The organism is Bradyrhizobium sp. HKCCYLS3070 (assembly GCF_051167575.1).
GTDB lineage: Bacteria > Pseudomonadota > Alphaproteobacteria > Rhizobiales > Xanthobacteraceae > Bradyrhizobium.
Window position 1 is genome coordinate 1 of record NZ_JBNPTI010000015.1, and the last position, 112976, is coordinate 112976.

General features: G+C 66.1%; 105 protein-coding genes, 1 tRNA gene and 1 riboswitch (1 of these 107 running past the window's edge). Of the genes, 56 read left to right on the top strand and 50 right to left on the bottom strand.

The genetic code is table 11. The features are described 5' to 3' along the window. Positions 1 to 440: 440 nt before the first annotated feature. From ACQR03_RS29550 to ACQR03_RS29565, 4 genes are all read right to left on the bottom strand, one after another. Positions 441 to 1937 (bottom strand): DUF6538 domain-containing protein, encoded by a 1497-nt coding sequence (locus tag ACQR03_RS29550; protein ID WP_434842140.1) that lies wholly within the window; start codon positions 1935 to 1937, stop codon positions 441 to 443. Between the two features lie 97 nt (positions 1938 to 2034). After that, a tRNA-Ser gene (locus tag ACQR03_RS29555) sits at positions 2035 to 2124 on the bottom strand. 233 nt (positions 2125 to 2357) lie between these two features. Then, positions 2358 to 3017, bottom strand: coding sequence for an outer membrane protein (locus tag ACQR03_RS29560; RefSeq protein WP_409998630.1), 660 nt, complete (start codon positions 3015 to 3017; stop codon positions 2358 to 2360). A gap of 471 nt (positions 3018 to 3488) precedes the next feature. After that, the gene (locus tag ACQR03_RS29565) at positions 3489 to 4628 is read right to left on the bottom strand and encodes an ROK family protein (RefSeq protein WP_434842139.1); all 1140 of its coding nucleotides are present in this window, start codon (positions 4626 to 4628) and stop codon (positions 3489 to 3491) included. Positions 4629 to 4986: 358 nt separating this feature from the next. Here ACQR03_RS29565 and rplU point away from each other — a divergent pair, with 358 nt between their 5' ends. From rplU to ACQR03_RS29580, 3 genes are all read left to right on the top strand, one after another. After that, entirely contained in the window at positions 4987 to 5370 is a 384-nt protein-coding gene (rplU, locus tag ACQR03_RS29570) for a 50S ribosomal protein L21 (protein ID WP_315715953.1), read from the top strand. A gap of 139 nt (positions 5371 to 5509) precedes the next feature. Next, positions 5510 to 5779 carry a 50S ribosomal protein L27 gene (rpmA, locus tag ACQR03_RS29575; RefSeq protein WP_315715952.1) on the top strand — a complete coding sequence of 90 codons (270 nt, stop codon included), beginning with the start codon at positions 5510 to 5512 and terminating at the stop codon, positions 5777 to 5779. A gap of 138 nt (positions 5780 to 5917) precedes the next feature. Beyond that, positions 5918 to 6508, top strand: coding sequence for a GNAT family N-acetyltransferase (locus ACQR03_RS29580; RefSeq protein WP_316186213.1), 591 nt, complete (start codon positions 5918 to 5920; stop codon positions 6506 to 6508). A gap of 78 nt (positions 6509 to 6586) precedes the next feature. On the opposite strand, the gene ACQR03_RS29585 is transcribed toward ACQR03_RS29580, so the two are convergent. After that, entirely contained in the window at positions 6587 to 7504 is a 918-nt protein-coding gene (locus ACQR03_RS29585) for a DMT family transporter (RefSeq protein ID WP_315825786.1), read from the bottom strand. Between the two features lie 201 nt (positions 7505 to 7705). Here ACQR03_RS29585 and obgE point away from each other — a divergent pair, with 201 nt between their 5' ends. From obgE to ACQR03_RS29640, 11 genes are all read left to right on the top strand, one after another. After that, on the top strand, positions 7706 to 8776 hold the full coding sequence (gene obgE, locus ACQR03_RS29590; protein WP_434842138.1) for a GTPase ObgE: 1071 nt from the start codon (positions 7706 to 7708) through the stop codon (positions 8774 to 8776). A gap of 144 nt (positions 8777 to 8920) precedes the next feature. Then, positions 8921 to 10057, top strand: coding sequence for a glutamate 5-kinase (gene proB / locus ACQR03_RS29595; protein WP_315750649.1), 1137 nt, complete (start codon positions 8921 to 8923; stop codon positions 10055 to 10057). Between the two features lie 74 nt (positions 10058 to 10131). After that, positions 10132 to 11421 carry a glutamate-5-semialdehyde dehydrogenase gene (locus tag ACQR03_RS29600; protein WP_434842137.1) on the top strand — a complete coding sequence of 430 codons (1290 nt, stop codon included), beginning with the start codon at positions 10132 to 10134 and terminating at the stop codon, positions 11419 to 11421. A 66-nt stretch (positions 11422 to 11487) separates the two neighbouring features. Beyond that, positions 11488 to 12111 carry a nicotinate-nucleotide adenylyltransferase gene (locus ACQR03_RS29605; RefSeq protein WP_315716185.1) on the top strand — a complete coding sequence of 208 codons (624 nt, stop codon included), beginning with the start codon at positions 11488 to 11490 and terminating at the stop codon, positions 12109 to 12111. A gap of 311 nt (positions 12112 to 12422) precedes the next feature. Further along, positions 12423 to 12779: a ribosome silencing factor gene (gene rsfS / locus ACQR03_RS29610; RefSeq protein ID WP_315715946.1), complete on the top strand. Its 357-nt coding sequence runs from the start codon at positions 12423 to 12425 to the stop codon at positions 12777 to 12779. A 56-nt stretch (positions 12780 to 12835) separates the two neighbouring features. Further along, positions 12836 to 13318, top strand: coding sequence for a 23S rRNA (pseudouridine(1915)-N(3))-methyltransferase RlmH (gene rlmH / locus ACQR03_RS29615; protein WP_315715945.1), 483 nt, complete (start codon positions 12836 to 12838; stop codon positions 13316 to 13318). A gap of 33 nt (positions 13319 to 13351) precedes the next feature. Further along, positions 13352 to 14722 carry a murein hydrolase activator EnvC family protein gene (locus ACQR03_RS29620; protein ID WP_315715944.1) on the top strand — a complete coding sequence of 457 codons (1371 nt, stop codon included), beginning with the start codon at positions 13352 to 13354 and terminating at the stop codon, positions 14720 to 14722. Beyond that, on the top strand, positions 14719 to 16071 hold the full coding sequence (locus tag ACQR03_RS29625) for a S41 family peptidase (protein ID WP_315715943.1): 1353 nt from the start codon (positions 14719 to 14721) through the stop codon (positions 16069 to 16071). The genes ACQR03_RS29620 and ACQR03_RS29625 overlap by 4 nt, the downstream gene beginning before the upstream one ends. A gap of 182 nt (positions 16072 to 16253) precedes the next feature. Further along, the gene (locus ACQR03_RS29630; RefSeq protein ID WP_434842136.1) at positions 16254 to 17471 is read left to right on the top strand and encodes a divergent polysaccharide deacetylase family protein; all 1218 of its coding nucleotides are present in this window, start codon (positions 16254 to 16256) and stop codon (positions 17469 to 17471) included. Between the two features lie 88 nt (positions 17472 to 17559). Further along, entirely contained in the window at positions 17560 to 18066 is a 507-nt protein-coding gene (locus ACQR03_RS29635; RefSeq protein ID WP_315715941.1) for an RNA pyrophosphohydrolase, read from the top strand. A gap of 141 nt (positions 18067 to 18207) precedes the next feature. Further along, the gene (locus ACQR03_RS29640) at positions 18208 to 18714 is read left to right on the top strand and encodes an RNA pyrophosphohydrolase (protein ID WP_315750642.1); all 507 of its coding nucleotides are present in this window, start codon (positions 18208 to 18210) and stop codon (positions 18712 to 18714) included. Between the two features lie 86 nt (positions 18715 to 18800). Here ACQR03_RS29640 and ACQR03_RS29645 read toward each other — a convergent pair whose 3' ends face one another. The 6 genes from ACQR03_RS29645 to ACQR03_RS29670 form a co-directional block, all read right to left on the bottom strand. Beyond that, entirely contained in the window at positions 18801 to 20489 is a 1689-nt protein-coding gene (locus ACQR03_RS29645) for an adenylate/guanylate cyclase domain-containing protein (protein WP_315750640.1), read from the bottom strand. Between the two features lie 166 nt (positions 20490 to 20655). Continuing rightward, entirely contained in the window at positions 20656 to 21063 is a 408-nt protein-coding gene (locus tag ACQR03_RS29650) for a F0F1 ATP synthase subunit epsilon (RefSeq protein ID WP_315715938.1), read from the bottom strand. Positions 21064 to 21154: 91 nt separating this feature from the next. After that, the gene (atpD, locus tag ACQR03_RS29655) at positions 21155 to 22597 is read right to left on the bottom strand and encodes a F0F1 ATP synthase subunit beta (RefSeq protein WP_315715937.1); all 1443 of its coding nucleotides are present in this window, start codon (positions 22595 to 22597) and stop codon (positions 21155 to 21157) included. A 95-nt stretch (positions 22598 to 22692) separates the two neighbouring features. Beyond that, a complete protein-coding gene (locus tag ACQR03_RS29660) occupies positions 22693 to 23571 on the bottom strand; it encodes a F0F1 ATP synthase subunit gamma (RefSeq protein ID WP_434842135.1) in 879 nt (292 codons plus the stop codon). A gap of 155 nt (positions 23572 to 23726) precedes the next feature. Next, a complete protein-coding gene (gene atpA, locus ACQR03_RS29665; protein ID WP_315715935.1) occupies positions 23727 to 25259 on the bottom strand; it encodes a F0F1 ATP synthase subunit alpha in 1533 nt (510 codons plus the stop codon). Then, positions 25259 to 25819 carry a F0F1 ATP synthase subunit delta gene (locus ACQR03_RS29670; RefSeq protein WP_434842134.1) on the bottom strand — a complete coding sequence of 187 codons (561 nt, stop codon included), beginning with the start codon at positions 25817 to 25819 and terminating at the stop codon, positions 25259 to 25261. Before ACQR03_RS29670 ends, atpA begins: the two co-directional genes overlap by 1 nt. Before the next feature lie 649 nt (positions 25820 to 26468). On the opposite strand from ACQR03_RS29670, the gene ACQR03_RS29675 reads away from it, so the two are divergent. After that, the gene (locus ACQR03_RS29675; RefSeq protein WP_434842133.1) at positions 26469 to 27017 is read left to right on the top strand and encodes a septal ring lytic transglycosylase RlpA family protein; all 549 of its coding nucleotides are present in this window, start codon (positions 26469 to 26471) and stop codon (positions 27015 to 27017) included. A 112-nt stretch (positions 27018 to 27129) separates the two neighbouring features. On the opposite strand, the gene ACQR03_RS29680 is transcribed toward ACQR03_RS29675, so the two are convergent. Further along, complete coding sequence (locus ACQR03_RS29680) at positions 27130 to 29340, bottom strand: primosomal protein N' (RefSeq protein ID WP_434842132.1); 2211 nt, start codon at positions 29338 to 29340, stop codon at positions 27130 to 27132. A gap of 316 nt (positions 29341 to 29656) precedes the next feature. On the opposite strand from ACQR03_RS29680, the gene ACQR03_RS29685 reads away from it, so the two are divergent. Both ACQR03_RS29685 and ACQR03_RS29690 read left to right on the top strand, forming a co-directional pair. Beyond that, positions 29657 to 30559 carry a tyrosine recombinase XerC gene (locus ACQR03_RS29685; protein ID WP_315750843.1) on the top strand — a complete coding sequence of 301 codons (903 nt, stop codon included), beginning with the start codon at positions 29657 to 29659 and terminating at the stop codon, positions 30557 to 30559. Positions 30560 to 30640: 81 nt separating this feature from the next. Further along, the gene (locus ACQR03_RS29690; protein WP_315715931.1) at positions 30641 to 31231 is read left to right on the top strand and encodes a DUF4337 domain-containing protein; all 591 of its coding nucleotides are present in this window, start codon (positions 30641 to 30643) and stop codon (positions 31229 to 31231) included. A 40-nt stretch (positions 31232 to 31271) separates the two neighbouring features. On the opposite strand, the gene ACQR03_RS29695 is transcribed toward ACQR03_RS29690, so the two are convergent. The 12 genes from ACQR03_RS29695 to ACQR03_RS29750 form a co-directional block, all read right to left on the bottom strand. Continuing rightward, the gene (locus tag ACQR03_RS29695) at positions 31272 to 31802 is read right to left on the bottom strand and encodes a hypothetical protein (RefSeq protein WP_315750633.1); all 531 of its coding nucleotides are present in this window, start codon (positions 31800 to 31802) and stop codon (positions 31272 to 31274) included. A gap of 129 nt (positions 31803 to 31931) precedes the next feature. Then, the gene (gene lpdA, locus ACQR03_RS29700; protein WP_315715929.1) at positions 31932 to 33335 is read right to left on the bottom strand and encodes a dihydrolipoyl dehydrogenase; all 1404 of its coding nucleotides are present in this window, start codon (positions 33333 to 33335) and stop codon (positions 31932 to 31934) included. Between the two features lie 45 nt (positions 33336 to 33380). Further along, on the bottom strand, positions 33381 to 34127 hold the full coding sequence (locus ACQR03_RS29705; RefSeq protein ID WP_315715928.1) for an SDR family oxidoreductase: 747 nt from the start codon (positions 34125 to 34127) through the stop codon (positions 33381 to 33383). Positions 34128 to 34204: 77 nt separating this feature from the next. Then, positions 34205 to 34705: a hypothetical protein gene (locus ACQR03_RS29710; protein ID WP_434842131.1), complete on the bottom strand. Its 501-nt coding sequence runs from the start codon at positions 34703 to 34705 to the stop codon at positions 34205 to 34207. 25 nt (positions 34706 to 34730) lie between these two features. Further along, positions 34731 to 35969 carry a 2-oxoglutarate dehydrogenase complex dihydrolipoyllysine-residue succinyltransferase gene (gene odhB, locus ACQR03_RS29715; RefSeq protein WP_315715927.1) on the bottom strand — a complete coding sequence of 413 codons (1239 nt, stop codon included), beginning with the start codon at positions 35967 to 35969 and terminating at the stop codon, positions 34731 to 34733. Positions 35970 to 36106: 137 nt separating this feature from the next. Then, entirely contained in the window at positions 36107 to 39064 is a 2958-nt protein-coding gene (locus ACQR03_RS29720; RefSeq protein WP_315750632.1) for a 2-oxoglutarate dehydrogenase E1 component, read from the bottom strand. Positions 39065 to 39203: 139 nt separating this feature from the next. Beyond that, a complete protein-coding gene (gene sucD, locus ACQR03_RS29725) occupies positions 39204 to 40088 on the bottom strand; it encodes a succinate--CoA ligase subunit alpha (RefSeq protein ID WP_172184319.1) in 885 nt (294 codons plus the stop codon). Between the two features lie 55 nt (positions 40089 to 40143). Further along, a complete protein-coding gene (gene sucC / locus ACQR03_RS29730) occupies positions 40144 to 41340 on the bottom strand; it encodes an ADP-forming succinate--CoA ligase subunit beta (RefSeq protein ID WP_315715925.1) in 1197 nt (398 codons plus the stop codon). A 127-nt stretch (positions 41341 to 41467) separates the two neighbouring features. After that, on the bottom strand, positions 41468 to 42436 hold the full coding sequence (gene mdh / locus ACQR03_RS29735) for a malate dehydrogenase (RefSeq protein WP_009031546.1): 969 nt from the start codon (positions 42434 to 42436) through the stop codon (positions 41468 to 41470). A gap of 226 nt (positions 42437 to 42662) precedes the next feature. Beyond that, on the bottom strand, positions 42663 to 43844 hold the full coding sequence (gene zapE, locus ACQR03_RS29740) for a cell division protein ZapE (protein ID WP_434842130.1): 1182 nt from the start codon (positions 43842 to 43844) through the stop codon (positions 42663 to 42665). 153 nt (positions 43845 to 43997) lie between these two features. Continuing rightward, complete coding sequence (thpR, locus tag ACQR03_RS29745; protein ID WP_315715923.1) at positions 43998 to 44576, bottom strand: RNA 2',3'-cyclic phosphodiesterase; 579 nt, start codon at positions 44574 to 44576, stop codon at positions 43998 to 44000. Between the two features lie 205 nt (positions 44577 to 44781). Beyond that, positions 44782 to 45414 (bottom strand): arylesterase, encoded by a 633-nt coding sequence (locus ACQR03_RS29750; RefSeq protein ID WP_316167767.1) that lies wholly within the window; start codon positions 45412 to 45414, stop codon positions 44782 to 44784. Positions 45415 to 45469: 55 nt separating this feature from the next. Here ACQR03_RS29750 and ACQR03_RS29755 point away from each other — a divergent pair, with 55 nt between their 5' ends. From ACQR03_RS29755 to ACQR03_RS29770, 4 genes are all read left to right on the top strand, one after another. Further along, the gene (locus ACQR03_RS29755) at positions 45470 to 46207 is read left to right on the top strand and encodes an ABC transporter ATP-binding protein (protein ID WP_315750630.1); all 738 of its coding nucleotides are present in this window, start codon (positions 45470 to 45472) and stop codon (positions 46205 to 46207) included. After that, positions 46204 to 48774 carry an ABC transporter permease gene (locus ACQR03_RS29760; protein ID WP_434842129.1) on the top strand — a complete coding sequence of 857 codons (2571 nt, stop codon included), beginning with the start codon at positions 46204 to 46206 and terminating at the stop codon, positions 48772 to 48774. Before ACQR03_RS29755 ends, ACQR03_RS29760 begins: the two co-directional genes overlap by 4 nt. 264 nt (positions 48775 to 49038) lie before the next feature. Further along, complete coding sequence (locus ACQR03_RS29765) at positions 49039 to 49830, top strand: Bax inhibitor-1/YccA family protein (protein ID WP_250172563.1); 792 nt, start codon at positions 49039 to 49041, stop codon at positions 49828 to 49830. A 157-nt stretch (positions 49831 to 49987) separates the two neighbouring features. Then, the gene (locus ACQR03_RS29770) at positions 49988 to 50515 is read left to right on the top strand and encodes a GNAT family N-acetyltransferase (protein WP_315716183.1); all 528 of its coding nucleotides are present in this window, start codon (positions 49988 to 49990) and stop codon (positions 50513 to 50515) included. 46 nt (positions 50516 to 50561) lie between these two features. Here ACQR03_RS29770 and ACQR03_RS29775 read toward each other — a convergent pair whose 3' ends face one another. The 3 genes from ACQR03_RS29775 to acnA all read right to left on the bottom strand — a co-directional run bounded on the left by ACQR03_RS29775 (position 50562) and on the right by acnA (position 55041). Then, positions 50562 to 50927, bottom strand: coding sequence for a DUF2794 domain-containing protein (locus tag ACQR03_RS29775; protein WP_315750627.1), 366 nt, complete (start codon positions 50925 to 50927; stop codon positions 50562 to 50564). Positions 50928 to 51349: 422 nt separating this feature from the next. Further along, positions 51350 to 52132 carry a DUF1223 domain-containing protein gene (locus ACQR03_RS29780; RefSeq protein WP_315716182.1) on the bottom strand — a complete coding sequence of 261 codons (783 nt, stop codon included), beginning with the start codon at positions 52130 to 52132 and terminating at the stop codon, positions 51350 to 51352. A 188-nt stretch (positions 52133 to 52320) separates the two neighbouring features. Then, the gene (gene acnA / locus ACQR03_RS29785) at positions 52321 to 55041 is read right to left on the bottom strand and encodes an aconitate hydratase AcnA (RefSeq protein WP_315750626.1); all 2721 of its coding nucleotides are present in this window, start codon (positions 55039 to 55041) and stop codon (positions 52321 to 52323) included. Positions 55042 to 55264: 223 nt separating this feature from the next. Here acnA and ccmA point away from each other — a divergent pair, with 223 nt between their 5' ends. The 5 genes from ccmA (at position 55265) to ACQR03_RS29810 (ending at position 58523) form a co-directional block, all read left to right on the top strand. Continuing rightward, on the top strand, positions 55265 to 55894 hold the full coding sequence (ccmA, locus tag ACQR03_RS29790; RefSeq protein ID WP_315715916.1) for a heme ABC exporter ATP-binding protein CcmA: 630 nt from the start codon (positions 55265 to 55267) through the stop codon (positions 55892 to 55894). 316 nt (positions 55895 to 56210) lie between these two features. Beyond that, a complete protein-coding gene (gene ccmB, locus ACQR03_RS29795) occupies positions 56211 to 56879 on the top strand; it encodes a heme exporter protein CcmB (protein WP_315715915.1) in 669 nt (222 codons plus the stop codon). Positions 56880 to 56972: 93 nt separating this feature from the next. Next, positions 56973 to 57749 (top strand): heme ABC transporter permease, encoded by a 777-nt coding sequence (locus ACQR03_RS29800; RefSeq protein WP_315750625.1) that lies wholly within the window; start codon positions 56973 to 56975, stop codon positions 57747 to 57749. A 1-nt stretch (position 57750) separates the two neighbouring features. Further along, positions 57751 to 57930, top strand: a complete 180-nt coding sequence (ccmD, locus tag ACQR03_RS29805) for a heme exporter protein CcmD (RefSeq protein WP_315715913.1) — start codon at positions 57751 to 57753, stop codon at positions 57928 to 57930. Next, positions 57927 to 58523, top strand: coding sequence for a DsbE family thiol:disulfide interchange protein (locus ACQR03_RS29810; protein WP_315715912.1), 597 nt, complete (start codon positions 57927 to 57929; stop codon positions 58521 to 58523). The genes ccmD and ACQR03_RS29810 overlap by 4 nt, the downstream gene beginning before the upstream one ends. A gap of 302 nt (positions 58524 to 58825) precedes the next feature. On the opposite strand, the gene ACQR03_RS29815 is transcribed toward ACQR03_RS29810, so the two are convergent. After that, a complete protein-coding gene (locus ACQR03_RS29815) occupies positions 58826 to 59428 on the bottom strand; it encodes a septation protein A (protein ID WP_315750623.1) in 603 nt (200 codons plus the stop codon). Positions 59429 to 59512: 84 nt separating this feature from the next. After that, positions 59513 to 60460 (bottom strand): signal recognition particle-docking protein FtsY, encoded by a 948-nt coding sequence (gene ftsY, locus ACQR03_RS29820; protein ID WP_315750622.1) that lies wholly within the window; start codon positions 60458 to 60460, stop codon positions 59513 to 59515. A 59-nt stretch (positions 60461 to 60519) separates the two neighbouring features. Here ftsY and ACQR03_RS29825 point away from each other — a divergent pair, with 59 nt between their 5' ends. Then, a complete protein-coding gene (locus ACQR03_RS29825) occupies positions 60520 to 61419 on the top strand; it encodes an RluA family pseudouridine synthase (protein WP_315825768.1) in 900 nt (299 codons plus the stop codon). A gap of 53 nt (positions 61420 to 61472) precedes the next feature. On the opposite strand, the gene mtaB is transcribed toward ACQR03_RS29825, so the two are convergent. Further along, positions 61473 to 62795 (bottom strand): tRNA (N(6)-L-threonylcarbamoyladenosine(37)-C(2))-methylthiotransferase MtaB, encoded by a 1323-nt coding sequence (mtaB, locus tag ACQR03_RS29830; protein WP_434842128.1) that lies wholly within the window; start codon positions 62793 to 62795, stop codon positions 61473 to 61475. Then, positions 62792 to 63658, bottom strand: a complete 867-nt coding sequence (gene dapF / locus ACQR03_RS29835) for a diaminopimelate epimerase (protein WP_315750619.1) — start codon at positions 63656 to 63658, stop codon at positions 62792 to 62794. Before dapF ends, mtaB begins: the two co-directional genes overlap by 4 nt. Before the next feature lie 170 nt (positions 63659 to 63828). Here dapF and ACQR03_RS29840 point away from each other — a divergent pair, with 170 nt between their 5' ends. From ACQR03_RS29840 to ACQR03_RS29850, 3 genes are all read left to right on the top strand, one after another. After that, positions 63829 to 64602: a GyrI-like domain-containing protein gene (locus ACQR03_RS29840; RefSeq protein ID WP_315750618.1), complete on the top strand. Its 774-nt coding sequence runs from the start codon at positions 63829 to 63831 to the stop codon at positions 64600 to 64602. A 5-nt stretch (positions 64603 to 64607) separates the two neighbouring features. Further along, on the top strand, positions 64608 to 65318 hold the full coding sequence (locus ACQR03_RS29845; RefSeq protein WP_315715905.1) for an SIMPL domain-containing protein: 711 nt from the start codon (positions 64608 to 64610) through the stop codon (positions 65316 to 65318). A 329-nt stretch (positions 65319 to 65647) separates the two neighbouring features. Then, the gene (locus ACQR03_RS29850; RefSeq protein WP_315751903.1) at positions 65648 to 66589 is read left to right on the top strand and encodes a transposase; all 942 of its coding nucleotides are present in this window, start codon (positions 65648 to 65650) and stop codon (positions 66587 to 66589) included. 51 nt (positions 66590 to 66640) lie between these two features. Here ACQR03_RS29850 and ACQR03_RS29855 read toward each other — a convergent pair whose 3' ends face one another. After that, on the bottom strand, positions 66641 to 67633 hold the full coding sequence (locus tag ACQR03_RS29855) for an MBL fold metallo-hydrolase (protein ID WP_315750616.1): 993 nt from the start codon (positions 67631 to 67633) through the stop codon (positions 66641 to 66643). A gap of 336 nt (positions 67634 to 67969) precedes the next feature. On the opposite strand from ACQR03_RS29855, the gene ffh reads away from it, so the two are divergent. The 7 genes from ffh (at position 67970) to ACQR03_RS29890 (ending at position 74378) form a co-directional block, all read left to right on the top strand. Next, entirely contained in the window at positions 67970 to 69517 is a 1548-nt protein-coding gene (gene ffh / locus ACQR03_RS29860) for a signal recognition particle protein (protein WP_315715903.1), read from the top strand. A 112-nt stretch (positions 69518 to 69629) separates the two neighbouring features. Further along, positions 69630 to 69962 (top strand): 30S ribosomal protein S16, encoded by a 333-nt coding sequence (rpsP, locus tag ACQR03_RS29865; protein ID WP_008964221.1) that lies wholly within the window; start codon positions 69630 to 69632, stop codon positions 69960 to 69962. Between the two features lie 127 nt (positions 69963 to 70089). Further along, entirely contained in the window at positions 70090 to 70683 is a 594-nt protein-coding gene (gene rimM / locus ACQR03_RS29870) for a ribosome maturation factor RimM (RefSeq protein ID WP_315715902.1), read from the top strand. A gap of 199 nt (positions 70684 to 70882) precedes the next feature. Continuing rightward, positions 70883 to 71659 carry a tRNA (guanosine(37)-N1)-methyltransferase TrmD gene (gene trmD / locus ACQR03_RS29875; RefSeq protein ID WP_434842127.1) on the top strand — a complete coding sequence of 259 codons (777 nt, stop codon included), beginning with the start codon at positions 70883 to 70885 and terminating at the stop codon, positions 71657 to 71659. 109 nt (positions 71660 to 71768) lie between these two features. After that, complete coding sequence (rplS, locus tag ACQR03_RS29880) at positions 71769 to 72152, top strand: 50S ribosomal protein L19 (protein WP_015663536.1); 384 nt, start codon at positions 71769 to 71771, stop codon at positions 72150 to 72152. Between the two features lie 411 nt (positions 72153 to 72563). Next, a complete protein-coding gene (leuC, locus tag ACQR03_RS29885) occupies positions 72564 to 73970 on the top strand; it encodes a 3-isopropylmalate dehydratase large subunit (RefSeq protein WP_315750613.1) in 1407 nt (468 codons plus the stop codon). Between the two features lie 192 nt (positions 73971 to 74162). Continuing rightward, on the top strand, positions 74163 to 74378 hold the full coding sequence (locus ACQR03_RS29890) for a hypothetical protein (RefSeq protein WP_315715897.1): 216 nt from the start codon (positions 74163 to 74165) through the stop codon (positions 74376 to 74378). A gap of 83 nt (positions 74379 to 74461) precedes the next feature. On the opposite strand, the gene ACQR03_RS29895 is transcribed toward ACQR03_RS29890, so the two are convergent. The 4 genes from ACQR03_RS29895 to ACQR03_RS29910 form a co-directional block, all read right to left on the bottom strand. Continuing rightward, complete coding sequence (locus tag ACQR03_RS29895; RefSeq protein ID WP_316169951.1) at positions 74462 to 75103, bottom strand: hypothetical protein; 642 nt, start codon at positions 75101 to 75103, stop codon at positions 74462 to 74464. A gap of 316 nt (positions 75104 to 75419) precedes the next feature. Next, complete coding sequence (locus ACQR03_RS29900; RefSeq protein ID WP_315715895.1) at positions 75420 to 75695, bottom strand: hypothetical protein; 276 nt, start codon at positions 75693 to 75695, stop codon at positions 75420 to 75422. 95 nt (positions 75696 to 75790) lie between these two features. After that, positions 75791 to 76060: a hypothetical protein gene (locus tag ACQR03_RS29905; protein ID WP_315715894.1), complete on the bottom strand. Its 270-nt coding sequence runs from the start codon at positions 76058 to 76060 to the stop codon at positions 75791 to 75793. 286 nt (positions 76061 to 76346) lie between these two features. Beyond that, on the bottom strand, positions 76347 to 76655 hold the full coding sequence (locus ACQR03_RS29910; RefSeq protein ID WP_316173652.1) for a hypothetical protein: 309 nt from the start codon (positions 76653 to 76655) through the stop codon (positions 76347 to 76349). A 141-nt stretch (positions 76656 to 76796) separates the two neighbouring features. On the opposite strand from ACQR03_RS29910, the gene ACQR03_RS29915 reads away from it, so the two are divergent. From ACQR03_RS29915 to ACQR03_RS29935, 5 genes are all read left to right on the top strand, one after another. Then, positions 76797 to 77195, top strand: coding sequence for a metallopeptidase family protein (locus ACQR03_RS29915; protein WP_316173403.1), 399 nt, complete (start codon positions 76797 to 76799; stop codon positions 77193 to 77195). 91 nt (positions 77196 to 77286) lie between these two features. Continuing rightward, positions 77287 to 77889 carry a 3-isopropylmalate dehydratase small subunit gene (gene leuD / locus ACQR03_RS29920; RefSeq protein WP_315715892.1) on the top strand — a complete coding sequence of 201 codons (603 nt, stop codon included), beginning with the start codon at positions 77287 to 77289 and terminating at the stop codon, positions 77887 to 77889. Positions 77890 to 77970: 81 nt separating this feature from the next. After that, positions 77971 to 78771 (top strand): hypothetical protein, encoded by an 801-nt coding sequence (locus ACQR03_RS29925; RefSeq protein WP_315715891.1) that lies wholly within the window; start codon positions 77971 to 77973, stop codon positions 78769 to 78771. A 111-nt stretch (positions 78772 to 78882) separates the two neighbouring features. After that, positions 78883 to 79299 carry a DUF6455 family protein gene (locus tag ACQR03_RS29930; RefSeq protein WP_315715890.1) on the top strand — a complete coding sequence of 139 codons (417 nt, stop codon included), beginning with the start codon at positions 78883 to 78885 and terminating at the stop codon, positions 79297 to 79299. A gap of 34 nt (positions 79300 to 79333) precedes the next feature. Next, positions 79334 to 79705 carry a c-type cytochrome gene (locus ACQR03_RS29935; protein WP_315715889.1) on the top strand — a complete coding sequence of 124 codons (372 nt, stop codon included), beginning with the start codon at positions 79334 to 79336 and terminating at the stop codon, positions 79703 to 79705. A gap of 4 nt (positions 79706 to 79709) precedes the next feature. Here the strand turns inward: ACQR03_RS29935 and ACQR03_RS29940 are convergent, their stop codons facing one another. Beyond that, positions 79710 to 80588 carry an HpcH/HpaI aldolase/citrate lyase family protein gene (locus tag ACQR03_RS29940; RefSeq protein ID WP_315715888.1) on the bottom strand — a complete coding sequence of 293 codons (879 nt, stop codon included), beginning with the start codon at positions 80586 to 80588 and terminating at the stop codon, positions 79710 to 79712. Between the two features lie 101 nt (positions 80589 to 80689). Between ACQR03_RS29940 and ACQR03_RS29945 the strand changes: the two genes are divergently transcribed. Continuing rightward, complete coding sequence (locus ACQR03_RS29945; protein WP_315715887.1) at positions 80690 to 81334, top strand: carbonic anhydrase; 645 nt, start codon at positions 80690 to 80692, stop codon at positions 81332 to 81334. A gap of 66 nt (positions 81335 to 81400) precedes the next feature. Here the strand turns inward: ACQR03_RS29945 and ACQR03_RS29950 are convergent, their stop codons facing one another. Beyond that, positions 81401 to 81943 (bottom strand): TIGR00645 family protein, encoded by a 543-nt coding sequence (locus ACQR03_RS29950; RefSeq protein WP_315715886.1) that lies wholly within the window; start codon positions 81941 to 81943, stop codon positions 81401 to 81403. Positions 81944 to 81977: 34 nt separating this feature from the next. Further along, positions 81978 to 83012, bottom strand: a complete 1035-nt coding sequence (locus ACQR03_RS29955) for an aspartate-semialdehyde dehydrogenase (protein WP_315715885.1) — start codon at positions 83010 to 83012, stop codon at positions 81978 to 81980. A 114-nt stretch (positions 83013 to 83126) separates the two neighbouring features. On the opposite strand from ACQR03_RS29955, the gene ACQR03_RS29960 reads away from it, so the two are divergent. Together ACQR03_RS29960 and ACQR03_RS29965 are read left to right on the top strand one after the other, a co-directional pair. After that, the gene (locus ACQR03_RS29960; protein ID WP_434842126.1) at positions 83127 to 83927 is read left to right on the top strand and encodes a hypothetical protein; all 801 of its coding nucleotides are present in this window, start codon (positions 83127 to 83129) and stop codon (positions 83925 to 83927) included. Between the two features lie 228 nt (positions 83928 to 84155). Continuing rightward, positions 84156 to 84539, top strand: coding sequence for a hypothetical protein (locus ACQR03_RS29965; protein WP_315715883.1), 384 nt, complete (start codon positions 84156 to 84158; stop codon positions 84537 to 84539). A 1136-nt stretch (positions 84540 to 85675) separates the two neighbouring features. On the opposite strand, the gene ACQR03_RS29970 is transcribed toward ACQR03_RS29965, so the two are convergent. From ACQR03_RS29970 to leuB, 4 genes are all read right to left on the bottom strand, one after another. Beyond that, on the bottom strand, positions 85676 to 86617 hold the full coding sequence (locus ACQR03_RS29970) for an ABC transporter substrate-binding protein (protein WP_315715882.1): 942 nt from the start codon (positions 86615 to 86617) through the stop codon (positions 85676 to 85678). Between the two features lie 135 nt (positions 86618 to 86752). Next, the gene (locus tag ACQR03_RS29975; protein ID WP_315825755.1) at positions 86753 to 87793 is read right to left on the bottom strand and encodes an ABC transporter permease; all 1041 of its coding nucleotides are present in this window, start codon (positions 87791 to 87793) and stop codon (positions 86753 to 86755) included. Between the two features lie 4 nt (positions 87794 to 87797). After that, positions 87798 to 89309 (bottom strand): sugar ABC transporter ATP-binding protein, encoded by a 1512-nt coding sequence (locus tag ACQR03_RS29980; RefSeq protein WP_434842125.1) that lies wholly within the window; start codon positions 89307 to 89309, stop codon positions 87798 to 87800. A 408-nt stretch (positions 89310 to 89717) separates the two neighbouring features. Continuing rightward, entirely contained in the window at positions 89718 to 90830 is a 1113-nt protein-coding gene (leuB, locus tag ACQR03_RS29985) for a 3-isopropylmalate dehydrogenase (protein WP_315750601.1), read from the bottom strand. Positions 90831 to 91042: 212 nt separating this feature from the next. Here leuB and ACQR03_RS29990 point away from each other — a divergent pair, with 212 nt between their 5' ends. Further along, on the top strand, positions 91043 to 92275 hold the full coding sequence (locus tag ACQR03_RS29990) for a YbfB/YjiJ family MFS transporter (RefSeq protein WP_315750600.1): 1233 nt from the start codon (positions 91043 to 91045) through the stop codon (positions 92273 to 92275). A 164-nt stretch (positions 92276 to 92439) separates the two neighbouring features. Here ACQR03_RS29990 and ACQR03_RS29995 read toward each other — a convergent pair whose 3' ends face one another. The 3 genes from ACQR03_RS29995 to ACQR03_RS30005 form a co-directional block, all read right to left on the bottom strand. Then, entirely contained in the window at positions 92440 to 93222 is a 783-nt protein-coding gene (locus tag ACQR03_RS29995) for a molybdopterin-dependent oxidoreductase (RefSeq protein ID WP_434842124.1), read from the bottom strand. A 14-nt stretch (positions 93223 to 93236) separates the two neighbouring features. Next, positions 93237 to 93890 (bottom strand): cytochrome b/b6 domain-containing protein, encoded by a 654-nt coding sequence (locus ACQR03_RS30000; RefSeq protein WP_434842123.1) that lies wholly within the window; start codon positions 93888 to 93890, stop codon positions 93237 to 93239. 215 nt (positions 93891 to 94105) lie between these two features. Then, complete coding sequence (locus ACQR03_RS30005) at positions 94106 to 94660, bottom strand: fasciclin domain-containing protein (RefSeq protein WP_315750597.1); 555 nt, start codon at positions 94658 to 94660, stop codon at positions 94106 to 94108. Between the two features lie 482 nt (positions 94661 to 95142). Between ACQR03_RS30005 and ACQR03_RS30010 the strand changes: the two genes are divergently transcribed. Continuing rightward, positions 95143 to 95511, top strand: coding sequence for a hypothetical protein (locus ACQR03_RS30010; RefSeq protein WP_434842122.1), 369 nt, complete (start codon positions 95143 to 95145; stop codon positions 95509 to 95511). Between the two features lie 12 nt (positions 95512 to 95523). Here the strand turns inward: ACQR03_RS30010 and ACQR03_RS30015 are convergent, their stop codons facing one another. Further along, positions 95524 to 96711: a DNA topoisomerase IB gene (locus tag ACQR03_RS30015; RefSeq protein WP_315750595.1), complete on the bottom strand. Its 1188-nt coding sequence runs from the start codon at positions 96709 to 96711 to the stop codon at positions 95524 to 95526. Positions 96712 to 97089: 378 nt separating this feature from the next. Here ACQR03_RS30015 and acs point away from each other — a divergent pair, with 378 nt between their 5' ends. Continuing rightward, positions 97090 to 99042 (top strand): acetate--CoA ligase, encoded by a 1953-nt coding sequence (acs, locus tag ACQR03_RS30020; protein WP_434842121.1) that lies wholly within the window; start codon positions 97090 to 97092, stop codon positions 99040 to 99042. Positions 99043 to 99270: 228 nt separating this feature from the next. Continuing rightward, positions 99271 to 99765, top strand: a complete 495-nt coding sequence (locus tag ACQR03_RS30025) for a L,D-transpeptidase (RefSeq protein WP_409998633.1) — start codon at positions 99271 to 99273, stop codon at positions 99763 to 99765. 84 nt (positions 99766 to 99849) lie between these two features. Here the strand turns inward: ACQR03_RS30025 and ACQR03_RS30030 are convergent, their stop codons facing one another. Beyond that, complete coding sequence (locus tag ACQR03_RS30030; RefSeq protein WP_434842120.1) at positions 99850 to 100104, bottom strand: DUF1674 domain-containing protein; 255 nt, start codon at positions 100102 to 100104, stop codon at positions 99850 to 99852. Between the two features lie 195 nt (positions 100105 to 100299). Between ACQR03_RS30030 and ACQR03_RS30035 the strand changes: the two genes are divergently transcribed. From ACQR03_RS30035 to purH, 3 genes are all read left to right on the top strand, one after another. Then, positions 100300 to 101652 (top strand): RsmB/NOP family class I SAM-dependent RNA methyltransferase, encoded by a 1353-nt coding sequence (locus ACQR03_RS30035; protein ID WP_434842119.1) that lies wholly within the window; start codon positions 100300 to 100302, stop codon positions 101650 to 101652. A 242-nt stretch (positions 101653 to 101894) separates the two neighbouring features. Then, positions 101895 to 103610, top strand: coding sequence for a heparinase II/III family protein (locus tag ACQR03_RS30040; protein WP_315825829.1), 1716 nt, complete (start codon positions 101895 to 101897; stop codon positions 103608 to 103610). Positions 103611 to 103783: 173 nt separating this feature from the next. Next, positions 103784 to 103864: riboswitch (ZMP/ZTP riboswitch) on the top strand. A gap of 23 nt (positions 103865 to 103887) precedes the next feature. Continuing rightward, positions 103888 to 105480, top strand: coding sequence for a bifunctional phosphoribosylaminoimidazolecarboxamide formyltransferase/IMP cyclohydrolase (gene purH, locus ACQR03_RS30045; RefSeq protein ID WP_315825747.1), 1593 nt, complete (start codon positions 103888 to 103890; stop codon positions 105478 to 105480). Positions 105481 to 105610: 130 nt separating this feature from the next. On the opposite strand, the gene ACQR03_RS30050 is transcribed toward purH, so the two are convergent. Continuing rightward, positions 105611 to 107020 carry an MFS transporter gene (locus ACQR03_RS30050; RefSeq protein WP_434842118.1) on the bottom strand — a complete coding sequence of 470 codons (1410 nt, stop codon included), beginning with the start codon at positions 107018 to 107020 and terminating at the stop codon, positions 105611 to 105613. 169 nt (positions 107021 to 107189) lie between these two features. Here ACQR03_RS30050 and ggt point away from each other — a divergent pair, with 169 nt between their 5' ends. Continuing rightward, positions 107190 to 108896 (top strand): gamma-glutamyltransferase, encoded by a 1707-nt coding sequence (ggt, locus tag ACQR03_RS30055; RefSeq protein ID WP_434842117.1) that lies wholly within the window; start codon positions 107190 to 107192, stop codon positions 108894 to 108896. A 167-nt stretch (positions 108897 to 109063) separates the two neighbouring features. Continuing rightward, positions 109064 to 110470: a serine hydrolase domain-containing protein gene (locus ACQR03_RS30060; RefSeq protein ID WP_434842116.1), complete on the top strand. Its 1407-nt coding sequence runs from the start codon at positions 109064 to 109066 to the stop codon at positions 110468 to 110470. Between the two features lie 3 nt (positions 110471 to 110473). Here ACQR03_RS30060 and ACQR03_RS30065 read toward each other — a convergent pair whose 3' ends face one another. Beyond that, positions 110474 to 111139: a glutathione S-transferase family protein gene (locus tag ACQR03_RS30065; RefSeq protein ID WP_315715866.1), complete on the bottom strand. Its 666-nt coding sequence runs from the start codon at positions 111137 to 111139 to the stop codon at positions 110474 to 110476. Positions 111140 to 111301: 162 nt separating this feature from the next. On the opposite strand from ACQR03_RS30065, the gene ACQR03_RS30070 reads away from it, so the two are divergent. Further along, positions 111302 to 111874: a DUF2239 family protein gene (locus ACQR03_RS30070; protein ID WP_316201902.1), complete on the top strand. Its 573-nt coding sequence runs from the start codon at positions 111302 to 111304 to the stop codon at positions 111872 to 111874. A gap of 151 nt (positions 111875 to 112025) precedes the next feature. Continuing rightward, positions 112026 to 112976, top strand: the 5' portion of a protein-coding gene (locus ACQR03_RS30075) for an MATE family efflux transporter (protein ID WP_315716177.1). Its footprint extends 363 nt past the window's final position; 951 of the gene's 1314 nt are visible here — the first part of the coding sequence; the start codon lies at positions 112026 to 112028; the stop codon falls past the right edge of the window.

Genomic DNA, 112976 nt, shown 5'->3' on the forward strand with positions numbered 1-112976 from the left:
GCTCGCACCGCCCAACCGGGCAATCTCAACAGCTGGACCGAACTCAGGACTGGATAAAAGTTGGGGGCAAGGTCAAAGAAATCCGCGGAAAATAGCGTAGTTTCCCGCGTTGTCGGGATAGCTGGGAGCCTAACTGACGGAGCGAGAGAGCTTTGAACCGATAGTACGAGGGCCAGCCGCGGCAGAGGTCACGGATCTAGCTTAGTTAGTTCTCGCTGCAAAGCTTCCAACGGGGGAATTGCGCTGAGCCCAGCGGCAGCAGGCCGACTAGCACGGAGGCTTGTCCATGTGCTTACCATGCGCTTACTTTCACGATACCGCAGTAAGCAAAACGAGCTCAAGTCTTCGCCAAACTACTGAATTGCTGGCGCGCCCAGAACTGTTCGAACGTCCGACCCTCAGATTCGTAGTCAGCAAAACTCCCGACTTGCTGCGCGAGCTCAAAGCTTGAGAGCTGAGATCTTACTGAGCTCCCTCAACATCGCGGCAGAAGGAAAATCTCCGTAGGTGTCGGCTACTGACTTCCGACCATGGCCCGTCATCGCATCGAGAATGTCGACAGCAAGCCCATGCCGCCGTCCAAGGGTCTTCAACCGGTGGCGCCAAGAGTGATTCGGTGAAATCCGCTTATCAACCACGCCGAGCGATCTGATCCACCTGCTCAGTATTTTGGTCCCGGTGCCACCGCGGCTGCCGAAACGGTCTGGTGCAAGATTAGGAAAGAGCGGCCCTTTCCCGGCACGCGCCGCGAATGTCAGGAATCCTTCATCTTTCAACGCCGAGTGTATCGGCACGACGCGCTCTGAATTCACGTTTTTCAGCGGGCCGGCTTCGGCCGCAAAGGCTATGCAAGGGACCCCATCGATCTCCTTGATATCCTCGGATCGCAGCTGGCAAATTTCCGAAATGCGGGCACCGGTGTAGGCACAAACCCACGGCACCCACCGCTTATGCGCCTCCTTCTCGGTGCGCGCCGCTCTCAGAATTATCTTGGCCTCCTCATCAGAGTATCCTCGCTTCTTCTCCGACGATCGGCTCTTCAGATCGATGTTGATGCGGGCAGCGGGGTTACTGTCCAGCTTTCGGTTGTCGACCGCGCACTGAAAGATCGCTCGCACTGGAGCGAGCTTGCTATCGCGAATGGTCTTGTTAGCCCGTCCCTTGGCGAGCAGATCTTGCTTCCAGCGAATGAGGTCGTCGGGAGCAACGCGACGCGCATCATCGTGATCTAAGAATGCCGACAGCTCGTTCATCACACGGCGCCACGTATACTGCGTCTTATTGTTTGGCTGCTTCTCAACCACCCAGCCCTGAATGATCGTTTCGAAAGTCAATGGCTCAGCCGGAGCCCGAAGGTTTTGCAGCGCAAACGCGCCGACGTGCACCTCCTGCTTGCCGCGCAAGTAAGCTTCGTGATGCTGAACCACCCGCTGCACCTCAACAGTGACCGCGCGCGCCAGCTTTTCGCGATCCTCCGGACGCGGAGTTAAGTTTTTGCCACTGAGATACTGGTCGACAAGCCAATAACAAATGCTCTGTTGATCAATCCTCTTTTGATCAGCTGGGGGCAGTGGTTGAGTGACGTCCAGGTAGAGTTCGCCCGTGCGCGCAGTCCAGAGGCTTGCCCCGATTTCGATGTCCCATTGAAGCTGCTGATAGGGATCCGCTTCAACTTGGCGCCGCAGATGATCTCCGATGGTCGCAGCATGTCGCGCGACATCGTCAGAAGACAACGGGCGCTGGCCACTCCGCAAATTGGACCAGCGCTCCTCGACTTCGGCGAGCTTCAGCGCATGCAGCCGCTTCGCCTCGCTGGGATCCCGCGTCCCCAAACTGAAGCGCTCCTCGCGCTTCCCGATCAGGTTGCGAATATCATCCGGAACACGCTTCCGGAACCAGTAATAGCCGCTGTCAGGATGCTTCCAGGGACGAGTCATTGAAAGAGTCACGTGCACCACCCGTATGTACCAATCTCGGGCGGAAAAGCCTATGTCAATCAATGACCTGTTGATTTTATTGGACTTCTGTGTGGGCTGGCGGAGAGGGAGGGATTCGAACCCCCGATAGGCTTGCACCTATGCCGCATTTCGAGTGCGGTGCATTCAACCACTCTGCCACCTCTCCAGGCGCAAATCAGGGGCGAGCCCCCGGGTCGGGCGTCGTTCTAGGGCACGATGCGGGGGGTGACAAGGCAGCCGGTCGAAATTTTCCCGGGGCTCGCGCATGCGCGCGCCATTGCGGTCCGCTCGGGGAAGCGGACCGCACGCGGCGGCTGAACGGCTACACCGCTCGGCCCCGCGCTCCGAAGGCCCCAGACTGACGCGGGCCTTCGAACCCGCTGGTCTGCGCCGCGCTCGTCAGCGGAACAGGTCGAAATGGTAGTTCAAGCCGAGCCGCACGGAGTGAATCTTGGCCGCTCGCCAGTCCGGCAGATCGTCGTGCTTGAGGTCGGTGTAGAGGTATTCGAGCTTGGCCGACCATTTCGGCAGGAACGCCCATTCGGCGCCGCCGCCCGCGGTCCAGCCCATCTTCATCTTGTGGGTCGGCCCGTCCTTCAACTCGCCGGCCGCAAGTCCCGCCGTACCATACAGCCACAGGCGCTGGTCGAGCACCGCGATGCCGGCGCGCGCGCGGCCGGAGGTGAGCCAGGGCATGCTGACGGCCGGATTGACGAGGTCGGCCTTGCGCGAGAGACCGGTGAATTCGAGATCGTTCTCGATGCCGACCACGAACATCGGCGAGATCTGGTAGTTGTAGCCGGCCTGCAGGCCGCCGATCACGCCGGACAGCTCACCGCCATTGGCGCCGGCGGCGTTCGTGAAGGAGTCGTTTCCGGTGAAGGCGCCGCCGACATTGGCGCCGGCATAGAAGCCGGTCCAGGAAAACGGTGCCGGTGCGGCGGCATAGGCCGGCGCCTTGTAGGTGGTCGCCGCCAGGTCGGCTGCCTCTGCCCCGCCGAGGCCCAGCGTCGCCGCCGCCACCGCAGCCATCCAGCCTCTCGCCCGTCTGATCATCATGTCCTCACACTCCACCCGGCGCGAGATTGCGCCGTCAAATCCCACCCCATTTGGGATGTCCATTTATAAACCGACTAGACGGTTTGTAAATGGACTTGATTTATACCGACGACGATTTCTCCTGCCGTTGCGGACGCGGCGGCTGGCGACGGAGGCCAGGAGACAAAGGTGGGACCGCCGTACGCTGACACATACCGGCGGTCCCGTGTCGCTACATCTTGGGGAAACCGACGGAAGAGACGGGGGTCAATCCGGCCGGCCTGAGCGACGCCGGCGACCCTGAGCCATCTGCGCGTGCATCGCAATGCGAACCGTTCCTTAACCTAACCAGTCAAGGTTACCGGGCTCCAGGCCATCCGACTGGTTGTACGGCGGTTTTCCGCACGTCTGGGAGCGCGGAGGCGCCCTGTTGCAGTGCGGCATGCCCTCCCCTCCGGACCACCGAGAGACATGGCGCGGCCGCGCCAATGCTCAATCCTTCTTCTTCTTGGCCGCCTTCTTGTCGTCGGCCTTGTCCTCCTTGGCCTTGTCGTCCTTGTCCCTGCGGCCGTTCTCCTTGCGGCGGTTGGTAAAGCGGGCATTGCCCAGGCCGGTGCCGATGGTCAGCACGCCCCAGCGCTCGAACTCCTGCATGAACGGCACCTCGGAGAGGCCTTGCACGACGCCGTCATTGTGCATCAGCACCGCGGTGTCGTGATCGCCGATCATCGGGATCGCCTCGACCAGGCTGGCCGGCAGGTTGAACTTGCTGCTCTCCCAATTGCCCGGCAGGTTCTGCGCGCCCTTCTCGATCGAGCCGTCCTCGTTGATGACGCCGGGACAGGCGATGCCGATGAAGGGCGCCAGCCGCAGGTCCTCGGCGTTCGCCTCCTCGATCAGCTCCTTCAGCATCTTGGCGAGCCGCTTGACCGCACCTTCCCGCGTGGGTTCGTCATCGGCATGACGCCAGAGATCGGACTTCCACACCGACGCTTTCGACAGGTCCGGGGCCTTCTTGCGCGCGGTCTCGACCACGCCGCAGCGGATGTTGGTGCCGCCGATATCGACCGCCAGGATGCTGTCATGGGCCTCGAAGATCCAGGACGGCGCCAGATGCAGCGCGCCGATCAGGCCGGCATCGTCGGGATGATAGCGGATCGGCTCCAGCTCGACGCCAAAACCCTCGTCCTTGAGGATGATCTCGGTGCGCGCGATCGCCAGCTCGCCGAGGCGAGAGTCACGAAAACCGCCGCCGACCACGATGCATTCGGTCTTGGCCCAGGCCTTGGTGCGCAGGAAGCGCCGAGTGACATGGGCGAGCTCCTGAGCGAATTCCTCGATCGCGGAGTGCACCACGGCCGAGGCCTCGGTGTCGTCGCCGACCAGGATCTCATCCAGCGCCTTCTTGCTGATGGTCTCGCTGTCCTCGTCGCCGAACGGATCCTTGCCGGATTTGCGCAACGGCTTGCGCCAGCGCTCCAGGATCTTGCGAAAGGCGCCCTTGGAGGCGCGGTCGCCGAGGAAGCCGTCCTCGTCCTTGAGCTCGATGTTGAAGCTGTCGATCTCGACCGTCGGCAGCCGCGCGGCGCCGTGGCGGGCGATGCCCGTGGTGGTCATGACGTCGTCGGCCATGCGATCCTGCCCTGTTGTGCGTTGGGCTCGGACAACGGCGGAGGGAACAGTTGGTTGCGGGTCCGGTGCGCCGGGTCGAGCGAATGGCGGCAGGGATCGGCGGGATCCGGGCATCCCGTCCGACCGGCAACCGGCCATTCACCTTGACTCGCCGGCTCACCCCGCTATAAGCGCCCGATCGACCGGCGCGGGCGTTCCTGCGCCGTTTGTCGTTGCGCCCTTTCTCGAGGCCTCAAAGCCTCGGGCGCGACTTCCGGCTCCAATCGGGCCGGACCACATGAACCATAACGACTGAACAAGAAGCCGACCCGGGGCCATCGCGCTCTGAGGCCGGGATCGAACACGAAGGATGAGAACGATGTTCGCAGTCATCAAGACCGGCGGCAAGCAATACCGCGTCGCCCCGGATGATGTGCTCGAGATTGGCAAGATCGACGGTGAGCCCGGAACGATCGTGCAGCTGAACGAGGTGCTGGTGGTCGGCGGTGATACGCCGGTGCTGGGCATCCCCGCGGTGGCCGGCGCGTCCGTGGCCGTCGAGGTGCTGGACCACAAGCGCGGCCCCAAGGTGATCGCGTTCAAGAAGCGCCGCCGCAAGAATTCGCGCCGCAAGCGCGGCTACCGGGACGAGCTGACCTTGATCCGCGTCTCGGAGATCCTGACCGACAACGCCAAGCCGACCAAGGGCCCGCGCCCGAAGAAGGTCAAGGCGGAAGCCCCGGCGGCCGACGCCGCCGAGTAAGCGTGCCGGCGCGCGTCTCGCGCGCCGCACCGGCTTGAACCTCATCGCGCGTGGATTTTTCGTCCGCGCAGGTTGCAAATGTGAATGATCCCTTAGCGGAATCGCGCTAAAGGTGATCGCAAGAGATCGGAGACGAGCGATGGCTCATAAAAAGGCAGGCGGTTCATCCCGCAACGGACGCGACTCCAAGGGCAAGCGCCTCGGCATCAAGGCGTTCGGCGGCGAGCGCGTGATTCCCGGCAACATCATTGCGCGTCAGCGCGGCACCACCTGGCATCCCGGCCTCAACGTCGGCATGGGCACGGATCACACGATCTTCGCGAAAATCGACGGCGTCGTCGAATTCCACGCCCGCGCCAACCGCACGTTCATTTCGGTGCGTCCGGTAGCCGCCGAGGCTGCTGAATAACGGTGGAACACATAGCGTCCGCCGGGTCCTGATGAACCGGCGGAGCGCCAGATGGCTCCAGGGGAGGCGGGACAACCGGCCTCCCCTTTTCATTTTCGCTGATCCGAAGCTGATCCCGAAGCGTCGATGGAGCCCGACATGCTGCAGGACATCACCACTCCCACCTTGCGCGAGGCGAGACCTTGCGTCCTCGAAACCTCCCGCCTGACGCTGCGTGCGCCGGTGCTCGCGGACGTGGCAGCCATCGCCCGGCTCGCCGACGACCGTGTTATCGCCGAGAATACCCGCCGCCTGCCGCATCCCTATTCGGAGGTCGATGCCGCTCGCTTCGTTCGCGCGCTGGAACAGACGGGTGAGACCGCCTTCCTGATCGAGCATCTGGACACGCCGATCGGCATGGTCGGGATCAATCGACCAGCAACGGGCCGTGCCGAGCTCGGCTACTGGCTGGGCGTTGCGCATTGGGGCCGCGGCTTCGGCACCGAAGCCGCGCGCGCCACCATCGACCATTTCTTCGAGACGAGCGAGGACAATTTGCTGATCGGGCACGCCCGCGTCAGCAACCCAGCCTCGCGCAACATCCTGGAAAAGTGCGGCTTCCAATGGACCGGCGTCGAGCTGCACCGCTTCGAGGTGATCGGCTCCTCCGCCCCGGTCGACGCCTTCCGCCTGACCCGCGGCGTCTGGTGCTCGCTGAAGGCCTGGGCCAATGCGGGGCGGCGGAGTTAGGCCGGGCCACCCACCCCGCCTCACGTGTCGCTTCGCTCCGCGTGAGGCGACCCTCCCCCTCCAGGGGAGGGTCGCATCTCAGGCCGGCGGATTCACCGCACCCTGGCCCTGCCCCAGGCTGCGCTCGCGCAGATAGATGTACAGCCCAGCGCCGATGATGATGGTGGCGCCGATGATGGTGGCGGGATGCGGCACGTCGCCGAACACGACGAAGCCGAACAGCACGGCCCAGACGATCATCGTGTACTGATAGGGCACGACCACCGAGGCCGGCGCCAGCTTGAGCGAGCGGTTGACGCAGAACAACGCGGTCACCGAGATGAGGCCGGCGGCGGCGAACAGCACCAGGCTGCCGGGCGTCGGCGTCACCCAGCCGAACGAGGACATCGCGGCGCCGAGCAGGAAGGTCCCGACGAACTGCGACGACGCCATCACGATGTCGGGCGTCGCGCGCAGGCTGCGCGTGATCAGCATCAGCACCGCGAACGACAGACTGCCGCCGAGTGCGATCAAGGCCGGCAGGCTGAAGGTCTGCGCCGAGGGCCGCAGCGCGATCAGCACGCCGCAGAAGCCGATCAGGATCGCGGTCCAGCGCCGCCAGCCGACATGCTCGCGCAGCACCAGCGCCGACAGCGCGGTGACGAAGATGGGCCCGGCGAGATAGTAGGTGATGACGTCGGCGAGCGGCAGATAGACGGTGGCGAGGAAGAACGCCGCGACCTCGAGCGTCGACAGGATCACGCGCACGAGCTGCAGCCAGGGGCGCTCGAGCTGCAGGAACGCGGCGCGGTTGCGCCAGATGAACGGTGCGAGCAAGAGCAGCGCCGCACAGGCGCGCAGCCACAGGAGTTGGCCGACGGCATAGGTCGACACCAGGAACTTGCCGAGGGCGTCGCCGAACGAGAACATCGCAATCGACAGCAGCATCAGGCCGATGCCGGCCAGCCGCGCCGAGCGCTCGTCGTTGGCGGTGGAGATTCGGGACAGCACGCTCATGATGGGGCTGCCTTATCAGGCACGCCGCCGCGGCTCCAGCCCTTCCGCATGGCGCGTCATGCAGCCCTGCTGCAACCCCTGCGCACGCCTTGTCCACGCGCTGCGCAGCGCGGCTCTACCGCTCGAAATTAAGGCTTCGGGTCGAATTAAACCCATTCCGCGGTTGCCGTGGGGACCCGCCTCGCCTACGTAGGACGCATCATGAAATTCCTCGATGAAGCCAAGGTCTATGTGCGCTCCGGCGACGGCGGCAACGGTTGCGTTGCGTTCCGGCGCGAGAAGTTCATCGAGTTCGGCGGGCCGAACGGCGGCAATGGCGGCCGCGGCGGCGACGTCATCATCGAGGCCGTCGACGGCCTCAACACCCTGATCGACTACCGCTACCAGCAGCATTTCAAGGCCCAGAAGGGCGAGAACGGCATGGGCAAGGACCGCCATGGCGCCGGCGGCAAGTCCGTGGTGCTGAAGGTTCCCGTCGGCACCCAGATCTTCGACGAGGATCGCGAGACGCTGATCCACGACTTTACCGCGGTGGGCGAGCGCTTCGTGCTGGCCGAGGGCGGCAATGGCGGCTTCGGCAACGCCCATTTCAAGTCGCCGACCAACCGGGCGCCGCGCAACGCCAATCCCGGCCAGCCCGGCGAGGAGCGCTGGATCTGGCTGCGCATGAAGCTGATCGCCGATGCCGGCCTGGTCGGCCTGCCCAATGCCGGCAAGTCGACCTTCCTGTCCAAGGTCTCCGCCGCCAAGCCGAAGATCGCCGACTATCCGTTCACCACGCTGCATCCGCAGCTCGGCGTCGTGAACGCCGACGGCCGCGAGTTCGTGCTGGCGGACATTCCCGGCCTGATCGAGGGCGCGCATGAGGGCGCCGGCCTCGGCGACCGTTTCCTCGGCCATGTCGAGCGCTGCCGTGTGCTGCTGCACCTGGTCGATGCCACCTGCGAGCACGCCGGCAAGGCCTACAAGACGGTGCGGCACGAGCTCGAAGCCTATGGCGGCGAGCTGACCGACAAGGTCGAGATCGTCGCGCTGAACAAGATCGACGCGGTCGATCCGGACGAGCTGAAGAAGCAGAGGGACCGGCTGAAGCGCGCCGCCAAGAAGACGCCGCTGCTGATTTCCGGCGCCACGGGCGAAGGCGTCAAGGAAGCTTTGCGCAAGCTCGCCGACGTGGTCGGCGAACAGCCTGTGTCCCTCAAGGCCAAGAGCACGACCGAGAGCGCCGCGACCGAGGAGCCGTGGGCGGCCCCAATGTCACCGCAGGGCTGAACTGAAGCCAACCTTGCCTCGCAGGCCCTCGCTTGCGACACTCGCCGCCATCCATCAACACTTGAGCCCCGTCCCGTGCGGACCGCGTGTCAGCCACGCACCTCTCATCACGATGCGAGGGCTCGAACCGACCCCGTTCACGCCATGGCACCCCGTCTCGAAAATTTTCGCCGCATCGTCGTCAAGGTCGGCTCGTCGCTGCTGGTCGATTCCGAGGCCGGCGAGGTCCGCGCCTCCTGGCTCGCCGCGCTGGCGGCCGACATCGCCCGGCTCCACAGCCGCGGCTGCGAGCTGCTGGTCGTATCCTCAGGCTCGATCGCGCTCGGCCGGAGCCGATTGAAGCTGCCGCGCGGACCGCTGAAGCTGGAGGAGAGCCAGGCGGCCGCCGCGGTCGGCCAGATCGCGCTGGCGCGGACCTGGTCGGAGGTGCTCGGCGCTCATGGCGTCAGTGCCGGCCAGATCCTGGTGACGCTGCAGGACACCGAGGAGCGCCGGCGCTATCTCAACGCCCGTTCGACCATCGCCAAGCTCCTGGAATGGCGCGCGGTGCCGGTCATCAATGAGAACGACACGGTCGCGACCGCCGAGATCCGCTATGGCGACAATGATCGCCTCGCCGCCCGTGTCGCGACCATGGCGAGCGCCGATCTGCTGGTGCTGCTGTCCGATATCGACGGCCTCTACACCGCGCCGCCCGCGCAGGATCCGAATGCGCGGCTGATCCCCGTGGTCGAGAGCGTCACCGCCGACATCGAGGCCATGGCCGGCAGCGCGGCTTCCGAGTTTTCGCGCGGCGGCATGCGCACGAAGATCGAAGCCGCCAAGATCGCCACCACTGGCGGCACCCACATGCTGATCGCCTCCGGCAAGATCGAGCACCCGCTGGCCGCGATCGCCAATGGCGGCCGTTGCACCTGGTTCCTGACGCCGGCAAACCCCGTCACCGCGCGCAAACGCTGGATCGCGGGTTCACTGGAGCCGAAGGGCACGCTGACGATCGACGCCGGCGCCGTGACCGCGCTGCGGGCGGGCAAAAGCCTCTTGCCGGCCGGCGTCATCCGTGTCGATGGCCAGTTCGCCCGCGGCGATGCCGTGGTGGTGCGCGGCCCCGACACCCATGAGATCGGCCGCGGCCTCGTCGCCTATGACGCCGACGATGCCGAGCGGATCAAGGGCCGTTCGTCGCCGGACGTGGCCGTCATCCTCGGCATCTCCGGCCGCGCCGAGATGATCCATCGCGACGATCTGGTGATCGGCCCGGCAGGTGCCGGTCCGGTCTGAGACCGCGGCACCAGCGTTCGCAAACGGCCGAATTCCGTGCTACTGGAGAGCCTTAATTCAAGGTTGAAACGCCCATGACCGCGCCTTTGAAAGCCATCGACGGCAGCGCCGATCTGCCTGCGCTGATGAACGACCTCGCCAAGCAGGCGCGCGCCGCCGCGCGCGTGCTGGCGCTGGCGCCGGCCGCGCAGAAGAACCGGGCGCTGGAGGCGATGGAGCGGCTGATCCGGGCCCGCGCGGACACGATCATCGCCGCCAATGCCGAGGACGTGGTCGAGGCCAAGGCCGCCGGCATCACTTCCTCCTTCCTCGATCGCCTGACCTTGACCCCGGCCCGCGTCGCCGCGATGGCCGACGGCATCGCCGCTGTGCGCGAGGTCGCCGATCCCATCGGCATCGTCACCGAGAGCTGGCAGCGGCCGAACGGCATGACCATCGAGCGCGTGCGGGTGCCGCTCGGCGTGATCGGCGTGATCTTCGAGAGCCGCCCCAACGTGGCGGCCGATGCCGGCGTGCTGTGCCTGAAGTCCGGCAATGCGGTGATCCTGCGCGGCGGCTCGGACTCGTTCCGCTCCTGCCGCGCCATCCACGAATGCCTCGTCGAAGGCCTGCGCGAGGCGGGCCTGCCGGAGGCTGCGATCACGCTGGTGCCGACGCGCGATCGTGCCGCCGTGGGCCTGCTGCTGTCCGGCCTGAACGGCGGCGTCGACGTCATCGTGCCGCGCGGCGGCAAGAGCCTCGTCGCCCGCGTCGAGGCCGAGGCACGTGTGCCGGTGTTCGCGCATCTCGAAGGCGTCAACCACGTCTATGTCGACGGCGCCGCCGACCTGGAGATGGCCAAGTCGATCGTGCTGAACGCCAAGATGCGCCGCACCGGCGTCTGCGGCGCGGCAGAGACGCTGCTGGTCGATCGCGCGGCCGCCGACAAGATCGAGCCGCTGGTCGACATGCTAATTGGCGCCGGCTGCGAGGTGCGGGGCGATGAGGTCGTGTGCGCGGCCGATGCGCGCGTGAAGCCGGCCAGCAACGAGGACTGGGACACCGAATATCTCGACGCGATCATCGCCGCGAAGGTCGTCGACGGCGTGGAGGGCGCGATCGCCCACATCCACGCGCACGGCTCACACCACACCGACGCGATCGTCACCGATGACAATGCGGCCGCCGACAAGTTCCTCAACGAGGTCGACTCGGCGATCGTGCTGCACAACGCCTCGACCCAGTTCGCCGACGGCGGCGAGTTCGGTTTCGGCGCCGAGATCGGCATCGCCACGGGCAAGTTCCATGCGCGCGGCCCCGTCGGCGTCGAGCAGCTCACCAGCTTCAAATATCGCATCCACGGCACCGGGCAGACGCGGCCATGACGGCCGCATCCTGTGGTTGAGTTGCATGAGCAGCAGGCGGGGGCAGCCGTGACCGACGCCACAGCCATGCGCCTTGCGATCCGCCAGGCGCTGCCGCCCCACAGTGATGGCATGCGCATCGGCCTGCTCGGCGGCTCGTTCAATCCGCCGCACCAGGCGCACCGCGCGATCAGCCTGTTCGCGCTGAAGCGGCTGCAGCTGGACCGTGTCTGGTGGCTGGTGACACCGGGCAATCCGCTCAAGAACAATGGCGGGCTGCATGCGCTGGCCGAACGCGCCGAGGCGGCGCGCAAGGTGGCCGCCGATCCGCGCATCGAGATCAGCTGTCTCGAATCCGTCATCGGCACCCGCTACACTGCCGACACGATCGATTATCTGCGCCGGCGTGCATCGCGCTTGCGCTTCGTGTGGATCATGGGCGCTGACAATCTCGCGCAGTTCCATCGCTGGCAGAAGTGGCGGCACATCGCGGCCCAGGTTCCGATGGCCGTGGTCGATCGTCCGCCCCGCAGCTTCCGCGCCCTGAACGCGCCCGCCGCACGCGCCCTGGCGCGGTATCGCATTCCCGAAGCGCAAGCCAGCCGTCTGGCCGACCGCGCCGCTCCAGCCTGGGTCTACCTCACCGGCCTCAAGCTCAGCCTGTCGTCGACGGGCCTGAGGAACCCGGACGGCAGTTGGAAGTCGTTCTGAAAGGCCGCGCGTTCGCCATCGCGCGCGGCATCGGATATGCATGGAACCTGCCGTCTCCGCTACGGTCCGAAGCGGGGACGGCCTGGACGCTGTCGGGCCGGACGACCGGGGTACTGGATTGTTGAAACCCTTAACCCCACATGCCTAATATGGTCAGCAGGCCGGGTTGGATTCGGCCTGCGATACAGTGAAAGGAATGGTCCCTGACCACATCTGTATTGTCCCAGTCGGCCTTACCGAAGACGAAGGCAACGACTACCAAGTCGGCGACGGCCAAGTCAGCGCGTAAGACGTCGACCCAAGATGCGGCCTTGCAGGCGCAACCCGACGCCGACAAGACCCTGCGCACGATCCTCTCCCGCCTCGAAGACATGAAGGCGGAGGAGACGGTCACGATCGATCTTCACGGCAAATCGGCGTATTCCGACTACATGGTCATTACCACGGGCCGCTCGAACCGGCACGTCGGATCGATCGCGGAAAACGTCGCCAAGGGCCTGAAGGAAGCCGGCACCAAGAAACTCCACATCGAGGGCCTGCCCAATTGCGATTGGGTGCTGATCGATTCCGGCGACGTGATCGTGCACGTGTTTCGACCCGAGGTTCGCGAGTTCTACAATCTCGAGCGATTGTGGACTCAAGGGCCGAACCCGGCCAAGGCGGTCTAGGCGGTCCCACGCCGCGGCGGATGCGAATCGTGCGGCGCACGTGCTAGTCGGTGCGCATGCGCCTGATCGTGGTCGCCATCGGCCGGTTGAAGCAGGGTCCCGAGCGGGAGCTCGCGGAGCGCTACCGCGAGCGTTTCGACGACATCGGCCGCAAGCTCGGCTTTCGCGGCCTCGACATCCATGAAATCCCGGAAAGCCGCGCGCGCGATGCGGCGACGCGCATGACCGAGGAGGCCTCCGCGATATCGGCGGCGATCCCCGACAAGTCCGTGCTCGTCTGTCTCGACGAGCGTGGCCGGAACGTCGACAGTACAACTTTTGCGGGTTATCTTGGGCGCTGGCGGGACGAGGGCATTCCGGCTGCCGTCTTCGCAATCGGCGGCGCCGACGGACTTTCGCCCGATTTGCGGCGCAGAGCCAAGCTCGGGGTTGCGTTTGGCGCCGCCACCTGGCCGCACCAGATCGTCCGCGTCCTGCTGCTCGAGCAGATTTACCGTACTGCTACGATCCTTGCCGGTCACCCCTATCACCGCGCTTGAACAAGGGACGATGGGAGCACAATAAGGACCTCGATGTTCGCTGCGCGGCCCCTCTCCTGCTTCCCAAGACCTGTCCGCAGCGGCCGGTCCTGCCGCGCGTCGCTCATCGCGCTCGTGGTGGTCTTTTCCGGATGTCCGGCGCTGGCGCAGAGCGGACTCCGGCCATCCATCCCCGGCACCGCGTCACCGACGCCAGCCACCCCGGAGCAGTTGAAGCAGCGCGAACAGGAGCTCGAGGCCGCCCGCGCGGCCCAGAAGGCCGCCGCCGAGGCCCAGGAGCGGCTGAAGGCCGACATCGCCGCGCTCGGCGAGGATCGCGGCAAGCTCAATCAGCAGCTGATCGACGTGGCGGCGCAGGTGCGCAGCGTCGAAGTGCGGGTTGGCGAGGCCGAAACGCGGCTGCGTGGGCTCGACGGCCGCGAGCAGGATCTGCGGACGTCGCTGGAAGCGCGGCGCTCGGAGATCATCGAGGTTCTGGCCGCACTGCAGCGTGCCGGACGCCGCACCCCGCCGGCCCTGCTCGTCCGTCCGGAGGACGCGCTGCAGTCATTGCGCACGGCGATGCTGCTGGGTTCGGTGATCCCCGAGATGCGAAGCCGAGCCGAAAAGCTCTCGACCGATCTCGGCGAGCTCGTCGCCATCCGCAAGACGATCGCCAGCGAACGCGACAAGCTCGCCGGCGACCGCGACAGGCTGCGCACCGATCAGACCCGTCTCGCCGCCCTGGTGGAGGAACGCCAGCGCAAGCAGAGCTCGGCCGAGAAGGACATGGAAGCCGAAAGCGCGCGCGCCGCCGTGCTGGCCCAGCAGATCGACTCGCTGCAGGGACTGATCACGACGATGGAGCTGGACCTCAAGAGCGCGGCCAAAGCTGCCTCGACGGCGAGCCTGCAGGGGGTGCCGGTCAACAGCAAGCCGGACGCGAATGCGCTGCGCAACCCGGGCCGCAAGGCGCCCGCGATCGCGTTCGCCTCGACCAAGGGCATGCTGACGTTTCCTGTCAACGGCACCAAGATCCGCGAATTTGGCGCATCGGACGGTGCGGGCGGCTCGGATAAAGGCATTTCTTTGGCAACCCGGCCGGGGGCTCAGGTCACAACCCCGTGTGATGGCTGGGTTGTGTATGCGGGTCCCTTCCGTAGCTACGGACAACTCTTGATCCTCAACGCCGGTGGCGGGTATCATGTCCTGATCGCCGGGATGGAGCGCATTTCCGTCAACATCGGGCAGTTTGTTCAGACGGGAGAGCCGGTCGCGATCATGGGTAACAGCTCCCAGGTTGCCTCCATTCTCGCTACCAACGCGAGTCAACCAGTGCTCTATGTCGAGTTCCGTAAGGACGGCACTCCAATCGATCCAGGCCCATGGTGGGCCGCAAATGAAGGCGAAAAGGTACGCGGATGATGCGTAAGACTTCGGTAATTCTCCTGAGCGCGGCCACCGGTGCGGCATTGACCCTGTTCGTCTCGCAACCGCGCGCGGTGTTGATGGGATCGACGGCGCGCGCCGCGACCGCCGATACCTATCGCCAGCTCAACCTGTTCGGCGACGTCTTCGAGCGGGTGCGCAGCGATTATGTCGAGAAGCCCGACGATTCGAAGCTGGTCGAGTCCGCGATCAGCGGCATGCTCTCGGGCCTCGATCCGCATTCGAGCTACATGGATGCGAAGAGCTTCCGCGACATGCAGGTGCAGACCCGCGGCGAGTTCGGCGGCCTCGGCATCGAGGTGACGATGGAAGACGGCCTGATCAAGGTGGTGTCGCCGATCGACGATACGCCGGCCTCGAAGGCGGGCATCCAGGCCAACGACATCATCACCAATCTCGACGACGAAGCCGTGCAGGGCCTGACCCTCAACCAGGCGGTCGAGAAGATGCGCGGCCCGGTCGGCACCAAGATCAAGCTGAAAGTCGTGCGCAAGGGCGCTGACAATCCGCTCGACGTGACATTGACCCGCGACAACATCCGCGTCCGCTCGGTGCGCTCGCGCACCGAGAGCGACGACATCGCCTATATCCGCATCACCACCTTCAACGAGCAGACCACCGAGGGCCTGAAGAAGAGCATCGCCGACCTGCAGAACCAGATCGGTGACAAGCTGAAGGGCTACATCATCGACCTGCGCAACAACCCGGGCGGCCTGCTCGAGGAGGCGGTCACCGTCTCCGACGCGTTCCTGGAGCGCGGCGAGATCGTCTCGACCCGCGGCCGCAATGCCGAGGAGACGCAGCGCCGCGCGGCACATGCCGGCGACCTCACCAAGGGCAAGCCGGTCATCGTGCTGATCAATGGCGGCTCGGCGTCGGCGTCGGAGATCGTGGCCGGCGCGCTGCAGGACCACAAGCGCGCGACGCTGGTCGGCACCCGCTCGTTCGGCAAGGGCTCGGTGCAGACCATCATCCCGCTCGGCGCCGGCAACGGCGCGCTGCGGCTGACCACCGCGCGCTACTACACGCCGTCGGGCAAGTCGATCCAGGCCAAGGGCATCGTGCCCGACATCGAGGTGCTGCAGGACGTGCCGGATGAGCTGAAGTCGCGCACCGACACCAAGGGCGAGGCGTCGCTGCGCGGCCATCTGAAGAACGACGGCGACGAGAAGACCGGCTCGCAGTCCTACGTGCCGCCGGACACCAAGGACGACAAGGCGCTCAAAATGGCCGCCGACCTGCTCCACGGCATCAAGAACAGCGCCAACACCCCGGCGCCGACCGAGAAGGCCGCGGCCGACAAGCCGGCCAAGGCGGCAAACTGAGGTCGCCAACTGAGCGGCAGCCGACCGACGCGAATCAGGTTTGAAGGGCGGCCTCCGGGCCGCCCTTCCTTTTTGGACGGCTTCTTGGTTTGCCGCTCCGCCGATCTACGGGCTTTCGGACACCGGCCCTGCGTCCGAATCCCTGCCGTGGTATCGTCGACCCGATTGATTCGGGAATTTCGATGACAGAGACGGCCGACGAGCTGAGCGCCCCGCTCGGGCAGACGGAAAAGCGTCGCAGGCGCCGCATTCGGCTTCCCTTCACGGCCCTGCAGGCCCTCGCGATGCTGCTGGGGCTGTTCTTGGTCATGTTTGCCGGCTTTGCGATGTTCAACGACAATCCGCTCGGTGGCGAGCCGATCGCCCGCGTCGCGATCAACGAGGGCGCAAAACCCACCGACGACAAGGCCGCCGCCAAGCCGGATGGCAAGCCAGATGCAAAGGCCGACCACGGCGCGGCCCCCGCGGCCAAGCAGGAGGGCGGCGAGCGCAAGACGGTCACCATCATCGACGGCTCCAGCGGCGCCCGCCAGGAGGTCGCGATCGGTGCCGGTGGCGAGACGGCAGAGCCTGGATCGGCCGCGCCCGCGAGCCAGATGCCCGGCGTGGACCCGCGGCTGCTGGAGAAGTCGCGCTACGGCATGATCCCGGTGATGGCCGACGGGCTGAAGCCATTCACTGCCTATGCGGCCGAGGCCGACCGCGCCAAGGCGGCGCGCATGCCGGCCGTCGCGATCGTGATCGGCGGTCTCGGCGTCGGCGCCGCCAAGACGGCGGACGCGATCATGAAGCTGCCGCCGGCGGTCACCCTGGCCTTCACGCCCTATGGCTCCGATCCGACCAAGCTCGCCGAGCGCGCCCGGGCGCAGCGCCACGAGATCCTGCTGCAGGTCCCGATGGAGCCCTACGACTATCCCGACAACGATCCGGGTCCGCAGACGCTGCTCGCAACACTCGGACCGGACCAGAACATCGACCGGCTGTTCTGGCACATGAGCCGGCTGCAGGGTTACGTCGGCATCGGCAACTTCATGGGTGCGCGCTTCGTCGCAACGGAAGCGGCGATGCAGCCGATCGTGAACGAGGCCGCCAAGCGCGGTCTGGCCCTGTTCGACGATGGCGCAGCCCCGCGCAGCGTGGCAGCCTCACTGGCCACGGGGCTCGCGATGCCGTTCGCGAAGGGCGACGTCGCCATCGACGCGGTGCCGACCCCGGTCGAGATCGACAATGCGCTCGCCAAGCTCGAAAGCCTGGCCAAGGAACGTGGCGTCGCCGTCGGGACCGCCTCGGCGCTGCCGGCCTCGATCGACCGTATCGGCACCTGGATCAAGGGGCTCGACCGCAAGGGCATTCTGCTGGTGCCATTGACAACCGCGATGCTGAAATCAAAATCGAACTGAACGAACGTGCGCCGGCCCGACTGGCGACGTGACAGCGGGAGGCCTGCGCAGCGAGGCGCAGGGTCCCCGCAGGAAGGCCGAGACCGGAATGACGCGCTACGAGGACCTGCCTTACCGCACCTGCGTCGGCATCATGCTGATCAATTCGGAGGGGCTGGTTTTCATCGGTCGCCGCGCCGGCGGAATCGAGCATGTCGACGACACCCATGTCTGGCAGATGCCGCAGGGCGGCGTCGATCCCGGCGAGGATGCCTGGGAGGCGGCCAAGCGCGAGCTGTATGAAGAGACCAGCGTGCGCTCCGTCGAGAAGCTGGCCGAGGTCGGCGACTGGCTGACCTACGATATTCCGCGCACGGTCGCAGGCCGTGCCTGGAAGGGGCGCTATCGCGGCCAGCGCCAGAAATGGTTCGCGCTGCGCTTCACCGGGGCCGATGCCGAGATCGATGTCGAGCGCCCCGGCGGCGGCCACCACAAGGCGGAATTCGTCAGCTGGCGCTGGGAGCCGATGAAGAACCTGCCGGGGCTGATCGTGCCGTTCAAGCGGCCGGTCTATGAGCGCGTGGTCAAGGAATTCGCTCCGCTCGCAGGCGATTGAATCGCGATCCCCGCCCTCGACGCGGTACCCGACATCCGCTAGTCCGCTTCTGCGCAGGAGCTGCAGGGAATCTCTGCAGATGCGTCGCGACGATGCCGTCATGATGCACTGCCATGCGAACGACAGCTCATGGATTCGAGGATGACCGAGACCAGACCCTATCGTCCGAATGTCGGTATCGCGCTGCTCAACGCCGAAGGGCTCGTCTTCCTTGGACGCCGCTTTCGCGACGACGGGCCGGAGATCGTGCTGCCCGGGCTCGAATGGCAGATGCCGCAGGGCGGCGTCGACCCCGGCGAGGATCTTCAGGCGGCAGCGCGGCGCGAGCTGTGGGAGGAGACCGGCATTCGCGACGCCGACATCCTCGGCGAGACCGACTGGCTGACTTACGAATTTCCGCCATTCGAGGATCCGAACCACCGGCTCGCGCGCTTTCGCGGCCAGCGCCAGAAATGGTTCGCGATGCGCTTCACCGGGCGCGAGGCCGACATCGATCCGGTGACGCCGCGCAACGGCCAGCCGGCCGAGTTCGACGCCTGGCGCTGGGACCGCCTGGCGCGCGTCCCGGAGCTGGTGGTGCCGTTTCGTCGCGAGGTCTATCGCGCGGTGGCGCAGGCTTTTGCGCATCTCGCCAACGTTGGCGACTGATCTACGTCGGAGCGCGGGGCTCTTCGTCATTCAAGGGCCGACGCTCCGCGCGCCTCGGAAAGGCGATGTCGCGAGAGTTCGCCGGCCTAATTGTCCTCGACCGTGAACGGCCCGATCGCAATCACCCGGCAGTCGTTGTCGCGCGTGGCGCAGTCGGCCAGCGCGCCGCCGATCGCCGTCTCCTCACGGTCGCCATTGAGGCCGAAGCCGGGGTGGCCGGCCGTGCCGACCGCGACTGCATTCCAGCCCGACGTCGCGGCCTCGAGACGTCGCGCCACCTCCTCGCGCGCCTCCGGGGCGATCGCCTGATGGATGGCCGCGCGGAAGAAGCCGGTGGCTTTCATCACGGTCGGTATCGGCACCACGAAGGCATCGTCGAGCGCAACGATGATGCAGGCGGTGCCCGCCTGGGCACCGCAGGCTTCCAGATTGCGGCGAACCACATCGTCGACGAGGTCGCCGCCGACGCTGTAGAAGAACTGCCCGCCGGGCCCGAGCGCGATGGCCTTGGTCCGACGCGCCGTGCCGTAGTTCGCTTCGAGCCGGGCCCGGCCTGTATCGCGCACCAGCGGCATCTCTGCCGCGCTGAAGGCGCGCTCGGTCATCGGGTCGTGGCGCACCCAGGGCTGCGGCGGCAACGGCGGTTTGCTATGCACGTAAACGACATTGTCGCCGACGGCATAGAGTTCGCATTTGCGCGGCCCGTTCGCATTTTCCGCGCGCTGCTGGCACTGCTCCAGCGCAGCCGATTTCGCCGCGTCGTCGCTCGCCTGTCCGGTGACATAGGCGCTGACGCCGTTGATCGTGGTCGCGAACGCCTTGTGATCCGGTGCCGGCACGTAGTCGCGCGCCAGTGCAATGCGGGTCCGCTCGCTCACGAACGGCACGGCTTCGGGTGCAAACTTCTCGGCGGCGACAGTGGATGAAGGCGAGGGCGACTGTTGCGGCTGCGGCGAGTCGGCCGGCTGCCTGGCGACGGATGACTGCGTCGGCGCGGGGGATGGGGATGCAGACGGGACCGAGGACGGCGAAGCCGGCGTGGCCGACAGCCGGGCCAGCGCTTCCGCGGCCGCCTTGGCGGCATCGCGCTGCGCGGGGTGCGGATCGCGATAATCCAGATAGAGCTCGGTCCCGACCCCGACGGCTCCGAGCGCAACCACGGCGGCCGCAATTCGCCAGATCAGGCGGAGCCCGCCCCCGCGGGCGGCTTTCTTTTCTTCCGGCGGCGCGTAGGTGCCGTCCTCGCGGCGCATCGCCACGCGATAGGCGTGCACCGGGGTCGGGATGTTCTTGACCTCCCGCGCGCCCATGTCGGCGAACTGCACCGACAGCTTGTTGGCGACCTGCTCATGAACGGCGCGCGAGATGCAGATGCCGCCGACGTCGGCGAGGCCCTCGAGGCGTGCTGCGATGTTGACGCCGTCGCCGAGCAGATCGCCGTCGCGCTCGACGACGTCGCCGATGGTGATGCCGATGCGGTAGCTCATCTGCCGGCTCGGCGGATACGCCATGTTGCGCGTGCGCAGGCTCTCCTGGATGTCGATCGCGCAACGCACCGCTTCGACCGCGCTGGGGAATTCCGCGAGCACCGCATCACCGGCGGTGTTGAAGATGCGGCCGCCGGCTCGCGCGATGAAGTCGTCAACGACCTCGCGATAGGCCGCCAGTCGCCGTAGCGTCTCTTCTTCATCCTCCGCGACGAGGCGCGAATAGCCGGCGATATCGGCGGCGAAAATCGCCGCGATCTTGCGTTTCAAGACGATCTGTCCTGCCATGTCACCGCGCCCGCTGGATTGGCCGGGAGCATGCCGTCAGATCGGTGAGCATGCAACCGGCCTCCCTTGAAGTAGTCATCGACCGGCGCACGACGTTCGAGCCCCAAACGAAAATGGCCGGGCAGAGCCCGGCCATGAACGTTCATTCATACGTCGTGCGGTGGGATCAATGCAGCGCAGTCGTATTGAGCTGCTGCTGGATCGTCTTGAAGTGATCGAGCCGCTCGATCGCGCGATCGAGCTCGTTGCCCTGCTTCTCGTTCAGCTTGGATTCCATGCCGGCGATCTCGGCCGCGAAAGCGGTCTGGTCGAGCTCCTTCAGCGACGTGGCGACGTCGGCGAGAACCGTCAGACCCTTGTCCGAGATCTCGGCAAGGCCGCCGAGCACGATGATCTTCTGCTGCGATCCGCCTGATGTCACCGTCAGGATACCCGGCCGCAGCGTCGCCACGAACGGCGCATGCCCGGCGAGCACGCCGAAATCACCCTCCTGGCCGGGAACGTCGACCTGGTCGACCTCGCCCGAGAAGGCGATCTTTTCCGGCGAGACGAGATCGAAATGGAAAGTAGCCATTGGGGAAACCTGCGAATAGCGAATAGCGAATGGCGAGTAGTGAAGGAGGAAGCAGCGAACAGCTCGTCTATTCGCTGCTCCCTATTCGCCCTTAGGCTGCCTCAGCGGCCAGCTTCTTGCCCTTCTCGACCGCCTCGTCGATGTTGCCGACCATGTAGAAGGCGGCCTCCGGCAGGTGGTCGTACTTGCCTTCACACAGGCCCTTGAAGCCCTTGATGGTGTCGGCGAGGTCGACGAACTTGCCCGGCGATCCCGTGAAGATTTCGGCGACGTGGAACGGCTGCGACAGGAAGCGCTCGATCTTGCGGGCGCGGGCCACGGTCAGCTTGTCCTCTTCCGACAGCTCGTCCATGCCCAGGATGGCGATGATATCCTGCAGCGACTTGTAGCGCTGCAGAATCTGCTGGACCTGACGCGCGGTCTGATAGTGCTCCTCGCCGACGACCAGCGGGGAGAGCATGCGCGAGGTCGAGTCGAGCGGGTCCACCGCCGGGTAGATGCCCTTTTCCGAGATCGCGCGGTTGAGCACGGTGGTGGCGTCCAAATGCGCGAACGAGGTCGCCGGCGCCGGGTCGGTCAAGTCGTCGGCCGGCACGTAGATGGCCTGCACCGAGGTGATCGAGCCCTTGTTGGTGGTGGTGATGCGCTCCTGCAGCGCGCCCATGTCGGTGGCGAGCGTCGGCTGATAACCCACCGCCGAGGGGATGCGGCCGAGCAGCGCCGACACTTCCGAGCCGGCCTGGGTGAACCGGAAGATGTTGTCGACGAAGAACAGCACGTCCTGGCCCTGGTCGCGGAAGTGCTCGGCGACGGTGAGGCCGGTCAGGCCGACGCGGGCGCGGGCGCCGGGCGGCTCGTTCATCTGGCCGAACACCAGCGCGCACTTCGACTTGACGCTCGGATCGGGATTGTGCGGATCGGCGTTGACCTTGGATTCGATGAACTCGTGATAGAGGTCGTTGCCTTCACGGGTACGCTCGCCGACGCCGGCGAACACCGAATAGCCACCGTGCGCCTTGGCGACGTTGTTGATGAGCTCCTGGATCAGCACGGTCTTGCCGACGCCGGCGCCGCCGAACAGACCGATCTTGCCGCCCTTGGCGTAGGGAGCCAAGAGGTCGACGACCTTGATGCCGGTGACGAGAATCTCGGCTTCGGTCGACTGGTCGGTGTAGCTCGGCGCGTCCGCGTGGATCGGACGCAGGCCCTCGGCCTCGACCGGACCGGCCTCGTCGATCGGCTCGCCGATCACGTTCATGATGCGGCCGAGCGTGCCGACGCCCACCGGCACCTGGATCGGCGAACCGGTGTCGGTCACCTCCTGGCCGCGGACCAGACCTTCGGTGGTGTCCATCGCGATGGTGCGCACGGTGGATTCGCCGAGATGCTGGGCCACTTCGAGCACCAGGCGGTTGCCGGCGTTCTTGGTTTCGAGCGAATTGAGAATGGCCGGCAGGTGACCTTCGAACTGCACGTCGACGACGGCGCCGATGACCTGGGTGATGCGACCGATCTGGTTGGCTGCGGTAGCCATTGAGTGTCTCTCCTTACGATCCGTATACGAAACCACGGTCGGCTCGACCGGGATATGTTCCTGGGTTGCGCTTCAACGGGCGCTGCGCGATCCGGCTAGACCGCCTCGGCGCCCGAAATGATTTCGATCAGTTCCTTGGTGATCATCGCCTGACGCGTGCGGTTGTAGATCAGCGTCTGCTTGCGGATCATCTCGCCGGCGTTGCGCGTGGCGTTGTCCATGGCCGACATCTGCGCACCGTAGAACGAGGCGTTGTTTTCGAGCAGTGCGCGGAAGATCTGCACCGCGAGATTGCGCGGCAGCAGTCCAGCCAGGATCTCGTCCTCTTCCGGCTCGTATTCGTAAGGCGCCAGCGGCGCCGCATTGGCCGGGCGCGCTTCGACCACCAGCGGAATGATCTGCTGAGCGGTCGGGATCTGCGCGATTACCGAGCGGAAGCGCGAGTAGAACAGGGTGCAGACGTCGAATTCGCCGGTCTCGAAGCGGGCAATCACCTTCTTGGCGATCTCGTCGGCATTGGCGAAGCCGATCTGGCGTACGGAGCGCAGGTCCATGTGCTCGACGATCTGCTTGTCGAACTGGCGGCGAAGCTGCTCATAACCCTTGCGGCCAACGCAGAAGAACTTCACCTCCTTGCCCTGGTTCATCAGGGCGAGCGCACGCTCGCGCGCCAGGCGGACGATCGAGGAGTTGAACGCGCCAGACAGGCCGCGCTCGCCGGTGCAGACCAGCAGCAGGTGCACCTGATCGCGACCGGTGCCCGCCAACAGCTTCGGGCCGCCGGCGGAGGCGATGGTGGCGCTCGCGATGTTGGAGATCACGGCGTCCATCTTCTCGGCATAGGGACGCGCCGCTTCGGCCGCCTGCTGCGCGCGGCGCAGCTTGGAGGCGGCGACCATCTGCATGGCCTTGGTGATCTTCTGCGTCGCCTTGGTCGAGGCGATGCGGACCCGCATGTCTTTCAGTGACGCCATTGTTCGTCTAGCTCACCCCGGCGGCCGATCCGTTGAAGACCCGACCGCTCAACCCTGAGATTGGTCATGCCCGGCCTGGCGCCGGGCATGAGATGTCACGTTGTCCCACCCCGAAGGGCGTGGATCGCCGGCCGGAGCCGGCCACGACCTCGCGATCAGGCGAAGGTCTTGGCGAAGCCCTCGACGACCGCCTTCAGCTTGGCGGCGCTGTCGTCGGACAGATCCTTGCTGTCGCGGATCGCGTTGAGCAGGTCGGCATTCTTGCCGCGCAGCAGCGACAGCAGGCCGTCCTCGAAGGCGCGCACCTTGTTGAGCGGCAGCGGATCGAGATAGCCGTTGGTGCCGGCCCAGATCACGCAGACCTGCTCTTCCATCTTCAGCGGCGAGAACTGCGGCTGCTTCAGGAGCTCGGTCAGGCGTGCGCCGCGGTTGAGCAGGCGCTGGGTCGAGGCGTCCAAGTCGGAGCCGAACTGCGCGAAGGCCGCCATCTCGCGGTACTGCGCCAGCTCGCCCTTGATCTTGCCGGCGACCTTCTTCATCGCCTTGGTCTGGGCGGAGGAGCCGACGCGCGACACCGACAGACCGACGTTCACGGCCGGACGGATGCCCTGGAAGAACAGATCGGTCTCCAGGAAGATCTGGCCGTCGGTGATCGAAATGACGTTGGTCGGAATGTAGGCCGACACGTCGTTGGCCTGGGTCTCGATGACGGGCAACGCGGTCAGCGACCCCAGACCATGGTCCTTGCTGAGCTTGGCGGCGCGCTCGAGCAGGCGGGAGTGCAGATAGAACACGTCGCCCGGATAGGCCTCGCGGCCCGGCGGACGGCGCAGCAGCAGCGACATCTGGCGATAGGCGACGGCCTGCTTCGACAGATCGTCATAGATGATGACGGCGTGCATGCCGTTGTCGCGGAAGTACTCGCCCATGGTGCAGCCGGTGAACGGGGCCAGATATTGCATCGGGGCCGGATCGGACGCGGTGGCGGCGATGACGATCGAATACTCCAGCGCGCCCTGCTCTTCGAGCACCTTCACGAACTGAGCGACGGTGGAGCGCTTCTGGCCGATCGCGACATAGACGCAGTACAGCTTCTGGCTCTCGGGAGCGCCAGCGACGTTCAGCGGCTTCTGGTTCAGGATGGTGTCGAGCGCGATCGCGGTCTTGCCGGTCTGACGGTCACCGATGATCAGCTCGCGCTGGCCACGGCCGACCGGGATCAGGGCGTCGATCGCCTTGAGGCCGGTCGACATCGGCTCGTTCACCGACTTGCGCGGAATGATGCCGGGGGCCTTGACGTCGACGCGCTTGCGCTCGGTGGCCTGGATCGGGCCCTTGCCGTCGATCGGATTGCCGAGCGCGTCAACGACGCGGCCGAGCAGACCCTTGCCGACCGGAGCGTCGACGATGGCGCGGGTGCGCTTGACGGTCTGGCCTTCCTTGATCTCGCGGTCGGCGCCGAAGATGACGACGCCGACATTGTCGGTCTCGAGGTTCAGCGCCATGCCGCGGGTGCCGTTCTCGAACTCGACCATCTCGCCGGCCTGGACGTTGTCGAGACCGTAGACGCGGGCGATACCGTCACCGACGGACAGCACCTGTCCGACTTCGGTGACTTCGGCTTCCTGCCCGAAATTCTTGATCTGGTCCTTGAGGATCGCGGAAATTTCCGCGGCGCGGATGTCCATCAGCCTGCCTCTTTCATCGCGTGCTTGATCGAGTTGAGTTTGGTGCGAAGCGAACTATCGATCATGCGGCTGCCGAGCTTGACGACGAGCCCGCCGATAATCGCTGGATCGACTTTCACGTTGAGCGCGACCTCCTTGCCGGTCACCGTCTTCAGTGAGGCCTTCAAGGCGTCGAGATTCTTGTCCGAGAGCGGCTCGGCGACGACGACGTCGGCCGTGGCCTCTCCCTTGTATTTGGCGACCAGCGCGTTGAAGGCGCGGATCACGTCGGTCACCGCGAACAGGCGGCGGTTGGCGGTCAGCACGCGCAGCACGTTGGCGGCGACGCCGGCGATGCCGGCCTTGTCCAGCACGGCATTCAGCGCCTTGAGCTGCACGTCCGCACCGAACACCGGACTGCGGACGAGGCGCTTGAGATCGGCGCTCTCATCGAGGAGGGCATTGAACCTGTCGAGATCGGCCTTGACCGCATCGACGGACTTTTCGTCACGGGCCAGTTCAAACAGGGCCGTCGCGTAACGACCGGACACACCGGATACGGAGGGATCTTCAGCAGCCACAGACGTGCTCTTTTTATATGCGCCCAACCCACAAGAGGGACACCGGCGCGCCGCTGCGGCGCAAACCAGTTAAGCCCTTGGAATTCAAGCAGGACTTTGATTTTCGATCGCCGCGGGAGCAGCTTGATCACGAAAAGCGGCGCTTTGCTAACATAGCGTACGCGCAGCCGCAACAAGCGGCGGCCCGCTATTCGGCACCTTGTTGCCGCGCCGCGGTCGGAGCCTACGCGCCGTCCAACGGCCTCGCTGATCGCGCCCTGCGCGCGACCCGACCCCGATACCAGCCACTCAGCGCAAGGTTCCAGCTGTTGCTGCATGGCCGCCATGCTGGTTTGGCCTTGACTCCCGTCGGCGGTGCCCAGCGGCCGCCGGCCAGCCCGCACCGACATTACTTGCTGACATCTTGGCATCCTAAGTGAGAACTTAACTCAACAGTATTTTGAAGTATTTGATCGTTAATCAAACGTTAACGTGGTGGATTACGGAATTTTCCGTGATGAGTAGACCGCGATGCAAGATGTTTCGATCAGAGCGGAACAATTTCTACTGCCCCATTCACGCCTCATTGCCCCACCAAACGGCGCCCGCCTCAACACCTGACGGGGGTCCACTGGCCGCAGAACGCGGCAATACTGTTCGAGGGACATAGATGCTGAAACTGAAGAACCTCTCGGCTGGCAAGATCGCCGGCTCGCGCACCGCGCTCGCTGTTGCCGTGACGCTGATCGTCGGCGGCAGCGCCACCGAAGCCTCGGCCCGGTCCAGGCACCACCAACACCACGCTCGCCACCACCATCATCACATGGCGCGTCATGCTGCTCAGCCCGCGGCCGACTCGTTTTCGAACGGATGGTCGTCCAACGGCTCCTCGTGGATGAACTCCAACGCAGCGGTCACGCCGTCGTCCGGCACCGGCCGCACTTTCTCCGGCATGGCGTCGTACTACGGCAACGAGTCCGGCAGCCGCACCGCCTCCGGCCAGCGCATGAACGCCAACGCGATGACCTGCGCTCACCGCTCGCTGCCGTTCGGCACCAAGCTGCGCGTGACCCATGGCGGCAACAGCGTCATCGTCACCGTCAACGACCGCGGCCCGTTCATCCGTGGCCGGGTGCTCGACCTGTCGACCGGCGCAGCCCGCGCCATCGGCCTGACCCGCGCCGGCGTCGGCCGCGTCACCGCCGAGGTCGTGTCGTAAGATACCCGATCTTTCCGCGCGTCATTGCGAGGAGCGAAGCGACGAAGCAATCCAGAGTCCCAACCCGGCCCTGGATTGCTTCGCTGCGCTCGCAATGACGGTGGAGAGAGCGCTACAAGAAGCTCTGCGGGTCGACGTCGACCTCGAGCTTGAGATTGCCCTTGGGCTTCTCGGCATGCGCCAGCCAGTGGCGCAGATAATCCGACAGATCGAAATTGCGGGCCGACTTGAGCAGCAGCCGGAAGCGGTAGCGGCCCTTGATCACCGCGAGCGGCGCCTCGGCCGGGCCGAGCAGCAGCACCCCCTCCTCTCGCGGCGCTGACGCGACCAGCCGGCGGGCGAAGCCTTCGGCAGTAGGCCGATCCCCCGCCGAGATGATCAGGCTCGCCAGCCTGCCGAACGGCGGATAGCCGGTGCGCTCGCGCGCGTCGATCTCGCTGGTGTAGAACGCCTCGCGGTCGCAGGCGACCAGCGCCTTCATGACGGGGTGCTCGGGCTGGTGGGTCTGCAGATAGCCGCGACCCCGCCCCTGCTCGCGGCCGGCGCGGCCGATCACCTGGTTCAAGAGCTGCCAGGTGCGCTCGGCGGCGCGCGGATCGCCATTGCCGAGGCCGAGATCGGCATCGACCACCCCGACCAGATTGAGCCGCGGAAAGTTGTGGCCCTTGGCGACGAGCTGGGTGCCGATGATGAGGTCGACGCGGCCTTCGGCGATCTCGGTCAGCTCGGCGCGCATGGTTTCGATCGAGGTGATCAGGTCGCTCGACAGCACCATGCTGCGCGCCTCAGGAAACAGCGCCGCCGCCTCCTCCTGCAGCCGCTCCACGCCGGGCCCCACCGCGACCAGCGATTCCTCGGCCGCGCAATGCGGGCAGGTCGGCGGACGCGGCATCGAGAACCCGCAATGGTGACAGACGAGGCGCTGGCGAAAGCGGTGATCGACCAGCCACGCGTCGCAGATGGTGCAGGCGAAGCGATGGCCGCAGGCGCGGCACAGGGTCAGCGGCGCATAGCCGCGGCGGTTCAGGAACAGCAGCGCCTGCTCGCCGCGCTCGATCGCGGTGCGGATCTCACCCGCCAGCCGCGGCGAGATGTAGCGGCCGCGCGGCGGCGGCTCGCGCCGGAGATCAATGGCCTCGATATGCGGCATGTGCTGGCCGCCGAACCGCGACGGCAGCGCGACGCGCTGATAGCGGCCCTTGCGGGCATTGACCTCGGTCTCGACCGAAGGGGTGGCCGAGGCCAGCACCACCGGAAATTTGGCGATGTGGCCGCGCACCACCGCCATGTCGCGGGCGTGGTAATGCGCGCCCTCGTCCTGCTTGTAGGCCTGATCGTGCTCCTCATCGATGACGATCAGGCCGAGATCGGCATAGGGCAGGAACAGCGCCGAGCGGGCGCCGACCACGACCGGCGCCTCGCCGGCAGCGATCGCCGCCCAGTTGCGCTGGCGCGTGCGCGGGGTCAGCTCGGAATGCCATTCCAGCGGCCGCACGCCGAAGCGGCGCGAGAAGCGGTCGAGGAACTGGCCGGTGAGCGAAATCTCAGGCATCAGGATCAGCGACTGCCGGCCGCGGCGGACGGTCTCGGCGACCGCCTCGAAATAGACTTCGGTCTTGCCGGAGCCGGTGACGCCGTCGAGCAGCGCGACCTGGAAGCCGCCATCGGCGGCCAGCGCCCGCATCGCCGCGACGCCGGCCAGCTGCGCGTCGAAGAACTCGGGCTGCGCGAACGACGGATCGGGCGCCGGCGGCGGCAGCGCACGCGGCATCGCCTCGACCGTGAGGGTCCTCTCGTCGACCAGGCCGTCGATCACGCTGCTGGAGACGCCGATCTCGCGGACGAGGTCGGACTTTCCATGCAGCAGACCGTCTGACACCGCCTCGATGACCCGCCGCCGCGCCGGCGTCAGCCGCTTGGGCGGCTCGCCGACCAGGCGGACGCCGAGCCGGACACGCTCCGGGCCAAGATGCTCGCCCATGCGCAGGCACATCCGCAGCACCATGCCACGCGGCGACAGCGTGTAATTCGCGACCCAGTCGACCAGCGAGCGCAGCTCCGGCTTGAGGGGCGGCACCTCGAGCTTCTCGCTGACGTCCTTGAGCCGGTTGTGCAGCCGCGGATCCGGATTGGCATTCTCCGCCCACACCACCGCCAGTACCTCGCGCGGCCCGAGCGGCACGCCGACGATATCGCCCGGCTTCAGATCCATGCCGCGCGGCACGCGGTAGGAATAGGTGTGGTCGAGCGCGACCGGAACCAGCACGTCGACCACGCCGGTCGTGCTGGCTGCACCTGGAAAGAGGTCGGTCGCGCGGTCCATGAGGGCGGAGATAGCCTTGCTCTGGCTGAAGCGAAAGCCGTCCGGCAAAGTTAGCGAACGGTAAAGGACGACAGTGCGATATACATGACTCGACGAGATGAGATCGAGCTGTTCCCGCGAGCGCCATTGCACTCCCTCTTCCCGCTCTTGCGGGGAGAGGCGCAAACCGAGTTCGCGGCGATCGACAACGCTTCACAGCGACCCATCCGTGGGCACGGACGCCATGGCAAAGCAAACAGAGCCGACTCACGCGGACACGGACGAAGAGTCTGAGGCCACCGCCCTCCTCGGCGCCGACGAGGGCGTCGTCCAGGCCATGATGCAGTGGCTGGCGCATCTGCGCAGCGAGCGCCGGCTGTCCCCGAAGACGGTCGAGGCCTACGCCCGTGACCTCCGGCAGTGCCTGCAATTCCTCTGCATCCATTGGGGCGAGCCGGTGACGCTGGTGCGCTTCGCCGGGCTGGAGGCCGCCGACATCCGGGCTTTCATGGCGATGCGCCGCGCCGACGACATCGCCGGACGTTCCCTGATGCGAACCTTGGCGGGCCTGCGCTCGTTCGGGCGCTTTCTGGAGCGCGAGGGCACGGGCAAGGTCGGCGCCCTCTCAGGAATCCGCGCGCCAAAGATCGCCAAGAGCCTGCCGAAGCCGCTGCCGATGGACGCCGCCAAGCGCCTCGCCGATGCCGACGAGCGCGCCGGCGAGACCCGCGAGACCTGGGTGCTGGCACGCGACGCCGCGGTGATGGCGCTGCTGTATGGCTCCGGCCTGCGCATCTCCGAGGCGCTCGGCCTGAAACGCCGCGAGGTGCCGCGTCCCGGCGAAGGCGACGTGCTGGTGGTGACCGGCAAGGGCAACAAGACCCGGATGGTGCCGGTGCTGCAGAACGTGCTGCAGCTGATCGACGAGTATGCCAGGCTTTGTCCGTACCCGCTGCCTGCGGAGGGGCCGATGTTTCTCGGCGCCAAGGGCGGTCCGTTGAGCCCGCGCATCATCCAGCTCGCGATGGAGCGGCTGCGCGGCGCGCTGGGCCTGCCGGACAGCGCCACGCCGCACGCGCTGCGCCATTCCTTCGCGACGCACCTGTTGTCGCGCGGCGGCGACCTGCGCGCGATCCAAGAGCTGCTCGGCCACGCCTCGCTGTCGACGACGCAGATCTATACCGGCATCGATTCGGAGCGCCTGCTGCAGGTCTACGCGTCAGCGCATCCGCGACGGTGACATTTTTCGTTCATATCGTTTCGCTTGCGCTGTCCCCCCGGTTCCGGCAATCGTCTTGGCTGCTTGATCCGGAGGGGACAGATGAGCGCACATGAGAGCATGGAGCATGCGGAGCATGCCGAGCACGCGTCCGGCGAAAACAAGAAGATCGCGCTGCTGATCGCCGTCATAGCCCTGTTCCTGGCGCTGTCCGAAACGCTCGGCAAGGGCGCGCAGACCGAATCGATCAGCAAGAACGTCGAGGCCTCCAACCTCTGGGCCTTCTTCCAGGCCAAGACCGTTCGCCGCACCGTGGTGCAGACCGCCGCCGAGCAGGGCAAACTGAGCTTGCCGGCGCTGCCTGACGAGGCGGCCAAGGCGGCGTTGCAGAAGCAGATCGACGATTGGCAGAAGAATGCTGCGCGCTATCGCTCCGAGCCCGAAACCGGCGAAGGCAGCGAGCAACTCGCCGAGCGCGCCAAGCATGCCGAGCACGAACGCGACGAGGCGACGGCAAAGTACCACCACTATGAGCTCGCGTCGGCCGCCTTCCAGATCGGCATCGTGCTGGCGTCGGCGACGATCATCACGGGAATGATCGTTCTGGCCTGGGCCTCCGGAGGGCTCGCGCTGATCGGTATTGCCATGACGCTGCTCGGCCTGTTCCAGCCGCATCTCTTGCATCTGCACTGAGGTCAGCGACAGCAACTGGCTTGCGACGTCGCGACCACCACTACCGCGCCTGCTGCACGCTCCTGCGGAAGCGCATGATCACGCGCAGCACGCGCGATGACCAGCCATCGGCATTGCCGTGGATGATCTCGCGGATGCGCTGCTTGATAGGATCGACCAGCGCCGCGGCTTTCCTGCGCAGCGCGAGCACGGCCTCGTAGAGCCACGCGAACCAGGACATCTGCAGCAGCTTGCTGCGCGTCACATCGAAGATGAAGGCGGTGACGCCGACACCGACGATCTTGCCGAACACGATCGTGGCCAGCGCAAACTTCCACTGCTGGTGCATCAAAAGCCACATGCCGATCAGCTTGAGCGGAAACAGCAGCACGACCGGCACGACGAAGACGATCAGGGTCAGCGCCGGCGACAGGGTCTCGATGCGCGCGGCCAGCCAGTGCTTGAAGCTACGCAGCGGTACCGCGGCGACGATGCGCGCCACGATCGGCTCGAGATGGTCCCACAGCCAAGCTTCGATCAGGAAGATGATCGCGAGCAGAACCCAGAACGGCTGAAGCAGGCGGCGCAGCATCGGACTCCATCTCCGCCAGGCCTCGCGGGTTGAGGCCGCTATGACGATACGACCTCGCGCCTTGCCGTTCGGTTCAGCGTCAAAAGCGGGCGTTTTGTCGCACCCACCGAAGGCGCCTCCGGGCGTCCATCACATATGGATGGCCCGCTTACCCACCGCAAGCGCGGCTTCCTTCACGGCCTCCGACCGTGTCGGATGCGCGTGGCAGGTGCGCGCGAGATCCTCGGCAGAGCCACCGAACTCCATCAATACGGCGGCCTCGTGAATGATTTCCCCGGCCTCGCGGCCGATGATATGGGCGCCGAGCACGCGATCCGTCTTCGCATCGGCTAGGATCTTCACGAAACCGTCAGTGGTCTGGTTGACCTTGGAACGGCCATTCGCGGTAAACGGAAACTTCCCGACGGTATAGGCGACGCCGGCCTGCTTCAGCTCGTCCTCGGTCTTGCCGACGGAGGCCACTTCGGGCGTCGTGTAGACCACGCCTGGAATGACGTCGTAGTTCACGTGCCCGGCCTGGCCCGCGAGGATCTCGGCCACCGCGACGCCCTCGTCCTCCGCCTTGTGCGCGAGCATCGGCCCTGCAACGACGTCGCCGATGGCGTAGACGCCGGGCACGCTGGTCGCGAAATGATGGTCGATCTGGACGCGGCCGCGGTTGTCGAGCGCGACGCCCGCTTCCTGCAGCCCGAGTCCCTCGGTGTAGGGCACGCGGCCGATCGCCACGAGCACCACGTCGGCTTCGATCTTCTCGGCCGCGCCGCCGGCCGCCGGCTCGATCATGGCCGAGAGCGTCGTGCCAGAGGTGTCGACACCGGTCACCTTGGCACCGAGCTTGAACGCAAAGCCCTGCTTCTCGAGGATTCGTTGGAACTGCTTGGCGATCTCGCCATCCATGCCGGGCAGGATGCGATCGAGGAATTCGACCACGGTGACCTTGGCGCCGAGGCGGCGCCACACCGAGCCGAGTTCGAGCCCGATCACGCCGGCGCCGACCACCAAGAGCGTCGAAGGCACCTTGTCCAGCGACAGAGCTCCGGTCGAGGACACGATGCGCTTCTCATCGATCTCGATGCCCTTGAGCCGCGCGATGTCCGAGCCCGTCGCGATCACGATGTTCTTGGTCTCGACGGTCTGCACGGCGCCGTCATTGCCGGTGACCTGCAGCTTGCCGGTGCCGAGGATCTTGCCCTTGCCCACGAGCACGTCGATCTTGTTCTTCTTCATCAGGAACTCGACGCCCTTGACGTTGCCGTCAATGCCCTGCTGCTTGAAGTTCATCATCGCCGGCAGATCGATCTCGGGCTGGGGCACCTTGATGCCCATCTTGGCGAAGGAGTGCCCGGCTTCCTCGAACAGCTCCGAGGCGTGCAGCAGCGCCTTCGACGGCATGCAGCCGACATTGAGACAGGTGCCGCCGAGGGTGGCGTTCTTCTCGACCACGGCCACCTTCATGCCGAGCTGTGCTGCGCGGATGGCGCAAACATAACCACCGGGTCCGGTGCCGATGACGACGAGATCGTAGGATGCCATGATCGAATGTTCCGTAAGCTTGCAAGTCAGAGATAGCGACGGTCGTCAGCGTCCGCCCGACACGTCGAGAATGGCCGAAGTGACATAGGAAGCCTCGTCCGACAGCAGCCAGACGATGGCATTGGCGATTTCCTCCGCGGTGCCGACGCGCTTCATCGGCACCAGCGGGGCGAGACGATGGGCGCGATCGGGCTCGCCGCCGGAGGCGTGGATATCAGTGTCGATCAGCCCTGGGCGAATGGCGGCGACGCGGATGCCTTCATTGGCGACCTCATGACCGAGGCCGACGGTGAAGGAATCGATCGCGCCCTTCGACGCCGCATAATCGACGTAGGTATTCGGCGAGCCGAGCTTGGCGGCGACCGACGACAGGTTGATGATCACGCCGCCCTGTCCGCCATGCCGCGTCGACATGCGCTTCACCGCCTCACGTGCGCACAGGATGCTGCCGGTGACGTTGACCGCCATCAAACGCTCGATGCGCTCCGCGCTCATCTCGTCGACGCGCGTGGTCGGACCGACGATGCCGGCATTGTTGATGAGCGCGCCGAGCGTGCCGAACTTGTCCGCCGCCTTGAACAGAGCGAGGATGTCGTGCTCGCGGCCGACGTCGCATTTGACTGCGATGGCCTTGCCGTTCTTGGCCTCGATCGCGGCCACCGTGCTCTGCGCGGCGGCCTCGTTGGAGGCGTAGCCGACCACGATCTTGAAGCCGCGCGATGCGGCGGCGATGGCGGTGGCGCGGCCGATGCCGCGGCTGCCGCCGGTGATCACTGCAACCCTGTCGGTCATGATGACTCTGCCTAATCTGCACGATCTTGGATGACGCTGGGGACCGCGACATCAATCAATAGCAACTCGGTGGACCGCTATTTTTGATGATTGAGCAAACGCAAGTTCGCGCGTTGATCTTCCAAGAGTCCGGCAACAACTTTCGACGCTTCTTCTATATCCACGCCATCCTTTATCAGTTTCTGCCGCAGCTTATGAGCCTTATCGAGGTTCGCCAACTTCTTCTCGATTGCCGATTGATGGGCTTTCTCAGCTTCGGCCTTCTTCTTGTCCGCCTCAGCCTGCCGCTTTTGGCACTCTTGCTGATAAAAGATCGTTCTGGACAGAACAAACTCAGCCGCGCCCTTGGGGATATTCTTGAAGAGAGCAACTACGTCGAAGGGATTTCGGTAGCCGACTTGCTTTATTTCGACACCGTAGTGGTAGGCGTATACTTTGCCGATTTTGGAACCATATTCTCGCAGGACGCAAGTGAGGTAGAATAGCTCCAAGATCACAGAGTCAATCTCGACATCGATAGGAGTCAGATGTCCGAACTCTGTGACCTTAGTATCTGAAGTCAGCGCTACCAGAGCCATTCCCCTCTCCCTGCATGGCTTGAGATTAAAGATCCAGCACGAGCCGTGCCGGATCCTCCAGGCTTTCCTTGACGCGCACCAGGAACGTCACGGCTTCCTTGCCGTCGATGACGCGGTGATCGTAGGACAGCGCCAGATACATCATCGGGCGGACTTCGATCTTGCCGCCGACCACCACCGGGCGCTCCTGGATCTTGTGCATGCCGAGGATGCCGGACTGCGGCGCGTTCAGGATCGGGGTCGACATCAGCGAGCCGTAGATGCCGCCATTGGTGATGGTGAAGGTGCCGCCCTGCATCTCGTCGATCTTGAGCTGGCCGTCACGGGCGCGGCGGCCGAAATCGGCGATGCCCTTCTCGATGTCGGCGATCGACTTGTGGTCGCAGTCGCGCACGACGGGCACGACCAAGCCCTTGTCGGTGCCGACGGCGACGCCGATGTGATAGTAGTTCTTGTAGATCAGGTCGGTGCCGTCGATCTCGGCGTTGACCGCCGGGATGTCCTTGAGCGCCTGCACCACGGCCTTGGTGAAGAAGCCCATGAAGCCGAGCTTGGAGCCGTGCTTCTTCTCGAACACGTCCTTGTACTGGCTGCGCAGCGCCATGACGTTGGTCATGTCGACCTCGTTGAAGGTCGTCAGCATCGCCGCGGTGTTCTGCACGTCCTTGAGGCGGCGCGCGATGGTCTGGCGCAGCCGCGTCATCTTCACGCGCTCCTCGCGCGCGGCGTCGTCGGCCGGCGACGGCGCACGCACCTGGACCGAGGCGGCGGGCTGATTGACCGGGGTCGGCGCGGACGCTGCGCGCTCGATGGCGGCCAGCATGTCGCCCTTGGTGACGCGGCCGTCCTTGCCGGAGCCCGGCACGGTGGTCGCATCGACGCCGCTCTCAGCCGAGAGCTTGCGAACCGACGGCGCCTGCGGGGTATCGGCGGGCAGCGCCTTGGCAGGGGCGGGAGCCGCAGCCGGCGGCGCAGCGGCAGCCGGCTTCGCCGGAGCCGGAGCAGCAGCGGCGGGCTTGGCAGCCACGGCGCCATCCGTGATCTGGCCGAGCAGCGCGCCGACGGCGACCGTCTCGCCATCCTTGGCGATGATCTCGCCCAAGGTGCCGGCCGAAGGCGCGGGCACCTCGATCGTGACCTTGTCGGTCTCGAGCTCGACGAGGGGCTCGTCGACCGCCACGGCGTCGCCTGCCTTCTTGAACCAGCGGCCGATGGTGGCTTCGGTGACGGATTCACCCAGCGTCGGAACGCGAATTTCAGTCATGGTCTTTATCCTCAATAACCCGTGCGGTCATAAAGCCGGTCCGCCATCGCCTTGCGGCGAGCAAGCGATGCGGGACGGACGATCAACGCGATGTACTTGCGCCCCGCAGATTGCGGGGCGCGTCAAAAAAGGCAGGTTCAGTTCAGGGCTTCGTCGAGCAGCGCCTTCAGCTGGGCGAGATGCTTGGACATCAGGCCCGTGGCGGTCGCGGCCGACGCAGCACGGCCGGCATAGCGCGGACGCTTGCTCTTGCCGCCGGTCTGGTTCAGCACCCACTCGAGATACGGCTCGATGAAGTGCCACGCGCCCATGTTGCGCGGCTCTTCCTGACACCACACGACTTCTGCGTTCTTGAAGCGGCCGAGCTCGGCGACCAGCGCCTTGAGTGGCACCGGATAGAGCTGCTCGACGCGCATCAGGTAGACGTCGTTGAGCCCGCGCTTCTCGCGCTCGTCGTAGAGATCGTAATACACCTTGCCCGAGCACAGCACGATGCGGCGGATCTGGTCGTCCGGCACCAGCTTGGTCTTGTCGTCCGCCTGCATCTGGGCGTCATCGTACAGGATGCGGTGGAACGTGGTGCCCTTGGCGAGCTCCTCGAGCCGAGACACCGCGCGCTTGTGGCGCAGCAGCGATTTCGGCGTCATCACGATCAGCGGCTTGCGGATCTCGCGATGCAGCTGGCGGCGCAGCACGTGGAAGTAGTTTGCCGGCGTGGTCGGATAGACCACCTGCATGTTGTCCTCGGCGCACATCTGCAGATAGCGCTCGAGGCGTGCCGAGGAATGCTCGGGGCCCTGGCCCTCATAGCCGTGCGGCAGCAGGCAGACCAGGCCGGACATGCGCAACCATTTGCGCTCGCCCGACGAGATGAACTGGTCGAACAACACCTGAGCGCCGTTGGCGAAGTCGCCGAACTGCGCCTCCCACAGGGTCAGCGCGGTCGGCTCTGCGAGCGAATAGCCGTATTCGAAGCCGAGCACGGCTTCTTCGGACAGCAGCGAGTTGATGACCTCGAAGTGGCCCTGCTCCGGCGCCAGATGGTTGAACGGCGTGTAGCGGCTCTCGTCCTCCTGATCGATCAGCACCGAATGGCGCTGCGAGAAGGTGCCGCGCTCGCTGTCCTGGCCGGAGAGGCGAACCTTGTGGCCTTCGAGCAGCAGCGAGCAGTACGCCAGCGCCTCGCCGGTCGCCCAGTCGAGCCCGATGCCGCTCTCGATCGCCTTGGCGCGGTTCTCGAGGAAACGCTGGATCGTCCGATGCAGGCGGAAGCCGTCCGGCACCTTGGTGATCTTGCGGCCGATCTCCTTGAGGCGGTCGATCTCGACGCCGGTGACGCCGCGGCGCGCCTCCTCCTCCTGGTCGGCGGACTTGAAACCCGCCCACTTGCCGTCGAGCCAGTCGGCCTTGTTCGGACGATAGCTCGTGCCGGCCTCGAACTCGGCGTCGAGACGGGCGCGCCAGTCGGCCTTGGCCTTGTCGACCTCGCCCTCGGTCATCACGCCTTCGGCGACCAGCCGCTTGGAGTAGATCTCCAAGGTCGACGGATGGCCGGCGATCTTCTTGTACATCACCGGCTGGGTGAAAGCCGGCTCGTCACCTTCGTTGTGGCCATGCCTGCGGTAGCAGAACATGTCGATGACGACCGGCTTGTGGAACTTCTGCCGGAACTCGGTCGCGACCTTGGCCGCGAACACCACCGCTTCCGGATCGTCACCGTTCACGTGGAAGATCGGCGCATCGATCATCTTGGCGACATCGGACGGATAGGGCGACGAGCGCGAATAGCGCGGATAGGTCGTGAAGCCGATCTGGTTGTTGACGATGAAATGAATCGAGCCACCGGTCCGGTAGCCTTTCAGATCCGACAGCGCGAAGCACTCCGCCACCACGCCCTGGCCGGCGAACGCAGCGTCGCCATGCATCAAGAGCGGCAGCACCGAGATGCGCATGTCGGGCGGATCGCCGTGCTGGTCCTGCTTGGCGCGGACCTTGCCGAGCACCACGGGGTCGACGATCTCGAGATGCGAGGGGTTGGCGGTCAGCGACAGGTGGATGCGATTGCCGTCGAACTCGCGGTCCGAGGAGGCGCCGAGGTGGTACTTGACGTCGCCGGAGCCTTCGACCGCGTCGGGATTGGCCGAGCCGCCCTTGAACTCGTGGAACAGCGCGCGATGCGGCTTGCCCATGACCTGGGTCAGCACGTTGAGGCGGCCGCGATGCGGCATGCCCAGCACGATCTCCTTCACGCCGAGATTGCCGCCGCGCTTGATGATCTGCTCCAGCGCCGGGATCAGCGACTCGCCGCCGTCGAGACCGAAGCGCTTGGTGCCGGTGAACTTGACGTCGCAGAACTTCTCGAAGCCTTCGGATTCGATCAGCTTCTGCAGAATCGCGCGACGGCCCTCACGGGTGAACGAGATCTCCTTGTCCGGCCCCTCGATGCGCTCCTGGATCCAGGCCTTCTGCGCCGCGTTCGTGATGTGCATGAACTCGACGCCAAGCGTCTGGCAATAGGTGCGCTCGCAGATCGCGACGATCTCGCGCAAGCTGCCGTATTCGAGGCCGAGCACGTGATCGAGGAAGATCTTGCGGTCGTAGTCGGCCTCGGTGAAACCGTAGGAACGCGGGTCCAGCTCCTCGCGGTTGCGCGGCGCCTCGATGCCGAGCGGATCGAGCTTGGCGTGGAAGTGGCCGCGCATGCGGTAGGCGCGGATCAGCATCAACGCGCGGACGGAGTCGCGGGTGGCCTGGTTGACGTCGGCCGCCGACAATTCGACGCCCTTGGCCTGAGCCTTCTGCGCAATCTTCTCGCCGACCTTCTTCTCGACGACGGCCCAGTTGCCGTCCAGCGCCGAGGTCAATTCGTCCCGGGGGGAGACCGGCCAGTTGCTGCGCGCCCAGGAGGGGCCCGACGCATTCTTCTGCACGTCGGCCGGCGCATCCTTCAGGCTCTTGAAGAACTCCTGCCATTCCGGGTCGACCGAAGCGGGATCCTTCTCGTAGCGGGCGTAGATCTCATCGATGTAGGTGGCATTGGTGCCCTGCAGAAAAGACGACAGGGCGAAGGCGGCGTTCGCATCTTGGCGAGACATGGTGGCGTCCTGGTAATTTCGATGCGCCCAATCAAAACGGCGCAATGCCTGACCCGCGGGGGACGCGGATCAGGCTCGGGTTAGGACCGTTTACCTTATTTATTGTAAATATTCGCGCCGAAAAGCACTAAGCCCTGAATCAGGATTTCAACTTTTCGACAAGCGTCTTTCCGAGCCGCGCAGGCGACGGCGACACGGTAATACCAGCCGCTTCCATCGCGGCCGTCTTCGAGCCGGCATCGCCCTTGCCGCCGGAGATGATCGCGCCGGCATGACCCATGCGACGGCCGGGAGGCGCGGTGACGCCGGCGATGAATCCCACCATCGGTTTCTTGCGACCGCGCTTGGCTTCGTCCTTGATGAACTGCGCCGCGTCCTCCTCGGCCGAGCCACCGATCTCACCGATCATGATGATCGAGGTGGTCTTGGGGTCAGCCAGGAACATCTCGAGCATGTCGATGAACTCGGTGCCCTTGACCGGATCACCGCCGATGCCGACCGCCGTGGTCTGGCCGAGACCTTCCGAGGTGGTCTGGAACACCGCCTCGTAGGTCAGCGTGCCGGAGCGCGACACGATGCCGACCGAACCGGGCTTGAAGATGTTGGCCGGCATGATGCCGATCTTGCACTCGCCGGCGGTCATCACGCCCGGGCAGTTCGGCCCGATCAGGCGCGACTTGGAGCCCTGCAGCGAGCGCTTGACGCGGACCATGTCCAGCACCGGGATGCCCTCGGTGATGCAGACGATCAGCGGGACCTCGGCGTCGATCGCCTCGCAGATCGCGTCGGCGGCGCCCGGCGGCGGGACGTAGATCACCGAGGCGTCGGCCCCGGTGGCCTCGCGGGCCTCCTTGACGGTGTCGAACACGGGCAGGCCGAGGTGGGTCGAGCCGCCTTTGCCCGGCGACGTGCCGCCGACCATCTTGGTGCCGTAGGCGATCGCCGCCTCGGAGTGGAAGGTGCCGTTCTTGCCAGTGAAGCCCTGGCAGATGACCTTGGTGTTCTTGTCGATGAGGATGGACATCGTGCTTTCTCTAAAAGCGTTGCGGTGAGGAATGAGCGAGCGCCTGGACCGGCGCTCAGCCTCCCTTGACGGCCTTGACGATCTTCTGCGCGGCGTCGTCGAGATTGTCGGCGGGCAACACGTTCAGACCGGACTCGCTGATGATCTTCTTGCCGAGATCGACATTGGTGCCTTCGAGGCGCACCACGAGCGGCACCTTCAGGCCGACTTCCTTGACCGCGGCCACGACGCCCTCGGCGATGACATCGCACTTCATGATGCCGCCGAAGATGTTGACCAGGATGCCCTTCACGTTCGGGTCGGCGGTGATGATCTTGAACGCCGCCGCGACCTTCTCCTTGCTGGCGCCGCCGCCGACGTCGAGGAAGTTGGCGGGCTCCATGCCGTAGAGCTTGATGATGTCCATCGTCGCCATGGCAAGGCCGGCGCCGTTGACCATGCAGCCGATGGTGCCGTCGAGCGCAACGTAATTGAGGTCGTATTTGGAGGCCTCGATCTCCTTGGCGTCTTCCTCGGTCTCGTCACGCAGCGCGACGACTTCCGGGTGCTTGAACAGCGCGTTGGAGTCGAACGACACCTTGGCGTCGAGCACGCGCAGCTGGCCCTGCTTGGTGACGACCAGCGGGTTGATCTCGAGCATCGCCATGTCCTTGGCGACGAACGCATTGTAGAGTTGGGTGGTGAGCTTCTCGGCCTGCTTGGCGAGGTCGCCGGAGAGCTTCAGCGCCTTGGCGACGGCGCGGCCGTGATGGCCCATGACGCCGGTGGCCGGGTCGACCGAGAAGGTCACGATCTTCTCGGGGGTCTCGTGGGCGACGTCCTCGATGTTGACGCCACCTTCGGTCGACACCACGAAGGCGACCCTCGAGGTCTCGCGGTCGACCAGCAGCGACAGATAGAACTCCTTGTCGATATCCGAGCCGTCCTCGATGTAGAGGCGATTGACCTGCTTGCCATCGGGGCCGGTCTGCACGGTCACCAGCGTCGCGCCCAGCATCTGCTTGGCGAAAGTGTTGACCTCGTCGATCGACTTGGCGAGGCGGACGCCGCCCTTGTCGCCGGCCGAGGCCTCCTTGAACTTGCCCTTGCCACGGCCACCGGCGTGGATCTGGCTCTTCACGACCCAGACCGGGCCACCGAGCGTCTTCGCCGCCGCATCCGCGTCCTCCGGACGGAGAACCGGCACGCCCTTGGAAATCGGCACGCCGAACTCGTGCAGCAGTGCCTTGGCCTGATATTCGTGAATGTTCATAAGCGCTTGCTCCCCGAACCCGCGATGGGGTGACGACCAGAATTGTTGTTAGGATGTCTGGTATACCATATACCAAACATCCTGCAACTCGATGTGGGCGAGATTACGCCCCGTGAATGACCCCTGATCAGCGGCCGAGCAGGTCGGGCGCGATCTTCTTGCAGGCGTCGACCAGGCCCTGCACGGCGGCGACCGACTTGTCGAACGCCTCGCGGTCCTTGCCGGCGAGCTCGATCTCGACGATGCGCTCGACACCCTTGGAGCCGATCACGACGGGCACGCCGACATACATGTCCTTGACGCCGAACTCGCCGTTGAGATGCGCCGCGCAGGGCAGCACGCGCTTCTTGTCGCGCAGATAGCTCTCGGCCATTGCGATCGCCGACGCCGCCGGAGCGTAGTAGGCGGAGCCGGTCTTCAGCAGGTTGACGATCTCGGCGCCGCCGTTGCGGGTGCGATCGACGATCTCGTCGATGCGGGCCTGCGACGTCCAGCCCATCTTGACGAGGTCGGGCAGCGGAATGCCGGCAACGGTCGAGTACTTGGTCAGCGGAACCATGGTGTCGCCATGACCGCCGAGCACGAAGGCGGTGACGTCCTCGACCGAGACGTTGAACTCATCAGCCAGGAAGTAGCGGAAACGCGCCGAGTCGAGCACGCCGGCCATGCCGACGACCTTCTTGGCCGGAAGCCCCGAGGCCTTCTGCAGCGCCCAGACCATCGCGTCGAGCGGGTTGGTGATGCAGATGACGAAGGCGTCGGGCGCGTACTTCTTGATGCCGGCGCCGACCTGCTCCATCACCTTGAGGTTGATCGACAAGAGGTCGTCGCGGCTCATGCCCGGCTTGCGCGGCACGCCGGCCGTGACGATGCACACCTTGGCGTTGTCGAGCGCCTCATAGGAGTTGGCGCCGGTGTAGTGCGCGTCGAAGCCGTCGACCGGCGATGACTGGGCGATGTCGAGCGCCTTGCCCTGCGGAACGCCTTCGGCAATGTCGAACATCACGACGTCGCCGAGCTCCTTGAGGCCGACGAGGTGAGCCAGCGTTCCGCCGATCTGACCGGAGCCAATCAAAGCAATCTTGTCGCGCGCCATGGCAAATTTTCCTTTGAACCCGAAGGAGTGAGGGAGGTTGAAAAGTCGACTGGTGGTTATCCCTTTCGCCCCGGCCGTTCAAGTCAAGCTATGGCCAATTGACGGGCCTGCCTTGATTTCGATCAGGACCGGGCGACGGCTGCTGATGATCCTTTCAGCATGATTGGCGTGGCCTTTTCGCGGCTGTGTGCCCCGCGGCTGGCGTTCGCCAAAACTCCAGTATTTGTCAGGTTTCGACCAACCCCGTGGAAGTCCCAGATGCCGCCGAGTCCTTCCGCCCGTGCGGCAGGGCCAGATAGGAGTCCGAACCCATCTCGATCAGGCGCGAGGTGGTCCGCTTGAACTCCATGGCCTCGATGCCCTCGGTCGCGACGTAGAGCGAAATCGGGTCGGCTTCGGCGGAGGCGATCAGCTTCACGGCGTTGTCGTAGAGCGTATCGATCAGGGTGATGAACCGCTTGGCGGCATTGCGCTCGGCCAGATCCATGACCGGAACGTGATCGATCAGGATCGTATGATAGTCGTGCGCGAGCCGCAGATAGTCCGAGGCTGCCAGCGGCTTCTCGCAGAGATCGGCAAAACCGAAGCGGGCGACGCCGTTGGCGGAGCACGGGACGTGCAGAATGCGCCCCTTGATCGTCATGTCGCGCGGCTTGCACTTGGCATGGCCCGTGAGCCGCGCCCAGGCCTTGTCGAGCGCCGCTCGCGCGTCGACATCGGCCGGCACCAGCCACATCTTCACGCCGGCCAGCTTCTCCAGCCGGAAATCGGTGCGCGCGTCCAGCCGCATCACGTCCATGTGGTCGGCAATCTGCTTGATGAAGGGCAGGAACAGCGCGCGGTTGAGGCCGCCTTTGTAGAGGTCTTCAGGCGCGACGTTGGAGGTCACCACCACCACCGTGCCAAGCTCGAACAGCCTGGCGAACAGACGTCCCAGGATCATCGCGTCCGCGATGTCGGTGACATGGAATTCGTCGAAACAGAGCAGCCAGGCCTGATCGAAGATCGCCTGCGCCGTGAGACCGATCACATCGGCATCGGCGAGTTCGCCGCGCGCGATGTTCTGGCGGTAGCCGTAGATGCGCTCATGCACCTCTGCCATGAATTCGTGAAAATGCGCGCGGCGCTTGTGCTCGACCGGACAGTTCTGGAAGAACAGGTCCATCAGCATGGTCTTGCCGCGCCCGACCTCGCCATGGACATAGAGGCCGTTCGGCGGCTCGCTCTTGTCGGCAAAAAGGCGGCCCAACAAGCCTTGCTTGCGCGTGGGCTTGTAGGTGGAGAGCCGGCGCTCCAGCGCCGCCAGGGCGTCGGCGACCTCGGCCTGGGCGAGGTCGGCCTCGATCGCACCGGTATCGACCAAAGACTGATATTGCGCGCGGAACGCGTCTGACGGAGTGGACAGCATGAGCCCACTCTAGGTCATGAGACTTACGGAAAATGCAATCCGCAAATGGTGGAAGCCGCCATGCGTCGGAGCCGTGAGGTCGTGGTATATGGCACGCAAACGCCGCCGTGATCGTTAGTCGAGGGCTAACGACGTTCGTCTTCGCTCCTGGCCTCAGCGAACGGCTGGCTTGAACGACCCCGCTGCAGACCTCACCCCCGGCGAGAGGTCATAGGCGTCCTCGACCACATAGGGCCCGCCGCCGGTCGAGGCACGCGACGAAAACAGCACGAAGCGCTCGGCCATGAACACGCGGCTCGGGAAATAGCCGCGGACGGAGAGATAGTCGGCGACGTCCTGGCTCGACGCATCGTGCAGCCGCGCCAGCGTGACGTGGGGCACGAATTTGCGGCCCTCCGGATCGAGCCCGATCCGCTGCATGAGCCGCTCGAGCTCGGCCTGCAGCTCGATCAGGGGGCGGCTCGGCGCGACGTTGGCAACGACGGCGCGCGGCTTGCGGCCGCCGAAGCTGGAAAGACCCTGCACCGTCACTTCGAACGGCTTGCGGTTCACCCGCCACAGCATCGAGGCGATCTCGTTGGCGGAGGCGCCGTCAATGTCACCGATGAAACGCAACGTCACATGGTAATTTTCGGGATCGATCCAGCGGGCGCCGGGGAGGCCACCCCGCAAACCGGAAAGCGTGTGGCCAACCTCGGCCGGGATTTCCAGTCCAGTAAACAAACGCGGCATCGTTTCGGGACTCCCGATGCTGGAGGCTGATCTCGAAAATTGACGAGATCATGCCTTCGAGAAATGATCGACGACGAATCGCCAATGCATCATTCCTACCGAACTTATATGACTCCGCGACGGAAGGCGGGTTAACGCCGGTAAAAGCTGCGGAAAACCCGGTCCTTAAGGTTATCGCAAATGATCGACGCGGCGCTTCGTTCCGTCATTGCCCACGAAGCGGACGCAGGAATGCTTCCGCCGTAGGCAACAGCCTGGACACGATGATGTCGACGCCCGCCGCAGTGGGGTGGATGCCGTCGGCCTGGTTCAGCTTGGCGTCGGCGGCGACGCCATCGAGGAAGAATGGATACAGCGGCACGTCGAACTGCTTGGCGAGATCGGGGTAGATCGCGTTGAATTTCGCGGCGTAGTCGCTGCCGAAATTCGGCGGCGCCAGCATGCCGCACAGCATCACGGCGATGCCCCTGGCCTTCAGCCGGGTCACGATCTCGCTCAAAGCCTTGCGCGCCACGGCGGGATCGATGCCGCGCAGCGCGTCATTGGCGCCGAGCTCGACGATGACCGCTTCGGTCCCCTCCGGCACCGACCAGTCGAGCCGGTCGCGGCCGCCGGACGAGGTGTCCCCGGACACGCCGGCGTTGGTGAGGTCGATCGGCAGCCCCTTGGCCTGCAACGCCTTCTGCAGCTTGGCTGGAAACGCATCCGAGGCGGACAGGCCGAGTCCCGCGCTCAAGGAATCGCCGAGAACGACGAGCTTGATCGGCTTGACGGCCTCGGCACCCGCGAACGCGGGCCCGACTGTCATCAAGGCGAGCATCAACACGAGTATGTGCACGAAGATATGTCCGCGCCTCTCGACCCGGCTTGCGGAGTTGCCATATGACCGAGCCATGGACAGTCTCATCGAAACCTCGCCTTTGGCCGGCCTTGCGCCGGACACCATTACCATCTCGAACGTCAACCTCTCGCTCGGCACCGGCGCGGCGCGGGTCCATATCCTCAAGGACATCAGCCTGCGGGTGGGACAGGGCGAGACGATCGGTCTGATCGGACCGTCGGGCTCTGGCAAGTCCACATTGCTGATGGTGATGGCGGGGCTGGAACGTCCTGATGGGGGTGAGGTGGTGGTCAACGGGACCGCTTTCAATGCCCTGGACGAGGACGCCCTGGCCCGGTTCCGCGGCCGCCAGGTCGGCATCGTCTTCCAGTCCTTCCATCTGATCCCGACCATGACGGCGCTGGAGAATGTCGCGGTGCCGCTGGAGCTGGCGGGCCATTCCGGCGCCGCCGAGCGCGCCGCCCGCGAGCTGGATTCGGTCGGACTCGGACACCGGCTGCACCACTATCCGACCCAGCTCTCGGGCGGCGAGCAGCAGCGCGTGGCGCTGGCGCGGGCACTTGCGCCGGACCCGGCTATTCTGGTGGCCGACGAGCCGACCGGCAATCTCGACGAGACCACCGGACGGCAGATCGTGGACCTGCTGTTCACCAAGCATGCCGAGCGCGGCATGACGCTGGTGCTGGTGACCCATGACAGCGGGCTTGCGCATCGTTGCGACCGCGTGGTCCGGCTGCGCTCGGGGCGGATCGAAGCCGACGGCGGCGCGCACGAGCCGGCCCTTGCATGACCACCGTCGCTGAACCGATCGCCGGCGGCCGCATGGCCGCGCTGCCCGTGCGCTACGCGCTGCGCGAGCTGCGGGGAGGCCTGCGCGGCTTCTACGTCTTCATCGCCTGCATTGCGCTCGGCGTGCTCGCCATTGCCGGTGTCGGCTCGGTGGCGGCGAGCCTCAACGACGGCCTGGTTCGCGAAGGACGTACGCTGCTCGGCGGCGACGTCGCCTTTTCACTGTTTCAGCGCGAGGCCAAGCCGGAGGAGATCGACTTCCTGCGCTCGCGTGGAAAGCTGTCGCTGGCTGCGACCCTGCGCGCCATGGTGCGCTCGGGCGACGCCAAGCTGGCGCTGGTCGAGCTGAAGGCGGTCGACAACGCCTATCCGCTGCTCGGCAAGGCCGAGCTCCAGCCAGATCTGCCGATGGCCGACATCCTGGCCGAGCGCGACGGCGTCTACGGAGCTGCGGCGGATCCGGCGCTGCTGGCTCGGCTCGATCTGAGGATCGGCGACACCGTCACCATCGACACGGTCCGCTTCCAGATTCGCAGCGCGCTGCAGGCCGAGCCCGACAAATTGTCCGGCGGCATCGGCCTCGGGCCACGCTTCCTGATCAGCGAGGCGGGCCTGCGGGCCACACCGCTGCTGCAGCCGGGCAGCCTGGTGCGCTGGACCTACCGGGTCCGGCTGCCCGACAATGCCAAGGACGACCACGCCGCGGCGTCCTTCATCGCCGATACCCGCCTGACGCTGCCCTCGGCCGGATGGGAGATCCGCAGCCGCAGCAACGCCTCGCCGCAACTGGAGCGGACGATCGGCCGCTTCACCCAGTTCCTCACCCTGGTCGGTCTCGCCGCCCTGCTGGTCGGCGGCGTCGGCGTCGCCAATGCGGTCAAGAGCCATGTCGACCGCCGGACCGAGGTGATCGCGGCCTTCAAGGCCCTCGGCGCCACCAGCCGCGACGTGTTCGGCATCTACCTCGTGCAGGTGATGGTGCTCGCCACGATCGGTTCGATCATTGGCCTCTGCGCCGGGGCGGCCCTGCCGTTTGCCATCGTCGGGCTGTTCGGCAACATTCTGCCGCTGCCCGTGATCCCGGCTATTCATTCGGATGAGCTGGCGCTGTCCTTCGTCTATGGTCTGCTCACCGCACTGGCGTTCGGTCTGTGGCCGCTCGGGCGCGTACGCGACGTGCCGGTGGCGGCGTTGTTCCGCGAGGCGGTTATCGCCGAATGGCACCGTCCGCGCTGGAGCTATCTGGTGCTGATCGCGGGCACCGTCGCGCTGCTGATCGCGGTCGTGATCGGACTGTCCTACGACAAGCGCATCGCAGCCGTGTTCGTCGTCGCCGCCGCGCTGGTGTTCGTGCTGTTGCGCGGCATTGCCGCCGCGGTGATGGCAATTGCGCGCGCCCTGCCGCGCAGCCGCTTCCCGATGCTGCGGCTGGCGGTCAGCAATATCTATCGCCCGGGCGCGCTGACACCGTCCGTGGTGCTCTCGCTCGGGCTGGGACTCGCCGTGCTGGTCACGATTACCCAGATCGACGGCAATCTGCGACGCCAGTTCCTGGCTCAACTGCCGGAACAGGCGCCGTCCTTTTTCTTCATCGACGTCCCCTCCGGCGAGGCCGACCGCTTCCGCGACTTCCTCAAGGACCTCGCCCCTCAATCCACTGTCGAAGACGTGCCGATGCTGCGCGGGCGCATCGTCTCCGCCCGCGGCGTGCGCGCCGAGGACCTCAAGGCGACAACTGACACCGAATGGGTGCTGCAGAGCGACCGGGGCCTGACCTATACCGCCGAGGTTCCCAAAGGATCCAAGGTCGTCGAGGGAGAGTGGTGGGGCGAGACCTACAGCGGCCCGCCGCTGGTTTCGATCGAGAAGCGGATCGCCGACGGTCTCGGCCTCAAGCTCGGTGACGACATCGTGGTCAACGTGCTCGGACGCGACATCACGGCGCGGATCGGCAACATGCGCACCATCGACTGGCAGGGGCTCGGCATCAATTTCGTGCTGGTGTTCTCCCCGAATGCCTTCAAGGGAGCGCCGCACACCCATGTCGCCACCCTCACCGAGGCGCGCTCCGATACCGCCGAGGATGCCCGTGTCATCCGCAAGGTGGCCGACGCCTTCCCGATGGTGACCAGCGTGCGGGTCCGCGAGGTGATGGAGACGGTGGGCTCGGTGGTCTCCAACCTCGCGCTCGCCATCCGCGGCGCCAGTGCGGTGACGCTGATCTCGGCCATCCTGGTGCTGGGCGGCGCGCTGGCAGCCGGCCACCGCCACCGGGTCTACGATGCCGTCATCCTGAAGACGCTGGGCGCGACAAGGCTGCGGCTGCTCGGCGCCTACGCGCTGGAATATCTGATGATCGGGTTTGCCACCGCCGCGTTCGGCGTCATCGCCGGCTCGGTGTCCGCCTGGCTGATCGTGACCCGGCTGATGACGTTGAGCTTCGCCTGGCAGGCCGGCAGCGCCGCGCTGGTCGTCGTAGCCGCGCTGATCGTGACGGTCGGCCTCGGTCTGGCCGGCACGCTGCTGGCGCTCAACCAGAAGCCCGCGACGGTTCTTCGGAATCTGTAGCGGCTTGCGCGCTCATGCCGCACGGTTAACGCGATTTCTGCGGCTGGGACGCGCGCGGAGCGACATTCAGCCGCGCGTGGAAGCTTGCGGCGGATATGCTAGTTTCCCATCTAGGGAATGGGCTCAGAGACCTGCCAAAAGATGGCGAATTTGCCGATGACGCAAATTTAATATCTGCAGCAGCGGGTATGAGATAGGGTTTTTCGAGAACCGGCCAAAGGTCCTGTCAGGACCGGGCTGCCGGGCAACCAACGGGAATCGACCATGTCGGACCTAGACCGCAACTATGCTTCACCCTTTGGCCGGGTGGCCGGGCGCGCCGATGCCGCGACCGTCGACGCCGGTCTGCGCGCCTACATGCTGCGCATCTACAATTACATGAGCATCGGCCTGGCCATCACCGGCCTTGCGGCACTGGGCGTCTACATGGCGTCGGTGACCGGCGATCCGGCGGCCGGCGTGTTCAAGTTCGGCAACGCCTATCTGACGCAGTTCGGCTACGCGATGTTCGTGAGCCCGCTGAAGTGGCTGTTCATCCTGGCCCCCCTGGTCATGGTGTTCGCGATCTCGGCCGGCATCAACCGCTTGGCGCCGTCGACCGCGCAGATCCTGTTCTGGGTGTTCTCGGCCTTGATGGGCATCTCGCTGTCGTCGATCTTCCTGGTGTACACCCACACCTCGATCGTGCGGGTGTTCTTCATCACCGCGGCGACGTTCGGCGCGCTGAGCCTCTACGGCTACACGACCAAGCGTGACATGACGGGCATGGGTTCGTTCCTGTTCATGGGCCTGATCGGCATCGTGCTGGCGAGCCTCGTGAACCTGTTCCTGGCGAGCTCGATGCTGCAGTTCATCGTCTCGGTGATCGGCGTGTTCGTGTTCGCCGGCCTGACCGCCTGGGACACGCAGCGTCTGAAGAACGAGTACATCTACGGCTACGCTTCCGCGGGCGGCGACATCGCGGAGCGCGCGGCAATCACCGGCGCCCTGTCGCTGTACTTGAACTTCATCAACCTGTTCACGCTGCTGCTGCAGTTGCTCGGACAGCGCGACTGATATCCAACCGCTCGAACGAGCGACCTTCGAAGCCCCGGCCTCACCGCCGGGGCTTTTCGTTTGCACAAACCCCGATTGCGACCGGCGCAAAGCCGCAGCGGCAGCCATGCCGCGAGGCCGGATTGATCGCCGCGTCCGCCCGGGTATGCTTCCCCCCATGTCCGACATTGAAATCCGGCCCACCCAGGAGGCCGACCTTCCCGCCATCACCGCCATCTACGGCCAAGCCGTCCGCGAGGGCACGGCCACCTTCGAGCTCGACCCTCCGGATCTGGCGGAGATGACGCGCCGCTTCCGGGCGCTCCGCGACGGCGGCTTCCCCTATTTCGCTGCCCTGCTGGACGGAGAGGTGGTGGGCTATGCCTATGCCGGGCCCTACCGGCCCCGCCCTGCCTATCGCTTCACGGTGGAGAACTCGGTCTATCTCGCTCCGGCCAGCCAGCGTCGCGGCATCGGGATGCGCCTGATGCGGCGGCTGATCGACGCCTGTGAGGAGGGAGGCTTTCGCCAGATGATCGCCGTCATCGGCGACTCCGCCAATTCCGGCTCGGTCGGGCTGCATACCGCCTGCGGCTTCCAGATGATCGGCACCCACCCGAGCGTCGGCCTGAAATTCGGCCGCTGGCTCGATACTGTGATGATGCAGCGCCCACTCGGGGCCGGGAGCAGCGACGTCCCGGCGTAAGGCAAACGCCAATCGGAATGTCATGATCAAGCCGGAGCGCGTGGGATCAGACCAGGGCTGGTTTGGGCGCGATCACCAGCAGCACGCGCTCGAGCTCGTGGCCGCGGCGCAGGATCAGCCCGGTGGCCGAGATCACGCTGTACATACCCTGCTTGCGTGCGAGACGCGGATCCTTCTCGATGCGGTAGATCGGCACCTCGGACGCCCGGCGAAACACGGAGAAGACGGCCCGGTCACGCAGGAAGTCGATCGAATAGTCGCGCCACTCACCGTCGGCGACCATGCGGCCGTAGAGGTTCAGGATGCGGTTCAGCTCCAGGCGGTCGAACGTCACCCGGCTCGGCGCTGCGGCCGCACTGCGCGCCGCCGCGCGGTTCTCGCTGGGGTCGGCGTCCTCCGGCGTGAGGTTCATTGGCGTCCTCCTGTCATCCGTGTGACATGATCGCGCCATCCGGCAGAAGCCGCAAGGGGCCGTTTTCGTTGTTGAAGTTCGACCGAGCCTGCGAGGCCGTCGGTTCCGCGAACACGCAAGCGTCACGGGATCGTTAGCAGAATCATAATCGCGCCGTCTTTCCGCCCACCGACCGCCCCCGACCTTCGGCATAAGATTCGTGTGCGTTGGCCCGGTCCTTTCGGTTCCGGATTCCTCAGCCCCCAGCCCCCCGGGGTCGTCAGGATCGGGTCTATTCACAAGTAAGGCAAAGGGCCAACGCAAGTTGGTCCTTTTGCTTTTCTGGCGTGAGCTGCACGTAAGATCATCGCGACGCGCCGTCGCACGGACGTGACGCGCCCAACGCAGGTCAGCGAAAACGAAGATCAGGACGACGGAAGAGATCAGCGCTCGGGACCGCGCGCCGTTGCTGAAGCCCGTCCGCCCAACGGCAACTCGGAAAAGGCGGCCCCGAGCATCGGCCCAGGGCGGTCGCGACTGCCGTCCTGCACATAGACGACGGTGCCATCGACGCCCTCGCGGGCGATCTTCTCCAGCGGCACGCTCCATCTGACCGGCGACCCGTTCCAGTCACCCAGCTTCTGAAGACCGCGAACGACGTTGTAATAGGTCAGGTCACGGCCGCTGTTCTCGCCGCGGCCGACCGAGATCGGGACCACCCGCGAGATCGAGCAGACCCAGACCTCGCCGTGCTTGCGCGGCATCTGGTCGTTGGCCGCGGCCACGGAGACAGTAAGGTCCTGGCCGTCGACCGACAGCCTCACCGGCACCGACATCACGCTGCCACCCTGGACGGTCTCCTCGATGGCACCCTCGATCGCCTCGCGGTCGCTGCCGATCACATGCACGGAGCCGTTGACCACCGCCTGCGGCGTATAGACCTCGCGGTCGCCGCGCGCACGAGAATAGGCCCGCTGCCGGGCCGTGAAGCGGGAGTCGGCCAGCGTGTCCTTCCAGCCGAGATAGTCCCAGTAGTCGATCGGCAGCGACAGCGCGATGACCGAAGGATCTCTGGCGAGCTCGCCGAGGATCTTGTCAGCCGGCGGGCAGGACGAACAGCCTTGCGAGGTGAAGAGTTCGATCACCGCACGGGGATCGGACGCAGCTGGCCGGACGAAAGCGATGACCGCACAGACACTCAGCGCTGCGCGCGACCACCACGACATCTGTCCACTCATCGCCACTGTCCCGTCTGGACCACCGTCCGCTGCGCCCTGTGCATCACTGCATCCGCGATGCCGTCCTCGTAGTTAACAAACCGAAAATGCAAAAGAGGCGGCCTTTGTCATAGGCCGCCTCCTTCATCACCCGCTACTCACTTCAGAGTGAGCCAAACTGTCGCATCGCGCCTTGGTTAAGCGGCGAGCTTGCGCAACACGTAGTGCAGGATGCCGCCGTTGCGGTAGTAGTCGAGCTCGTCGAGCGTATCGATCCGGCAGAGCAGCGGCACCTGCTGCGCCGCACCGTCGGCCGAGACGATCTCGGCGGTCAGGGTTTGGCGCGGCTTCAGGTCGCCTTGCAGGCCCTTGATGGTAACCTTCTCGTCGCCCTTGAGGCCGAGCGAGGACCAGGACGTGCCTTCCTGGAAGGTGAGCGGCAGCACGCCCATACCCACCAGATTGGAGCGATGGATGCGCTCGAAGCTCTGGCAGATCACGGCACGGACGCCCAGCAGCCGGGTACCTTTGGCGGCCCAGTCGCGCGACGAACCGTTGCCGTATTCGGCGCCGGCGAACACCACCAGCGGCACGCCCTCTTCCTGATACTTCATCGCGGCGTCGTAGATCGACATCTGCTCGCCGTCGGGCCAGTGCTTGGTCAGGCCGCCCTCGGGAATGTTGCCGTCGGCACCCTTGAGCATGAAGTTCTTGATGCGGATGTTGGCGAAGGTGCCGCGCATCATGATCTCGTGATTGCCGCGGCGCGTGCCGTACTGGTTGAAGTCAGCCGGGCGGACCTGGTGCTCGCTGAGGAACTTGCCGGCGGGCGAGGTCAGCTTGATCGAACCGGCCGGCGAGATGTGGTCGGTCGTGATCTTGTCGCCGAACAGCGCCAGCACGCGAGCCTCGACGATGTCCTTGATCGGCTCGGGCTCCTTCTTCATGCCCTCGAAATACGGCGGGTTCTGCACGTAGGTCGACGACATGTTCCAGCGATAGGTCTCGCTCTCGACCGTCTTGATCTTGCGCCAGTTGGTGTCGCCCTTGAACACGTCGGCGTAGCGCTTCTTGAAGATCGACGCCTTGACGAACTTCTTGACGAAGTCGTTGACCTCCTTGGTCGTCGGCCAGATGTCCTTCAGGTAGACCGGCTTCTTGTCCTTGCCGATGCCGATCGGCTCGACCGAAAGATCCTTGGTCACGGTGCCGGCCAGCGCATAGGCCACGACCAGCGGCGGCGAGGCCAGATAGTTGGCCTGCACGTCCGGCGAGACGCGGCCTTCGAAGTTGCGGTTACCCGACAGCACGGCCGCCGCGACCACGCCGTTGTCGTTGATCGACTTCGAGATCTCCTCCGGCAGCGGGCCGGAATTGCCGATGCAGGTGGTGCAGCCGAATCCGACGAGGTTGAAGCCGACCTTGTCGAGGTCCTTCTGCAGGCCCGAGTTGGCAAGGTATTCGGCAACCACCTGACTGCCGGGAGCGAGGGAGGTCTTCACCCACGGCTTGGCCTTGAGGCCCTTGGCGGCGGCGTTGCGGGCCAGCAGGCCGGCGCCGATCAGCACGCTCGGGTTGGAGGTGTTGGTGCAGGAGGTGATGGCGGCGATGACGACGTCGCCATGGCCGATGTCGAAGTCCTTGCCCTCGACCGGGAAGCGCTGCGCAGCGGCATCCGGCTTCTTGTACTCGCCGGCCAGCGCAGTCGCGAAGCCTTCGGCCACTGCGGGGAGCGCGATGCGGCCCTCGGGACGCTTCGGACCGGCCATTGACGGCACGACGTCGGCGAGATCGAGGGTCAGCGTCTGCGTGAACACCGGATCGGGCGACTTGGCGGTGCGGAACAGGCCCTGCGCCTTGGCATAGGCCTCGACCAGCGCAACGCGCGGGGCCTTGCGGCCTGAGGTCTTGAGATAGTCGATGGTGGCGGCGTCGACCGGGAAGAAGCCGCAGGTCGCGCCATACTCGGGGGCCATGTTGGCGATGGTCGACTTGTCGGCGACCGAGAGATGGTCGAGGCCGGGGCCGAAGAACTCGACGAACTTGCCGACCACGCCGAGCTTGCGCAGCATCTGGGTGACGGTCAGCACCAGGTCGGTCGCGGTCACGCCTTCCTTCAGCGCGCCGGTCAGCTTGAAGCCGACGACGTCGGGCAGCAGCATCGACAGCGGCTGGCCGAGCATGCAGGCCTCGGCCTCGATGCCGCCAACGCCCCAGCCGAGCACGGCGAGACCATTGACCATGGTGGTGTGGGAGTCAGTGCCGACCAGCGAATCCGGATAGGCGACCTCGAAGGTGCCCTTGGTGCGGCCGACCGTCATCTTCTCCTTCTTGGTCCAGACCGTCTGCGCCAGGTATTCGAGGTTGACCTGGTGGCAGATGCCGGTGCCGGGCGGCACGACGGAGAAGTTCGAGAACGCCTTCTGGCCCCATTTCAGGAATTCGTAACGCTCCTGGTTCTGCTTGTACTCCTCGGCGACGTTCTTGCCGAACGCCTTGTTGTCACCGAAGTAGTTCACGATCACCGAGTGGTCGATGACGAGATCGACCGGCACCAGCGGGTTGATCTTCTCGGCATCGCCGCCGAGCGCCTGCATCGCGTTGCGCATCGCCGCGAGGTCGACCACGGCCGGAACGCCGGTGAAATCCTGCATCAACACGCGCGCCGGGCGGAAGGCGATCTCGTGCTCCAGCGACTTCTTGCGCAGCCATTTGGACACCGCAATGATGTCGTCCTTGGTGACGGTGCGACCGTCCTCGTTGCGCAGCAGATTCTCGAGCAGCACCTTCATCGAGTAGGGCAGCTTGGAGATGTCCTTGAGACCATTCTTCTCGGCTGTGGGCAAGCTGTAATAGATGTAGCTCTTCGTTCCGACCTTGAGGGTCTTGCGACACTTGAAGCTGTCGAGCGAGGTCATGCGTGGAAATCCCAATTGATCTGTATACCCGGAGGGGGTATTTAAGAACCGTCAGCGCGAGGCGCCGGATGGCTTGCAGCGGGCGATTGTGTGCTGCATCAAGGTCGGGCTTATAGAAGCTTTCTAACTGCGCCGCCACAGAGACAAGCAAGTCCCGACGTGGCATCACCCACAAATTCTCACGCGCTAGCCATCAATTCCCTAGGGGCTGTCACGACGGGCCATGCAGGCGACTTCAACACTGTCTCCGAAGCTGTTCGGCCGCGACGTCAGATGCGTGCGCGGCGGCCGCGAGGTGTTCGCAGGACTAGCCTTCGAAGCGGTCGCGGGCGAGGCGCTGGCGGTGACCGGACACAATGGTGCAGGCAAGACATCACTGCTGCGGCTGATTGCCGGCCTGCTGCTGCCGGCGGGCGGCTCCATCGCGATCGAGGGCGGTGAGAGCGAGCTCACGGTGCCCGAGCAGGCGCATTATCTCGGCCACCGCGACGCGCTGAAGCCGGCGCTCAGCGTGCGCGAAAACCTGACCTTCTGGGCCGAATTCCTCGGCGGCGGCATCACGCGGCCGATCCCCGACTGCCTCGCGGCCGTCGGCATCGCCCACGCCATCGACCTGCCCGCCGCCTATCTGTCCGCCGGCCAGCGCCGCCGGCTGTCGCTGGCCCGCCTGCTCGCGGTGCCCCGCCTGCTCTGGCTGCTCGATGAACCGACCGCGGCGCTCGACGTCGCCGGGCAGGCGATGTTCGCGGGGCTGATGCGGGAGCATCTCGCCGGGGGTGGGCTGATTGTCGCGGCGACGCACGGCCCGCTCGGCATCGACACACGCGAATTGCGCATCGGGGAGGCTCGATGATTCCCTCTCGCCTCTTCGCAGTCCCACCCACCGCTCTCTCCGTTCCCGCCCCCCTTGTGGGGGAAGGTCAGGGACGGGGGTGCCCCACGACGCGCTCTAACTTGTTTGACGAGATTCGGTCGCACCAACCAACGTCCCATCGGCGCGCCGCCTCCTCCCCCTTGCGGGGAGGGGGCGGCGGTCCACAACGGCAGCGTCACCTGGAGTCACCCCCCTCCCCAGCCCTCCCCCACAAGGGGGGAGGGAGCGCAGTTTGCGGGTCGAGGGAGCGCGGCTCACCATCTGCCATCAAGCAATCAGCCGAGGCCCTATCCGCATGACCGCCCTCGGTGCCCTCATCCGCCGCGACATCAAGATCGCGCTGCGCATCGGCGGCGGCGCGTTGATCGGCGTGCTGTTCTTTCTTACCGTCGTGGTGCTGATGCCATTCGCGGTCGGGCCGGATCTGGCGCTGCTGACCCGGCTCGGCCCCGCCATCCTCTGGCTCGGTGCCCTGCTCTCCAGCCTGCTCACCCTGGACCGGCTGTTCACCGCCGACCACGAGGACGGCTCGCTCGACCTGGTCGTGATGAGCCGGACACCGCTGGAGCTGGCCTGCGCCGCCAAGGCGCTGGCGCATTGGCTCGCCGCCGGCCTGCCGCTGGTGATCGCGACGCCCGTGCTCGGCCTGCTGCTCAACCTCGACGCCACAGCGACCGGCGCCGTCGCGCTGACGTTATTGGCGGGCACGCCTGCCCTGACCTTCATCGGCATGATCGGTGCAGCACTGGCTGTGACGATGCACCGCGGCGGGCTGCTGCTGGCGGTCTTGGTGCTGCCACTTTCGATCCCAGTGCTGATCTTCGGCGTCGCGGCGTCGCAGGCGGCCATCGTCGGCCCGCTGCCGTTCGGGGCGCCGTTCTCGATCCTGTGCGCATTGTCGCTGGTGAGTTTCGTGATCGGCCCGTTCGCCGCCGCGACAAGCTTGCGGAACGGGCTGGATTGACCCGCCGCCCGCCGGGGTTTGACCATGATCAACTCTTACCTAGCGGCGTCGTGCTGATTGCCTGCAACCGCTTCCGCCTTTAACAAGGGTCTCATGTCGCTGATCGACCTCGCCAATCCCACCCGGTTCCTTGCGCTGGCGGCGCGGCTGCTGCCGTGGCTGGCGCTGGTCACGGCCGCGCTGCTGGCTGCCGGCCTGTACCTCTCCGCGCTGGCGCCCGACGACTATCAGCAGGGCGCGACCGTCAAGATCATGTTCATCCACGTGCCCAATGCCTGGCTGTCGATGTTCGTCTGGAGCATCATGAGCATCGCCTCGCTCGGCACCTTGGTGTGGCGGCATCCGCTCGCCGACGTCGCTGCCAAGGCCGCCGCCCCGATCGGCGCCAGCTTCACGTTCCTCGCTCTCCTCACCGGCTCGCTGTGGGGCCGGCCGATGTGGGGCACCTATTGGGAGTGGGATGCGCGGCTAACCTCGGTGCTGATCCTGTTCCTGATGTATCTCGGCCTGATGGCGCTGTGGCGCGCGGTCGAGGATCCGACCCGCGCCGCCCGCGCTGCCGCCGTGCTGACGCTGGTTGGCGCGATCAACCTGCCGATCATCAAGTTCTCCGTCGACTGGTGGAACACGCTGCATCAACCGGCGTCGGTGATGCGAATGGGCGGTCCGGCGCTCGACAAATCATTCCTGATCCCGCTGCTGGTGATGGCCGTCGGGTTCTCGTTCCTGTTCATTACCCTGCATGTCGCGGCGATGCGCAACGAGATCCTGCGCCGGCGCGTCCGCAGCCTGCAGATGATGCAGGCCCGCGCCTACACCACGGCCGCACCAGCCGACGATGCGGCAGGCCAGATCGCGGGAGCGGCTTGACATGGACCTTGGCCCCTATACCTCCTTCATCGCGACCTCCTATCTTGCAGCGGCGCTGGTCGTGATGCTGCTGATCGGCTGGATCGCCATCGACTACCGCACCCAGAAGGCGCGCTTGCGCGCGCTCGAGGACAGCGGCATCAGCCGTCGTTCCGGCCGCGCCGCGACGGATATCCAATGATCGAACAGGCTGCGACAGAGCCGGCGCCGCGGCGCCGCTCATTCCTCATGCTGCTGCCGCTCGTGGTGTTCCTCGGGCTGGCGGCGCTGTTCTGGTCGCGCCTGGGCAACGGCGACCCGTCGCGCATTCCATCCGCGCTGATCGGCCGCCCCGCGCCGGCCACGCCGCTGCCGGCGCTGCCGGAACTGGCGAGGGACGGCACGCCGGTGCCCGGCCTCGACCCGGCTGCACTCAAGGGCAAGGTCAGCATCATCAATGTCTGGGCATCGTGGTGCGTGCCCTGCCACGACGAGGCGCCGCTGCTGGTCGAGCTCGGCCGCGACAAGCGCTTCCAGATCATCGGTATCAACTACAAGGACGGCGCCGACAACGCCCGCCGCTTCCTCGGCCGCTACGGCAACCCTTATGACGTCGTCGGCGTCGACGGCAACGGCCGCGCCGGCATCGAATGGGGCGTTTATGGCGTGCCCGAGACTTTCGTCGTCGGCCGCGAGGGCACCATCGTCTACAAGCTGGTCGGCCCGATCACGGCGCAGAACATCGATGCGGTGTTGAAACCGGAAATCGAGAAGGCGCTGAAGGTGGGTTCGTAAGCCTCGCGCAGCCATCGGAGCTTCAGCGGCAAACACGCTCCTCTCTCTGCGTCGTCATTCCGGGGCGGCGCGAAGCGACGAGCCCGGAATCCATACTCACGAGCGGTCGTTTGGCGAAGACGGGCGCCACAGCCATCTCGCGTCACACGCCTTGTCGTGGTTATGGATTCCGGGCTCACGCCGCTGCGCGGCGCGCCCCGGAATGACGGCGCGGAGAACCTCGAAGCGAAGCAATCCGGAGCACCTACGGGCCTTGGATTGCTTCGTCGCTACGCTCCTCGCGATGACCGCGTTCGGGGCAGCTACCCCTTGCTCACATCCCCTTCCGCCGCATCGCTGGCTTCGAGCGACGCCGGGTCCTGGTGGTAGCGCTTGATCAGCGGCATCTGGGCGATGGCGAAGATCATGGTCAGCGGCACGACGCCGAACGCCTTGAAGCCGACCCAGAAATCGGTGCTCTGCGTGCGCCAGATGATCTCGTTCAGCACCGCCATCGCGGCGAAGAACAGCGCCCAGCGAAACGTGAGGATGCGCCAGCCCGCGGGCGTCAGATTGAACATCTGATCGAACATGATCGCGATGAAGGAGCGATTGAACAGCAGCCCGCCACCGAGCACGGCCGCGAACAGTCCGTAGATGATGGTCGGCTTGACCTTGATGAAGGTCTCGTCGTGCAGCACCAGGGTCAGCGTGCCGAACACGATGACGACGACGGCGGTCACCAGCGCCATCAGCGGGACGTGCCGCGTCACCACGTAGGACGCGATCAGCGCCGCGATGATCGCGACCATGAACGCGCCGGTCGCCGCGAACAGGTTGAACTTGGCATTGACGACGAAGAAGATGATCAGCGGGCCGAGCTCGGTCGCGAGCTTGAACAGCGGGTGCGGCTGGGTCTTGTCCATTCCATGTCCTGTTGGCTGCAGCCACGGCAGCGGTTGATCCGGTCGTCTCGATCCGGCGGTGGGCCGGAGCCCGAGCGTGCGACGTCAATCCTCGATGCCGGCGATCGCCCGCGCAAAATCTCTTGCGGCGAACGGTGAGAGATCATCGACCCCCTCGCCGACGCCGATGAAGTGCACCGGCAGCTTGAACTTCTCCGACAGCGCCACGAGGATGCCGCCGCGCGCCGTACCGTCGAGCTTGGTCATCACGAGGCCGGTGACGCCTGCCGTACGATGAAACGCCTCGACCTGCGACAGCGCATTTTGTCCCACCGTCGCGTCGAGCACGAGCAGCACCGCATGCGGCGCCGACGCGTCGACCTTGCGAATGACACGCACCACCTTTTCGAGCTCGTTCATCAGCTCGGCCTTGTTTTGCAAACGGCCGGCAGTATCGACCAGCAGGATGTCGCGGCCCTGCTCCTTGGCCGCGGTGATGGCGGTGAACGCAAGGCTGGCGGAGTCCGAGCCCTGCGCGCCGGCGATCACCGGCGCCTTGGTGCGCTCGCCCCAGACCTTGAGCTGCTCGATCGCGGCGGCACGGAACGTGTCGCCCGCGGCCAGCATCACCTGCCTGCCTTCGGAGGCGAATTTCTGCGCCAGCTTGCCGATCGTGGTCGTCTTGCCGGAGCCGTTGACGCCGACGACGAGAATGACAAACGGTTTGTGGCCCGGCGCGATCTCGAGCGGCTTCGCCACCGGCGACAGCACCTTCTCGACCTCGGTCGCGACCACCGCCTTGACCTCGTCGGCGCTGATCGTCTTGTCGTAGCGGCCGGTCCCGACGGCGTCGGCGATTCGCGCGGCGACCTGGGTGCCGAGATCGGCGCGCAGCAGCACGTCCTCGATGTCGTCGAGCATCGCGCGGTCGAGCTTGCGCTTGGTGACGAGATCGGCGACGGCCGTGCCGAGCGCGCCGGACGTGCGTTTCAGGCCGGCCGACAGCCGCCGCCACCACGACAGCTTGGGTGTTTCGGAGGTGGTATCGTTCATGGCGTGGTGTTAGCCCTTTCCATTCGCAAACGAAAGCTCACACCCGCGTTACGGTTTCCATGGACATTAACCAACCCACCGACGAGGAAATGCTCGCCCGTGTGCTCCACCGCGACGGGCTGATGCTGGTGATCGACAAGCCGGCCGGCATTCCCGTGCACAAGGGACCGAAGGGCGGACCGAACCTCGAAGCCTCCTTCGACGCGCTGCGCTTCGGCCTGCCGCGCCCGCCGGTGCTGGCGCATCGGCTGGACAAGGAAACCTCGGGCTGTCTGGTGCTCGGCCGTCATCGCAAGGCAACCGCATCGCTCGGGCTTTTGTTCAAGCATGGCAAGATCTCGAAGACCTATTGGGCCGTCGTCGAAGGCGGACCTGACGCTGACGAGGGCGTGATCGAGCTCCCGCTCGGCAAGCTGAACGCCGAGCGCGGCTGGTGGCAGAAGCCGGATCCGAACGGGCAGCCAGCGGTGACGAAATGGCGGGTGCTGGGGAGGTCGTACTCTCTTGCCAGTCTATCCCTGAACTCCCCTCCCACTCGTGGCAACGACTCCCCTCCCCCTTGCGGGGAGGGGTCGGGGGTGGGGGTCCCCACGGGCAGTGTCGCTTGGAGCCACCCCCCTCCCCAACCCTCCCCCACAAGGAGGGAGGGAGCGCAGCTGCCAACCGGAGAGGGAGAGTCGGTGCACTCCAATCGCAGTCCGCGACTCACTTGGCTGGCGATGGAACCGGTCACCGGCCGCACGCATCAACTGCGCGTGCATTCGGCAGCGTCGGGATGGCCGATCGTCGGTGACAACATCTATGGCAACGGCCCGCGCTTCGGCGAGCCGCGGCTGCATCTGCACGCACGCGAGATTTCGATTCCGCTGTCGAAAAACAAGCCGCCGGTACACGTGGTGGCGCCGGCGCCGGTGCACATGCATGAGCGGCTGAGGATGTGCGGGTGGAACGGGGCGTGAGCCCATCTCTTTCCGCACCGTCATGGCCGGGCGAAGTCCCGGCCATCCACGTCTTAGTTCTTGGGGACAGCGTGGATGCCCGGGTCAAGCCCGGGCATGAGGGAATTCTGGACTAACAGCCGGGCCCCATGATGCCCCGTGATCGTGAGCCGCTGCACGGTGCCTGGCAACGCAGTGGTCGTGGCGACCGGCAGATAATGCTCCGTCCGTCCCTGGGTCTCACTCTCGATCAGCACCTCACGCTGACAGCCGATCTCCTGCTCCAACCGCAGGCGTAACGCCGCCTCGCCCACCGCCCGCAATCGCCGCGCGCGATCGCGGATGACGGCGCCATCCACCTGCGGCATGCGCGCGGCCGGCGTGCCCGGCCGCGGCGAATAGGGAAAGACGTGCAGGAAGGTTAGCCCGCATTCCTCGACGAGATCGAGCGAGCGCGCGAACATCTCCTCGGTCTCGGTCGGAAATCCCGCGATCAGATCGGCGCCAAGCGCGATGTCCGGCCGCAGCCGGCGCACCTGAGCACAGAATGCGATGGCATCGGCGCGCGCATGCCGTCGCTTCATGCGCTTCAGGATCAGATCGTCACCCGCCTGCAGCGACAGATGCAGATGCGGCATCAGCCTGGCATCATCCGCGAGCGCATCGAGCAGGTCGGCATCGGCCTCGATCGAATCGATCGAGGAGATGCGCAGGCGTCTCAACTCCGGCACGTGGCGCAGGATCTGCTTCACAAGCCGGCCGAGCTTCGGCGTGCCGGGCAGGCCGGCGCCATAGCTCGTCAGGTCGACGCCGGTGAGCACGATCTCGGCATGGCCACGATCGGCCAGCGCGCGGACCTGATCCACCACAGCGCCCATCGGCACCGAGCGCGAATTGCCGCGACCGAACGGGATGATGCAGAAGGTGCAGCGATGATCGCAGCCGTTCTGCACCTGCACGAACACGCGCGGCAGGCCGCGCTGGAAGCCGTCGACCAGATGCGGCGCCATCTCCATCACCGCCATGATGTCGGAGACGGCCACCTTCTCGGACGCATCGATGCCGAACCGTGGCACCGCCAACGCCTGTGTCGTCGCACGCCACGCATCGGGCCGCAGCTTGTCGTCATTGCCGATGACGCGGTCGACCTCGGGCATGGCAGCGAACATGCCGGCCTGCGTCTGCGCGGCGCAGCCGGTCACGACGATGCGCGCCGCGGGGCGCCCGCGCTTCAATTTGCGGATCGACTGCCGGGCCTGCGCCACCGCCTCGTTGGTGACGGCACAGCTGTTGATGACGATGGTGTCGTCGGCACCGGCCGCCTCGGCATGTTTCGCGATCAGCTCGGATTCGAACGCGTTGAGGCGGCAGCCGAAGGTGACGACGTCGACGCTCATGCGACGCTGGCGAACATCGACGGCTCGAACCGTCCCTCGAACTCGAACGTCGCGGTGCCCGTCATCAGCACGTGATCGTCGCGCTCGCGCCACTCGATCGTGAGCTCGCCGCCGGGCAGCCTCATCTGCACGATCCGGTTGGCACGCTTCAGCCTGACGGCCGCGACCGCTGTCGCACAGGCCGCCGAACCGCAGGCCTTGGTCAGCCCCGCGCCGCGCTCCCAGGTGCGCATCGTGATGTGGTCGCGATCGACGATGTGGGCGAGCGTGATGTTCGCACGCTCCGGGAAAATCGGATGGTTCTCCAGCAGCGGCCCGAAGCGCTCCAGATCATAGGCATTGACGTCGTCCACCCAGAACACCGCGTGCGGGTTGCCCATGTTGACGACCGAGGGCGAATGCAGGATCGGCGCATCGATCGGCCCGATCTGCAGCTCGATGTAGCGGGTGTCGCGGAACTCCTCGGCGAGAGGAATGTCCTGCCAGCCGAACTTCGGCGCGCCCATATCGACAGTGTAGAGGTCGGGCGCCGGCCCCTGCCAGCAGTTCAACAACCCGGCGCGGGTCTCGAACGTCGCACTGGTCTGGCCGGTCTTGCCGAACATCTGGCGTACCACGCAGCGCATGCCGTTGCCGCAGGCGCCGGACTCCGATCCATCATTGTTGTAGATGCGGATGAACGCTTCGGTGCCGTCGAGCCGCGGCGGCTGCAGCACCATCAGCTGATCGTAGGGCACCCGGGATGCCACCGCCCGCGCCTCGTCCGGCGTGACGACATGCTTCACGTCGCGCAGATCGACCACGACGATCTCGTTGCCGATCCCGTTCATCTTGACGAAGCTGTGGTTGGCCAGCGCGCTCATGAAAATATCCAAATTGTGTCCGCCTTATATGGCGAATGGCGCGGCATTGACCAGCCTGCAGAGCGACATGACGCATCTGTCATGGGACGCCGCGCCGCCGAGCATGTTAGGACCGGTTCATTCGCCGGCACGAACCGGGCAAAGCAGCACGGCCACTGGAGAATAGTCGAATGAATCTCAGCACTTTCCGCCTCGTTCTGGCCGTGAGCTCGGTCGCGCTCCTGCTCGGCGGCGCGCCCGCCCGGGCCCAGGCGCCGTCGGCCTCGCCGGCTCCGGCGGCCTCAGCCACGCCCGCACCGGCCCCGAGCGCGCTACCGGCGCCGGTGGCGCCGGCCTCTCCTGCGCCTGCCGCGTCGGCCAGTCCGGCGCCCGCGACCAGCCCGACGCCGGCCGCCAGCGCGAGCCCCTCGCCGTCGTCATCTCCGACCGCGGCCCAGTCCCCGGCCACGACGCCGCCGCAGGCCGCGGCGCCGGCCCAGGCGGCCGACGCCTTCGGCGACGAGATCAAGCTCGAGGCGAAGAAGGTCGTCCTCGTCAAGGGCACCGCGAATTGGGACAATGCGTTCGACACGCTGATCGACTCCTTCAAATCGCTGTCGGCCACGCTGGACAAGCAGGGCATCAAGCCCGCCGGCAACGGCATGATCGTCTACACCTCGACCGACGACACCGGCTTCACCTTCCTGGCCGAGATGCCGGTCGAGCAGGAGCCGAAGACGCTCGGCAAGGGGATGAGCATCGGCCAGTCGCCCGAGGGCAAGGCGCTGAAGTTCGTCCATCGCGGCTCCTACGACAACATGGACAACACCTACGAGGCGATCACCAACCACCTCGACGAGCGCCGGCTGGAGGCCAAGGACACCTTCATCGAGGAGTACCTGACCGACCCCTTGAAGACGGCCGAGGACAAGCTCGTCATCAACGTCTACGTGCCGCTGAAGTGAGCACCATGATCATCAGACCCATCCTCGCGGTCGCGCTCGCGACCAGCTTCGCAATGCCCGCCCTCGCGGATGACATCGCCCGGCAGGACACGCCGGCGATCACCGTCAGCGGCGAGGCCAGCGTGTCGGCGCCGCCGGATCTGGCGCAGATCGACGCCGGCGTGGCATCCGACGCCAAGACCGCGCGCGAGGCCGCCGAGGCCAACAACGCCGCCATGGCCAAGGTGCTGCAGGCGCTGAAGGCGGCCGGGATCGCCGACAAGGACTATCAGACCTCGCGGCTGTCGCTGCAGCCGCAATATGCGCAGAACCGGCCGGCCCAGCCGGCGGTGACCGGCTATCGCGCCAGCAATCGCGTCACCATCAAGCTGCGCGACGTCGCCAAGGTCGCCAGCGTGATCGATACTCTGGTCGCGGCCGGCGCCAACGATGTCGGCAACATCTATTTCAGCGTCGCCGAGCCATCCAAGCTGCTCGACCAGGCGCGCGAGAAGGCCGTCGCAGACGCCCGCCGCAAGGCCGAGATCTATGCCAAGGCCGCCGGCGTGACGCTGGGTCAGCCGCTCAGCATCTCCGAGGATGGCGCGCCCGCCCCGGTGTTCCGCGCCAAGACCTTTGCCGCACCGATGGCCGCGACGCCGACACCGGTGGCGCAGGGCGAGGAGACGCTGTCGATCACGGTCAACGTGACCTGGGCGATCAAGCCGGGGCAGTAAGGCGGCCTCACGCCCGCGCGGCGCATTGTGCGGCGTGGCAGCCGACAACGTAGCTACAAACTCGGTGTCGTCCCGGCCTTGAGCCGGGACCCATACTCCGCGGCGGTAATTGTCGCGCGAGATGGAGCTGCCAGCCTTCACAACATTGAATTCGGTGTTTATGGGTCCCTGTGTCTGGAAAGTCTGCCATGATGATGGTGGGCGGGAAGCCGTTGGGTCCTTGGCGCTAGACGCCGTGAGCCGGCTCGGTCTCCCGCCCGTTCCATTTATCAACCTGAACAGTTGCACGAGGCTGCGCCAACAGACCTCGCATCACAGGGACAGGCACCGTGATCGTACCTTTTCGTTGCGTCGGAATCGACGTTTGCAAACCCTATCTCGATATTTTTGATGAAGCCGTGGGGGCGCCGGAGCGCATCGCCAACGGGCCACAGGCCATCACACAGCTGGTGGCGCGTTGGGGATGCGATGTTCTGGTGGTCTTTGAGGCCACGGGTGTCTACGACCTCGAACTGCGCGAGGCCCTGCGTCGGGCGGGCATCCGCTTTGCGCGGATCAACCCGGCTCGAGCTCGCGATTTCGCCCGCGCCAGCGGCCAACTCGCCAAGACCGATCCGATCGACGCGCGAACGCTGGCAGCCTTTGGGCGCGCCATGCAGCCAGCCACCGAGCAGGCCATGACGCCTGCCCAAAGCGCCCTCGCCAGGCTTGCAAAACGGCGGGATCAACTGGTTGCCATGCGCGCCCAGGAAAAGAACCGCCGCAGCGAGGCCGAGGACCGCGCCATGGCCGAACGCATCAGCCGCCTGATCGAGGTCCTCAATGACGAGATCGTCGAGATCGAGGCCGAGATCAACGCGCTCATCAAAGCCGAGCCGGTGCTTGCGGAGCAGGCACAGCTGATGCGCTCCGTGCCCGGTGTGGGACCCGTCGCCTGCATGCAACTCATCACCCAGATGCCGGAACTCGGCCATCTCGGGCCAAAGGAGGTAGCCGCTCTTGCGGGCCTGGCTCCCTTCAATCGCGATAGCGGGGCGTATCGTGGCAAGCGCAAGATCGGCGGCGGCCGGAAGCGTGTCCGCGACGCCCTCTACATGGCCGCCCTCAACGCCGTCCGCCGCGCCGATCGCTTCAAGATCTTTTACAACCGTCTGCGCCAAGCCGGTAAACCCGCCAAGCTCGCCCTCATCGCCGTCGCCAGGAAGCTTCTAACCATCCTGAATGCCATGATGCGCGACCGAAAACCTTATGCGATCACTCCATCAACATAACAGTTGCCGGCTCAAGGCCGGGACGACATCTGTTTTGTGGCGGCGGCCTGCTTAGATCTCCACCACCTGCCCTGGCTTGAGCACACCAAACCGCTCGCGCGGGATGCCGGCTTGGTCGAGCGCGGCGTGCAGGGCGCGCACCGGCGCGTCGATCGCCTCGTCCGTCAGTTGGAACGTGCCGTGGTGATGCGCCAGCGCGGCCTCCGCGCCGCAATCCTGCAGCGCCTGCACGGCATCCTCGGGGTTCATGTGCTGGTCGCGCATGAACCAGCGCGGCTCGTAGGCGCCGATCGGCAGGATCGCGAGCCTGATCGGCGCGTGCTGCTCCGCCACGCGGCGGAAATGCTTGCCCGTGCCGTAACCGGAATCGCAGACGATGTAGACCCTGCCGCGCGGCGTCTCCAGCACGAAGCTCGCCCACAGCGCCTTGTTGCGGTCGAACAGGCCGCGCGCCGTCCAGTGCCGCGTCGGCACCAGGGTCACGGCGACCTCCTCGTTCAGCGTCACGCGATCGTGCCAGTCATAGGCCTCGGCGCGGATCTTGGAGTCAGCGTCGATCATCGTAAGGTCGTTGCCCAGCGGCGTGACGACCCGCGGCGAAAATCGCGCGGTCAGCTTCGACAACGTCCGGATGTCGAGATGATCGTAATGCCCATGCGACACCAGCACGACGTCGATATGCGGCAGCCCCTCAAAGGCGATGCCGGGATCATTGTGCCGCCGGGGACCGGCGAACGCGAATGGCGACACCCGCTCCGACCAGACAGGATCGACCAGGATGTTGAGCCCGCCGGTCTGGATCAGCCAGCTGGCGTGGCCGATGAAGGACAGCCGCACTGTCTCGCCGTCGATCCGGTGCGGCGGCGTGTCGGCGTGCGGGCTCGCCGCCCAGGACGGCCAGCGGGAACGCTTGCGGTTGCGGTCGAACTGCCAGCGCAGCACCTGGGACAGGGATTTGGGCGGAACGCCGTCGGGATCGTAGAAGCGCTTGCCGTCGAAATGGTCGGTGACGGGGCCGGAATAGGTCCTGGAACGGCGCAGCAAGGTCGTCCTCGCAAGGGAAAGCTGAACTGGCGCAAGAGGTAAGCGCCCCCACAGGGTCCGGCAACGGGACGGCGAGAAGCAAGTTTCCTTGACTTTTGCGGCTGCTGAGGGTTTAACCCGGCCGAATTTCGGAAAGTTTCGTCTTTTCGAGCCACCGCCCGGCCCTGGAGGCCGGAGGTCACCGCCCGACAGCGCTGTGCGCCCTCGGGCGCAAACGTGTTTGGACTGACGGTTTCGGCCGACGGGCCGAGGTCTATATGGTCGTCATGGGCCGCAGCAAGCGGCGATGACGGGCGGCAATGAAGCGAGCGCCCGCAAGGGCAAAGGATAACGGCATTGTTCGACAATCTGTCGGAAAGGCTTGGCGGCATTCTCGATCGGCTGACGGGGCGTGGTTCGCTCTCGGAAGCCGATGTCGACGCCGCGATGCGCGAAGTCCGCCGGGCGCTGCTCGAGGCCGACGTCGCGCTGGAGGTTGTCCGCAGCTTCACCGAGCGCGTGCGCGAGCAGGCGATCGGCGCCACCGTCGTCAAGTCGGTCACCCCCGGCCAGATGGTCGTCAAGATCGTCCATGACGAGCTGGTCAAGACGCTCGGCGACGACGGCCAGACCATCGACCTCAACGCCGTGCCGCCGGTGCCGATCATGATGGTCGGCCTGCAGGGCTCCGGCAAGACGACCACCACCGCCAAGCTCGCGCGCCGCATGGTCCAGCGCGACAAGCGCAAGGTGCTGATGGCCTCGCTCGACGTCTACCGTCCGGCCGCCATGGAGCAGCTCGCGGTGCTCGGCCGCGACCTGGACATCCCGACGCTGCCGATCGTGGCCGGCCAGATGCCGCCGCAGATCGCACGCCGCGCCATCGAGGCCGCCAAGCTCGGCGGCTACGACGTGGTGCTGCTCGACACCGCCGGCCGCACCACGCTGGACGAGGACATGATGAAGGAGGCCGCCGAGATCAAGGCGGTCGCCAACCCGCACGAGGTGCTGCTGGTCGCGGATTCGCTGACCGGCCAGGACGCCGTCAATCTCGCCCGCGCCTTCGACCAGCGCGTCGGCCTCACCGGCATCGCGCTAACCCGTATCGACGGCGACGGACGCGGCGGTGCGGCGCTGTCGATGCGCGCGGTCACCGGCAAGCCGATCAAGCTGCTCGGCACCGGCGAAAAGACCGACGCGCTGGAAGACTTCTATCCCTCGCGCATTGCCGGCCGCATCCTCGGCATGGGTGACATCGTCTCGCTGGTCGAGAAGGCCGCGGCGAACATCGACGCCGAGAAGGCCGCGCGCGCCGCCGAGCGGATGCGCAAGGGCCAGTTCGACCTCAACGACATGCGCGAGCAGCTGCAGCAGATGGCGCAGATGGGCGGCATCGGCGGGCTGATGGGCATGATGCCCGGCATCTCGAAGATGAAGAACCAGATCGCGGCCGCCGGCATCGACGACAAGATCCTCAAGCGCCAGGTCGCGATCATCGATTCGATGACGCGCGAGGAGCGCAAGCATCCCGACCTGCTCAAGGCCAGCCGCAAGAAGCGCATCGCGGCCGGCTCCGGCCAGAGCGTCGAGCACGTCAACAAGCTGCTCAAGATGCACCGGAACATGGCCGACGTGATGAAGGCCATGGGCTCAGGCAAGCGCGGCCCGCTGGCCGGCATCGCCCAGGCGATGGGTTTTGGCGGCGGTGGCGGCATGCCCTCGCCGGATCAGCTCAAGGCGCTTGCGGAAAAGATGCCGGGTGGCATGCCCGGCGGACTGCCGAATTTGCCGAAGGATCTGCCCGCCGGCCTGCGCGGCGGCCTACCGAACCTCCCCGGCCTCACCGGTCTCAGCGGCAAGCCGACTCTGCCGGGCCTCGGCCTTCCTCCGGGGAAGAAGAAATAATGAGGATCATCCGCTCCTCTTTCCATTCGTCATTCCGGGGCGCGCGCAGCGCGAGCCCGGAATGACGGCTTAGCTGACATCAACTCATCAGAAGACACTCAGGAGAACCTACATGTCCGTCGTCATCCGTCTCGCCCGTGCCGGCACCAAGAAGCGCCCGGTCTATCACGTCGTCGTCGCCGACTCGCGCTTCCCGCGTGACGGCCGCTTCATCGAACGTCTCGGCTACTTCAATCCGCTGATGCCGAAGGACAACGAGGCACGCCTCAAGCTGGACATGGAGAAGGTGAAGGGCTGGCTCGCCAAGGGCGCGCAGCCGTCCGACCGCGTCGCCCGCTTCCTCGACGCCGCCGGCGTCAAGAAGCGCGAAGCCCGCCAGAACCCGATCAAGGCCGTGCCGCGCAAGGAGCGCAAGGCGCAGGCCGAAGCCGCCGCCAAGGGCTAAGGTCGTTGACGAGCGCGGCCTCATGCTTCGAGATGCACGGCTTGCGCCGTGCTCCCTTGCATGAGGAACTGGCTCCTCCTCCTGAGGAGCGCGCGTTCGAGCGCGTCTCGAAGGACGAGGCACGCTGATGTCCAAGCTCATCTGCGTCGCCAGAATCGGCGCCGCGCATGGCGTGCGCGGCGAGGTTCGCTTATGGACCTTCACCGAGGATCCGCTGGCCGTGCTGCATTACGGCCCGCTCACGACCAAGGACGGCAGCCGTTCGTTCGAGGTCGCGAAGGCGCGCGAGGCCAAGGACCATCTGGTCGCAGCCATCAAGGGCGTCACCGACCGCAATGCGGCCGAACGCCTCAACGGGCTCGAGCTCTACGTGCCCAGAGACCGCCTGCCCGAGACGGCTGACGACGAATACTACCACGCCGACCTGATCGGCCTCGCCGCGGAGACCGCTGACGGCGCGCAGCTCGGCCGCGTGCTCGCGATCCATAATTTCGGCGCCGGCGACATCATCGAGATCGCCCCGCCCTCGGGCAGCACGTTGCTGCTGCCGTTCACCAATGCCGTGGTGCCGACGGTCGATCTTGCCGGCGGCCGCGTGATCATCGAGCTGCCGGCGGAGATCGAGGGCGAGGATGAAGCCGCGGATGAACCGGCTTCCGCTGAAGATGACGCTGCCGCCGCACCCTCCGCTCGTCGTCCCCGCGAAAGCGGGGACCCATAGCCACCGCAGCTGATTGGCTTGCGCGGGACTGGCCGCATGCCTCGTTTCGACATCACGCGGTATGGGTCCCGAATCGGCGCCGCGACGCGCTGACGCGCGTCACGCTTGTCCGGGACAACACCGGTGTCGAGGTCGCAAGAGCCGGCAATGCTGATCCAGGGCTCGATCTCGCAACCTGGGTACCTTAACACAGAGCATCATGACGACTTCGCCCCCATCCCCAGTCGCACCTTGGCGCGCCACCGTGCTGACGCTGTTCCCGGAGATGTTTCCCGGGCCGCTCGGCGTCAGCCTGGCCGGCCGCGCGCTGGCCTCCGGCATCTGGTCGTTGGAGGCGCGCGACATCAGGGCCTCCGCCACCGACAAGCACCGTAGCGTCGATGACACGCCGGCCGGCGGTGGCCCCGGCATGGTGCTGCGCGCGGACGTGCTGGCAGCCGCGATCGACGCGGCGGCGATCGATCCCGAGCGGCCGAAGCTGCTGATGAGCCCGCGTGGCCGGCCGTTGACCCAGGCCTTCGTCCGCGAGCTCGCGGCCGGTCCGGGCCCGCTGATCGTCTGCGGTCGCTTCGAAGGCGTCGACCAGCGCGTCATCGATGCCCGCTCGCTGACCGAGGTCTCGATCGGCGACTACGTGCTGTCGGGCGGCGAGATCGCCGCCCTGGTGCTGATCGACGCCTGCGTCCGGCTGCTTCCGGGCGTGATGGGCAAGCTCGAATCGGGCACCGACGAGAGTTTTTCCGATGGCCTACTTGAATACCCGCAGTACACCCGGCCCCAACTATTCGAAGGCTGGACCATTCCGGATGTGCTCACCTCGGGTGACCACGCCAAGGTCGCCGCTTGGCGCCGCGCCCAGGCCGAGGCGCTGACTGAAGCGCGAAGGCCGGATTTGTGGGCCGAATGGCAGGGGCGCGACGGCCGAGAACAAAGAGGGACCGGCCAAAAAGAGCCAAAAAGCACGACAGACGGGTGACAAGCCTCGCGCTTTGGCTTATAGGAGCGCCCAATTCCGCAAGTGACGGCAGGAACAAGCGCAGCCCCCGCGTGACCCGGCTGGGCGCGCCGCCGATGGAGATTTACCCGTGAACCTGATTCAGCAGCTCGAAAAAGAGCAGTTCGACAAGCTGTCCGCCAACAAGACCATTCCGGAGTTCGGCCCGGGCGACACCGTGATCGTCAACGTGAAGGTGGTCGAAGGCGAGCGCACGCGCGTGCAGGCCTATGAGGGCGTCTGCATCGGCCGGTCCGGCGGCGGCATCAACGAGAGCTTCACCGTGCGCAAGATCTCCTATGGCGAGGGCGTGGAGCGCGTGTTCCCGATCCTCTCCCCGATGATCGATTCGATCAAGGTCGTGCGCCGCGGCAAGGTGCGTCGCGCCAAGCTGTATTACCTGCGCCAGCTGCGCGGCAAGTCGGCCCGCATCGTCGAGAAGCAGGACCGGCAGCAGACCGCCGTCAACGAGTAGTCGTTGCTTTCATTGGATTGACGAAGAGCGCGGGCTGGCCCCGCGCTTTTTTGTTTTTGCGCTGCCGTCATTGCGAGCGAAGCGAAGCAATCCAGAGTCCTTGCCCCGGCCCCTGGATTGCTTCGTCGCTTCGCTCCTCGCAATGACGGCGGGCGCAAACGCATCTCGCACTCCACGGCACGCGTGCTATATACCCCCTGAAATGGTTCTAGATCGCACCAGCATGGCCTGTCGCCGCGTCGTCATCGACGATCGCCGCCGGCTGCCCGGGCGGTTCTTCGGACGCTTCGCCACCTCGGCAACATCTGAGCTTAGGCGCGCGCTGTAAGCCGCAGCGCCTCATTGCTGATTGTTCACGCGTGCCCGGCACGCGCTCCGTTTCCAACCTTCAATTCCCGGGAGCATTCGCTCATGTCGAAGCCGACCACCCTGTACGACAAGATCTGGAACGACCATCTGGTCCACGAAGCCGAGGACGGCACCTGCCTGCTCTACATCGACCGCCATCTGGTCCATGAAGTGACCTCGCCGCAGGCCTTCGAAGGCCTGCGCATGACCGGCCGCAAGGTGCACGCGCCTGAGAAGACGCTGGCCGTGGTCGATCACAACGTGCCGACCACCGACCGCTCCAAGCCGAATCCGGATCCGGAGAGCATCGAGCAGATCAAGACGCTGGCCGAGAACGCCAAGGAATTCGGCATCGAATATTACAACGAGTTCGACCGCCGCCAGGGCATCGTCCACGTGATCGGCCCGGAGCAGGGCTTCACCCTGCCCGGCACCACCATCGTCTGCGGTGACAGCCACACCTCGACGCATGGCGCGTTCGGTGCGCTGGCGCACGGCATCGGCACCTCCGAGGTCGAGCACGTGCTGGCGACACAGACGCTGATCCAGAAGAAAGCGAAGAACATGCGCGTCACGGTCGACGGCGTGCTGCCGGACGGCGTGACGGGGAAGGACATCATCCTCGCCATCATCGGCGAGATCGGCACCGCCGGCGGCACCGGCTACGTGCTGGAATATGCCGGCGAGGCGATCCGCGCGCTGTCGATGGAAGGCCGCATGACCGTGTGCAACATGTCGATCGAGGGCGGCGCCCGTGCTGGCCTTGTGGCGCCCGACCAGAAGGCGTTCGACTTCCTGCGCGGCCGTCCCAAGGCGCCGAAGGGCGCCGCCTGGGATGCGGCGATGCGCTACTGGGAGACGCTGCGCTCCGACGAGGGCGCGCATTTCGACCACGAGCTCCGGCTCGACGCCGCCAAGCTGCCGCCGATCGTGACCTGGGGCACCTCGCCCGAGGACGTGATCTCGGTGACCGGCGTGGTGCCCGATCCGGACAAGATCGCAGACGAGGCCAAGCGCATCTCCAAGCATCGCGCGTTGAAATACATGGGCCTGACCGCGGGCACGAAGATCACCGACATCAAGCTCGACCGCGTCTTCATCGGCTCGTGCACCAACGGTCGCATCGAGGATCTGCGCGCCGCAGCCAAGATCGCCGAAGGCAAGACCGTCAGCGGCCACGTCAACGCGATGGTCGTTCCGGGCTCGGGCATCGTCAAGGAGCAGGCGGAAGCCGAGGGCCTCGACAAGATCTTCATCAAGGCCGGCTTCGAATGGCGCGAGCCGGGCTGCTCGATGTGCCTCGCCATGAACCCGGACAAGCTGGCGCCAGAAGAGCGCTGCGCCTCGACCTCGAACCGCAACTTCGAGGGACGCCAGGGCTTCAAGGGCCGCACCCACCTGGTGTCGCCCGCGATGGCCGCGGCGGCCGCAATCGCAGGACACTTCGTCGACGTACGCGACTGGCGCTGACGTCATCTCGCTGCTTCACATCCGGCACGGCGGCCGGTCTACAAACGAACGCGATGGCTTCACCCAAGCCATCGCGTTTTTCATTTCACCTCAACGTCGACACAGTTCGGCAAGGGCTTCTTAAGTCTCGTCGCGCACAATCCTACCGCCGGACGCGCTGCGTCTGCAGAGGAACGTGCCGAGGAGCCTGACATGGCCGACAAGCCGGAATACGTCGACCTCATCCGTGATGCGACGCGCCAACGCCGCAAGACACCGCCCGCCAAGATCATTGCCCAGCCCGAGGCTCCGAAGGAGGAGCGGCGGTTGTCGAACTGGCCGCCCGGCCGCTTTGCCAAATGGCGCCTGGAGACGCTGGTGCCTTGGAAGCTGAGCGTGAGGAATTGGCAGTTCAAGGATTGGCTCTGACCGCCGCGCCCCACTCCATCCCCTTGAAATGAGAGAAGGACGCCGTTGGGCGCCCTTCCTGTTTTGTCGAACTTCAAGTCCCGTCAGTAGTAGCGCCAATGGTGGCGGTGGCGATGATGCCACCGGTGATAATGGCGCCAGTGATGACCCCGCCAATGCCGATAGTGGCAGATGCGGCGCGGCCCGTAATGGGTCCAGACGACGCGGCAGCGGCGATAGGGATAGTAGTAGCCCGAGGTATAGACCGGCGCGTAGTAGCTGCGATAGCCGTAGAAGTGCCGGCGGTGATGGTGGAAGTACGGCCGGTAGGCGTAGTACGGACGATGATGATAGCCGCCGCCATGGAACACCGGCCGCGGGCCGAATCCGCCATGGAATGCGGGGCCGCCACCGTGGAAGACAGGACGCGGGCCACCGCCGCCGAAGGCATGTCCTCCCCCATGAAACGCGGGGCTGCCGCCGCCATGGAACGCCGGGCCACCGCCTCCGCCGTGAAATCCACCACTGCCGGGATGCCCGCCACCACCGCCGCCATGGCCGCCGGGGCCTCGGACCTGAACGGTCAATACGTCCGAAGGCGTCTGCGTGGCGGAGCCGGCACCGGGACTCACCGGCGACATCGCAAGCGCAGGCCGTCCGGACGCGCCCGCCAAGACAAACAGTGTGGCCGCCGCAAGACTGAGGCGACGAGCAAGACCAGCGCGCTGGTCCTTCATCCTCATCATGGTCCCTTCTCCCTGAATGCTGTGCAACGATGGACCCATGCAGCGCCGATGCTGGTCGTCCGATCGGTGGATTGGCGCACCCCCAACATGAACGTAGAGATAGCGACGTGAATGCGGCATGAATGATGCTCGTCAGTGATGCACGGTGCACACGCATCTGCGGCGTGGCGTCGCGGCAGAGGAGATGCAAGTGAGCCTCTAAGTCGTCCTGCAACTCAGGATCACGGATGCCGACGCAACGGCTCACGTGCTGCTCGTGCGGGGACTTCGCAACTAACGACACGCAGGAAACGCAGCGCGCCTCGCGGACATGGCCTCAATGGTAGAACGGCGTGAACAGAACCAAGGGGCCCGGCGGATAGGCCGGCGTGTAGTCCGTGGGACGGTCGAGATAGTGCGGCACCTCTGCCGTCGACACCACGAGCTTCGATCGGCGGCCCTGCCGACGCGGGCCAGCATCCGTTACGGTCTGACGCGCCTGCGTAACGGCTGGAGCTGCGGCCACAGGAGCGGTGGCGGCGGAACTTGCGAGCAGCATCGCCACCGTGACAACGCTGATCCCGAGCCAGGTTCTGTTGACTGATGGTTTCATGGCGAACCTCGTTGCCAGCCCCCCATCAACGTACAGGCCCGCAAAGCGGGCCTGTTTGATTTCGGTCATTGTCTCGGTCGGCCGGAAAGCGCGGCTTACCAGCGGCCGTGATGGCGATATCCGTAGTGATGCGGCCGCCAGTGATGACGCGGATGGTAGTAATGCCGAGGATAGTAGTGGCGCCGGGGATGCCAATGGCGGCGGCCGTGCCAATGCGCCTGCGTGGTCTCCTGCGCCGTGCCCTGCTGCACCGCGGTCGCAGCGCCCGGATTGATCAGCGACAACGCCTGCGCGCGTTCGGCGGGGGCAGCCATCGCGAGAACGGCGCCAACCGCCGCGATGCCCAACAGCTTCATCACAGTCATGAACTTCTCCCTCGATCGCCTGACATCACGTCCGGCACCGTAACTTCCGCCTTGTCAGTTGCCTGAATGGCGGCCGCAGCAGCGCGACGCAGACCAGTCTCGAACGAGCGACGTGAATGGGACATGAAGACCTGCGCAGGAGCAGAATGCCGATATGTCGCGCATGGTTCCGCCGCAGTGCGCGACATATCGGCACTGTGTCCGGACGGTAACATCAGGCAACGTCGCGATCGCGACCGAATCACGTGCGCGCTTGCCGAGCCGATCAGTGCGCGGGACCCAGGAGTCAGCCGCGTCGCCAGACGCAACTCATATGCGGGACGATCACGGTGCCGCTCGGCCGATGCTCCGGAACATAGGTGGCATCGCATACACGAACTGCGTTCGGACCCGGGTTGAAGCGCGGCACCACGTCGGGCTGCCAATGACCCTCGTAGCGCGGATAGATCTGGATTCGTCGTTGCCGGCGCTGTGCGGAGAGATCCGTGCTCACCTCACCCTGCACGGCGCCGCGCGCGCCGGCGGGTTGCTCCGCTTGCGCTGTTGCCGAGATCGAGACCACGACCGCCGCAGCCAGCGCCGCTCCGGCCAGCACCATCGACATCTGCCTCATCTGTTCCCCAACCCCCAATTCGCGCGTCACGGTCGCCGGTTTCATCCCCTGCGTCAACCAGCTCCGCCACACATGTCATAGAACCAAGATGCAAGATGATCAAAGCCGGGCTAGAAGGCGGCAATGTGGACAGATCTGAAAGCCCCCTCGCTCGCCGACATGGAAGTCATGGCGCACGAGATGTTCGAGCGTCTGCCCGAGCATTTTCGCAGGATGTGCGAGGGCGTCATCATCCGGGTCGACGACTTTCCGACCGAGGAGGTGCTCGACGAGATGCAGTCCGAAAGCGAGTTCGACCTGCTCGGCCTGTTCCAGGGCACGGGACTGCCGTTTCGCAGCAACGACGACCTGCCGCGCCTGCCCAACATGATCTGGCTCTACCGCCGACCGATCCTCGACTACTGGGCCGAGCACGACGAGAGCCTCGGCCACATCGTCCGCCATGTCCTGATCCACGAGATCGGCCATCATTTCGGTATGTCCGACGACGACATGGAGGCAATCGAGGCGTCCGTCGACTGACGAGCCGGCCGATAGCACCGGGATTTTGACTTTATCCGCCCTGCCGTTCGGGCTAAACAGCGGCCTGCCCGTATTCTCGAAGGTGCCCCCGATGGACAAGTTCACCACGCTGGAAGGCGTCGCCGCGCCGCTGAAGATCATCAATGTCGACACCGACATGATCATCCCCAAGCAGTACCTGAAGACCATCAAGCGCACCGGCCTCGGCAAGGGCCTGTTCTCGGAGCAGCGCTACAAGGACGACGGCAGCGAGAACCCGGATTTCGTGCTCAACCAGCCGGCCTATCGCAACGCCAAGATCCTGGTCGCCGGCGACAATTTCGGCTGCGGCTCGAGCCGCGAGCATGCCCCCTGGGCGTTGCTCGATTTCGGCATCCGCTGCGTGATCTCGACCTCGTTCGGCGACATCTTCTACAACAACTGCTTCAAGAACGGCATTCTGCCGATCCGCGTGTCGCAGGCCGACCTCGACAAGCTGTTCGACGACGCCGAGCGCGGCGCCAACGCGACCTTGACGGTCGATCTCGCCAACCAGGAGATCCGCGGCCCCGACGGCGGCACCGTCAAGTTCGACATCGACCCGTTCCGCAAGCATTGCCTGCTCAACGGGCTCGACGACATCGGGCTGACGCTGGAGAAGAAGGCGTCGATCGACAGCTACGAGGCCAAGCTGGCCGAGCGCGCCTGGGCCTGAGGCCCGCCGAAGGATGGTGAGTTCGCGGGCCCCGGACCTCGTCCGGGGCCCCGTTTCGAGAGCAGCCCAGCAGGTCCGCCGTTGACGCGCGTATTGCCCGAGGTCGTCACCTTCTGGCGGGGGCCGCTCGACCGCCTGCGCCAGACCTGCCTGCGCTCGCAGCTCGCCGCCGGCCACAAGGTGACGGTCTACAGCTTCGATCCGCTGCCCGGCCTGCCCGACGGCGTCGGCAATGCCGAGGCCGAGGCGGTCCTGCCTTATGCGTTCTCCGAGCGTCTCAGGCCGCCGCAGCCGGACGGCGGCTGGCGCGATTGGACCACCTTGCAGTTCAGCGACTTCTTCCGGATGCGGCTGATGGCACAGCGGGCCGGCCTCTGGCTCGATGCCGACGTGCTGCTGCTCAGGCCGGTCGAGATCGACCCCGCCGTGCCCTATTTCGCCTGGGAGCGGCCGCGGCAGCTCGGCAACTCCGTGCTCTACCTGCCGCCGGAGGATCCGATCGTCGCCGAGTTCGCCGCACTGATGGCGCAGGACGCGCTGACGCCGAACTGGCTTTCGCTGCGTCACCGCCTCACCTTTGCGCTGCGCCGCCTGCGCGGCGGCTCCGACCGCCTCTCGGACATTCGCGTCGCCATCTTCGGCCCTGCCGCGCTGACGGCGCTGGCCCGCCGCCATGGCTCGCTGCACCATGCGCTGCCGAAGCGCAGCTTCTACGCGGTGCATGCCGAGCCGAAGGCGTTCTTCGACCCTTCCGACTTCTCCGGCCTGATCGGCGATCCGGGTGTCATCGGCCTGCACATCTCGCCGAAGGGCCGCGGCGGCGAAGCGCCGATCCCGGGCAGCCTCTATGCCTGGGCGGCCGCACGATTTGCCCCGCGCTGACCTTCGCCGTGCAGCTTTGCGACCGGCGCAGGGCCGATTTGCTGCTTGATCTACCGCAACGTCCGCGCGTCCACCCGGTGATTGATTGCGAACAATCATCGGAGACGTGTCATGACCGTAGACGCCAAGCCCTATCCGCGGGTTCAGTTCCTGATCGATACGTTCGCGCAATGGCTCCGGCACCGGCGTGAGCTGAGCGAGATCCGGCAGCTCGACCGTGACGATTTCGAGCGCATCGCGATGGACCTCCAGGTCACGCCGGCGGATCTCGACGAGCTGGTCCGCCACGGCGAGCACGCCGCCGACGAGCTGCCGCAGATGCTGAAGGCGCTCGGCATCGACGAGGCCGCGCTGGGGCGCGCCGAGCCGCTGGTGCTGCGCGACATGGAGCGCGTCTGCGCCATGTGCAAGGACAAGCCGCGCTGCCATCGCGATCTTGCCGCCGGGACGAGTGCCGAGCACTACGAGGAATACTGCCTCAACGCCCCGACCATCGACCGCCTGGGCAGCGCCGCGGTCAAGCACTGATCGCCGCCTCCCTCCCACCCCGCGGAGCAATGCGATGAGCCTGCCGAATCTGCACCGCAACACCTGGCTCCATGTCGGCGCCGCGATCCTGCTCGCGCTCGGCGCGATGCTGCTGATCCGGCTGCACAATGCCGGCGGCGTGACGCCGGCCGCCGACAGCGTGCAGGCGGGACGCAAACTGGCGGAGGCCTGGTGCAGCACCTGCCACGCCATCGACACCAGCGGGGCGAGAGCCCAAACCACGACCGCCCCAGATTTCGTCGCGGTCGCCAACATGCCGTCGACGACCGAGCTATCGCTCAAGGTGTTCCTGCAGAGCAGCCACCCGACGATGCCGAACGTCATTCTGACGGCCGAGCAGCGCGGCGACCTCGTCAACTACATCCTCAGTCTCCGCCGCATCTGACGCCTCACTTCGCCACCGCCGCGATCGCATCGGCGATCGCGATCGTGCGTCGCGCCATCTCGGCATGCAGCCGCTCGACCATGCGGCCGTCGATCTGGATCGCGCCGCGCGAGGCATTCTCCGGCAGCTCGAACGCAGCGATGATCTTGCGTGCCGCAGCGACCTCGTCGGCGGGCGGCGTGAAGATCGCGTTGCAGGCGTCGATCTGGCCGGGATGGATCAGCGTCTTGCCATCGAAGCCGAGATCGCGGGCCTGGATGCATTCCTGCGCGAATCCGTCGGTGTTGGCGAAATCGCTGTAAGGCCCGTCCAGAATCTCCAGCCCATGGGCGCGCGTCGCCAGGATGCAGTGGCTGATCATCGGCAGCATCGTGGAGCGGCCCGGCAGCATCCGGATGCGAGTCTCGCGCGAGATGTCGTTGGGTCCGAACACGAAGCCGGCGAGCCGCGAGCCTTCCTCGTGCACGGTGGCCGCGAGCAGATCGGCATCGAGCACGGCACGCGCCGTCTCGATCATCGCCCATACCTTCAGCGCGGGATCGGCGCCGACCTCGGCCAAGCGATCCGTGACCAGGCGAAGGTCCTCGACGGTCGACACCTTGGGAACGAGGATGCCGTCGGTCGCCGCCTGTCCGGCCATGGCGACGTCGTCGCGCCACCAGGTCGTATCCAGGCTGTTGATCCGGATCAGCAGTTCCCGCTTGCCGTAGCCGTCGGCCGCCACCGCCTTGGCGATCTGGTCGCGGGCGGCGGCCTTGGCGTCCGGCGCCACCGAATCCTCGAGATCGAGGATCAGCCCGTCGGCCGGCAGGTTCCGCCCCTTCTCCAGCGCGCGCGCATTGGAGCCGGGCATGAACAGGAGACTGCGGCGCGGGCGGATCATTTCGGCGTTTCCCTTGGTTTATCGACGCGGCCCGCGATACCATTTCGGGGGCCGGCCCGAAAGGCTTGTTCCCGGAAGCCGCATGTGTTTAGGCAAGGCCCATGATCTCGTTTCCGCAACGCCTGCTCGAAGGCTATCGCGCCTTCGCCACCCAACGCCTGCCGACCGAACAGAGCCGTTACCTCGAACTCTCGGAGCGCGGCCAGTCGCCCGAAGTGATGGTGATCGGCTGCTGCGACTCGCGCGTCTCTCCCGAGGTGATCTTCGACGTCGGCCCCGGCGAATTGTTCGTGCTGCGCAACATCGCCAACCTGGTGCCGATCTATCAGCCGGACGCCAACGCGCACGGCGTGTCGGCGGCGCTGGAATATGCCGTCACCGTGCTGAAGGTGAAGCACATCGTCATCCTGGGCCACGCCCAGTGCGGCGGCATCCGCGCCTTCGTCGACAAGGCGGCGCCGCTGTCCCCGGGCGACTTCATCGGCCGCTGGATGTCGATGTTCATCAAGCCCGGCGAGGTCGTCGAACAGCGCACGCATGAGAGTTTCCAGGACTTCGTCACCCGGATCGAGAAGGCCGCGGTGTTCCGCAGCCTCGAGAACCTGATGACCTTCCCATTCGTGCGCAGCCGCGTCGAGGCCGGTGATTTGCAGCTCCACGGCGCCTATTTCGGCGTCTCCGAGGGCTCGCTGTTCGTGCTCGACAAGGCCAGCAAGGAATTCAAGAGCGCGCGCGCTGGCGAATAGCGAATGGGGAGTAGCGAGTAGTTCACCTGCCCTATTCGCCATTCGCGCCTCGCTATTCGCCGCCCATCAATGGTCACCCGACCAGCGGTCCGACAGCGCCAACATCAGGGTCGACACCACGAAGGTCATGTGCACGCCGACCAGCCAGGCGAGCTTGGTCGAGTCGTAGCCGGCGTCGAGATTCATGAACGCCTTCAAGAGCTGGATCGCCGAGATCGCGACGATCGAGGCGAGCAGCTTCTGCTTCAGTCCGGCGAAATCGACCTTGGTCATCCATTCCGGCCAGTCGGGATGGCCGCCGGGATCGATGCGCGAGACGAAGTTCTCATAGCCGGAGAACACCACGATCAGCACCAGATTGCCGGTCAGGCAGACGTCGATCAGGCTGAGCACGCCGAGGATGATGTCGCTCTCCTTGGCGGTCGGCAGATGGACGATGTTCTCCCACAGCAGCAGCACGAACTTGAACAGCAGGACGACGAGGCTGACGACGAGGCCGACATAGAACGGCGCCATCAGCCAGCGGCTCTTGAACAGGAAGCCTTCGAGCCCGCGCTCGAGCGGACCCGGCGCGTGCCTGGCGGCGTCCGGCGTCGTCTTCTCGCTCATTGCGTTCCGCGCCTCACCCTGACGACGTCTCCGCTCAGGCCGCCTTCTTCTTGGCCGTGATCAGCTTGCGGTTGATCAGGACCTCCGCGATCTGGATCGCGTTCAGCGCCGCGCCCTTGCGCAGATTGTCGGACACGCACCAGAAGGCGAGGCCGTTCTCGACCGTGCCATCCTCGCGGATGCGGCTGATATAGGTCGCGTCCTCGCCGGCCGCCTCATAGGGCGTCACGTAGCCGCCCGGCTCGTGCTTGTCGATGACGAGGCAGCCCGGCGCATTGCGCAGGATGTTGCGGGCCTCGTCCGCCGTGATCGGATTCTCGAACTCGACATTGACGGCTTCGGAGTGACCGACGAACACCGGCACGCGCACGCAGGTCGCGGTCAGCTTGATCTTCGGATCCAAGATCTTCTTGGTCTCCATCATCATCTTCCACTCTTCCTTGGTGAAGCCGTCTTCCATGAAGACGTCGATCTGCGGAATGACGTTGAAGGCGATGCGCTTGGGAAACTTCTTATTGACCAGCTCGTCGTTGGTGTAGACGGCCTTGGTCTGCGAGAACAATTCGTCCATCGCATCCTTGCCGGCGCCGGACACCGACTGATAGGTCGACACCACGACGCGCTTGATCTTGGCCTTGTCGTGCAGCGGCTTCAGCGCGACGACGAGCTGGGCGGTCGAGCAGTTCGGATTGGCGATGATGTTCTTCTTGTTGAAGCCGGCGGCCGCGTCGGCATTCACCTCCGGCACGATCAGCGGCACGTCGGGATCCATGCGCCAAGCCGAAGAGTTGTCGATCACGACAGCGCCGGCGGCGCCGATCTTGGGCGACCACTCCTTCGACACCGAACCGCCGGCCGACATCAGGCAGATGTCGACATCGGCAAAATCGTAGTGCTCGAGCGCTTTGACCTTCAGCGTGCGATCGCCATAGGACACCTCGACGCCGACGCTGCGGCGTGAGGCCAGCGCCACGACCTCGTCGGCCGGGAATTGCCGCTCGTCGAGAATATTGAGCATTTCCCGTCCGACATTGCCGGTCGCGCCGACCACTGCGACTTTGTAACCCATCGTTCACTCTCCGAAGAAATATGGCCGGCCGCGCGTGTCAGCGGAAACCGAAGCGGCAGCGCTTCTATGCGAGAAACGTCCCTGACACAACGTTACCACGACGTCTCGCATTCGATGCAGTCCAATTCGGCCAGAACAGCCGCAGCGCCCCGATCCGGGTCCGTCCTGCAAGGGCTCAAGAGCTTCGCGGACGAGGTCTGCGGCACCTTTGCGCGCCTGTTCGCCTATGTGGGGGCTCTGGCGCTGATCGCCATGCTCGGGGTCGCCGGCTGGAATCATCTCGACGACGGCGACGCTTTGCCCGGCCGCGCCGGCTGGACCTTGGCCGACGCCGCAGTGCCGGCGTTCTCGCTTCGTCTCACCGACCAGCCCGACAGGACCGCCACCTACACCGTGCTCATCCACCCGGAAGGCGGCCGCAAGGACGTGTTGCGCTGGGGCGAACCCGCCGATCGCCCCGCTGCCGAGCTTGAGGTCTACCGGTTCGGATCGGAGCGCGATGCAAGGCATGATCCCCGGGCCGATCTCGCGGTCCGGATGGGGCGCAACTCCGCCTCCGAGCTCGAGACCGCCGGCGTGATCGACAGCCGGTTCGGCCCCGTCAGTCTGGTTCGCCGGGCTGGGGCTCCCGAGGGCGCCGGAGCCTGCCTCGGCTTTCTCAAGACCATCGCCGAGCCGAGCTTGCGGATCTCCGGCTGGTCGTGCCAGGGCGTGACGATGCCGGCGCGCCGCGCCATGGTGGGGTGCATGCTCAACCGGCTGACCCTGCTGGCGCCCGACCAGCACCGGGCCCTGAGCCAGCTGTTCATGGGGTCCGATCAGCGGCGCGGCGGCTGCGACGAACCCGCCGTCGCCACCGGCAGCGCCGATTGGGTGACGTCGACCGCCAATCCGAGGCTGCGCGGCGCGCTGTGAATGTCCGCCTGCGTCCGGATGTTGCTGGGCGTGACCGCATCCTATTCGACCCGTCAAACCCACGGGCAAGTGACGGATATTGATGCAACTTTCCCGCCACAGCAGGGATTTATCTTGCCCGTCGCCGCGGGAATGACCTTGTGATGCCACAGCCGACCCAGATATTGTGCGGGCCAAATCATGCGCATGGCGAGCGCCCGCCCCTTTTGGCGCGAGGAAGAGGACGTGATGATCGAATTTCCTGCTGCGACCCGGGTCATGGCCTTGGCGGTGATCGCCGCGACGGGCCTTGCCGTCACGTCTCTTGCCGCCACCTCGGCGGATGCCGCCACCACCAAGCGCCGCGTGACGACCACCTATAGCAGCGGCAATCCGAACTATTCCTACCAGTCCGGCCCGCGCACCCGCATCTACATCACCCGCCGCTCGTTCCTCGACGGCGGCACCGAGGTGCTGCCGGGCGACCGCAAGTTCTCGGATTACGCGTTCCCGCCGGCCGTCGGCTATCCGTCGTTCGCCCGCGAGAACCTGAACCGCCCGATCGACCGTCAGCCGCTGATGGCGCCGTCCGATCTCGGTGGCTATCCGACCCGGATTCCGATCCCCTACTGAGGTCGGCCGCATCGTCAGATCATCAAGGCCGGGCCCCGCCCGGCCTTTTGTTGTTTTGCCGCGCTGACGTTCCATTGCGTCGTCATCGATCATGAGCTGGTCACTGCTCGATTTCGAACGTGTGAGACGACCGTTCGGAGACATGGCTGACACATCGCTACACGCCGATGGAGGCCAGCCTGCTCCGCCCCTCAGTGTCATCCCGGCGAACGCCGGATCCATAACCACCGGCCGGCATGCCCCCCCGGTCTCATCGCTCCAGCGTGCCTCACACCCCTGTCGGGGAGTCTGGGTCCCGGCGTTCGCCGGGACGACACCGGAATTTTCGGCACGACTGGTCATCCTCGCACCCGCTTTCGCGTCCGAGTCTTTGCTCGTCTGATCGCCCTCTCCTTGCAGAGGGCGCAGGGAAGGCCGGGCCTCGGCTGAGGCCCGTGGCCCCCGTGCGGAAAAAATGCACGGGGCAGGAACCACAGGTACAGCCGAATCGACCCGGCCTTCCCTGCGCGATGGTTTTCACGCTTACTCTACGCTCTCCCCGGTGTCCGGCCTGTTAGCCACCGTCGTCGTCGGGATCATCGCCCTTCCGACTTGGCGCCAGCATCGGGGCGCCAGGACCACGCAGCTTCACGTCCGCAAGAGTCTCGTTCGTCCGCATGCCCCTAGGACATGCTGCGAGCCCTCGCGGCCACCGCATTCCCGCCTCACGCCTCGTGACGATCGCGAAACGTCCCTCGCAAGCGAAGCGGGATGGAGGGAGAAGACCATGGATTCTGGAAAAACGAAAGTGGAATTTTTGGCGGAGGCCGACTGATCAAGCGGAGGAGATTGAAATCGCGGGCGAAATAAGTTCTTCGCCGCGAAGGGAATAGAGCCACGGGACGAGCGGCAACCTCCGTCAATCGCCATCGATCGCACCCGAGAGCTGATCTGATTTGCCCGACGAGCAGTCGCGACAAGCAAGCGTGCGAGTTGGCTACTCCGTCATGCCCGGGCTTGTCCCAGGCATCCACGTCCTTCCCAGGATGCCTCGCGATGTGGATGGCCGGGACGAGCCCGGCCATGACGACGCGGAGATGGACCGCCGCAAACTCAGATCATCATATGCGATCGCCCGGCCCGACCTCGCACCGGTCTCAATCGTACAGCACAGCCGCGATCTTCGCGTCGGTGATGTTGGACTTGTCGTACCAGTAGAAGCCGGTGTCGGTGACCTTCGGCAGCTTCTCGCCCTTCAACGCCTTGACCGCTGACTCCACGGTGCAACTGCCGATGCCGATCGGGTTCTGCGTGATGGCGCCGGCCATCTCGCCCGACATGATGGCGGCCTTCTGCTGCTTGCCGGAATCGTAGCCGATCACGACGATCTTCTTCTTCATCTCCTTGACGCCGTTGAGCACGCCGATCGCCGAGCCCTCATTGGCGCCGAAGATGCCCTTGAGATTCGGATTGGCCTGCAGGATCGACTTGGTGATCTCGGTCGATTTGAGCTGATCGCCGCCGCCATACTGCACGCTGACGATCTTGATGTTCGGATGCTTGTCCTTGATGCGCTTGAGGAAGCCGTCGCGACGGTCGATGCCGGTGCGGCTGGTCTGGTCGTGCACGACCACGGCGACGTCGCCGGCATCGCCGATCATGTCGGCCATCTTGTCAGCGGCGAGGCCCGCCGCGGCGAGGTTGTCGGTGGTGCAGGTGGTCAGCGGAATGTCGCTGTCGACGCCGGAGTCGAAGGCGATCACCGGGATCTTGGCGGCTTGCGCCTTCTTCAGGAGCGGAATGGCGGCCTTGGAATCGAGCGCGGCGAAGCCGATCGCCTGCGGCTTCTTGGCGAGCGCCGCGGAGAGCATGTCGATCTGCTTGTCGACCATGGCCTCGGTTTCCGGCCCTTCGAAGGTGATCTTGACGTTGGCGGCCTTCGCGGCCTGCTCGGCGCCGAGCTTCACCGCCTGCCAGAACTGGTGCTGGAAGCCCTTGGAGACGAGGGGGATGTAGACATCATCGGCACGCGCGCTCGCGGACACTCCCGCGACCATGAGGGCGCCGAGCGCGACGCCGAGGAGATGCTTGCTCAACATTGGTGTTTCCTCTGCTCTCTTCAGTGACCTTGTCGTTACAGTGATGATCGTGGTCGTCGCCGCTCGCTGTCGGCGGGCAGCGCAGTCTTCAGCGCGACGTCGGAGCGGTGCTGGTAGCTGGTCCTCCTTGAAGGGTCAGGCGCGGTTTCGACGGAGCATGTCGGCGTAAACAGCCAGAATGATGATGACCCCGGTGACGACGAATTGCCATTCCTGGGCCACCGAGAGGATGCGCAAGCCGTTGGTCAGAACGCTCATGATGAAGGCGCCGATGATGGTGCCGAGAATGGTGCCGGTGCCGCCGCTCAGCGACGTGCCGCCGATCACGACGGCAGCGATCGCATCGAGCTCATAGCCCTGGCCGAGCGCCGGCTGGGCGGAATTGATGCGCGACGCGATCAGCAGTCCCGCGACTCCGCAGATGGCGCCGCCGAGGCCGTAGATGATGATCTTCCAGCGGTCGACATTGACGCCGGAGAGCCGCACCGCCTCCTCGTTGCTGCCGATCGCGAAGGTGTAGCGGCCGAGCGCGGTGCGGTTGAGAACGACGGAGGCCAGCACCGCCATCACGAACAGGATCAGGGCTGCATTGGGAATCGGCAGCGCCGGCACGAGCGTGCCGAGCAGCGAGTCCTGCGAGATCATCGAGAAGTTCTCGGTGTTGGTGAAATAGATCGGCTTGCTGCCGGAGACGACCAGGGCCAGCCCCTTCAGCACCAGCATCATGCCGAGCGTCGCGATGAACGGCGGCACCTTCATCTTGGTGATGACCGTGCCCGACAGCGCGCCGCTGAGCGCGCCGGTCACGATCGCCGCGACGATGCCGGTCCACATCGGCAGCTCCCAATAGGTGAGGAACACGCCGGCCATCACCGCGCAGAAGGTCATCAGCGTGCCGACCGACAGATCGATGCCGGCGGTGATGATCACGAAGGTCGAGGCGATCGCCAGCACGCCGTTGACCGCGGTCGCCTGCAGGATGTTGATCATGTTGTCGGTCTGCATGAACGCCGGCGAGGCGAAGCTGAAATAGGCCAGCAGCAGCACGAGGCTCGCGAACGCCAGCAGCTTCTGCAGCGCTGCAGGCCCGAGCAGACGGCGCCGCAGCGCGGCCATCGCGCCGCTCGGCGCGAGGCCATCCTTGACCTGATCCTTGACCAATGCGGGGTCGCTCATGCCGTCAGCCTGCCTTCATGGTTTCGCGCTGGGTGGCCAGATGCATGATCCGCTCCTGCGTGGCCTCGTCCGGCGACAATTCGCCGGTGATGCGGCCCTCGCACATCACGACGATGCGATCGCTCATCCTGATCACCTCGGGAAGCTCCGAGGAAATCATGACGATCGCCTTGCCCTGGTCGGCCAGCGCGCGCAGCAGGCGGTAGATCTCGTTCTTGGCGCCGATATCGATGCCGCGGGTCGGCTCGTCGAAGAACAGGATGTCGCAATCGCGATCGAGCCATTTGGCGATCACGATCTTCTGCTGGTTGCCGCCGGAAAGCAGGCGAACCTGCTGCGACGCCGACGGCGTGCGGATGTTCAGCATCCGGATGAAGCGGCCGGCGGTGTCGCGGATCGCGCGCTTCCTGAGCATGAACTTCATTGCAAGGTAGTTCGCGAGGTTCGACATCACGACGTTGGACTCGACGTCCATGCCGGTGGCGAGGCCGAAGCGCTTGCGGTCCTCGGAGAGATAGCCGATGCCGTGGGCGACCGCATGCGCCGGCGAGCGGATCGTCACCTTGCGATTGTCGACGAGAATATCCCCGGACGGAACGGCGTCGGCGCCGAAGATCGCGCGCGCGACCTCGGTGCGGCCGGCCCCCATCAGGCCGGCAAAGCCGAGGATCTCGCCCTTGCGCAGGGTGAAGCTGACGTCGCGGACCAGCGGCCCGCAGTTGAGCCCGCGCACCTCCAGCGCGATCGCGCCGACGGGCTGCGTGCCCGCGACGCGCGCGTCGCCCAAGGTGCGGCCCACCATCATGCCGATGATGGTCTCGATCGTGGTGGTCTCGGCCGGCACCGTCGCAACATACTCGCCGTCGCGCAGCACGGTGACGCGATCGGCGATCTGCTTCAGCTCGTCCATCTTGTGGGAGATGTAGACGATGCCGACGCCGCGTGCCTTCAAGGCGCGGATCATCTTGAACAGCTCGGCGATCTCGCGATCGTTCAGCGCGGCGGTCGGCTCGTCCATGATCAGGACGCGCGAGTTGAACGACAGCGCCTTGGCGATCTCCACCATCTGCTGCCTGGCCACCGTCAGCCCGCCGACTGTCGTGCGCGGGTCGATCGACAGATTGAGCTGGGCAAGCAGCTCGGCCGCCTGCCGGTTGAGCCTGTCCTCGTCCAGCAGCAGCCCGAACGCCTTCATCGGCTCGCGCCCGATGAAGATGTTCTGCGCCACCGTGAGATGATTCATCAGCTGCAGCTCCTGATGAATGATGCCGATGCCGGCGGCCTGCGCCTCGCGCGGTCCTGGAAAATCGACGCTGGCGCCGTCATAGAGGATCTCGCCGGAGTCCTTGCGGTAGACGCCGGCGAGGATCTTCATCAGGGTCGACTTGCCGGCGCCGTTCTCGCCCATCACGGCATGGACCTCGCCGGTGCGCAGCTCGAACCTGACATTGTGCAGCGCCCGGACGCCGGGAAAGCTCTTGCACAGGCCGTGAACGGAGATGAGCGGCGCGCTCATGCGTCAGCGCATGGGGTGAGGGAGGTTGCGTACAATCGCCACGGGGCGGTGGTCGCGACATTGGCGACGACACCATGCACGGCGAGCGACATATCGCATCGCAAGCGCGATCACATTCATCCTCCCCGGCCTTCGCACGCATCATGTCGAACGCGTGCGAGCCCGCGTCCATTCAATGGCGCGGCGTTGGGGTCAGGCTATTCATCCGGGGATGAAAGTCTATAGGTAAAATCGACAGGCCTTGCGATGCGCCTGCAGGACGCGACCGCGGAATAGCAACGACGCGCCCGGTGGCGCGATCGAACACGTCGTGCGTTGAATTTGCGCTATCTCGACAACGACGGTGAGCCCCCCTCCCCCTTGCGGGGAGGGGAGTGCACCTTCGGCGCGGCGGAACCTCGGCTCCAACTACGCCGTGAGCTTCTCCAGCTCCTTGATGATCGCCTCGCCCATCTGCGCGGTCGAGGCCGGGGTCGAGCCTTCGGCCTTGATGTCGGCGGTGCGCAGGCCGGAGGCGAGCACGGCGGCGATGGCGGCGTCGAGCTTATCGGCGAGCGCGCCCATGTCGAAGGAGTAGCGCAGCGCCATGCCGAACGACGTCAGCATCGCGATCGGGTTGGCGAGACCCTTGCCGGCAATGTCCGGCGCCGAGCCGTGCACCGGCTCGTACAGCGCGCGGCGCTTGTGGGTCTTGGCGTCGACCTCGCCGAGCGAAGCCGACGGCAGCATGCCGAGCGATCCCGTCAGCATCGCCGCGATGTCCGACAGCATGTCGCCGAACAGATTGTCGGTGACGATGACGTCGAACATCTTCGGATACTTGACCAGATTCATGCCGCCGGAATCGGCGAGCTGGTGCTCGAGCGTGACGTCCTTGTATTCGCGATTGTGAACCGCGGTGACGACCTCGTTCCAGAGCACGCCCGACTTCATGACGTTGCGCTTCTCCATCGACGTCACCTTGTTGCGGCGCTTGCGCGCGAGGTCGAAGGCGACGCGGGCGATGCGCTCGATCTCATAGGTGTCGTAGACCTGGGTATCGACGGCGCGCTTCTGGCCGTTGCCGAGATCGGTGATGGTCTTGGGCTCGCCGAAATACACGCCGCCGGTGAGCTCGCGCACGATCATGATGTCGAGGCCCTCGACGATCTCGCGCTTCAGGCTGGAGGCATCAGCGAGCGCCGGATAGCACACGGCCGGACGCAGATTGGCGAACAGGCCGAGATCCTTGCGCAGGCGCAGCAGGCCCGCCTCCGGGCGGACCTCGTAGGGAACGCCGTCCCACTTCGGACCGCCGACGGCGCCGAAGATGATGGCATCCGCCGCCTTGGCCTTGTCCATGTCGGCTTCCGAGATCGAGGCGCCATGGGCGTCGTAGGCGGCGCCGCCGACCAGACCGTCCTCGGTCTCGAACGAGGCCAGCCCCTTGGCGTTGAGCCAGCCGATCAGCCGCTTCACCTCGGCCATCACTTCGGGGCCGATGCCGTCGCCGGGCAGCAAAAGGAGCTTCTGGGTCGCCATGGTCGTTGTCCTCACGGGGCTTGTCATGCCCGGCGTTGCGCGGGCATCCGGCATTCCTGGCCGGATCGCCGGACGGACCGGCAATGACGGGAACGAAAATCCGCGGGAGTGCTAAAGCCCTCCTGCATGGTTGGCAAGCCACCATTGCCGCCACACGTCTTCTGGACCGGCGCGCCGAGCTGCTATGTTCTCCGGGATCGCCGCTGGAGAGCATGGACTGCCGGACGATCGCCGCGCCGGAGCATGTCTTGCTGAATCCCACGCCCGATCCGCCTCCGGCCCATCCGGCGCGGCTGAACCTGACGCTGTCGCTCGGGCCCATCGTCGGCCTCGGCATCGGCCGCTTCGCCTATGCGCTGGTGCTGCCCGACATGCGCGATTCGCTGCACTGGTCGTACTCGGCCGCGGGTTTCATGAACACCGTGAACGCCGCCGGCTATCTGATCGGCGCCCTGATCGCGTCGCGTCTGATCGGCCGCATCGGCGCACCGGCGACGGTGCGCGGCGGAACCCTGGCGGCGCTGGCCTCGCTCGCGGTCTGCGCCCTGACCGGCGACTTCGTCGCGCTCAGCCTGGCGCGGCTGATCACCGGCATCGGCGCGGGCGTCGCCTTCGTCGCCGGCGGCACGCTGGCGGCGCGGATCGCGCAATCGCGGCCGGCCCAGGCGAGCTTCATCCTCAGCCTGTTCTATGCCGGACCGCCGCTCGGCATCGTCGCCTCCGGCCTGGTGGCGCCGTTCGTGCTGCAGGCGTTCGGGCCTGGCTCGTGGTGGATCGTCTGGCTGGCGCTGACCGCGCTTGGCTGCGTGCTGATCCTGCCGCTGCTGCTGACGCCGATCCCGGCGATGGCGGCCGTGCCCGGCGGCGGCGCAGCCCCGGTGTCGCTGCGGCCGATGACGATCTATCTGTTCGGCTACTTCCTCTATGGCGCCGGCTATATCGCCTATCTCACCTTCATGATCGCCTATGTCCGCGACCTCGGCGGCGGCGCCGCCGCGCAATCGGCATTCTGGTGCCTGATCGGGCTGGCCGGCTTCACCACGCCCTGGGTGTGGCGCCGCGTGATCGCGCTGGACCGCGGTGGGAGGCCGGCCGCGATCATCCTCACCGTCAACGCCATCGGCGCCGCACTGCCGGCGCTCAGCCATTCGCCGGCGATGCTGGCACTGTCCGCCGCGATCTTCGGCGTCGCGTTCTCGACCGTCACGACGGCGACCACCGCGTTCGTGCGCTTCAACCTGCCGCAGGCCGCATGGTCACGCGCCATCGCGGCCCTGACCATCGTGTTCGGCATCGGCCAGACGCTGGGTCCGTTCGCGGTCGGCGCGATCACGGATGCGATGGGAAGCCTGACCTATGCGCTGAATGTGTCGGCGGCGCTGTTGCTGTTGGGCGCGGCAATGGCGGCGCTGCAGGGGAAGTTGAAACGCGCCGATCGAGCCTGATCGACGGTGTCGTCCCTGCCAACGCAGGGACCCCTACCGCGGACGCTATCGAGGAATCTGGCTGGTAGTTGCCTGCCTCATCACGGCCTGTGGTTATGGGTCCCTGCGTTCGCAGGGACGACAGCGGAGATTGCGGCCGCCATCCGGGCTCGATTGGCGGGAGATCAGCTCCCGCTGAACGAATTGTACCCCTGATCCTCCCAGTAGCCGCCCTTGTAGTCGTTGGTGACTTCCATCGCGACGACGTATTTGGGGTTCTTGAAGCCGAGCTTGGTGGGCACGCGGATCTTCATCGGGTAGCCGTAGGCGCGCGGCAGGATCTGGTCGGCGAACTTGAAGGTCATCTGGGTCTGCGGATGCAGCGCGGTGCGCATGTCCAGAGGCGAGTTGTAGCCGTCCTTGTCGGCGCAGTTGAACCAGACATATTTCGCACTGATATCCGCGCCGATCAGCGTGAGGAAGTCGCGCAGCGGCGTGCCGGTCCAGGAGCCGATCGCGCTCCAGCCCTCGACGCAGATGTGGCGCGTGATCTGCGTCACCTGGGGCAGCGCCTGCAGCTCATCGAGCGTCCACGACTTCTTGTTGTCGACGAGGCCGCGCACCTCGAGCTTCCAGTCGGCGGCGTCGATCTCCGGCGCCTCGTCGAGCGTGTAGTAGGCATTGAACGGGAACGGCTTGGTGATCGCGCTCTCCGGGAAGGTCGGCGCCAGCGCATCCGGATTGAACATCCAGGCCTGCACCGCGTCGTTGAACTTCGAGACCTTCTTGAGCAGCTCCTCGGCGGTGTCGCCGTCGACGACGTCGCAGCCGGCGAGCAAGGTCAGCGCGCCGAGGCTGGCGCCGCCGGTGATGAAGCGGCGCCGCGTGAGATCGGGCATCACCTTCAGCGAGTCCTTGATCAGGAGCCGCTTGTCGACGCCGGGAATGAGGAACGGACGTTTCGCCATGGTTGTCTCTCCTCTCAGCGGCCGATGATCATCGCGCGCAGGCTCTTCGGCACCAGCAGCGCGAGCAGGATGTGGATCACCAGGAAGGCGCAGATCAGCGCCATGCAGACGAAATGGACGTAGCGCGCCGCCGGATAGTCGCCGAACAGGCTCACCAGCCAGTGCAGCTGCACCGGCTTCCACAGCGACAGGCCCGTGAGCACGACGACGATGCCGACGCAGATGATGCCGAGATAGAGCAGCTTCTGCACCGCGTTGTAGACGGTGAGGTCGTCATGGGCGAGCTTGAAGGTCAGCGCGGCCTTGAGGTCGGCGACGACGGACGCCGGCGAGATCGGCAGCAGCTTGCGGCGGAACCGGCCGGTGGCGAGACCGGTGACGAGATAGGCAAGGCCGTTCAGCATCAGCAGCCACATTGCCGCGAAGTGCCACAGCAGCGCGCCGCCGAGCCAGCCGCCGAGCGTGAAGCTGCGGTCGAAGCGGAAGTCGAACAGCGGCGAGGCGTTGTAGATCTGCCAGCCCGACATGATCATCATGATCATTGCGACGGCGTTGATCCAATGCATGACGCGCACCCAGGCCGGCTGAACGACCTTGGTCGCGACTCCGGTTACAGGTCCCCCGGTCGCCGCGAGGGTCGAAGGGGCGCTGGTGGTGGCGCTCGTCATGGCGGTCGGCTCCGTCGCTTGCATTTACGTCGCTTGCATTCGTCACGCCAATTATACGCCGGCTCGGCGGGCTCCGTTACACCGCGGCGCCGATCAAAACGATACGCAGAAACTATCGCGTTCACAAAAAAGCGAGCCGGGGGCGGCCCGGCTCGCTCCTGGTCACATCCGCGAGGAGGAGGAAGAAACGGATGTGTCCGGTGTCGCGCCGGGCCTCAGGACGCCGGCATCAGCACGGTGTCGACCACGTGGATGACGCCGTTCGACTGGTTGACGTTCGGGATCGTCACCATCGAGGTGCCGCCCTTGGCGTCGACGATCATGACGTTCTTGCCCTCTCGCTTGACGGTGAGCTGCTCGCCCTCGACCGTCTTCAGCATCTGGCCGTCCTTCAGGTCGGAGGCCTCGAGCTTGCCGGGCACGACGTGATAGGTGAGGATCTTGGTCAGCGTCGCCTTGTTCTCCGGCTTGACCAGGCTGTCGACGGTGCCTGCCGGCAGCTTGCCGAACGCGGTATTGGTCGGCGCGAACACCGTGAACGGACCCTTGCCTTCCAGCGTCGGCACGAGGCCGGCGGCCTTCACCGCGGCGACCAGCGTCGTATGATCCTTCGAGTTGACCGCGTTCTGCACGATGTTCTTCGACGGATACATCGCCGCGCCTCCGACCATCACGGTCTTCTCCTCGGCGCGCGCCGGCGCGACGAAGGTCGAGGTCAGCGACAGCGCGCTGAAGGCGGCGGCAGCGAGAAAGGCAATGCGCTTGGACATGGGTAGCTCCCTATGAAAGGCGGCGGCAGAGCCGCGTGATGAGTTCGACTGCGACACCGATGCTGATCTTGAGCGGATGCGCTCTTGCGTCGTGTCAGGCCGAGCTACGCCGCGTTCGGAAGCGAGTTTCGGCGCATAATTTAACGTGATCCGTGAAACCTGCGGCGATCGAGATCGTCTCACCGACTCATTGAACGAGATCCGCGCCGCAATGTCGCAGCCTGCTGCGAACTGATCAGCTCTCTGTCGGTCATTGGCCGACGCCGATGACCGATCATCGTCGCCATTAACTACAATGCGAGCCGAGCCCGGCCGAACCTGCCGAAAACATTGCGAGTAAGACTTTCTTAAGGTTGATTGGTCGGCACGGCGCCGGCTGCGGGAAGGGGATGTCCTGCACTGTCCGGCGCGATCGGCGGGGGTTTCCTACAGTGAACAGAACGATCTGGATTGCGGGGTTCTGCCTCGTGATAATCTGCTGCTTGCTTGCAACGAAGATGGTGCTTGCCGCGGTATCGCCCGGCGACATCGCGGGCGAAGCGACGTCGTCGCTGATCCGCGAGCCCATTCCCGGCGTTGATACGTTGAACGAGACCGATCGCAGTTTCGAAACACCGCCGCTCGATCTCAACGAAGGCGCGCGCCTGCCGCTGCTCTCGCGGGCCGTGCGCGCGGAGGGACGTGGTGCGTCGGCTGCCCGCCGCGCCAAGCCGGCCAGCAAGTCGACCGTGCTGCGGCCGGCCAAGCGCGAGGCCGCGCCGGTGAAGAGCGCGGCGGCGCCGTGCCGGCAGCTCGATCCGATCGCCCGCTTCCTTGCGTCGGCCAAGATCGGGCCGCGCTGCCAGGCTTGATGAATTGCGGCGTCAGGCCGAGACCGCCGTCACCACCTGCGCCAGCAATTGCTCGCGCCGCGTCTGCGAGCGCTGGCCCTTCATGGTGGCGGCGAAGCGTTCGAGGATGCCGTCCTCGAACGCCGTGACGATGGTGTCGTGCACGTAGCTCTTGCGGCAGATCGCCGGCGTGTTGGTGAGCTCGTCGGCGGCGGCGCGGATCGCTTCCAGGATCTGCTTCTTGCGGCCGCGCGCGCTCGCCGCCGGCGTGATCCGCGACAAGGTCTCCAGCGCCACGGCGGAGGCCATCAGCGTGCGGAAATCCTTCAGCGAGATCTTGATGCCGGCGATCTCGCGCAGGAAGGCGTTGACCTGCGTGGTCGAGACGGCGCGCACCACGCCCTGGGCGTCGCGGTATTGGAACATGCGGCGGCCGGGCACGCCGCGCAAAATGCCGACGGCCCGCACCAGCTTGGCGGCGTCGCATTCCTTGCGCACGGCCTTGCCGCCCTTGGCCTTGAAGGTCAGCACCAGGGAGTCATCCTCGAGCGTGACGTTCGACTTCAACAGTGTGGTGGCGCCGCGCGTGCCGTTCAGCCGGGCATAGGACTCGTTGCCGGGGCGAATGGCCGTGCGCGCGATCAGCTCGATGACAGCAGCGAGCGCGAACTCGCGCGTCGGCTGGTCGCCGGCGAGATGTTTCGACACCGCGCGACGGATGCGCGGCAGCGCGCCGACCAGCTTGGCGAGGCGATGCGCCTTGCGATGCTCGCGCACCTTCTCCCAGTCGGCGTGATAGCGGTATTGCAGCCGGCCGGCGGCATCGACGCCAACCGCCTGCAGATGCAGGTTCGGATCGGGGGCGTAGCGCACCTCGCGATAGGCCGGCGGCACCGCCATCGCATGCAGGCGGCGGATGGTGCCGGCGTGGCGGATCGGGGTGCCGTTGGCGCGGATGAAGGTATAGCTCTTGCCCCGCCTGATGCGGCGGATGGTCAGCGCGGTCTGGTCGCCGAGCTTCAGCCCGATGCGCTTGGCGAGTTCCTCGACCGAGGTCTTGGCATTGCCTTGCGCGTCGGCGGTCTTGGCGTGGGCCAGATCCTTCAAGCTCAGCTTGCGGCGCGGCGGCTTGGGCGGCCACTGGCCCAGCGCTTTCGCGAGCGCGACCTCGGGATCGGCCGGGCCGACCCGCGGGCTCTCGAAATTCTGCTGGTCCATCATTGCTTTAGACGCCCTGCCGTCGTTTTCATCCGCTCAATGCCCCGGAGTCCGGTTTGGTTCCGGCCGGGTTATCCACAGCTTCAAGGCGATTTAGGGCGTGACGGGCCGGATAGCGAGTCCCTAATTTTGGGCAAAGCGGTTTCAAAATACCGGTACACGCCCCGATTCCGGGTAACCTTGATGCTGCAGACTGTAGGGACCTCCGAGGCGCGGCCGGCGCACGCAACCTCCGCGCACAATTCTTTGATCCTGCTCAGACCGCCTCCCCGCCGAAGGTCCTACTTGTCTTGCCTTGTCGCCGCCGGTTACGCGGACGCATAGTGGGAACAACGATGGCCTGCGCGGGATCGACGGCAGGCCGCATGTGGAGGGTGTGAAATGTCCGAGAAGATCTACGACGTTCCGGCCGAGTGGGCGAAACGCGCCTTTGTCGACGACGCGAAGTACCAGGAGATGTACGCGCGCTCGATCAAGGACCCCAACGGCTTCTGGGCCGAGCAGGCCAGGCGCGTCGATTGGGTCAAGGCGCCGACGAGAATCGAAAACGTCTCCTACGCACCCGGCAACATCTCGATCAAATGGTTCGAGGACGGCGTCCTCAACGCCGCCTATAACTGCATCGACCGCCATCTCGCCACCCGCGGCGACCAGACCGCGATCATCTGGGAAGGCGACGACCCCTCGCAGTCGAAGCACATCACCTATCGCGAGCTGCACGACGAGGTGTGCAGGATGGCCAACATCCTGCGCAACCGCAACGTCAAGAAGGGCGACCGCGTCACCATCTATCTGCCGATGATCCCGGAGGCCGCCTATGCGATGCTGGCCTGCGCCCGCATCGGCGCCATCCACTCGGTGGTGTTCGCCGGCTTCTCGCCGGACTCGCTCGCCCAGCGCATCAAGGACTGCGATTCCAAGATCATCATCACCGCCGACGAGGGCCTGCGCGGCGGCCGCAAGGTGCCGCTCAAGGCCAATGTCGACGCAGCGCTGAACAAGGTCGACAATGTCGACTGGGTCGTCGTGGTCAAGCGCACCGGCGGCAAGGTCGAGATGAATCCGAGCCGCGACCTCTGGTACCACGAGGCCGCGGAGATGGTGACGACCGAATGCCCGTGCGAGCCGATGAATGCGGAGGATCCGCTGTTCATCCTCTACACCTCGGGCTCGACCGGCCAGCCCAAGGGCGTGCTGCACACCACCGGCGGCTATCTCGTCTACGCCGCGATGACGCATCAATACGTGTTCGACTACCACGAGGGCGACGTCTACTGGTGCACCGCCGACGTCGGCTGGGTCACCGGTCACAGCTACATCCTCTATGGGCCGCTGGCCAATGGCGCCGTCACCCTGATGTTCGAAGGCGTGCCGAACTATCCGGACAATTCGCGGTTCTGGAACGTCATCGACAAGCACAAGGTCAACATCTTCTACACCGCGCCGACCGCGATCCGCGCGCTGATGCAGGGCGGCGACGCGCCGGTGAAGAAGACCTCGCGCGCGTCTCTGCGCCTGCTCGGCTCGGTCGGCGAGCCGATCAATCCGGAAGCCTGGGAGTGGTATCACCGCGTCGTCGGCGACGACCGCTGCCCGATCGTCGACACCTGGTGGCAGACCGAGACCGGCGGCATCCTGATCACGCCGCTGCCGGGCGCGACCCGGCTGAAGCCGGGCTCCGCGACGCGGCCGTTCTTCGGCGTCGTGCCCGAGATCGTCGATGCCGACGGCAAGACGCTGGAAGGCGCGACCGAGGGCAATCTCTGCCTCACCCGGTCCTGGCCGGGCCAGATGCGCACGGTGTATGGCGACCATGCCCGGTTCGAGATGACCTACTTCTCGACCTACAAGGGCAAGTACTTCACCGGCGACGGCTGTCGCCGCGACGCCGACGGCTATTACTGGATCACCGGCCGCGTCGACGACGTCATCAACGTCTCCGGCCACCGCATGGGAACGGCCGAGGTGGAAAGCGCGCTGGTTGCCCATCCCAAGGTGTCGGAAGCCGCCGTGGTCGGCTATCCCCACGACATCAAGGGCCAGGGCATCTACGCCTATGTCACCCTGATGGCCGGCGAGCAGCCGACCGAGGAGCTGCGCAAGGAGCTCGTCGCCTGGGTGCGCAAGGAGATCGGCCCGATCGCCTCGCCCGACCAGATCCAGTTCGCCCCCGGCCTGCCCAAGACCCGCTCCGGCAAGATCATGCGCCGCATCCTGCGCAAGATCGCCGAGGACGAGCCGGGCGCGCTGGGCGACACCTCGACCCTTGCCGATCCCGGCGTGGTCGATGATCTCGTCCAGCACCGGCAGAACCGCAAGGAGAAGCAGGCGTAAGCACGCCGTGCCCCGCGGGCGCGAAGCGCGTTCGCCGCAATCGTCAAGTCTCATCGCACTCCCGCGGCTGATTCCGCGGGAGTGTTGTTTTCAGGTCATTTACTCGCAGACAGAGTTTTCCTTTCCTCATGCGATCTGCGTGCTCCCGGCCGGGGAGCAGGCGCCGCGGAATCGGCTGAGGGGATGACCATGCGGACTGGGGCGGTCAGGCTGGCAATGAAGGCGGCGATGCTGGCCGCGTCGGTGATCGGAACCATGGTCACGACGGCCGGCTCTGCGTCGGCCCGTCCCGAGTTGGTCGCCGTCGCCGGCGACTTTTCGCCGGGCACCATCGTCGTGAGGACCGGCGAGCGGAAACTCTATCTCGTGCTCGATGGCAGCCACGCCTTGCGCTACACGGTCGGCGTCGGCAAGGCCGGCCGGCAATGGGCCGGCACCACCAAGATCGACGGCAAGTACAAGAATCCGGCCTGGGCTCCGCCCGCCGACGTCAAGCGCGACAAGCCGGAGCTGCCGGACGTCATTCCCGGCGGCTCGCCGCGCAATCCGATGGGCGTTGCCGCCTTGACGCTCGCCGGCGGCGAATATGCGATCCACGGCACCAACGTGCCGAATTCGGTGGGCGGCTACGTGTCCTACGGCTGCATCCGCATGCTCAACCCGGATATCACCGACCTCTACGAGCGCGTGTCGATCGGCACGACGGTGGTGGTCACGCGCTGAGTCACCGCTGCGATACGCGAGTGCGGAGAACGCGGGACCGGCAACCCCGGCGCCGAACAACGCAAGCCGCGCGCGGAGATCCCGTCAGAAGTCCGAGATGATTCCCTTTCTCTCCCAGTCGCCGTACCGGGTCGGCTCCGGCCCTTTCGGCCCCTGCAGTTCTTTCGGCACCGGCTTCGCCTGCTCGGCCGCCAGACGGCGGCGCTCCTCGGCTTCGGCGAGCGCGCGTTGCGCAGCCGGCGAAAGCGGCTTGCGCGGCGCTTCGTTGCTGGCGACCACCGACAATGCGGGCTTGGTCTCAGGCCCGCTCTTGGACTCGCTCTTGGGCTCGTTACTCATCGTACCATTCCACCGCTGAACCGGTTCGTTCCCGACCTCATCAGATCGTGTGCCCACCCATGAAAAAACAGGGCTAATAAAAGCAGAGCCGATTCTTACATTTGGCATATTCCGGTGACAGAGGACCCGCAAGCTGATGGCATGCACCCGATGGTCGCGGAACTGCCTTTCTTCTTTCGCGAGTAATTCCCAGGCATGCCTCCGCCGCGTTTTGCGACCCCTTCCGAAGTCCCAGGCCTGGCGGCACGGCGCATCGCCGCCGACGTGGTCGACGGCGTGCTGCACAAGCATCGCACCCTCGACGATCAGCTCGACGGGACCGGCGCACATCCCGGACTGAAGCATCTGGCCGACCGCGACCGCGCGCTGATGCGGCGGCTGGTCGCCACCACCTTGCGGCGGCTTGGAACGCTCGGTCACGTGCTGTCGCGGCTGCTGGATCGCGGCGTGCCGACCGACGCGCCGCGGGCGCAGAGCGCGCTGCTGATCGGCGCCGCCCAGATCCTCTGGATGGACGTTCCTGACCACGCCGCCGTCGACCTCTCCGTCCGCCTGGTGCAGGCCGACCGCCGCGCAGCGAAATATGCCGGGCTCGTCAACGCGGTGCTGCGGCGCTGCGCGCGCGAGGGCGCAACCCTGCTCGACGATGCCACCGGTCAGCCGCTCGACATCGCGCCCTGGCTGCTCAAGCGCTGGATCGATCATTATGGCGAAGCGACCGCCAGGGACATCGCCGCGGCGCTCGGCCAGGAGCCGTCGCTCGACCTCACGGTGAAGTCGGACCCGGCGCAATGGGCGTCGCGGCTGCATGGCGAGGTGCTGTCGACCGGCACCGTGCGCACCGTGCTGCATGGTTCGGTGACGGTGCTGCCGGGCTTCGCCGAGGGACAATGGTGGGTGCAGGACGCCGCCGCCGCCTTGCCTGCGCGCCTGCTCGGCGACATCAGCGGCAAGGCCGTCGCCGACCTCTGCGCGGCGCCAGGCGGCAAGACGGCTCAGCTCGCCCATGCCGGCGCCCGCGTCACCGCGGTCGACCGGTCGCCGGCCCGGATGAACCGGCTGAAGGACAACATGACCCGGCTGCAGCTGACCGCCGAGACGGTCGTGGCCGACGCCGCCGAATGGCAGCCCGCCGACAGCGGCGGCTTCGACGGCCTGCTGCTCGATGCGCCCTGCACCTCGACCGGCACGATTCGGCGTCATCCCGACGTCGGCTGGTTGCGCAGCGAGGCCGACATCGCCGCGTTGTCGGGCTTGCAGGCGCGGCTGTTGACCAGGGCGGGCAGCCTGATCAAGCCGGGCGGAACCCTGGTCTACTGCACCTGTTCGCTGGAGCCCGAGGAGGGCGAGCAGGTGGTCGAGCGCGTGCTGGCCCAAACCACCGAGCTGCGCCGCGTCCCCGTCACCGCCGGCGAGGTGGCGGGACTGGCAGAGCTGGTCACCCCGGCCGGCGACTTGCGCACGCTGCCCTGCCATTTGCCGCACCAGGACCCCCGGCTCGGCGGTCTCGATGGTTTTTATGCGGCGAGACTGGAGCGGCGGCCGTGAGCGTGTCATCGTGCGCCGTGCGCCGGCCCTGCGTCGGTCGGGCTTTAAGGGCGTCGGCGTTGCGTTAGTCCGTTAAATCCTGATTTTGCACCAGATTCTGGTCCCGCGATGGTGCTGCACCGGGGCCAAAAATGGTGTATCGGCGGCAGTTGCGATCTATGAAGGATGCGCAACCGAATCCCCCTCTGAATCCAAGGCTTGGCGTGTCCGCCGCTCAACGCAGACGCATATCGACGCTGGTGATGGGCCGCTTTGCGCGCAGCCTGATGTCCAACGTCAGCGGTGTATCGGTATCCGTGTCCGGGTTGTGGCCCGGTCGCGCCGACCGACTCATCATTGCGCCGCATGACCTGCGCACGTCGGACGCGACGCGGGCGGCCGAGATCTACGCCGGCCGCTTCGTCTTCGCCGGCAAGATCGTGACCTGCCATGGCCGCTCGATCTTCGACCTGGAGCCGCCGTCGGAGGATTGGGAGGTGGCCCTGCTCGGCTTCGGCTGGCTGCGACATCTGCGCGCAGCCGACACCGCGCTGACCCGCGCCAATGCCCGTGCTCTGGTCGACGACTGGATCACCAACCAGATCGGCCGCCATCCGCTGAGCCGGCGCGCCGACGTGCTGGCGCGGCGGGTGATCTCGCTGCTGTCGCAGGCGCCGCTGGTGCTGGCCGATTCCGACGGCAAGTTCTATCGCCGCTATCTGCGCGGGCTGACCCGCGAGATCCGCTATCTGCGCTATTCGACGATCGACATCCCGGATGGCGCGCCGCGGCTGCAGGTGCTGATCGCACTGTGTTACGCCGCGCTGTGCCTCGCCAACCAGGCCAAGCACATCCGCAGCGCGACCCGGAAACTCTCCGACGAATTGCAGCGGCAGATCCTGCCCGATGGCGGCCACGTCTCGCGCAACCCGGGCGCGCTGATCGAATTGCTGATCGACCTGCTGCCGCTGCGGCAGACGTTTGCGGCCCGCAACATCGCCCCGCCGCCGGCGCTGCTCAACGCCATCGACCGCATGATGCCGATGCTGCGCTTCTTCCGCCACGGCGACGGCAACATGGCGCTGTTCAATGGCATGGGCGGCACCCCGTCCGACCTGCTGGCGACCCTGCTCGCCTACGACGACACCCACGGCACGCCGATGGCGAGCATGCCGCATTCCGGTTTCCAGCGGCTCGACGCCGGACCGATGACGGTGATCGTCGATACCGGTCCGCCGCCGCCACCGCATCTGAGCCATGAGGCCCATGCCGGCTGCCTCGCCTTCGAGATGTCCTCCGGACCGTGCCGCATCGTGATCAATTGCGGCATGCCGTCGACCGGCCGCGATAATTGGCGCGCCTTTGCGCGCAGCACGGTGGCACATTCGACGCTGACCTACCACAACACCTCGTCCTGCACCTTCGTCGAGATGTCGGCGATGAAGCGCCTGCTGCACGGCGCGCCGATCGTATCGGGTCCGACGCGGGTCGAGAACTTCCGCGAGATCGTGCCCGACGGCACCGTGCTGTCGACCTCGCACAACGGCTACGCGGCGAAATTCGGCCTGATCCATCGTCGCGTGCTGGTGGCGGCCGAGGACGGCTCGCGGCTCGACGGCGAGGACACCGTGACGCCGGCGCAGGGCGCGCGGCTCCGCGGCGGCGGATCGGACTACGCGCTGCGCTTCCACCTGCACCCGGCCGTCAAGGCCAGCCGGCTCAGCGACGGCCGCGGCGCCATGCTGGTGCTACCCAATCGCGAGGTCTGGACGTTCGAGACGTTCGACGATCGCGTCGACCTCGAGGACAGCGTGTTTCTCGCCGGCAATGACGGTCCGCGCCGCACCACGCAACTGGTGATCCGGCAGGACGCGCAGCAGGCCCCGTCGATCCGCTGGAGCTTCGTCCGCTCGTCGACGTCCCCGACCGAGACCAACGGGCGCCGCAACGGGCGGAGAGAGCCTGAGCTGCCGCTGTAACACCCTGGCTCTCGCTTCTCAGATCATCTCACATCACCGTCCGTCGAGACGTCCGCCTTCGGCGGGCCCTCGGAACGCGGCCGACGTTCGGGCGGCTCATCGTGAGACGTGCGGCCAAGGTGATCGTTCGATCGGCCACCCGTTGTCGCGGGCGGCAAAAGCTGATATGAGGCCCGCTCTCGCGCGACTGGCGACTTTGGATGGAGCACCATCGGGGAGCGCGGGATTTGACGCCGTGCGCCTGGGCATTTTGAACTCCTGCACAAGGACTCTGCCCATGACCAATCAGCTTCGTCGCGTTCACCGTGCCCTGCTTTCCGTATCCGACAAGACCGGCCTGGTCGACTTCGCCCGCTCGCTCGCCGCGCGCGGCATCGAGCTGGTCTCGACCGGCGGCACCGCCAAGGCGATTGCCGATGCCGGCCTCAAGGTGAAGGACGTCTCCGACCTCACCGGCTTTCCCGAGATGATGGACGGCCGCGTCAAGACGCTGCATCCGAAGGTGCATGGCGGACTGCTCGCGATCCGCGGCAATGATGAGCATGCCGAGGCGATGAAGACCCACGGCATCGCGCCGATCGATCTGCTCGTCGTCAATCTCTACCCGTTCGAGGCCACGGTCGAACGCGGCGCCCCGTTCAACGACTGCATCGAGAACATCGACATCGGCGGCCCGGCGATGATCCGCGCGGCGTCGAAGAACCACGAGGACGTCGCCGTCGTCGTCGACGTCAACGACTATCACGCCGTGCTGGACGACCTGGCGCGGCATGAGGGTTCGACCACGCTGCTGCTGCGCCGCCGGCTTGCCGCCAAGGCCTATGCGCGCACCGCCGCCTATGATGCCGCGATCTCCAACTGGTTCGCCGCCACCATCCAGAACGACGCGCCCGATTACCGCGCCTTCGGTGGCAAGCTGATCCAGTCGCTGCGCTATGGCGAGAACCCGCACCAGCACGCCGCTTTCTACGCGCTGCCCGGCCGCCGTCCCGGCGTCGCCACCGCGCGCCAGCTGCAAGGCAAGGAGCTGTCCTACAACAACATCAACGACACCGACGCGGCCTATGAGTGCATCGCCGAGTTCGACCCGGCGCGCACCGCCGCCTGTGTCATCGTCAAGCACGCCAATCCCTGCGGTGTCGCCGAAGGGCCCGATCTCGTCACCGCCTACCAGAAGGCGCTGGCCTGTGACTCGACCTCGGCGTTCGGCGGGATCATCGCGATGAACCGCAAGCTCGATGCCGCCACGGCGCACGCGATCACCGGCATCTTCACCGAGGTGATCATCGCGCCCGACGCGACCGAGGAGGCGATCGCGGTGATCGCAGCGCGCAAGAAGCTGCGGCTGCTGCTCGCCGGCGCCCTGCCCGATCCGCGCGAAGCCGGCCTCACCGCCAAGACCGTGGCCGGCGGCCTGCTGGTGCAGAGCCGCGACAATGCTGTCGTCGATGACATGGAGCTGAAGGTGGTGACCAAGCGCGCCCCCACCGAAGCCGAGCTGCGCGACCTGCGCTTCGCCTTCCGCGTCGCCAAGCATGTCAAGTCGAACACCATCGTCTACGCCAAGGAGTCGGCGACAGTCGGCATCGGCGCGGGACAGATGAGCCGGGTCGATTCGGCGCGCATCGCCGCGCGCAAGGCGCTGGATGCGGCCAGCGCGCTCAAGCTCGCCGAGCCGCTGACCAAGGGATCGGTGGTCGCCTCCGACGCGTTCTTTCCGTTCGCCGACGGCATGCTCGCCTGCATCGAGGCCGGCGCCACCGCGGTCATTCAGCCCGGCGGCTCCGTGAAGGACGACGAGGTCATCAAGGCGGCCGACGAGCACGGCATCGCCATGGTGCTGACCGGCGTGCGGCACTTCCGGCACTGATTGCGCCCACAATCTCCGCCGTCATTCCGGGATGCGCCGCAAGGCGCAGGCCCGGAATCCATAACCACGATCGTGAGTATGGATTCCGGGCTCGCCCTGCGGGCGCCCCGGAATGACGGCGGAGCAAGTTTCAGGCGCCCTGCCCCGCACGACCACCTGCATTCACCCGCGCCAGCAACACTAGCCCCACCGCAAAGAACAGCACCAGCACGGCCATGCCCGCCTTCTGGCTCGCGGTGGCCGCGGTGATGATGCCGATCAGCAGCGGGCCGATGAACGACGTCACCTTGCCGGTGAGCGCGAACAGACCGAAATACTGCGCCACGCGCTCCTTCGGCACCATGCGGATCAGCAGCGAGCGCGAGACCGCCTGCAGCGGCGCGCCGCAGGCGCCGATGACGCAGCCGAGCAAGAGATAGGCGCGCTCCGGCAGCGAAGCGAACAGCGGGCCGCCCGGCACGGCCGGCGTAACCGAAATGAACAGAACCGAATCACGGCTCACCATGAGAATCGCGATGATCGCGAGCAGCAGCAGCGTCATGCTGCCGGCGATCACGCGCTTCGGCCCGAGAAAGTCATCCAGCTTGCCGCCGAGCCAGCCGCCGAACGTGCCGGCGGCGGCGAGGATGATGCCGAAGGTGCCGATCTGGATCGTGTTCCAGCCGAACGTGCCGGCGGCATAGATGCCGCCGAAAGCGAACAGCGACACCAGCCCATCGGTGTAGATCATGTTGGCGAGGAGAAACAGCGCAACGTCGCGCTGCTGCGGCAGGCTGCGCAGCGTCTGCTTCAGTTGACCAAGCCCCTCGCCCACGGCCGCGCCCAGCCGGTGCCGCGCCGGAAAGTCCGGTGTGAACAGGAACATCGGCAATACGAACACGATGAACCAGAGCCCGGTGAGCGGACCGGAGATGCGGTCGCCTTCATGGCTCACGGGATCGAGCCCGAACAGCGGCTTGAATCCAAACAGCGTGCGGCCGCTGTCGGGATTGGCGGCGAGAAAGCCGAGCACGATGACGAGCGAGAGGATGCCGCCGACATAGCCGGTGGCCCATCCGGTGCCGGACAGCCGGCCGATGCGTTCCGGCGGCACCAGCGTCGGCATCATCGCGTTGTTGAACACGGTGGCGAACTCAACCCCGATGGTGGCGATCACATAGGCCGCGAGCAGCGGCGGGATCAGCTCGGGCGCGCCGGGACGCCCGATCCACATCAGCGAGGCGCCGATCACCAGCATCGCGCCGAACGCCGCGATCCACGGCTTGCGGCGCCCGGTGGCATCGGCGATGGCGCCGAACACCGGTGACAGCAGCGCGATGACGATGCCGGCCGCGGCGGTCGCAAAGCCCCACAGCGCCTGGCCGCTCGCCGCGTCCGGCGCGACATGCGCCGCGAAATAGGGCGCGAAGACGAAGGTCGTGATCAGCGTGAAATAGGGCTGCGCCGCCCAATCGAAGAAGATCCAGCTGACGACGGCCGCGCGCCCGGGATAGATTCGGCCGTCGGCAGGGCCAGAGGTCTCGATCGTGATGACGGCCATTCGAAAATCCTCTGCAATCACAGCGTCGCATCTCGCGACGATCACAGCGTTGCGTTTTACGCCGGCGACGCGGCCCTATAACATCTGACGATCCCAGGCGGATGTCAGCAACGGCAGAATTGCGATGACCACGTTCACGATTGATCGACGACGGCTCCTTGCGGGTTTCATGCTGTTGCTGGCCGGCTGCCTGCCCGCGCGGGCGCTGGATTCGCAAACCTTTGATATCCCGCAGCCACCCGGTATCACCGCGCCGGCGCAGCCGCCCGCACATGGCATGGTGGTGGCGCAGGAGCGGATCGCAGCCGAAGTCGGCCAGCGCATCCTTGCGCTGGGCGGCAACGCGGTCGACGCCGCCGTTGCCACCGGCTTTGCGATGGCCGTGACCTATCCCGTTGCCGGCAACATCGGCGGCGGCGGCTTCATGGTCATCCACATCGCCAAGACCAACGAGGACGTGGCAATCGACTATCGCGAGACCGGTCCCGCCGCGATCACGCGCGACATCTTCCTCGGCGCCGATGGCAAGCCCGACAACGTCAAGTCACGCGATTCGGCGCTGTCGATCGGCGTGCCCGGATCGGTGGCAGGTCTCGCGCTGGCGCTGGAGAAATACGGCTCGGGTAAGTTCACGCTGGCGCAGGTGCTGCATCCGGCGATCGTGCTGGCACGCGACGGCATCCCCGTCGCCGACGACGTCGCCGTGACGCTGCCGATGATGGCGCCGCGGCTGGCAAAGTGGAAATCGACGGCCGCGATCTTCATCCGTCCCGATGGCACGGTGCTGAGGGAAGGAGACCGGCTGATCCAGCGCGATCTGGCGGCGACGCTCACCGCCATTGCCGAGCAGGGCCCGCGCGGATTTTATGAAGGGCCGGTCGCCGACCAGCTCGCCAAGGCGATCCAGGATGCCGGCGGCATCATGACAGCGGACGATCTCAAGGCCTACCAGCCGGTGCTGCGCACGCCGGTGCGCGGCACCTATCGCGGCTATGACATCGTGTCGATGCCGCTGCCGTCCTCGGGCGGCACCGTGCTGGTCGAGATGCTGAACATCCTCGAGGGCTTTCCGCTCGCTGAGCTGAAGCAGGGCTCGCCCGCCTCGCTGCATCTGCTGATCGAGGCGATGAAGCGCGCCTATGCCGACCGCGCGCGCTATCTCGGCGACCCCGCCTTCGTCGACGCGCCGGTGCGCGCGATGCTGTCGAAGGACTATGCCGCGCGCCAGCGCGCCGGGATCGATCCCGCCCACGCCACCAGTGCCGGCGACGTGCTCAACACCACGCCGCTGCGGGAGGGCAGCAACACCACGCATTTTTCGGTCGTCGACAATGACGGAAATGCCGTCAGCAACACCTACACGCTGAACTTCCCCTATGGCGTCGGCCTCGTCGCCGAGGGCACCGGCGTGCTGCTCAACAACGAGCTCGACGATTTCACCGCCGCGCCCGGCGCCTCGAATGCCTTCGGCCTGGTCGGCTTCGAGGCCAATCTGCCCGGCCCCGGCAAGCGGCCGCTATCGTCGATGTCGCCGACCATCGTGCTGAAGGACGGCAAGCCCGTGCTCGTCACCGGCTCGCCGGGCGGCAGCCGCATCATCTCGACCGTGCTGCAGGTGATCGTCGACGTGCTCGACTATCGGATGGACGTCCGCCAGGCCGTCACCGCGCCTCGCCTGCATCACCAATGGATGCCCGACGAGGTCCGAATCGAGAAGGGTTTTGCCGAGGACGTGCTCGCCGGTCTGCGCGCCCGAGGTCACAAGCTCGAGGAGCCGATGGGACGGACTTCGGCCAACTCCATCCTGGTGACGTCGGATGGATTCGTCGGCGCGCCGGATCCGCGCAGCAAGGGCGCCACCGCAGCCGGGCGCTGAGGCGCCGGTTCCCAGGCGATGTCGGACATCGCGGCCCCGGATGACGATTTGCCGCCGCCCGGCGGGGCCCCGCACCCGCTTCCCTCCGTTGGCGTGGTGACCGAGGCGCGTTAGAAGCATACCGGGGCGCAGCGAGGCTCGCCCGCGAGACGGTGTCGGACGTTCTGGTGCATTTGCGAAGATTCGTGGTCGGTCTGCTGGTGTTTGCGGCCCTGCTGGTGGCGGGGTGGCTCACCTATCGGCCTGACCGGGCGCTGCGCGTCGCGACCAGCGCGGTCGCCGAGATGATCTGCGCCAAGACCTACGTCTCCGGCTTCGATCCGCAAACGGTGTTTGCGGAGACCATGGAACGGCCCGGTCTGCGCCGGCTGCGGGCCGTGATGCGCTACCGGGTGGAGCCGGACATGCGCATGGTGGAGGCGTCGCTGCTCGGCCTGCACGCCACCCGGGCCACGTATCATGACGGTCTCGGTTGCGTGACGCTCCAGGGCCAGAAGCCGCCTTACGTGCCTCACACCGACGTCGCTGCGCTGCGTGCCGCGGCGCCCGCTCCCGCGTTGCCCGACTTGGCGGAAGGCGCTGCAGTGGAGCCCAGCGATCCCGCGCTGAAGGCGGCGCTCGATCACGCCTTCGAGGAGCCGGCCAACCCGCCGTTCCGCCGCACCAAGGCGGTCGTCGTCGTCAAGGACGGTCGCCTGATCGCGGAGCGCTATGCGCCGAACATCGGCGTCGATACGCCGCTCCTGGGCTTCTCGATGACCAAGACGGTCACCAATGCGCTGCTGGGCATCCTCACCCGGCAGGGCAGACTGAGCCCGTCGGTCCCGGCGCCGGTCGCGGAATGGCGCGAAGCCGGAGATCCGCGCCACGACATCACCATCGAGCAGTTGATGCGCATGACATCAGGCCTGGCGCTGGACGAGACCAATTCCGGCTTCGACCCGTCGAGCCAGATGGATATCCACCGCGACATGGCGGCGTTCGCGGTGCATGCGCCGCTGATCGCGCCGCCCGGCCAGCGCTGGGCCTATTCGAGCGCGAGCACCCAGATCCTGGCACGCATCATCCGCGATGCCGCCGGCGGTCCCGAGCAGGCGATCGAACTCGCGTGGCGCGAGCTGTTCCATCCGCTCGGCATGCGCAGCGCGACGCTGCAGTTCGACGGCACCGGCACGCTGCAAGGTTACGGCAACATGCTGGCGAGCGCGCGCGACTGGGCGAAGCTGGGGCTGCTCTATCTCGGTGACGGCGTCGCCGGGGACAAGCGCATCCTGCCCGAGGGCTGGGTGGCGATGTCGGCGACCGCGACGCTGGACACCGACTATGGCGCGGGACTGTGGACGAACCGCAGCCAGCATTTTCACGCGCTGGGACGGGCGCGCGCCGGCATCCCGGCCGACGCGTTCTTCGCCTTCGGCCTGCTCGGCCAGCGGCTCGTGATCATGCCGAGCCAGCGCATGGTGGTGGTCCGGCTCGGCGATTCCGTGGATCCGGACGGCGACATCAAAGGCGTCGCCCGGCTGGTGCGCGAGGTGATTGCGGCGACCGCGGCGCCGGCGACGGCCGCCAAATAGCGGTCAGCGGCCGACCTCGTAGGGCCCGCCCTTCTCCAGCGCGATCTTGTAGGCCGGCCGTGCCTCGATGCGGGCGAGGAAATCCATCGCCCGCGGGTGGCCCTGCTCCAGGCCGCCGCGCGATGCCGCCGCCTGCAGCGGGAAGCTCATCTGGATGTCGGCCGCGGTGAACGAATCGCCCGCAAACCACTCGCTCTTCTGCAGCTCGCTTTCCCAGAACGCCATGTGCTGCTTCAATTGCGGATTGACCAGCGTGCTCAAGGCCTGGTTCGACACCTTGCGCACGATCGGACGGAGCAGCGCCGGCGCGCGCTTCGGCATGATGTTGAACAGCAGCTTCAGCAGCAGCAGCGGCATCGCCGAACCCTCGGCGTAGTGCAGCCAGTACGAATAGCGCAGCCGCTCCGGCGTCTTCGGCGGCGGGATCAGCCGTCCCTCGCCATAGGTCTCGATCAGATATTCGACGATCGCCCCGGACTCCGCGACCGTGTTGCCGTCGTCGGTGATCACGGGCGACTTGCCGAGCGGATGGATGGCGCGCAGCTCCTTGGGCGCGCGCATGTCCGGCTGGCGCTCGTAGCGAATGATCTCGTAGGGCACGCCGAGCTCCTCGAGCAGCCAGAGCACGCGTTGCGAGCGGGAATTGTTGAGGTGGTGAACGGTCAGCATGGGGTTCCCAGGGACGGATCGGGTGGCGGGCGCCGTTCCGTAGCAGGACAGGACGGGTTCGGCGAGGCGTCCTCGGCGCTGGAGGCGGCCACAATAATTATCCGGGTAATATTGACTTTAATTTCACCCGGATCTTATTAGGTGCATCACAGGGACCAAGCCATGGACACTTTCACCGCGTTTGCCGGCCAGACCCGGGTCGCCGCCGGGCCGCTGCCCAAGGTGGCGCTGGTGCTGAAACACGCCGCGCCGAACACCGAGCCGATCGTGATCTTCAACGACCGCACCGGGCAGCCGATCGACCTCGATCTGCGCGGCAGCGACCGGGAGATCCTGGCGCGCCTGCCGGTCGACGCCGGCGCGGTCGCAGACCAGCCGACGAGCGGGCCGCGCGGCCGCGGCCGGCCGAAGCTCGGGGTCGTGGCCCGCGAGGTCACCTTGCTGCCGCAGCACTGGGACTGGCTGAACGCGCAGCCGGGCGGCGCCTCGGTGGCACTGCGCAAGCTGGTCCACGAGGCCCGCCGCGTCAGCGGCGACACCGACCGCGCCCGCGAGGCGCGCGACGCGGCCTATCACTTCATGTCGGGGATCGGTAGCAACCTGCCGCAATTCGAGGAGGCCTCCCGGGCGCTGTTCGCCGGCGATCTCGGCCGCTTCGCCGCGCTGATCGCGGACTGGCCGGCCGACATCCGCGACCATGCGGTGGCGCTCGCAAATCGCCACAGGGCCGATTGAGATCGGCTGATTTCAACAGCCAGCGGGAGCGGCCGTTCGCGGCCGCTCTCATTCCAATTCCTCGCAACGCGACCGTGCTCCGAATGAAGAGCGGTCGACGGAGAACCATGCCGTGTCGCCGCCAACCGCCTCGCTGCGCAAGCCGTTCCTGATGTTCGTCGTTCCGATGATGCTGAGCAACACGCTGCAATCGCTGTTCGGCACCATCAACAATGTCTATCTCGGCCAGATGATCGGCGTCGATGCGCTCGCCGCGGTCTCGGTGTTCTTCCCGGCGATGTTCTTCTTCGTCTCCTTCGTCATGGGCCTCGGCTCGGGCGCCGGCGTTCTGATCGGACAGGCCTGGGGCGCCGGCGAGCCCGCCAAGGTGAAGCAGGTCGCCGGCACGACGCTGACCATTGCGCTGCTGCTCGGCGGCCTGATCGCGGTGCTCGGCGGCCTGTTCAGCCGCGAATTGCTGACCGCGCTCGCCACGCCCGCCAACATCCTCGATGCCGCCGCGGGCTATGCCCGCATCATGATGATCACGATGCCGCTGACCTTCGCCTACATCCTGCTGTCGTCGCAGATGCGCGGCGTCGGCGACACCGTGACGCCGCTGGCCTCGCTCGCCGCATCGACGACGCTCGGGCTGGTGCTCACCCCGGTCTTCATCCGCGGCTGGCTCGGCGCGCCCGTGCTCGGCGTCGCCAGCGCCGCCTGGGCGTCGGCGATCTCGACCCTGACCACGCTGGCCTGGCTCCACGTCCATCTGCGCCGGCGCAAGCATCCGCTGGCGATCGATGCGGCCTTCCTGCAGGGCATGCTTCCTGATCCGAAGCTGCTGCGGGCGGTGCTGCGGCTCGGCATCCCCGCCGCGATCGGCATGATCGTGATGTCCTTGGCCGAGATGGTGCTGATCGGCCTCGTCAACGGCTTCGGCTCGGACGCGACGGCGGCCTATGGCGCGGTCAACCAGGTGCTGGGCTATGTGCAGTTTCCGGCGCTGTCGATCGCGATCTCGGTCTCGATCTTCGGCGCCCAGGCGATCGGCCGCGGCCAGGCCGAGCAGATCGGCGACATCGTGCGGACGGGCATCGAGATGAACGTGGTGCTGACCGGC

Excerpts from the sequence above, each read along its gene's own strand:
- obgE (WP_434842138.1), top strand. The coding sequence starts at position 7,706 with ATGAAATTCCTCGATGAAGCCAAGGTCTATGTGCGCTCCGGCGACGGC.
- ACQR03_RS29995 (WP_434842124.1), bottom strand. The coding sequence starts at position 93,222 with ATGGCGAAACGTCCGTTCCTCATTCCCGGCGTCGACAAGCGGCTCCTG.
- ACQR03_RS29900 (WP_315715895.1), bottom strand. The coding sequence starts at position 75,695 with ATGAAACCATCAGTCAACAGAACCTGGCTCGGGATCAGCGTTGTCACG.
- ACQR03_RS29690 (WP_315715931.1), top strand. The coding sequence starts at position 30,641 with ATGAGCGCACATGAGAGCATGGAGCATGCGGAGCATGCCGAGCACGCG.
- ACQR03_RS29895 (WP_316169951.1), bottom strand. The coding sequence starts at position 75,103 with ATGATGAGGATGAAGGACCAGCGCGCTGGTCTTGCTCGTCGCCTCAGT.
- ftsY (WP_315750622.1), bottom strand. The coding sequence starts at position 60,460 with ATGAACGATACCACCTCCGAAACACCCAAGCTGTCGTGGTGGCGGCGG.
- rimM (WP_315715902.1), top strand. The coding sequence starts at position 70,090 with ATGTCCAAGCTCATCTGCGTCGCCAGAATCGGCGCCGCGCATGGCGTG.
- odhB (WP_315715927.1), bottom strand. The coding sequence starts at position 35,969 with ATGACTGAAATTCGCGTTCCGACGCTGGGTGAATCCGTCACCGAAGCC.
- ACQR03_RS29600 (WP_434842137.1), top strand. The coding sequence starts at position 10,132 with ATGACCGCGCCTTTGAAAGCCATCGACGGCAGCGCCGATCTGCCTGCG.
- ACQR03_RS29630 (WP_434842136.1), top strand. The coding sequence starts at position 16,254 with ATGACAGAGACGGCCGACGAGCTGAGCGCCCCGCTCGGGCAGACGGAA.
- ACQR03_RS30015 (WP_315750595.1), bottom strand. The coding sequence starts at position 96,711 with ATGATGGACCAGCAGAATTTCGAGAGCCCGCGGGTCGGCCCGGCCGAT.
- ACQR03_RS29800 (WP_315750625.1), top strand. The coding sequence starts at position 56,973 with ATGTCGCTGATCGACCTCGCCAATCCCACCCGGTTCCTTGCGCTGGCG.
- ACQR03_RS29770 (WP_315716183.1), top strand. The coding sequence starts at position 49,988 with ATGTCCGACATTGAAATCCGGCCCACCCAGGAGGCCGACCTTCCCGCC.
- acnA (WP_315750626.1), bottom strand. The coding sequence starts at position 55,041 with ATGACCTCGCTCGACAGCTTCAAGTGTCGCAAGACCCTCAAGGTCGGA.
- ACQR03_RS30000 (WP_434842123.1), bottom strand. The coding sequence starts at position 93,890 with ATGACGAGCGCCACCACCAGCGCCCCTTCGACCCTCGCGGCGACCGGG.
- atpD (WP_315715937.1), bottom strand. The coding sequence starts at position 22,597 with ATGGCTACCGCAGCCAACCAGATCGGTCGCATCACCCAGGTCATCGGC.
- ACQR03_RS29605 (WP_315716185.1), top strand. The coding sequence starts at position 11,488 with ATGCGCCTTGCGATCCGCCAGGCGCTGCCGCCCCACAGTGATGGCATG.
- ACQR03_RS29675 (WP_434842133.1), top strand. The coding sequence starts at position 26,469 with ATGCTGAAACTGAAGAACCTCTCGGCTGGCAAGATCGCCGGCTCGCGC.
- purH (WP_315825747.1), top strand. The coding sequence starts at position 103,888 with ATGACCAATCAGCTTCGTCGCGTTCACCGTGCCCTGCTTTCCGTATCC.
- ACQR03_RS30035 (WP_434842119.1), top strand. The coding sequence starts at position 100,300 with ATGCCTCCGCCGCGTTTTGCGACCCCTTCCGAAGTCCCAGGCCTGGCG.
- leuC (WP_315750613.1), top strand. The coding sequence starts at position 72,564 with ATGTCGAAGCCGACCACCCTGTACGACAAGATCTGGAACGACCATCTG.
- ACQR03_RS29685 (WP_315750843.1), top strand. The coding sequence starts at position 29,657 with ATGATGCAGTGGCTGGCGCATCTGCGCAGCGAGCGCCGGCTGTCCCCG.
- ACQR03_RS29625 (WP_315715943.1), top strand. The coding sequence starts at position 14,719 with ATGATGCGTAAGACTTCGGTAATTCTCCTGAGCGCGGCCACCGGTGCG.
- proB (WP_315750649.1), top strand. The coding sequence starts at position 8,921 with ATGGCACCCCGTCTCGAAAATTTTCGCCGCATCGTCGTCAAGGTCGGC.
- sucC (WP_315715925.1), bottom strand. The coding sequence starts at position 41,340 with ATGAACATTCACGAATATCAGGCCAAGGCACTGCTGCACGAGTTCGGC.
- ACQR03_RS29930 (WP_315715890.1), top strand. The coding sequence starts at position 78,883 with ATGACCGTAGACGCCAAGCCCTATCCGCGGGTTCAGTTCCTGATCGAT.
- ACQR03_RS29975 (WP_315825755.1), bottom strand. The coding sequence starts at position 87,793 with ATGAGCGACCCCGCATTGGTCAAGGATCAGGTCAAGGATGGCCTCGCG.
- ACQR03_RS30040 (WP_315825829.1), top strand. The coding sequence starts at position 101,895 with ATGGGCCGCTTTGCGCGCAGCCTGATGTCCAACGTCAGCGGTGTATCG.
- ACQR03_RS30030 (WP_434842120.1), bottom strand. The coding sequence starts at position 100,104 with ATGAGTAACGAGCCCAAGAGCGAGTCCAAGAGCGGGCCTGAGACCAAG.
- ccmD (WP_315715913.1), top strand. The coding sequence starts at position 57,751 with ATGGACCTTGGCCCCTATACCTCCTTCATCGCGACCTCCTATCTTGCA.
- ACQR03_RS29695 (WP_315750633.1), bottom strand. The coding sequence starts at position 31,802 with ATGCTGCGCCGCCTGCTTCAGCCGTTCTGGGTTCTGCTCGCGATCATC.
- ACQR03_RS29710 (WP_434842131.1), bottom strand. The coding sequence starts at position 34,705 with ATGGCTCTGGTAGCGCTGACTTCAGATACTAAGGTCACAGAGTTCGGA.
- ACQR03_RS29720 (WP_315750632.1), bottom strand. The coding sequence starts at position 39,064 with ATGTCTCGCCAAGATGCGAACGCCGCCTTCGCCCTGTCGTCTTTTCTG.
- trmD (WP_434842127.1), top strand. The coding sequence starts at position 70,883 with ATGACGACTTCGCCCCCATCCCCAGTCGCACCTTGGCGCGCCACCGTG.
- ACQR03_RS29635 (WP_315715941.1), top strand. The coding sequence starts at position 17,560 with ATGACGCGCTACGAGGACCTGCCTTACCGCACCTGCGTCGGCATCATG.
- ccmA (WP_315715916.1), top strand. The coding sequence starts at position 55,265 with ATGCAGGCGACTTCAACACTGTCTCCGAAGCTGTTCGGCCGCGACGTC.
- leuD (WP_315715892.1), top strand. The coding sequence starts at position 77,287 with ATGGACAAGTTCACCACGCTGGAAGGCGTCGCCGCGCCGCTGAAGATC.
- zapE (WP_434842130.1), bottom strand. The coding sequence starts at position 43,844 with ATGCTGTCCACTCCGTCAGACGCGTTCCGCGCGCAATATCAGTCTTTG.
- ACQR03_RS30070 (WP_316201902.1), top strand. The coding sequence starts at position 111,302 with ATGGACACTTTCACCGCGTTTGCCGGCCAGACCCGGGTCGCCGCCGGG.
- rplU (WP_315715953.1), top strand. The coding sequence starts at position 4,987 with ATGTTCGCAGTCATCAAGACCGGCGGCAAGCAATACCGCGTCGCCCCG.
- acs (WP_434842121.1), top strand. The coding sequence starts at position 97,090 with ATGTCCGAGAAGATCTACGACGTTCCGGCCGAGTGGGCGAAACGCGCC.
- ACQR03_RS29565 (WP_434842139.1), bottom strand. The coding sequence starts at position 4,628 with ATGGCCGACGACGTCATGACCACCACGGGCATCGCCCGCCACGGCGCC.
- ACQR03_RS30025 (WP_409998633.1), top strand. The coding sequence starts at position 99,271 with ATGCTGGCCGCGTCGGTGATCGGAACCATGGTCACGACGGCCGGCTCT.
- ACQR03_RS29755 (WP_315750630.1), top strand. The coding sequence starts at position 45,470 with ATGGACAGTCTCATCGAAACCTCGCCTTTGGCCGGCCTTGCGCCGGAC.
- ACQR03_RS29660 (WP_434842135.1), bottom strand. The coding sequence starts at position 23,571 with ATGGCGTCACTGAAAGACATGCGGGTCCGCATCGCCTCGACCAAGGCG.
- ggt (WP_434842117.1), top strand. The coding sequence starts at position 107,190 with ATGCTGTTGCTGGCCGGCTGCCTGCCCGCGCGGGCGCTGGATTCGCAA.
- ACQR03_RS29990 (WP_315750600.1), top strand. The coding sequence starts at position 91,043 with ATGGACTGCCGGACGATCGCCGCGCCGGAGCATGTCTTGCTGAATCCC.
- ccmB (WP_315715915.1), top strand. The coding sequence starts at position 56,211 with ATGACCGCCCTCGGTGCCCTCATCCGCCGCGACATCAAGATCGCGCTG.
- rpsP (WP_008964221.1), top strand. The coding sequence starts at position 69,630 with ATGTCCGTCGTCATCCGTCTCGCCCGTGCCGGCACCAAGAAGCGCCCG.
- ACQR03_RS29890 (WP_315715897.1), top strand. The coding sequence starts at position 74,163 with ATGGCCGACAAGCCGGAATACGTCGACCTCATCCGTGATGCGACGCGC.
- ACQR03_RS29955 (WP_315715885.1), bottom strand. The coding sequence starts at position 83,012 with ATGGGTTACAAAGTCGCAGTGGTCGGCGCGACCGGCAATGTCGGACGG.
- leuB (WP_315750601.1), bottom strand. The coding sequence starts at position 90,830 with ATGGCGACCCAGAAGCTCCTTTTGCTGCCCGGCGACGGCATCGGCCCC.
- ACQR03_RS29825 (WP_315825768.1), top strand. The coding sequence starts at position 60,520 with ATGGACATTAACCAACCCACCGACGAGGAAATGCTCGCCCGTGTGCTC.
- sucD (WP_172184319.1), bottom strand. The coding sequence starts at position 40,088 with ATGTCCATCCTCATCGACAAGAACACCAAGGTCATCTGCCAGGGCTTC.
- ACQR03_RS30065 (WP_315715866.1), bottom strand. The coding sequence starts at position 111,139 with ATGCTGACCGTTCACCACCTCAACAATTCCCGCTCGCAACGCGTGCTC.
- ACQR03_RS29905 (WP_315715894.1), bottom strand. The coding sequence starts at position 76,060 with ATGACTGTGATGAAGCTGTTGGGCATCGCGGCGGTTGGCGCCGTTCTC.
- ACQR03_RS29765 (WP_250172563.1), top strand. The coding sequence starts at position 49,039 with ATGTCGGACCTAGACCGCAACTATGCTTCACCCTTTGGCCGGGTGGCC.
- ACQR03_RS29680 (WP_434842132.1), bottom strand. The coding sequence starts at position 29,340 with ATGGACCGCGCGACCGACCTCTTTCCAGGTGCAGCCAGCACGACCGGC.
- ACQR03_RS30005 (WP_315750597.1), bottom strand. The coding sequence starts at position 94,660 with ATGTCCAAGCGCATTGCCTTTCTCGCTGCCGCCGCCTTCAGCGCGCTG.
- mtaB (WP_434842128.1), bottom strand. The coding sequence starts at position 62,795 with ATGAGCGTCGACGTCGTCACCTTCGGCTGCCGCCTCAACGCGTTCGAA.
- ACQR03_RS29780 (WP_315716182.1), bottom strand. The coding sequence starts at position 52,132 with ATGTCGTGGTGGTCGCGCGCAGCGCTGAGTGTCTGTGCGGTCATCGCT.
- ACQR03_RS29560 (WP_409998630.1), bottom strand. The coding sequence starts at position 3,017 with ATGATGATCAGACGGGCGAGAGGCTGGATGGCTGCGGTGGCGGCGGCG.
- ACQR03_RS29640 (WP_315750642.1), top strand. The coding sequence starts at position 18,208 with ATGACCGAGACCAGACCCTATCGTCCGAATGTCGGTATCGCGCTGCTC.
- ACQR03_RS29945 (WP_315715887.1), top strand. The coding sequence starts at position 80,690 with ATGATCTCGTTTCCGCAACGCCTGCTCGAAGGCTATCGCGCCTTCGCC.
- ACQR03_RS30050 (WP_434842118.1), bottom strand. The coding sequence starts at position 107,020 with ATGGCCGTCATCACGATCGAGACCTCTGGCCCTGCCGACGGCCGAATC.
- ACQR03_RS29845 (WP_315715905.1), top strand. The coding sequence starts at position 64,608 with ATGATCATCAGACCCATCCTCGCGGTCGCGCTCGCGACCAGCTTCGCA.
- ACQR03_RS29815 (WP_315750623.1), bottom strand. The coding sequence starts at position 59,428 with ATGGACAAGACCCAGCCGCACCCGCTGTTCAAGCTCGCGACCGAGCTC.
- ACQR03_RS29550 (WP_434842140.1), bottom strand. The coding sequence starts at position 1,937 with ATGACTCGTCCCTGGAAGCATCCTGACAGCGGCTATTACTGGTTCCGG.
- ACQR03_RS29970 (WP_315715882.1), bottom strand. The coding sequence starts at position 86,617 with ATGTTGAGCAAGCATCTCCTCGGCGTCGCGCTCGGCGCCCTCATGGTC.
- rpmA (WP_315715952.1), top strand. The coding sequence starts at position 5,510 with ATGGCTCATAAAAAGGCAGGCGGTTCATCCCGCAACGGACGCGACTCC.
- ACQR03_RS29645 (WP_315750640.1), bottom strand. The coding sequence starts at position 20,489 with ATGGCAGGACAGATCGTCTTGAAACGCAAGATCGCGGCGATTTTCGCC.
- ACQR03_RS29960 (WP_434842126.1), top strand. The coding sequence starts at position 83,127 with ATGCAGTCCAATTCGGCCAGAACAGCCGCAGCGCCCCGATCCGGGTCC.
- ACQR03_RS29940 (WP_315715888.1), bottom strand. The coding sequence starts at position 80,588 with ATGATCCGCCCGCGCCGCAGTCTCCTGTTCATGCCCGGCTCCAATGCG.
- ACQR03_RS29760 (WP_434842129.1), top strand. The coding sequence starts at position 46,204 with ATGACCACCGTCGCTGAACCGATCGCCGGCGGCCGCATGGCCGCGCTG.
- atpA (WP_315715935.1), bottom strand. The coding sequence starts at position 25,259 with ATGGACATCCGCGCCGCGGAAATTTCCGCGATCCTCAAGGACCAGATC.
- mdh (WP_009031546.1), bottom strand. The coding sequence starts at position 42,436 with ATGGCGCGCGACAAGATTGCTTTGATTGGCTCCGGTCAGATCGGCGGA.
- ACQR03_RS29580 (WP_316186213.1), top strand. The coding sequence starts at position 5,918 with ATGCTGCAGGACATCACCACTCCCACCTTGCGCGAGGCGAGACCTTGC.
- lpdA (WP_315715929.1), bottom strand. The coding sequence starts at position 33,335 with ATGGCATCCTACGATCTCGTCGTCATCGGCACCGGACCCGGTGGTTAT.
- ACQR03_RS29775 (WP_315750627.1), bottom strand. The coding sequence starts at position 50,927 with ATGAACCTCACGCCGGAGGACGCCGACCCCAGCGAGAACCGCGCGGCG.
- ACQR03_RS29810 (WP_315715912.1), top strand. The coding sequence starts at position 57,927 with ATGATCGAACAGGCTGCGACAGAGCCGGCGCCGCGGCGCCGCTCATTC.
- ACQR03_RS29705 (WP_315715928.1), bottom strand. The coding sequence starts at position 34,127 with ATGACCGACAGGGTTGCAGTGATCACCGGCGGCAGCCGCGGCATCGGC.
- ACQR03_RS29980 (WP_434842125.1), bottom strand. The coding sequence starts at position 89,309 with ATGAGCGCGCCGCTCATCTCCGTTCACGGCCTGTGCAAGAGCTTTCCC.
- ACQR03_RS29950 (WP_315715886.1), bottom strand. The coding sequence starts at position 81,943 with ATGAGCGAGAAGACGACGCCGGACGCCGCCAGGCACGCGCCGGGTCCG.
- thpR (WP_315715923.1), bottom strand. The coding sequence starts at position 44,576 with ATGCCGCGTTTGTTTACTGGACTGGAAATCCCGGCCGAGGTTGGCCAC.
- rlmH (WP_315715945.1), top strand. The coding sequence starts at position 12,836 with ATGCGCCTGATCGTGGTCGCCATCGGCCGGTTGAAGCAGGGTCCCGAG.
- ACQR03_RS29915 (WP_316173403.1), top strand. The coding sequence starts at position 76,797 with ATGTGGACAGATCTGAAAGCCCCCTCGCTCGCCGACATGGAAGTCATG.
- dapF (WP_315750619.1), bottom strand. The coding sequence starts at position 63,658 with ATGAGCGCGCTGGCCAACCACAGCTTCGTCAAGATGAACGGGATCGGC.
- ACQR03_RS29965 (WP_315715883.1), top strand. The coding sequence starts at position 84,156 with ATGATCGAATTTCCTGCTGCGACCCGGGTCATGGCCTTGGCGGTGATC.
- ACQR03_RS29585 (WP_315825786.1), bottom strand. The coding sequence starts at position 7,504 with ATGAGCGTGCTGTCCCGAATCTCCACCGCCAACGACGAGCGCTCGGCG.
- ACQR03_RS29935 (WP_315715889.1), top strand. The coding sequence starts at position 79,334 with ATGAGCCTGCCGAATCTGCACCGCAACACCTGGCTCCATGTCGGCGCC.
- ACQR03_RS29840 (WP_315750618.1), top strand. The coding sequence starts at position 63,829 with ATGAATCTCAGCACTTTCCGCCTCGTTCTGGCCGTGAGCTCGGTCGCG.
- ACQR03_RS29620 (WP_315715944.1), top strand. The coding sequence starts at position 13,352 with ATGTTCGCTGCGCGGCCCCTCTCCTGCTTCCCAAGACCTGTCCGCAGC.
- ACQR03_RS29650 (WP_315715938.1), bottom strand. The coding sequence starts at position 21,063 with ATGGCTACTTTCCATTTCGATCTCGTCTCGCCGGAAAAGATCGCCTTC.